This window comes from Methanosarcina horonobensis HB-1 = JCM 15518, from assembly GCF_000970285.1.
Lineage (GTDB): Archaea > Halobacteriota > Methanosarcinia > Methanosarcinales > Methanosarcinaceae > Methanosarcina > Methanosarcina horonobensis.
In genome coordinates, this window is the sequence record NZ_CP009516.1 from 1,441,239 (window position 1) to 1,556,581 (window position 115,343).

At 42.0% G+C, this 115,343-nt stretch carries 112 protein-coding genes, 3 tRNA genes and 1 pseudogene (1 of these 116 only partly in view); 71 read left to right on the forward strand and 45 right to left on the reverse strand.

The window, feature by feature from the left end:
* The 4 genes from MSHOH_RS06395 to MSHOH_RS06410 form a co-directional block, all read right to left on the reverse strand.
* Nucleotides 1-2,526 carry the 5' portion of a M1 family metallopeptidase gene (locus MSHOH_RS06395; RefSeq protein ID WP_048138245.1) on the reverse strand. The gene continues 327 nt to the left of window position 1, outside the view, so 2,526 of the gene's 2,853 nt are visible here — the first part of the coding sequence; it begins with the start codon at nucleotides 2,524-2,526; its stop codon lies off the left edge, out of view.
* Between the two features lie 159 nt (nucleotides 2,527-2,685).
* On the reverse strand, nucleotides 2,686-5,427 hold the full coding sequence (locus MSHOH_RS06400) for a DEAD/DEAH box helicase (RefSeq protein WP_239451249.1): 2,742 nt from the start codon (nucleotides 5,425-5,427) through the stop codon (nucleotides 2,686-2,688).
* A gap of 169 nt (nucleotides 5,428-5,596) precedes the next feature.
* Nucleotides 5,597-5,995 carry a (deoxy)nucleoside triphosphate pyrophosphohydrolase gene (locus tag MSHOH_RS06405; protein WP_048138250.1) on the reverse strand — a complete coding sequence of 133 codons (399 nt, stop codon included), beginning with the start codon at nucleotides 5,993-5,995 and terminating at the stop codon, nucleotides 5,597-5,599.
* A 228-nt stretch (nucleotides 5,996-6,223) separates the two neighbouring features.
* Nucleotides 6,224-6,505, reverse strand: coding sequence for a protease inhibitor I42 family protein (locus tag MSHOH_RS06410; RefSeq protein ID WP_082089254.1), 282 nt, complete (start codon nucleotides 6,503-6,505; stop codon nucleotides 6,224-6,226).
* Between the two features lie 209 nt (nucleotides 6,506-6,714).
* On the opposite strand from MSHOH_RS06410, the gene MSHOH_RS06415 reads away from it, so the two are divergent.
* From MSHOH_RS06415 to MSHOH_RS06420, 3 genes are all read left to right on the forward strand, one after another.
* Nucleotides 6,715-7,005, forward strand: coding sequence for a hypothetical protein (locus MSHOH_RS06415; protein ID WP_048138252.1), 291 nt, complete (start codon nucleotides 6,715-6,717; stop codon nucleotides 7,003-7,005).
* A gap of 327 nt (nucleotides 7,006-7,332) precedes the next feature.
* Nucleotides 7,333-7,479 carry a hypothetical protein gene (locus MSHOH_RS24575; protein WP_204245393.1) on the forward strand — a complete coding sequence of 49 codons (147 nt, stop codon included), beginning with the start codon at nucleotides 7,333-7,335 and terminating at the stop codon, nucleotides 7,477-7,479.
* Nucleotides 7,480-7,481: 2 nt separating this feature from the next.
* Nucleotides 7,482-8,027, forward strand: a complete 546-nt coding sequence (locus MSHOH_RS06420; protein WP_048138254.1) for a GNAT family N-acetyltransferase — start codon at nucleotides 7,482-7,484, stop codon at nucleotides 8,025-8,027.
* Between the two features lie 526 nt (nucleotides 8,028-8,553).
* On the opposite strand, the gene MSHOH_RS06425 is transcribed toward MSHOH_RS06420, so the two are convergent.
* Nucleotides 8,554-9,321, reverse strand: a complete 768-nt coding sequence (locus tag MSHOH_RS06425) for an ABC transporter permease (protein WP_048138256.1) — start codon at nucleotides 9,319-9,321, stop codon at nucleotides 8,554-8,556.
* Complete coding sequence (locus MSHOH_RS06430) at nucleotides 9,308-10,264, reverse strand: ATP-binding cassette domain-containing protein (RefSeq protein WP_048138258.1); 957 nt, start codon at nucleotides 10,262-10,264, stop codon at nucleotides 9,308-9,310. The genes MSHOH_RS06425 and MSHOH_RS06430 overlap by 14 nt, the downstream gene beginning before the upstream one ends.
* A 1,069-nt stretch (nucleotides 10,265-11,333) precedes the next feature.
* On the opposite strand from MSHOH_RS06430, the gene nikA reads away from it, so the two are divergent.
* Genes nikA through MSHOH_RS24580 form a run of 8 tightly spaced genes read left to right on the forward strand, consistent with a single transcriptional unit; the run spans nucleotide 11,334 to nucleotide 18,663 of the window.
* Nucleotides 11,334-12,941, forward strand: coding sequence for a nickel ABC transporter substrate-binding protein (gene nikA, locus MSHOH_RS06435; protein ID WP_204245394.1), 1,608 nt, complete (start codon nucleotides 11,334-11,336; stop codon nucleotides 12,939-12,941).
* A gap of 60 nt (nucleotides 12,942-13,001) precedes the next feature.
* The gene (gene opp1B / locus MSHOH_RS06440; protein ID WP_048138262.1) at nucleotides 13,002-13,931 is read left to right on the forward strand and encodes a nickel/cobalt ABC transporter permease; all 930 of its coding nucleotides are present in this window, start codon (nucleotides 13,002-13,004) and stop codon (nucleotides 13,929-13,931) included.
* Nucleotides 13,932-13,935: 4 nt separating this feature from the next.
* On the forward strand, nucleotides 13,936-14,799 hold the full coding sequence (gene opp1C, locus MSHOH_RS06445; RefSeq protein ID WP_048138264.1) for a nickel/cobalt ABC transporter permease: 864 nt from the start codon (nucleotides 13,936-13,938) through the stop codon (nucleotides 14,797-14,799).
* Nucleotides 14,796-15,614, forward strand: a complete 819-nt coding sequence (gene cntD / locus MSHOH_RS06450; protein ID WP_048138265.1) for a staphylopine uptake ABC transporter ATP-binding protein CntD — start codon at nucleotides 14,796-14,798, stop codon at nucleotides 15,612-15,614. The genes opp1C and cntD overlap by 4 nt, the downstream gene beginning before the upstream one ends.
* Nucleotides 15,608-16,390: an ABC transporter ATP-binding protein gene (locus MSHOH_RS06455; RefSeq protein ID WP_048138267.1), complete on the forward strand. Its 783-nt coding sequence runs from the start codon at nucleotides 15,608-15,610 to the stop codon at nucleotides 16,388-16,390. Before cntD ends, MSHOH_RS06455 begins: the two co-directional genes overlap by 7 nt.
* Nucleotides 16,380-17,894, forward strand: coding sequence for a class I SAM-dependent methyltransferase (locus MSHOH_RS22005; protein WP_052730744.1), 1,515 nt, complete (start codon nucleotides 16,380-16,382; stop codon nucleotides 17,892-17,894). Before MSHOH_RS06455 ends, MSHOH_RS22005 begins: the two co-directional genes overlap by 11 nt.
* A 22-nt stretch (nucleotides 17,895-17,916) precedes the next feature.
* Nucleotides 17,917-18,444 (forward strand): class I SAM-dependent methyltransferase, encoded by a 528-nt coding sequence (locus MSHOH_RS06470; RefSeq protein WP_204245395.1) that lies wholly within the window; start codon nucleotides 17,917-17,919, stop codon nucleotides 18,442-18,444.
* Nucleotides 18,445-18,471: 27 nt separating this feature from the next.
* Nucleotides 18,472-18,663, forward strand: coding sequence for a hypothetical protein (locus MSHOH_RS24580; RefSeq protein WP_204245396.1), 192 nt, complete (start codon nucleotides 18,472-18,474; stop codon nucleotides 18,661-18,663).
* A gap of 72 nt (nucleotides 18,664-18,735) precedes the next feature.
* Here the strand turns inward: MSHOH_RS24580 and MSHOH_RS25960 are convergent, their stop codons facing one another.
* The gene (locus tag MSHOH_RS25960; RefSeq protein ID WP_158024266.1) at nucleotides 18,736-19,020 is read right to left on the reverse strand and encodes a protease inhibitor I42 family protein; all 285 of its coding nucleotides are present in this window, start codon (nucleotides 19,018-19,020) and stop codon (nucleotides 18,736-18,738) included.
* Here MSHOH_RS25960 and MSHOH_RS25045 point away from each other — a divergent pair.
* Nucleotides 19,002-19,343 (forward strand): ISAzo13-like element transposase-related protein, encoded by a 342-nt coding sequence (locus tag MSHOH_RS25045; RefSeq protein ID WP_269849383.1) that lies wholly within the window; start codon nucleotides 19,002-19,004, stop codon nucleotides 19,341-19,343. The genes MSHOH_RS25960 and MSHOH_RS25045 overlap by 19 nt on opposite strands.
* Before the next feature lie 44 nt (nucleotides 19,344-19,387).
* Nucleotides 19,388-19,558, forward strand: a complete 171-nt coding sequence (locus MSHOH_RS25965; RefSeq protein ID WP_394297764.1) for a hypothetical protein — start codon at nucleotides 19,388-19,390, stop codon at nucleotides 19,556-19,558.
* On the opposite strand, the gene MSHOH_RS26115 is transcribed toward MSHOH_RS25965, so the two are convergent.
* The gene (locus MSHOH_RS26115) at nucleotides 19,528-19,791 is read right to left on the reverse strand and encodes a hypothetical protein (protein WP_048138269.1); all 264 of its coding nucleotides are present in this window, start codon (nucleotides 19,789-19,791) and stop codon (nucleotides 19,528-19,530) included. The two genes, MSHOH_RS25965 and MSHOH_RS26115, sit on opposite strands and share 31 nt — an antisense overlap.
* Nucleotides 19,792-19,805: 14 nt before the next feature.
* Nucleotides 19,806-19,955: pseudogene (locus MSHOH_RS26120) on the reverse strand (YncE family protein); the annotation flags it as partial.
* Between the two features lie 69 nt (nucleotides 19,956-20,024).
* On the opposite strand from MSHOH_RS26120, the gene MSHOH_RS25050 reads away from it, so the two are divergent.
* Nucleotides 20,025-20,393, forward strand: coding sequence for a hypothetical protein (locus MSHOH_RS25050; RefSeq protein WP_239451251.1), 369 nt, complete (start codon nucleotides 20,025-20,027; stop codon nucleotides 20,391-20,393).
* Here the strand turns inward: MSHOH_RS25050 and MSHOH_RS06490 are convergent.
* Complete coding sequence (locus MSHOH_RS06490) at nucleotides 20,374-20,931, reverse strand: protease inhibitor I42 family protein (protein WP_048138271.1); 558 nt, start codon at nucleotides 20,929-20,931, stop codon at nucleotides 20,374-20,376. The genes MSHOH_RS25050 and MSHOH_RS06490 overlap by 20 nt on opposite strands.
* An 811-nt stretch (nucleotides 20,932-21,742) precedes the next feature.
* Here MSHOH_RS06490 and MSHOH_RS06495 point away from each other — a divergent pair.
* Together MSHOH_RS06495 and MSHOH_RS06500 are read left to right on the forward strand one after the other, a co-directional pair.
* A complete protein-coding gene (locus MSHOH_RS06495; protein WP_048138273.1) occupies nucleotides 21,743-21,991 on the forward strand; it encodes a hypothetical protein in 249 nt (82 codons plus the stop codon).
* Between the two features lie 276 nt (nucleotides 21,992-22,267).
* Nucleotides 22,268-22,558 (forward strand): hypothetical protein, encoded by a 291-nt coding sequence (locus MSHOH_RS06500; protein WP_048138275.1) that lies wholly within the window; start codon nucleotides 22,268-22,270, stop codon nucleotides 22,556-22,558.
* A 168-nt stretch (nucleotides 22,559-22,726) separates the two neighbouring features.
* Here the strand turns inward: MSHOH_RS06500 and MSHOH_RS06505 are convergent, their stop codons facing one another.
* Nucleotides 22,727-23,191 carry a DUF2179 domain-containing protein gene (locus MSHOH_RS06505; protein ID WP_204245397.1) on the reverse strand — a complete coding sequence of 155 codons (465 nt, stop codon included), beginning with the start codon at nucleotides 23,189-23,191 and terminating at the stop codon, nucleotides 22,727-22,729.
* A 598-nt stretch (nucleotides 23,192-23,789) separates the two neighbouring features.
* Here MSHOH_RS06505 and MSHOH_RS06510 point away from each other — a divergent pair.
* The 4 genes from MSHOH_RS06510 to tnpB all read left to right on the forward strand — a co-directional run bounded on the left by MSHOH_RS06510 (nucleotide 23,790) and on the right by tnpB (nucleotide 26,994).
* A complete protein-coding gene (locus MSHOH_RS06510) occupies nucleotides 23,790-24,584 on the forward strand; it encodes a helix-turn-helix transcriptional regulator (RefSeq protein ID WP_048138281.1) in 795 nt (264 codons plus the stop codon).
* Nucleotides 24,585-24,734: 150 nt separating this feature from the next.
* Nucleotides 24,735-25,025: a hypothetical protein gene (locus tag MSHOH_RS06515; protein WP_048138283.1), complete on the forward strand. Its 291-nt coding sequence runs from the start codon at nucleotides 24,735-24,737 to the stop codon at nucleotides 25,023-25,025.
* A gap of 383 nt (nucleotides 25,026-25,408) precedes the next feature.
* Nucleotides 25,409-25,513, forward strand: a complete 105-nt coding sequence (locus MSHOH_RS22640) for a formaldehyde-activating enzyme (RefSeq protein ID WP_269849310.1) — start codon at nucleotides 25,409-25,411, stop codon at nucleotides 25,511-25,513.
* A gap of 365 nt (nucleotides 25,514-25,878) precedes the next feature.
* Nucleotides 25,879-26,994 (forward strand): IS200/IS605 family element RNA-guided endonuclease TnpB, encoded by a 1,116-nt coding sequence (gene tnpB / locus MSHOH_RS06520; RefSeq protein WP_048138285.1) that lies wholly within the window; start codon nucleotides 25,879-25,881, stop codon nucleotides 26,992-26,994.
* A 231-nt stretch (nucleotides 26,995-27,225) separates the two neighbouring features.
* Here tnpB and MSHOH_RS06525 read toward each other — a convergent pair whose 3' ends face one another.
* Nucleotides 27,226-27,747, reverse strand: a complete 522-nt coding sequence (locus MSHOH_RS06525) for a GNAT family N-acetyltransferase (protein WP_239451252.1) — start codon at nucleotides 27,745-27,747, stop codon at nucleotides 27,226-27,228.
* 188 nt (nucleotides 27,748-27,935) lie between these two features.
* On the reverse strand, nucleotides 27,936-28,406 hold the full coding sequence (locus MSHOH_RS06530; protein ID WP_048138287.1) for a MarR family winged helix-turn-helix transcriptional regulator: 471 nt from the start codon (nucleotides 28,404-28,406) through the stop codon (nucleotides 27,936-27,938).
* Nucleotides 28,407-28,686: 280 nt separating this feature from the next.
* On the opposite strand from MSHOH_RS06530, the gene MSHOH_RS06535 reads away from it, so the two are divergent.
* Entirely contained in the window at nucleotides 28,687-29,400 is a 714-nt protein-coding gene (locus MSHOH_RS06535; RefSeq protein WP_048138289.1) for an RNA-guided endonuclease TnpB family protein, read from the forward strand.
* A gap of 241 nt (nucleotides 29,401-29,641) precedes the next feature.
* Here MSHOH_RS06535 and MSHOH_RS06540 read toward each other — a convergent pair whose 3' ends face one another.
* Both MSHOH_RS06540 and MSHOH_RS06545 read right to left on the reverse strand, forming a co-directional pair.
* A complete protein-coding gene (locus MSHOH_RS06540) occupies nucleotides 29,642-30,292 on the reverse strand; it encodes a potassium channel family protein (protein ID WP_048138291.1) in 651 nt (216 codons plus the stop codon).
* A gap of 134 nt (nucleotides 30,293-30,426) precedes the next feature.
* A complete protein-coding gene (locus MSHOH_RS06545; RefSeq protein WP_048138293.1) occupies nucleotides 30,427-31,905 on the reverse strand; it encodes a TrkH family potassium uptake protein in 1,479 nt (492 codons plus the stop codon).
* 564 nt (nucleotides 31,906-32,469) lie between these two features.
* Between MSHOH_RS06545 and MSHOH_RS06550 the strand changes: the two genes are divergently transcribed.
* Nucleotides 32,470-32,877, forward strand: a complete 408-nt coding sequence (locus tag MSHOH_RS06550) for a DUF1699 family protein (protein ID WP_048138295.1) — start codon at nucleotides 32,470-32,472, stop codon at nucleotides 32,875-32,877.
* Between the two features lie 478 nt (nucleotides 32,878-33,355).
* Nucleotides 33,356-34,153 carry a helix-turn-helix transcriptional regulator gene (locus tag MSHOH_RS06555; RefSeq protein WP_048138297.1) on the forward strand — a complete coding sequence of 266 codons (798 nt, stop codon included), beginning with the start codon at nucleotides 33,356-33,358 and terminating at the stop codon, nucleotides 34,151-34,153.
* A gap of 235 nt (nucleotides 34,154-34,388) precedes the next feature.
* Here MSHOH_RS06555 and MSHOH_RS06560 read toward each other — a convergent pair whose 3' ends face one another.
* Both MSHOH_RS06560 and MSHOH_RS06565 read right to left on the reverse strand, forming a co-directional pair.
* Entirely contained in the window at nucleotides 34,389-34,853 is a 465-nt protein-coding gene (locus tag MSHOH_RS06560) for a flavodoxin domain-containing protein (protein WP_048138299.1), read from the reverse strand.
* A gap of 203 nt (nucleotides 34,854-35,056) precedes the next feature.
* Nucleotides 35,057-36,823 carry a PAS domain-containing protein gene (locus MSHOH_RS06565; protein WP_048143248.1) on the reverse strand — a complete coding sequence of 589 codons (1,767 nt, stop codon included), beginning with the start codon at nucleotides 36,821-36,823 and terminating at the stop codon, nucleotides 35,057-35,059.
* Between the two features lie 1,567 nt (nucleotides 36,824-38,390).
* On the opposite strand from MSHOH_RS06565, the gene ilvD reads away from it, so the two are divergent.
* Nucleotides 38,391-40,052 carry a dihydroxy-acid dehydratase gene (gene ilvD, locus MSHOH_RS06570; protein WP_048138301.1) on the forward strand — a complete coding sequence of 554 codons (1,662 nt, stop codon included), beginning with the start codon at nucleotides 38,391-38,393 and terminating at the stop codon, nucleotides 40,050-40,052.
* Between the two features lie 289 nt (nucleotides 40,053-40,341).
* Complete coding sequence (locus MSHOH_RS06575; protein ID WP_048138303.1) at nucleotides 40,342-40,521, forward strand: hypothetical protein; 180 nt, start codon at nucleotides 40,342-40,344, stop codon at nucleotides 40,519-40,521.
* Between the two features lie 127 nt (nucleotides 40,522-40,648).
* On the opposite strand, the gene MSHOH_RS06580 is transcribed toward MSHOH_RS06575, so the two are convergent.
* From MSHOH_RS06580 to mtxX, 4 genes are all read right to left on the reverse strand, one after another.
* Nucleotides 40,649-41,005 (reverse strand): hypothetical protein, encoded by a 357-nt coding sequence (locus tag MSHOH_RS06580; protein ID WP_048138305.1) that lies wholly within the window; start codon nucleotides 41,003-41,005, stop codon nucleotides 40,649-40,651.
* Between the two features lie 234 nt (nucleotides 41,006-41,239).
* On the reverse strand, nucleotides 41,240-42,172 hold the full coding sequence (mtrH, locus tag MSHOH_RS06585; protein WP_048138307.1) for a tetrahydromethanopterin S-methyltransferase subunit H: 933 nt from the start codon (nucleotides 42,170-42,172) through the stop codon (nucleotides 41,240-41,242).
* Nucleotides 42,173-42,342: 170 nt separating this feature from the next.
* Nucleotides 42,343-42,936: a tetrahydromethanopterin S-methyltransferase subunit A gene (locus MSHOH_RS06590; RefSeq protein ID WP_082089257.1), complete on the reverse strand. Its 594-nt coding sequence runs from the start codon at nucleotides 42,934-42,936 to the stop codon at nucleotides 42,343-42,345.
* Entirely contained in the window at nucleotides 42,933-43,790 is an 858-nt protein-coding gene (gene mtxX, locus MSHOH_RS06595) for a methanogenesis marker protein Mmp4/MtxX (protein ID WP_048138311.1), read from the reverse strand. The genes MSHOH_RS06590 and mtxX overlap by 4 nt, the downstream gene beginning before the upstream one ends.
* A 326-nt stretch (nucleotides 43,791-44,116) precedes the next feature.
* On the opposite strand from mtxX, the gene MSHOH_RS06600 reads away from it, so the two are divergent.
* The 10 genes from MSHOH_RS06600 to MSHOH_RS06645 all read left to right on the forward strand — a co-directional run bounded on the left by MSHOH_RS06600 (nucleotide 44,117) and on the right by MSHOH_RS06645 (nucleotide 56,105).
* Nucleotides 44,117-45,898 (forward strand): replication factor C large subunit, encoded by a 1,782-nt coding sequence (locus MSHOH_RS06600; RefSeq protein WP_048138313.1) that lies wholly within the window; start codon nucleotides 44,117-44,119, stop codon nucleotides 45,896-45,898.
* 1,581 nt (nucleotides 45,899-47,479) lie between these two features.
* A tRNA-Val gene (locus MSHOH_RS06605) sits at nucleotides 47,480-47,553 on the forward strand.
* Nucleotides 47,554-47,817: 264 nt separating this feature from the next.
* A complete protein-coding gene (locus tag MSHOH_RS06610) occupies nucleotides 47,818-48,045 on the forward strand; it encodes a winged helix-turn-helix domain-containing protein (RefSeq protein ID WP_048138315.1) in 228 nt (75 codons plus the stop codon).
* Nucleotides 48,046-48,222: 177 nt separating this feature from the next.
* On the forward strand, nucleotides 48,223-48,879 hold the full coding sequence (locus MSHOH_RS06615) for a flavodoxin family protein (RefSeq protein ID WP_048138317.1): 657 nt from the start codon (nucleotides 48,223-48,225) through the stop codon (nucleotides 48,877-48,879).
* A gap of 96 nt (nucleotides 48,880-48,975) precedes the next feature.
* Nucleotides 48,976-51,270: a CDC48 family AAA ATPase gene (locus tag MSHOH_RS06620; protein ID WP_048138318.1), complete on the forward strand. Its 2,295-nt coding sequence runs from the start codon at nucleotides 48,976-48,978 to the stop codon at nucleotides 51,268-51,270.
* Nucleotides 51,271-51,848: 578 nt separating this feature from the next.
* Entirely contained in the window at nucleotides 51,849-52,412 is a 564-nt protein-coding gene (locus MSHOH_RS06625; protein WP_048138319.1) for a helix-turn-helix domain-containing protein, read from the forward strand.
* 325 nt (nucleotides 52,413-52,737) lie between these two features.
* The gene (locus MSHOH_RS06630; RefSeq protein ID WP_048138321.1) at nucleotides 52,738-53,889 is read left to right on the forward strand and encodes a pyridoxal-phosphate-dependent aminotransferase family protein; all 1,152 of its coding nucleotides are present in this window, start codon (nucleotides 52,738-52,740) and stop codon (nucleotides 53,887-53,889) included.
* A gap of 101 nt (nucleotides 53,890-53,990) precedes the next feature.
* Nucleotides 53,991-54,455: a riboflavin synthase gene (gene ribC / locus MSHOH_RS06635; RefSeq protein WP_048138323.1), complete on the forward strand. Its 465-nt coding sequence runs from the start codon at nucleotides 53,991-53,993 to the stop codon at nucleotides 54,453-54,455.
* Nucleotides 54,456-54,503: 48 nt separating this feature from the next.
* The gene (gene ribH, locus MSHOH_RS06640) at nucleotides 54,504-54,908 is read left to right on the forward strand and encodes a 6,7-dimethyl-8-ribityllumazine synthase (protein ID WP_011032198.1); all 405 of its coding nucleotides are present in this window, start codon (nucleotides 54,504-54,506) and stop codon (nucleotides 54,906-54,908) included.
* A 54-nt stretch (nucleotides 54,909-54,962) separates the two neighbouring features.
* Entirely contained in the window at nucleotides 54,963-56,105 is a 1,143-nt protein-coding gene (locus MSHOH_RS06645) for a pyridoxal phosphate-dependent aminotransferase (protein ID WP_048138325.1), read from the forward strand.
* 25 nt (nucleotides 56,106-56,130) lie between these two features.
* On the opposite strand, the gene MSHOH_RS06650 is transcribed toward MSHOH_RS06645, so the two are convergent.
* Nucleotides 56,131-56,550 (reverse strand): adenylyltransferase/cytidyltransferase family protein, encoded by a 420-nt coding sequence (locus MSHOH_RS06650; RefSeq protein WP_048138327.1) that lies wholly within the window; start codon nucleotides 56,548-56,550, stop codon nucleotides 56,131-56,133.
* Nucleotides 56,551-56,915: 365 nt separating this feature from the next.
* Between MSHOH_RS06650 and MSHOH_RS06655 the strand changes: the two genes are divergently transcribed.
* The 3 genes from MSHOH_RS06655 to MSHOH_RS06665 all read left to right on the forward strand — a co-directional run bounded on the left by MSHOH_RS06655 (nucleotide 56,916) and on the right by MSHOH_RS06665 (nucleotide 60,293).
* The gene (locus tag MSHOH_RS06655; RefSeq protein WP_048138329.1) at nucleotides 56,916-58,418 is read left to right on the forward strand and encodes an L-aspartate semialdehyde sulfurtransferase; all 1,503 of its coding nucleotides are present in this window, start codon (nucleotides 56,916-56,918) and stop codon (nucleotides 58,416-58,418) included.
* A gap of 2 nt (nucleotides 58,419-58,420) precedes the next feature.
* Complete coding sequence (locus MSHOH_RS06660) at nucleotides 58,421-58,807, forward strand: 4Fe-4S binding protein (protein WP_048138331.1); 387 nt, start codon at nucleotides 58,421-58,423, stop codon at nucleotides 58,805-58,807.
* Nucleotides 58,808-59,480: 673 nt separating this feature from the next.
* Nucleotides 59,481-60,293: a DUF166 domain-containing protein gene (locus MSHOH_RS06665; RefSeq protein WP_048138333.1), complete on the forward strand. Its 813-nt coding sequence runs from the start codon at nucleotides 59,481-59,483 to the stop codon at nucleotides 60,291-60,293.
* A 73-nt stretch (nucleotides 60,294-60,366) separates the two neighbouring features.
* Here MSHOH_RS06665 and MSHOH_RS06670 read toward each other — a convergent pair whose 3' ends face one another.
* Nucleotides 60,367-61,092: an AIM24 family protein gene (locus tag MSHOH_RS06670; RefSeq protein ID WP_048138335.1), complete on the reverse strand. Its 726-nt coding sequence runs from the start codon at nucleotides 61,090-61,092 to the stop codon at nucleotides 60,367-60,369.
* Nucleotides 61,093-61,314: 222 nt separating this feature from the next.
* On the opposite strand from MSHOH_RS06670, the gene MSHOH_RS06675 reads away from it, so the two are divergent.
* Nucleotides 61,315-61,677, forward strand: coding sequence for an Mth938-like domain-containing protein (locus MSHOH_RS06675; protein ID WP_048138337.1), 363 nt, complete (start codon nucleotides 61,315-61,317; stop codon nucleotides 61,675-61,677).
* Nucleotides 61,678-61,898: 221 nt separating this feature from the next.
* Here the strand turns inward: MSHOH_RS06675 and MSHOH_RS06680 are convergent, their stop codons facing one another.
* Entirely contained in the window at nucleotides 61,899-62,756 is an 858-nt protein-coding gene (locus MSHOH_RS06680) for a mechanosensitive ion channel family protein (RefSeq protein WP_048138339.1), read from the reverse strand.
* 1,605 nt (nucleotides 62,757-64,361) lie between these two features.
* Here MSHOH_RS06680 and MSHOH_RS22015 point away from each other — a divergent pair.
* From MSHOH_RS22015 to MSHOH_RS22650, 9 genes are all read left to right on the forward strand, one after another.
* Nucleotides 64,362-67,322, forward strand: coding sequence for a PGF-pre-PGF domain-containing protein (locus MSHOH_RS22015; RefSeq protein ID WP_162197612.1), 2,961 nt, complete (start codon nucleotides 64,362-64,364; stop codon nucleotides 67,320-67,322).
* 488 nt (nucleotides 67,323-67,810) lie between these two features.
* Complete coding sequence (locus tag MSHOH_RS06695; protein WP_048138342.1) at nucleotides 67,811-69,088, forward strand: coiled-coil domain-containing protein; 1,278 nt, start codon at nucleotides 67,811-67,813, stop codon at nucleotides 69,086-69,088.
* 395 nt (nucleotides 69,089-69,483) lie between these two features.
* Nucleotides 69,484-71,466, forward strand: coding sequence for a S8 family peptidase (locus tag MSHOH_RS06700; protein WP_239451255.1), 1,983 nt, complete (start codon nucleotides 69,484-69,486; stop codon nucleotides 71,464-71,466).
* A 71-nt stretch (nucleotides 71,467-71,537) separates the two neighbouring features.
* On the forward strand, nucleotides 71,538-72,701 hold the full coding sequence (locus tag MSHOH_RS06705) for an RNA-guided endonuclease InsQ/TnpB family protein (protein ID WP_048138345.1): 1,164 nt from the start codon (nucleotides 71,538-71,540) through the stop codon (nucleotides 72,699-72,701).
* A 31-nt stretch (nucleotides 72,702-72,732) separates the two neighbouring features.
* Nucleotides 72,733-73,122 (forward strand): NosD domain-containing protein, encoded by a 390-nt coding sequence (locus tag MSHOH_RS06710; protein WP_048138347.1) that lies wholly within the window; start codon nucleotides 72,733-72,735, stop codon nucleotides 73,120-73,122.
* 190 nt (nucleotides 73,123-73,312) lie between these two features.
* The gene (alaXM, locus tag MSHOH_RS06715; RefSeq protein WP_048138349.1) at nucleotides 73,313-74,050 is read left to right on the forward strand and encodes an alanyl-tRNA editing protein AlaXM; all 738 of its coding nucleotides are present in this window, start codon (nucleotides 73,313-73,315) and stop codon (nucleotides 74,048-74,050) included.
* 281 nt (nucleotides 74,051-74,331) lie between these two features.
* Complete coding sequence (locus MSHOH_RS22020) at nucleotides 74,332-77,379, forward strand: hybrid sensor histidine kinase/response regulator (protein ID WP_052730747.1); 3,048 nt, start codon at nucleotides 74,332-74,334, stop codon at nucleotides 77,377-77,379.
* A gap of 43 nt (nucleotides 77,380-77,422) precedes the next feature.
* Nucleotides 77,423-77,800 (forward strand): response regulator, encoded by a 378-nt coding sequence (locus tag MSHOH_RS06725; RefSeq protein ID WP_048143253.1) that lies wholly within the window; start codon nucleotides 77,423-77,425, stop codon nucleotides 77,798-77,800.
* Nucleotides 77,801-78,100: 300 nt separating this feature from the next.
* Nucleotides 78,101-78,277 (forward strand): PLDc N-terminal domain-containing protein, encoded by a 177-nt coding sequence (locus MSHOH_RS22650; RefSeq protein ID WP_158024067.1) that lies wholly within the window; start codon nucleotides 78,101-78,103, stop codon nucleotides 78,275-78,277.
* Between the two features lie 138 nt (nucleotides 78,278-78,415).
* Here MSHOH_RS22650 and MSHOH_RS06730 read toward each other — a convergent pair whose 3' ends face one another.
* The gene (locus MSHOH_RS06730) at nucleotides 78,416-78,787 is read right to left on the reverse strand and encodes a VOC family protein (protein ID WP_048138351.1); all 372 of its coding nucleotides are present in this window, start codon (nucleotides 78,785-78,787) and stop codon (nucleotides 78,416-78,418) included.
* A gap of 330 nt (nucleotides 78,788-79,117) precedes the next feature.
* Here MSHOH_RS06730 and MSHOH_RS06735 point away from each other — a divergent pair, with 330 nt between their 5' ends.
* A complete protein-coding gene (locus tag MSHOH_RS06735) occupies nucleotides 79,118-79,789 on the forward strand; it encodes a diacylglycerol/polyprenol kinase family protein (protein WP_048138353.1) in 672 nt (223 codons plus the stop codon).
* Between the two features lie 556 nt (nucleotides 79,790-80,345).
* Here the strand turns inward: MSHOH_RS06735 and MSHOH_RS06740 are convergent.
* The gene (locus tag MSHOH_RS06740) at nucleotides 80,346-81,386 is read right to left on the reverse strand and encodes a calcium/sodium antiporter (protein WP_048138356.1); all 1,041 of its coding nucleotides are present in this window, start codon (nucleotides 81,384-81,386) and stop codon (nucleotides 80,346-80,348) included.
* A 632-nt stretch (nucleotides 81,387-82,018) separates the two neighbouring features.
* Between MSHOH_RS06740 and MSHOH_RS06745 the strand changes: the two genes are divergently transcribed.
* From MSHOH_RS06745 to MSHOH_RS06775, 7 genes are all read left to right on the forward strand, one after another.
* Nucleotides 82,019-82,285, forward strand: a complete 267-nt coding sequence (locus MSHOH_RS06745) for a DUF2795 domain-containing protein (RefSeq protein ID WP_048138358.1) — start codon at nucleotides 82,019-82,021, stop codon at nucleotides 82,283-82,285.
* Nucleotides 82,286-82,513: 228 nt separating this feature from the next.
* On the forward strand, nucleotides 82,514-82,702 hold the full coding sequence (locus MSHOH_RS06750; RefSeq protein ID WP_048143254.1) for a DUF2795 domain-containing protein: 189 nt from the start codon (nucleotides 82,514-82,516) through the stop codon (nucleotides 82,700-82,702).
* Between the two features lie 17 nt (nucleotides 82,703-82,719).
* On the forward strand, nucleotides 82,720-82,929 hold the full coding sequence (locus MSHOH_RS06755; RefSeq protein WP_048138360.1) for a DUF2795 domain-containing protein: 210 nt from the start codon (nucleotides 82,720-82,722) through the stop codon (nucleotides 82,927-82,929).
* A 73-nt stretch (nucleotides 82,930-83,002) separates the two neighbouring features.
* Nucleotides 83,003-83,212 carry a DUF2795 domain-containing protein gene (locus tag MSHOH_RS06760; protein WP_048138362.1) on the forward strand — a complete coding sequence of 70 codons (210 nt, stop codon included), beginning with the start codon at nucleotides 83,003-83,005 and terminating at the stop codon, nucleotides 83,210-83,212.
* Between the two features lie 76 nt (nucleotides 83,213-83,288).
* The gene (locus MSHOH_RS06765; protein ID WP_052730749.1) at nucleotides 83,289-83,477 is read left to right on the forward strand and encodes a DUF2795 domain-containing protein; all 189 of its coding nucleotides are present in this window, start codon (nucleotides 83,289-83,291) and stop codon (nucleotides 83,475-83,477) included.
* Between the two features lie 23 nt (nucleotides 83,478-83,500).
* The gene (locus MSHOH_RS06770) at nucleotides 83,501-83,689 is read left to right on the forward strand and encodes a DUF2795 domain-containing protein (RefSeq protein WP_048138366.1); all 189 of its coding nucleotides are present in this window, start codon (nucleotides 83,501-83,503) and stop codon (nucleotides 83,687-83,689) included.
* 649 nt (nucleotides 83,690-84,338) lie between these two features.
* On the forward strand, nucleotides 84,339-84,551 hold the full coding sequence (locus tag MSHOH_RS06775) for a CxxC-x17-CxxC domain-containing protein (protein WP_082089261.1): 213 nt from the start codon (nucleotides 84,339-84,341) through the stop codon (nucleotides 84,549-84,551).
* Nucleotides 84,552-84,714: 163 nt separating this feature from the next.
* On the opposite strand, the gene MSHOH_RS06780 is transcribed toward MSHOH_RS06775, so the two are convergent.
* From MSHOH_RS06780 to MSHOH_RS06795, 4 genes are all read right to left on the reverse strand, one after another.
* Nucleotides 84,715-85,128 (reverse strand): hypothetical protein, encoded by a 414-nt coding sequence (locus MSHOH_RS06780; protein WP_048138369.1) that lies wholly within the window; start codon nucleotides 85,126-85,128, stop codon nucleotides 84,715-84,717.
* A 48-nt stretch (nucleotides 85,129-85,176) separates the two neighbouring features.
* Nucleotides 85,177-85,737, reverse strand: coding sequence for a toll/interleukin-1 receptor domain-containing protein (locus tag MSHOH_RS06785; protein ID WP_048138372.1), 561 nt, complete (start codon nucleotides 85,735-85,737; stop codon nucleotides 85,177-85,179).
* A gap of 39 nt (nucleotides 85,738-85,776) precedes the next feature.
* Nucleotides 85,777-85,911 (reverse strand): hypothetical protein, encoded by a 135-nt coding sequence (locus MSHOH_RS25555; protein WP_275425557.1) that lies wholly within the window; start codon nucleotides 85,909-85,911, stop codon nucleotides 85,777-85,779.
* 139 nt (nucleotides 85,912-86,050) lie between these two features.
* A complete protein-coding gene (locus MSHOH_RS06795) occupies nucleotides 86,051-86,260 on the reverse strand; it encodes a TOBE domain-containing protein (RefSeq protein WP_048138376.1) in 210 nt (69 codons plus the stop codon).
* 364 nt (nucleotides 86,261-86,624) lie between these two features.
* On the opposite strand from MSHOH_RS06795, the gene MSHOH_RS06800 reads away from it, so the two are divergent.
* Entirely contained in the window at nucleotides 86,625-87,302 is a 678-nt protein-coding gene (locus tag MSHOH_RS06800) for an META domain-containing protein (RefSeq protein WP_048138378.1), read from the forward strand.
* A 60-nt stretch (nucleotides 87,303-87,362) separates the two neighbouring features.
* Here the strand turns inward: MSHOH_RS06800 and MSHOH_RS24585 are convergent, their stop codons facing one another.
* The 8 genes from MSHOH_RS24585 to MSHOH_RS06835 all read right to left on the reverse strand — a co-directional run bounded on the left by MSHOH_RS24585 (nucleotide 87,363) and on the right by MSHOH_RS06835 (nucleotide 95,472).
* Nucleotides 87,363-87,587, reverse strand: a complete 225-nt coding sequence (locus MSHOH_RS24585) for a hypothetical protein (protein ID WP_048138379.1) — start codon at nucleotides 87,585-87,587, stop codon at nucleotides 87,363-87,365.
* Between the two features lie 218 nt (nucleotides 87,588-87,805).
* Complete coding sequence (locus MSHOH_RS24590; protein WP_204245398.1) at nucleotides 87,806-87,982, reverse strand: hypothetical protein; 177 nt, start codon at nucleotides 87,980-87,982, stop codon at nucleotides 87,806-87,808.
* A 49-nt stretch (nucleotides 87,983-88,031) separates the two neighbouring features.
* On the reverse strand, nucleotides 88,032-88,274 hold the full coding sequence (locus MSHOH_RS24595; protein ID WP_048138381.1) for a hypothetical protein: 243 nt from the start codon (nucleotides 88,272-88,274) through the stop codon (nucleotides 88,032-88,034).
* Between the two features lie 79 nt (nucleotides 88,275-88,353).
* Complete coding sequence (locus MSHOH_RS06815; RefSeq protein ID WP_048143255.1) at nucleotides 88,354-88,959, reverse strand: sarcinarray family MAST domain-containing protein; 606 nt, start codon at nucleotides 88,957-88,959, stop codon at nucleotides 88,354-88,356.
* The gene (locus tag MSHOH_RS06820; protein ID WP_048138383.1) at nucleotides 88,959-89,774 is read right to left on the reverse strand and encodes a DUF7286 family protein; all 816 of its coding nucleotides are present in this window, start codon (nucleotides 89,772-89,774) and stop codon (nucleotides 88,959-88,961) included. The genes MSHOH_RS06815 and MSHOH_RS06820 overlap by 1 nt, the downstream gene beginning before the upstream one ends.
* A 78-nt stretch (nucleotides 89,775-89,852) precedes the next feature.
* The gene (locus tag MSHOH_RS06825; RefSeq protein ID WP_048138386.1) at nucleotides 89,853-90,461 is read right to left on the reverse strand and encodes a sarcinarray family MAST domain-containing protein; all 609 of its coding nucleotides are present in this window, start codon (nucleotides 90,459-90,461) and stop codon (nucleotides 89,853-89,855) included.
* 6 nt (nucleotides 90,462-90,467) lie between these two features.
* Nucleotides 90,468-94,640: a DUF7286 family protein gene (locus MSHOH_RS06830; protein ID WP_239451256.1), complete on the reverse strand. Its 4,173-nt coding sequence runs from the start codon at nucleotides 94,638-94,640 to the stop codon at nucleotides 90,468-90,470.
* 208 nt (nucleotides 94,641-94,848) lie between these two features.
* Nucleotides 94,849-95,472, reverse strand: coding sequence for a radical SAM protein (locus MSHOH_RS06835; protein WP_239451257.1), 624 nt, complete (start codon nucleotides 95,470-95,472; stop codon nucleotides 94,849-94,851).
* A gap of 452 nt (nucleotides 95,473-95,924) precedes the next feature.
* Between MSHOH_RS06835 and MSHOH_RS06840 the strand changes: the two genes are divergently transcribed.
* The 4 genes from MSHOH_RS06840 to MSHOH_RS24255 all read left to right on the forward strand — a co-directional run bounded on the left by MSHOH_RS06840 (nucleotide 95,925) and on the right by MSHOH_RS24255 (nucleotide 99,426).
* On the forward strand, nucleotides 95,925-96,707 hold the full coding sequence (locus tag MSHOH_RS06840) for a sulfide-dependent adenosine diphosphate thiazole synthase (RefSeq protein ID WP_048138389.1): 783 nt from the start codon (nucleotides 95,925-95,927) through the stop codon (nucleotides 96,705-96,707).
* A gap of 174 nt (nucleotides 96,708-96,881) precedes the next feature.
* Nucleotides 96,882-96,954, forward strand: a tRNA-His gene (locus MSHOH_RS06845).
* Nucleotides 96,955-97,132: 178 nt separating this feature from the next.
* On the forward strand, nucleotides 97,133-98,860 hold the full coding sequence (locus tag MSHOH_RS06850; protein WP_048138390.1) for a radical SAM protein: 1,728 nt from the start codon (nucleotides 97,133-97,135) through the stop codon (nucleotides 98,858-98,860).
* A gap of 305 nt (nucleotides 98,861-99,165) precedes the next feature.
* Entirely contained in the window at nucleotides 99,166-99,426 is a 261-nt protein-coding gene (locus tag MSHOH_RS24255; RefSeq protein ID WP_048138392.1) for a hypothetical protein, read from the forward strand.
* 37 nt (nucleotides 99,427-99,463) lie between these two features.
* Here the strand turns inward: MSHOH_RS24255 and mgtA are convergent, their stop codons facing one another.
* Both mgtA and MSHOH_RS06865 read right to left on the reverse strand, forming a co-directional pair.
* Nucleotides 99,464-101,989, reverse strand: coding sequence for a magnesium-translocating P-type ATPase (gene mgtA / locus MSHOH_RS06860; RefSeq protein ID WP_158024069.1), 2,526 nt, complete (start codon nucleotides 101,987-101,989; stop codon nucleotides 99,464-99,466).
* 24 nt (nucleotides 101,990-102,013) lie between these two features.
* Nucleotides 102,014-103,156, reverse strand: coding sequence for a hypothetical protein (locus MSHOH_RS06865; protein WP_048138397.1), 1,143 nt, complete (start codon nucleotides 103,154-103,156; stop codon nucleotides 102,014-102,016).
* A 213-nt stretch (nucleotides 103,157-103,369) separates the two neighbouring features.
* On the opposite strand from MSHOH_RS06865, the gene MSHOH_RS06870 reads away from it, so the two are divergent.
* Nucleotides 103,370-104,287 carry an IS481 family transposase gene (locus MSHOH_RS06870; RefSeq protein WP_082089262.1) on the forward strand — a complete coding sequence of 306 codons (918 nt, stop codon included), beginning with the start codon at nucleotides 103,370-103,372 and terminating at the stop codon, nucleotides 104,285-104,287.
* A gap of 459 nt (nucleotides 104,288-104,746) precedes the next feature.
* Here the strand turns inward: MSHOH_RS06870 and MSHOH_RS06875 are convergent.
* A tRNA-Gly gene (locus tag MSHOH_RS06875) sits at nucleotides 104,747-104,818 on the reverse strand.
* Nucleotides 104,819-105,274: 456 nt separating this feature from the next.
* On the opposite strand from MSHOH_RS06875, the gene MSHOH_RS06880 reads away from it, so the two are divergent.
* Nucleotides 105,275-105,640 carry a hypothetical protein gene (locus MSHOH_RS06880; protein ID WP_158024070.1) on the forward strand — a complete coding sequence of 122 codons (366 nt, stop codon included), beginning with the start codon at nucleotides 105,275-105,277 and terminating at the stop codon, nucleotides 105,638-105,640.
* A gap of 100 nt (nucleotides 105,641-105,740) precedes the next feature.
* Here the strand turns inward: MSHOH_RS06880 and MSHOH_RS06885 are convergent, their stop codons facing one another.
* On the reverse strand, nucleotides 105,741-106,058 hold the full coding sequence (locus MSHOH_RS06885) for a hypothetical protein (RefSeq protein WP_048138403.1): 318 nt from the start codon (nucleotides 106,056-106,058) through the stop codon (nucleotides 105,741-105,743).
* Nucleotides 106,051-106,203, reverse strand: a complete 153-nt coding sequence (locus tag MSHOH_RS23535; protein ID WP_158024071.1) for a hypothetical protein — start codon at nucleotides 106,201-106,203, stop codon at nucleotides 106,051-106,053. The genes MSHOH_RS06885 and MSHOH_RS23535 overlap by 8 nt, the downstream gene beginning before the upstream one ends.
* A gap of 1,086 nt (nucleotides 106,204-107,289) precedes the next feature.
* On the opposite strand from MSHOH_RS23535, the gene MSHOH_RS06895 reads away from it, so the two are divergent.
* Nucleotides 107,290-108,627, forward strand: coding sequence for a DHH family phosphoesterase (locus MSHOH_RS06895; protein WP_048138407.1), 1,338 nt, complete (start codon nucleotides 107,290-107,292; stop codon nucleotides 108,625-108,627).
* A 164-nt stretch (nucleotides 108,628-108,791) separates the two neighbouring features.
* Entirely contained in the window at nucleotides 108,792-109,031 is a 240-nt protein-coding gene (locus tag MSHOH_RS06900; RefSeq protein WP_048138409.1) for a KEOPS complex subunit Pcc1, read from the forward strand.
* An 85-nt stretch (nucleotides 109,032-109,116) separates the two neighbouring features.
* On the opposite strand, the gene MSHOH_RS06905 is transcribed toward MSHOH_RS06900, so the two are convergent.
* Nucleotides 109,117-111,324, reverse strand: a complete 2,208-nt coding sequence (locus MSHOH_RS06905) for a lectin like domain-containing protein (RefSeq protein WP_048138411.1) — start codon at nucleotides 111,322-111,324, stop codon at nucleotides 109,117-109,119.
* Nucleotides 111,325-111,928: 604 nt separating this feature from the next.
* Here MSHOH_RS06905 and MSHOH_RS06910 point away from each other — a divergent pair.
* The 6 genes from MSHOH_RS06910 to MSHOH_RS22655 all read left to right on the forward strand — a co-directional run bounded on the left by MSHOH_RS06910 (nucleotide 111,929) and on the right by MSHOH_RS22655 (nucleotide 114,826).
* On the forward strand, nucleotides 111,929-112,198 hold the full coding sequence (locus MSHOH_RS06910) for a demethoxyubiquinone hydroxylase family protein (protein ID WP_048143257.1): 270 nt from the start codon (nucleotides 111,929-111,931) through the stop codon (nucleotides 112,196-112,198).
* A 205-nt stretch (nucleotides 112,199-112,403) separates the two neighbouring features.
* Complete coding sequence (locus tag MSHOH_RS06915) at nucleotides 112,404-112,862, forward strand: DNA polymerase ligase N-terminal domain-containing protein (RefSeq protein WP_048138413.1); 459 nt, start codon at nucleotides 112,404-112,406, stop codon at nucleotides 112,860-112,862.
* Nucleotides 112,863-113,156: 294 nt separating this feature from the next.
* A complete protein-coding gene (locus MSHOH_RS06920; protein ID WP_048138415.1) occupies nucleotides 113,157-113,528 on the forward strand; it encodes an STAS-like domain-containing protein in 372 nt (123 codons plus the stop codon).
* Nucleotides 113,521-114,144, forward strand: coding sequence for a type II toxin-antitoxin system VapC family toxin (locus MSHOH_RS06925; protein WP_048138417.1), 624 nt, complete (start codon nucleotides 113,521-113,523; stop codon nucleotides 114,142-114,144). The genes MSHOH_RS06920 and MSHOH_RS06925 overlap by 8 nt, the downstream gene beginning before the upstream one ends.
* Nucleotides 114,145-114,417: 273 nt before the next feature.
* Nucleotides 114,418-114,663: a type II toxin-antitoxin system HicB family antitoxin gene (locus tag MSHOH_RS06930; RefSeq protein WP_048138418.1), complete on the forward strand. Its 246-nt coding sequence runs from the start codon at nucleotides 114,418-114,420 to the stop codon at nucleotides 114,661-114,663.
* The gene (locus MSHOH_RS22655; protein WP_082089264.1) at nucleotides 114,632-114,826 is read left to right on the forward strand and encodes a type II toxin-antitoxin system HicA family toxin; all 195 of its coding nucleotides are present in this window, start codon (nucleotides 114,632-114,634) and stop codon (nucleotides 114,824-114,826) included. Before MSHOH_RS06930 ends, MSHOH_RS22655 begins: the two co-directional genes overlap by 32 nt.
* Nucleotides 114,827-114,924: 98 nt before the next feature.
* Here the strand turns inward: MSHOH_RS22655 and MSHOH_RS06935 are convergent, their stop codons facing one another.
* Complete coding sequence (locus tag MSHOH_RS06935; RefSeq protein WP_048138420.1) at nucleotides 114,925-115,296, reverse strand: DUF2283 domain-containing protein; 372 nt, start codon at nucleotides 115,294-115,296, stop codon at nucleotides 114,925-114,927.
* Between the last annotated feature and the right edge of the window lie 47 nt (nucleotides 115,297-115,343).

Genomic DNA, 115,343 nt, shown 5'->3' on the forward strand with positions numbered 1-115,343 from the left:
ACGCTGGTCGTTTGTCTGTTCGATCCTGAACGCGTCCGACCTTTCCATTTCCCTGACCAGTTCCACTGCATCAACACTGCTGTTGTTTCCTATAACAGAAAGGAAGGCTTCCCAGGCAATGAGATTCTTTTTCGATTCGGCTTCAAAGGCTCTCAGGACTTCTATTTTGTCAGGAGCCGAACTGTTCAGGTATGCAGCAAATGCGCTCAACCTGTCGGTTGTACAGGCTGCAGTCTCAAATTGCTGTTTTATCAGAGCGTGGATATCAGGGGTATCAAGGGCTGCAAGGACTCCCAGGCAGATGTTTTTAGCCTGCCTGCTCTTGATCACCCTTGCGGTTTCTTCCAGAGAGGAATCTCTCGAAACAGAGGCATTTTCAAAGAAGTTATAGGCAGAAATGAGAGAGCTTCTGTACTTCCAGGCAACTGCCTTCAAGAGCTTCTGTTTTACATCATAGAGTGCCTGGTAGTGGTGGGCATAGCCCGGGTCCTCCACGGACTCAAAAATGGTCAGGAACTGCCCTCCTGCCCTTTCGAGGAGCTGCCGGTCGTTAAGGAGTCTGTAGTAAAGCTCTACAAAGTCTTCGGAAGGAACAGCATTCGGAACCTTAAGCAGCCTCAGCTTTTCCCTGTCCACCAGGGTATAGAAAGCAGTGAACCTGCCAATGATGTCGCTGTCCTTTCTGACCTGTATGAGGAGTTCTTCCTGGCTTGTTTTATAAACAAGTTTTCCATAGAAAGAGTACCCCCTGTTAAGGGAAAGGAAAGCCGGCATATCCACATTTTCAATTACAATCTCTGCGTTTTCTCCGCTTATCCTTTCCAGCACCTCGGCAAGGTCTTTCCCGTTCTCGTCCACAAGGGCTGCCCTGAACGGGAATTCCCAGGGCTTTCCGCCAATAGGGAAGTGCTGTTTGAGGAAGAAAGTAAATTTCCTGGAAGGTTTGTCGTATTCTGCTGAGACTTCGACAACAGGGAACCTGGTCTGCTTCAGCCAGGTCTCGGACATCTCTTTTAAGGGAACCCTGCTTTCTTCTTCCATAGCCTCGATCAAGTCCCGGGTGGAAGCATTGGAGTGGCTGAATTTCTTAAAATAGCGGTCAAGCCCCCTTGCAAAAGTCTCCTTACCTATGAGGCTCTCGACCATGCGCACATATTCAGGGGATTTTACATACGTAACTGCAGTGATCAGGTCATTGGGGTCATTGAACCCGTCAGGAATAATCGGCATGGAAGCAGCCCCCGAGTCCAGTGCAAAAGTCCCGGACGCAGGTGCAAGCAGCTCAAGTACCCTACCTAGCCTCTGATAGTCCTCGCCGAAAAGGAAAGCGTGGTACTGCTCTTCCACGTGCACGGTAACGGCTTCGTTCAACCATATCTCAAACGGGCTTCTCCCGGTAACCTCGGACCCGTTCTGGTTGTGGTAGTATTCGTGTACCTTGACCCTGATCATGTACTCAAAAGCAGGGTCCGTTATCTGCGGGAAAGGCATGATGCGGTTTGTGGTAATTGTGGTGTTCCCCACGTTTTCCATGCCCCCGAAGTCCGAGTTCTGCATCCCTATTTCCCTGTAGACAGTCCCCGTATATTTATACCCCGGAGTGATGGTTTTGACAAGTCCGGCAAGCTTTTCCCTGATCTTCCCGAGTTCTTCGTCCTGCCCGGGTTCGGGCTTTGCCTCTATTTTCAGCTTCTCCCGCCTCCGGACAAGGTCCCAGAGCATCTGTCTGGCTGGCAATTTGTCCTCATCAAACTGCTCAGGCCCGGTAAAGATGTAGACCCACATTACGCAGTCGTGCAGGATATCGAGTGCCTTTTCTGCAGCCCTTGCATCCGAATCCGGCGGCACGAGCAGTTCCAGCATAAAAGTGCGCCCGTCAGGGTATTCGAATTCCCTTTTAAAGGTCGCATAAGTCCCTGCCCCGAGGAAAAAGAGGTAGGTTGCCATGGGCGTTACCGAGTTATCATAGACAATCCTGTCCCTGCCCGGCTTTACTGTAGTCCTTTGAACCAGGACATCTCCGTTTGTTATTAGGTTTGTGTACCTTGAATCTGCAGTGATGGTCGTCCTGTAAGTGCACTTTGCAGTCATGTCATCAATGCAGGGCACAATCCTCTGGAACCCCCACTGCTGGCACTGGGTGATCTGCTGCGGGGGAGCCCCTGCCGGAGTTTCGTCATAGTACAGCCCTTCAAGGATGTTCTTTGTCGGCCTGCAGACCGTATCCGTAATGACTGCAATCTCGGTATGAGGCGGAATCACATCCCTGAAGTTGATTTCGAGAACCGCATCGTCTTTCCTGTACCTGTAAGAGACCTCAGACTGAAGACAGCTCACAGCCCTGATCTCAAGGTCCCTGCAGTTTAATTCCAGTTTCTCAAGAGGTTCATCTTTTGTCCTGACCCTCAGCAGGGACTTCACGTTTGTCCTGTCATCATAGATATCAAACCCAAGGTCCATGTGCAAAACATCAACCCTGAGTTCCCCGAAATCTTCGGGGTAATACTTGTACAGCCTGTTATTCATGAAAGGTCACCGGGTATAATTGTAAAAGTTATATTGTGGGATAGAAAAGGGTGAGGAGGGATTTAAAGGTGTAGTTTGAGAGGTGGTGGATGGAATCAAAAAATAATCATATACGCACCTCTCGTTCACTAATATGGCCTGTTAGAGTCTATCTACAAGTTATCCAACTAAATAGTCATAAATGTCATCTCTAACAGGCTTTTGTAGAGAATAGCCAATTTCCACGGCTTTTGTGGTTGTATTTGGCATGACAAATTCTTTTACGTGCCCAGTAGCAAACATACGGCCTAAGTAGTAGAACTCTTTTGAGATTCGATCATCTTTATTCTTACGAACAAATAAGCACAAATCTATACCATTTTCTCGGGCATTTAAGGCTTGCTGGACATCTTTAGAAGATATAGATCGGCGGGATTTGGAAATTGCAACAAGTGAGGATGGTGATAGGAAGCGGTCCTCGTACCTGATTGTGTCTTCAATATCATTTTCTTTATTATAGTTAATAAAGACAGGATAGGTATTAGTTGCCTGATGAAATTTGTATCCACCAATATTCTGTGGTACCTCTGCCTGAGACCAATCTAAGCATTTGCATACATCATCATATGTGTATTTTTGATTAAGCTGAAAACTTGTATCTTGGTATCTGTCACCATATAACAACCTATTTCTCTTCAATCCTAATGTTATCAAATCGAGTACCATTGCCTTGAACTTGTTATTTGTGAGAAACTCCGAAAATTCGTTGAATATCTCATATTCACCGGCGTTTGTCCTATTTACGAAAACAGCTGAATGATACTTGTCCTTTCCTGTACCTGTGGCAAACTTTTGCATCATTTGATTTAAGACGCAAGTTATAGTGTGTTCAGTAAATTTAATTGCTGGGTAGTTTGCTTTCATTACTTCCTCAAACCCAACAACTGGATGTTGATGTCCTTCAACAAGTAGTTTGATGAATTCAAGTTCATGTGGTCGTTTGCCATTGACATAATTTTTGGAAATGAACTCGATATATGTAGATTCGTTTTCAGATAGTTTGACTGTATATTCTTTTTCGTAGCTTTCTAGAAAATTATGATATGAACCAAACTTATCAAAAATACGGATGATATCAATAGAACCGTATTCTGCGAACTCGTCTAACCGAGGAATTCTGCCAAGACGTTGTTTAAGAGCCAGATAGGATTCTTTGATTAGTTTTGAATCGTTAAAGTTAGCTTGATCAATGGAAGCATAAATACGTTCGCGAGTTATCGAATCAAAGTTTACTGTTGAACAGCCAGGAATTACGCGGTTACCTTCAGCAACAAATCTGCGGATTGTATCCTTGTTGTAAGTTTGATCTCCGGAAAGGGCTATCGGTATTAAAAAGTTCCTTTCATAATTACCAATGAAATCAATGATTACAACGTATTCCTTGTTTTCCTTTTTTCGCAAACCTCTACCTAATTGTTGGACAAAGATTATTGCGGATTGAGTTGGTCGAAGCATGACAATCTGGTTTACAGCCGGTATATCCACGCCTTCATTAAAAATATCAACGGTAAAAATGTAATCGAGCGCACCTTCATACTTATCTTGCTCAAGCCGTTCTATTGCTAATTCACGTTCACTCTGACTGTCAATGCCAAGAAGTGCGCAGGTACGATATCCATAATTATTAAACTTTGTGGACAGTGCAACAGCTTCCTCTTTTCTGCTGCAGAATATTAAACCTTTTACACGGTCACCGCTGAATCCATAGTACTCTATTTTTTCGATAATATTGCGCACTCTCTCATCAGATGTTAACTTGCCAAATTCTGTCTTGTCCTCAATTACCTTACCATCTATTGTGAGTTCAGAAATTCCAAAATAGTGGAAAGGACATATCATTCTTTCCTTCATGGCTTGCTGGAGACGAATTTCGTAGGCAATATTATAGTCAAACATCTTGAAGATATCAAATCCGTCTGTACGTTCAGGTGTTGCCGACATTCCCAATAAGAATCTGGGCTTAAAATAGTTGAAAACTTTTTGATATGAAGCGGCACCAGCCCTATGAACTTCATCAAATACAATATAATCAAACTCTTCTGGACTAAACTGATTGAGAACTTCATCTTTAGATAGCGTTTGGATCATAGCAAATATATAATCAGCATCTACCTTGTTACCGCCACTCATTACATCCATACTTTTTCCATTATGAATAACACGCTTGTAACTATCCATTGCGTCTTTAGCAATGAGCTCACGATGGACAACAAACAAGAATCTTTTGGGATTAACAGTTCTAACATCAAACGCCGATAAATATGTCTTTCCAGTTCCAGTCGCTGAAATAACCAAAGCGCGCTCAGCATTTTGGTTTCGCAAGTCGGCTAAAGACTGCAAAGCAGATTCCTGCATCCTATTAGGTTTGATAGTTGTAAATTGAATTATTTTCTTTTCGACAGATAATGCTGCAATGTGCTCAGATTCTTTTGCAGTGCGGTAAATCTCCATGTATGCAGCAAGCCAATTATCATCAACCGGCGTTGCAAGTTCAAACATGATTTCAAATTCAGAAACTACGTTGTATACTATTCCACCTTTAAAAGAGGAACTAACTTTAAGATTCCATTCTTTATTCTCACAAAGAGCATTTTGTGTAAGGTTGCTGCTTCCAACAATAATGGAGTACTCTTCGCTTTTTCTAAAAATGTATCCCTTCGTGTGCATATTAGCTACATCTTCAGTGACTATCCGCAGCTCAATGTTCTTAAAACATAGCAAACGCTTTAGAGCAGTTGGGTCTGTGAAGTTCTGGTATTGAGATGCGATGATTCGACCTTTCACACCACGTTGTTCCAGGTCGCTTAGAGTGTTTAACAAAACGGTTACGCCACTACTTGTTATGAATGCAACAGAAATCATGAACTCATCGCATTTAGTAAGTTCTACTACTAACGATGTTAAAATTTTTTCCCCTCGGTCAAAATCGTTAATTAGCAACCTGGGCTTATATTCTTCGAGTGCCAGAATGGAAGAATCTAAAAAACCATATTTTATTCCATTTTTCAGTTCTACACAACAATCCGTACTATCACTCCAACATCAATTTTTTTACGATAGGTTGATCCGCGGGTGCCCAATCCAGTTTGTCGAGGTCTAGGCGCTTTAACCATACATGATTAATATGCTCTTTCCTAACGAATTCAGAACTACTTACTCGGCAAATATAGCTGTGCATCGTTATTTTAAAATCTGGATATTGATGGATTACTGTCATGAAAAAATCATTTTCTGAGACTTTTATTTCAATCCCCATTTCTTCGAGCAGTTCACGCATTAGCGCCTGACTATTTGTTTCACCAGGTTCAACTTTGCCTCCGGGAAACTCATACTTATAAGATAAATAATCATATTTGTTAGCATCTCTTTGCATACAAAGGATTCTATCCTCATAAATGATTATCCCTGCCACAACTTCTATGTGTTTCATTTCTTTCCCGTCTTTTGCTTTTTTCTGAGCAATACTAATCCTTTGGCTCTTTATACAAAAGATTATCAGAACATAGTAGATGAGCCATTTATCGATTCTCTATTTAAGCTGGTTGAAAACTGCAAATAGAAGTTGCTCTGGATCACTCCGAAGCAAGCTAGCGAAGTATTTGACTGAAATTAAAAATAGCAAAAAAAGAAAATAAAATCCGAGAAGTAAAAATACTTCTCACTCAACTTCAACAGTAAGTGTAAAGTTATCTTCAGTACCCGTTGCATTTTCCCAGGCCTGCTTGTATATTCCATTCATCTGCTGGGTACCCTGATCCACGGCTTCAATTATCCATGAATGGTTTCCAGGAACACCAGTCATATTTTCAGAGACTTGATCCTGGGTAAAATTGTCGCTGAGAATACTGAGCCCCTCGCTCACGTTAAGTTCCCAGGAATAGCCTGTAGACGGGTTTTCCCTGAGCTGAAGGGTAAAGTTTTCTCCATTTTTGATACTGATGCTTGTCCCGTTGTCAGTTTCGGCTGCTTCGGCTACTTGGTTTTAGTTCCGAGTGGCCCATTACAGCCAAAAGATATAATACAAGTCTTAATAATTCATATCCTCTTTTCCCGGTCAGGCTTCTCGAGCTCTGTTTCTTCAACTAACAGTAAGTCCTCTGAATCACCTTATTATAAAATGAAGTCTAATTTCTATCCGGTAAAAGGAATATGACTCTCACTCTTGACATAAAAGATGACTTCACGCCTCAGGAGGTAAGTGAAGTCATTCGTGCAGCGCTTGATCAGAATGAACGCGTTGCAAAATATAAAATAAAAAAGTGTTCAAGTATTTGTGAGGATCTCGAGATAAGATATGGGATGGATTCAGACCTTTTTATGGAAAAATTCGATTCTGGAGAACTCGGAGATGATGACGACTTTTTTGACTGGTATGCAGCAAAAAGGGGACTTGATATCTGGAATAAGAAGTTAAAGATTCTCTCGGGAATTCAGATATGAATTTCAGAGATTACTATTTAAAAATAGAATCTTTGCTTAATAACTTCCCTCCACGCCCGCATGCTCACGAAGTGAGTGGATATCGGGTGGCTCTTGGCAAAAAGGAATAAAAGTAGATTAAAAAATAGTCATCAGAGAACTTATTGTGTTTTAGTCATGGTAATATCACTGTTTCCCTGAGCAGTACCATTTCTCCTGCCTCCAGTATCTTAGACCTGTTACTGCAGTGCAGCTTTCTTGTCTGCATGGTGCCAGAACAAGAGTCAACAGTAGGGATATATAAGTACAATAACAGATTATTAAATCACATAAAAAGAAGGAATTATTATGGCGAAACCTATTGAGTTCGGGCTTGTCCTTGAAGGAGAGGACGCAAAAGAATTCATAAAAAATGAAAAGAATCCCGTAGTGACTGATGAAATGGTAGAGATGTTCAAAAAAGCTAAAGAGATATATGACAAAAATAGGTTTTGAATTTGTCTTATATCATTCCAAATTCCGAACTTACTATCTTTCCTCTAGATGAGGGCAATGGCTTTTCTTCTTTTAATTGTGCAAGTCCTGAATTAAATGATTTTCTGAAAGAAGATGCTTTTAACGATCAGGAAGATTTGATCAGTAAAACGAACCTATGCTTCTGGAAAGGTGAACTGGTAGGATATATTACTTTATCAACAGATACAATCGGAACTAAGGAAATATATGTATCAGATGGACTCAAGCGCTATAAGTACAGCAAATATCCAGGAATTAAAATCGCAAGATTGGCAGTAGATTCGAGATTTGAAAGAAGAGGAGTAGGCACATATTTATTTTTTGCCGGGATAGGTAAAGCATTATCAATCTGCGACAGTGTAGGATGCAGATACATTCTTGTAGATTCTAAAAAAGAATCAATCGGCTTCTATGAAAAATATGGATTCAAGCTTGCAGAGAAAAATAAGAAAAAAGATTTCTCTCCGATGTATCTTAACATGCAGCCGATCGTTGCTAAACTAAAGCTTGAGAAAAATTATAAGTGAACTTTACACTCTGGCTGTTGATTGTCGGCAGTTGACCTACCATATGTTCTGTACAATCTTTTCAGCTAAGCTCTCTCATTACTGGGGAGCGTATGTTTTATCCTGAAATTATTTCGCTTTAAAGTTCTTTTTTATTATTTCCATGATTAACAAGCCAAAAAACATTACTGCCTATTTATGAGAGTATATTCTAAAGAATAAGTATCAATTTATATTATGCTCATAGTAACACAAAATAAGTAAATTTTTTTAATCTATCTTAAAACTTCCCTCCACTCCCGCATGCTCACGAAGTGAGCAGATATCGGGCGGTCGCTGACAAAAAAAGAAAAAGTGGTAGGATTAATGATGTTTGCATATTGGTATATTTCAGAAAGATCAAAAGATTAAAGTCTGAATGAAAGGTATCCTGGGTTAAGAGCAAGAAGAAGGCATTACAGGCAAGGTTCTTTCGCGTCCTTACGCGTTTTAAGCGGTTACAAAAGCAGATTGAATAATCCCTTGCCAGCGTTTACAGTTACGTCGTTCACTCATTGAAATTCTTATACATATAGTTTGCAGCCAGGTGGAAGATTATAATGAATATCACAAGCATTGAAATATCTAAAAGTGGAGAATATAGTGAATTACCCGTATATGCACACTCTATCAAATCGTTTCCGTAAGTAAGTGGGGATATCAGTGCAATCTTCTGGCCTATCTGAGGCATGGAAGATATCGGAATAAAAATGCCGGAGATAAATATAAGCGGTAGCCTGACAGTATTAAGAATTGCCATGACCTCGCCCGCAGTCTCGGTGGGGTATGCAGCAAATAGCGTCCCGAGCATAGCAAAACAGAACGATGTGAGAATCATGGAAATAACAAGGATAGGTGCATTTACTATCTGCGTATCGAATATGAAGATGCCGACAGCAAGCGGTAATAACGCAATGACAAGGCTGTAGAGAAACCCGCTAATGCTCTCCCCGAAAATCATTGAGTTCCGGGAAATAGGTGCTGAGAGCAAGCGTTCAAAAGTCTTTACGCGCCGTTCAAGAGTTAATGAAACCGGTTCTATTTGTGAAGCAGAAAACAGTAAAGTGATTGAAATCAATCCGGGTATCAATATTTTTGGGGGGGCATTCTTCCCAATAGCAAAAGACAGGAACATAAAAAGGGGAAAGAGTATGCCGGAAACTATTATATTGGACCTGAAGTAGTAGATTCTCATATCCTTTTTGGCGATTGCCCATGCACCGTTCATTTCCCGAGACAGGTGCTTTGTCCATCCTTTATACTCAGTCGATGGCATGAATTCCATCACCTGCCCGTTGAAGACCGGTTAACCTTACAAATACATCTTCAAGACTCGGACCGGGAGTTGTTATGCTGAGAATTTTTAAGTTATAAGAGTGGGCATAAGCAACCAGAGCATCAATAACTTCAGACGGAAGTTCAGTAAAAATCTTAAATTTGTCACCTGCTTTGTGAACTTCATTTATCATTGGAAGGCGGCTGAGTTCTTCGAGGTGATCTATGGAATTATTATCAAAAGCAACTTCTATAGACTGAACACTCTGAATTGTCCTTTTCAACGATTCAGGTGTATCGACTGCAACGATATTCCCTTTATTGATAATTGCTACCCTGTCACACATAACATTTGCCTCCTCAATATTATGAGTTGTTAAGAAAACAGTGACACCTTCGCGGACCAGACTTGAGACCACTTCCCGGATGATAAGGTTGCTCTGTACATCGAGCCCTGAGGTCGGCTCGTCCAGAAATATCAGACGAGGACTATTGACCATACCCATAGCAAGCGTCAGACGCCTTTTCATTCCTTTTGAAAAACCATGAACTTTGTCATTACGCCGTTCGTATAATTCAAACTTCCTGAGCAGTTCGTTAGCTTTTTTTTCTCGCTCTTTTCGTCCCACATGGTAGAGTTCAGCTGAAAACATCAGGTTCTGCCAGGCAGTCAGGTCATCGTACACGTTAGAATTTTCAGAAACAATGCCTACGGACTGTCTTGCAGCAATGGTGTCGTGTTCAACATCATGACCAAAAATGGTTGCAGTTCCGGAAGTAGGTCTTGATACTCCTGTCAAAATACGAATAGTAGTTGTCTTGCCGGCACCATTGGGGCCTAAAAACCCAAAAGTTTCTCCTTCACCGACTGAGAAACTGATGTCATTAAGAGCAATAAGGGAGCCAAATTTTTTAATGAGATGAGATACTTCAATTGCTTTCATGGTTAGTCCGTGACCTCAGTGAATTAAAATCAATTGGCAACAGATTCTATTAGTTTAAGTTTGCTGATTTTTATAATTAAAATTTAGTTCTGAAGAGTCTTCGATTGCAAATAAGTTGTCCCGAGGCGTAAGTGATATAGATTTAATATAAGAGTTATCCATGCCGCAATATTTTATGGGAAGAATCTAATATTCCTGGTTTCGTTCCATCAACGAGGACTTGAAGAATCTTAAATTATAAACTCTTTTCTAAATCTTCTAACCGGGAGATATTTCCTATGAACATACCTATTCATTGGTCATCGGTTAAGGAATTTTCTTGCCTGAAAGCTATCGATTTTGTACCGGAAGCCTGCCTTAAATTCTGGCCCCATTACATGAAATAGATACTCTGTTCCAGTCTACAAAACAATGAAATTTTTGATGGTTGTTGTGGAAATGTAGGCGATTTCTCACGATTTCTCACTTGACCGAAGACACATGGATATCCATTACAAAAGCGTGAGTGAGAGACGGGTTATTAGGAGAAGTTGTTCCCTATTTGCGGTGGGGTTAAGGTCAAAAGCCACTCTGTTATTAATTTTGCATAAGTGATGATTTCGAAAGTTTTATAATGATCATATTTTATGTATAGTTTTGGTACAAAAAAGAAGAAAATTTTAACATCTATTTTAACTAAATTTAAAAATTGTATTACAAAATATATTCAATAGAGGGAATAACGAGAGTCCACAAATTTAAAAAAATCCAATCGTATGTGCAGGACCTGCTGCTCAGCGTAATGCAGCGTAATAAGTTGATTTCCAAAAGGATACTTTTGCATCTCCCGCCAGGACAGGGGATCATCCTTATCGTTAAGAAGAAAAGAAGAAGCAGGCACCTAATTAAAGCATGAAAACAGGCACTCCCAAAATTCCATTCACAATCAATTCTTGTTGTGAGTTTAATAGGCGGTCAAAATTTACCCTCAGGAACAGACAGCTCAGGGATTGGCCAGGTTGCAGGTCCGGCTAAGGATAGCCAGGGAATATAAAAATTATTTTATTAAGTCAGAAAGAAGGACATGAACGTGAGAAAGTATCAAGGCACCAGGGTGATTATAGCAGGAGCCCTAATACTGGTACTGGTAGCGGTACTTTTATTCAGTACTTATGGACAGACGGGGCAATCTGAAGACGAAAGTACTTTAATCCAGGCATCGTCTCACGATATCGGCGACATCAACGGGCACCTGTACGGGGGTGCTCAGATGGCGCAGGGAATGGTCTATGAAACCCTGGTGGAAAATACTGTTAACGGTCCCGGGCCAAGGCTTGCGGAGAGCTGGAATATTTCCGAAGACGGCAAGGTCTATACCTTCTATTTGCTTAAGAATGTCACATTTCAGGATGGGGAGCCGTTCAATGCCCAGGCGGTAAAAGAGAATATTGATGCGGTACAGCGGAACAAAGAACGTCATGCCTGGCTGGCGCTGGCCTCAAGGATTGTCAGCTGCGATGTCGTGGACAACTATACCGTAAAGCTGGTGCTATCCGAAGCTTATTATCCTGCACTCAACGAGCTTGGCTATACGCGCCCTTACAGCATGATGTCTCCCGGATGCTTTATCAATGGGGAAACGAAGGACGGGGTCAGCGGTTATATCGGGACCGGGCCGTATAAGCTGACCGAGCACGTGGAAGACCAGTATGCTGCCTTTGAGGCAAATCCGGATTACTGGGGGGGCGAGCCGGGCGTTAAGAAAATTATCCGGAAGGTCCTGCCCATCGGACAGACTACCTTGCTTGCGCTTCAGAAGAAAGAAGTGAACTTCCTGGTCACCGAAACAGGTGGAAATATGCTCGACGTCCAGGCAGTCAGGGACCTGGGAAAGACCGGGGACTACCGGATTACTCAGAGCGACCCGGTGTCTACTAAAATTCTCCTGGTCAACACAGGAAACCCGGAAAGCCCTCTTGCCGAAAAACCCGTACGTGAGGCTGTGTGGTATGCTATTGACCGGGACTCTCTGGCAAATGACCTCCTCGGCGGAGAAGACTTCCCGGCTGAAACCCTTATGTCAAAGGCGGTCCCCTATTGCAACATTGACCTGAAGGTAAGAAACTTTGACCCTGAAAAAGCCAGGCAAATCCTTGACGCGGCAGGCTGGAAACTGGAAAACGGCTCGGAGTACCGGACCCGCGACGGGAAGACACTGAAATTCAACCTTTGCTATTTTTCAGCCAAAGCCGGACAAAAAGCGATGAGCGAGCTGATCCAGAGCAACCTGAAGGCAGTCGGGATCCAGCTTGAACTGACCGGCGAGGAAAACAATGCTTGTTATGACCGCAGGAAGACCGGCAACTACGATATGCTGTTCGACGTGACCTGGGGAGTCCCCTATGAGCCTCACTGCACCGCCAATATCCTCAAGCCCGGAGGTTCTTATGGCGACACGACTAAAGGACTTCCTGAAGCAGAAAAACTGTATAGGAAAGTTGATGAAGTCCTTGCCAGCAGAGACGAAGCAGCGCGGAAAGAGCTGTATACCGAAATTTTTTCGACGGTACATGAGGAAGCAAACATTATCCCCCTCACCTATGGACGCCTCACAGCAATCTCCCCCAAAAATCTTGAAAATGTCCATTTCCTGCAAAACCAGTACGAACTTCCTTTCAAGGACCTGCAATTCGAATAAACTGTGACTGTAATCGGTCTGAAAGGCGGATAATTTGCCCTGCAGGACAAGGAGAATACCATGCGCGCCTATGTAATCAAGCGGATTTTCGCTGCAGTTCCGCTTTTCTTTATCATTTCCTTCTGTTCCTTTCTGCTGATTAACCTCTCCCCGACCGACCCCGCAGAAGCTGCGCTGCGGGCAAACGATGTGCCTGTGGTCACACAGGAGCTGGTGGAGCAGACCCGGGAGCAGCTTGGCCTGGACCGGCCTTTCCTAATCCGTTACGGGAACTGGCTGTCTGACAGCCTGCACCTGAATTTCGGTCAGTCTTACGTCAAAAGGAGGCCGGTATCCAGCCTGATCTTGCCGGCCTTCCTGAACACTTTAAAGCTGGTTACGGTAACTTCGGTAACCGTCATATTTCTGTCGACGGCATTCGGAGTATTTTGTGCCCTGCGTGAAGGGAGCAGGGCGGACAAAGTCACACGTGGAGTCCTGTTCGCTTTTACCGCCGTGCCGTCCTACTGGGTCGGCATCCTGATGATATGGTTTTTTGCCGTGCGGTTAAACCTTCTCCCTACAAGCGGGATGGGGAGCGCTGCGCACTATATTTTGCCGGTCGCGGTAATGTCCTCTGGCTATATCGGCTTCTATTTTCGGCTGATCCGCAACTCCATGGTCCGCAACAACGGAGAGAATTACGTGCTGTACGAAAAGGCCAGCGGGCTGCCGGACCGTCTGGTAAACCGGCACATCCTGCGCAATTCCCTGCAGACGGCAGTCTCAGGCTTTTGCATGGCTGTTCCCGGGATGCTGGCAGGGACTGTCGTGGTCGAAAATGTTTTTGCATGGCCGGGTATCGGCCGTCTTTGCGTTTCCGCAATTTTTGACCGGGACCTGCCGGTAGTCCAGGCTTATATTATCGTCGTGGCTGCGTTCTTCATCCTGTTTAATTTGATTGCCGACCTTGTAAATGCGGCAATAAACCCAAAACTGAGGGAGGAGTAAGCAAATGCCTGTCTGGGAAAAACTCAAGCAGGACCGGCTTGCGATGTGCTGCCTCGTCTTTCTCTCGTCTGTTGTCCTGGTTGGCATTTTTGCACCTTTTTTCGCACCAAACGACCCTCTTGCTGTGGACACCTCACTGAGGTTTGCAGGGCCGTCCTTCCGGTACCCGCTTGGGAATGACCAGTTAGGGCGCTGCGTCCTGTCCCGGCTGATCTATGCGATCCGCCCGAGCGTCCTGTATGTGCTCTTTGCCCTGTTAATTACCGTGATGATCGGCGCGGTACTGGGGATGATTTCCGGGTACCATAAGGGGAGGGTGGACAATGTAATCATGCGCCTCTGCGATGTCATGCTCTCCTTTCCCGGGGAGGTCATCACCCTTGCCATCATCGGGGTGTTCGGGGTGGGGCTCCAAAACATTCTCCTGGCCTCTATACTGACAAAATGGGCGTGGTTCACGCGGGTGATCCGCACCTCAGTGATGCAGTTTACCGAACAGAACTATGTCCGGTTTGCAAAGGCTGCCGGGTGCAGCCCCTTTCACGTCCTGACCCGCCACATCCTTCCGATGACGTTTTCAGAAATTGCAGTCATTTTCAGCAGTTCGGTCTGCTCGATGATTCTGCAGATCTCCGGTTTTTCCTTTCTTGGCCTGGGGATTCAGGCACCTGCACCCGAATGGGGCATGATGCTCAATGAGGCAAAGGACGTGATGCTCTCTTATCCCGCTTTGATGCTCCCTCCGGGAATCGCAGTGATGCTGGTTTCGGCTTCTTTTGGCTTTCTCGGGGACAGTCTGCGTGATGCCATGGACCCGAAACACGAGCCTGCTGCCGCAAAAAGAAGGGAAGGGAGGGCTCCTTCATGAAAAATATACTGCAGGTAAACGGCCTTAATGTATGGGACTCCCGCAGCGGGGAAGCAATCGTCAAAGATGTTTCCTTTTCTCTTAAGGAGCACAGCTGTCTTGCCCTTGTAGGAGAAAGCGGCAGCGGAAAGTCCATGACCTGTAAAGCCATTATGGGACTGAACAGGCCCTGGATCAGCTGCTCCGGCCGTGTGGAATTTGACGGGCAGGAGTTGCTCACACTGCCGCAGCAGAAGCTCCGCAGCCTGTGTGGGAACCGCCTGTGCATGATTTTGCAGGACGGGATGAGCGCGTTTGACCCTTCCTGCGTCATCGGACAGCATTTCAGGGAAACCTTGAAGGAACATTTTGGCTGGACAGCCCAGCAGGCTGACGAAAGGATGGTGGAGTCCATGCTGACAGTCATGCTGAAAAATCCGGCTGGACTTTTGAAAAAATACCCGCACCAGCTGTCAGGCGGTATGCTTCAGCGTGCAATGATCGCCCTCGCGCTGGTCCTGGAGCCGGACATTATCATTGCGGACGAGCCTACCACGGCGCTAGACACCATCACACAGTTCGAAGTGATGGAGCAATTCACAGCGCTGCAAAAGCGTACCAGCAGCGCCATGATTTTCGTATCTCATGACTTAGGGGTCGTGAACAGGCTGGCCGATTCTGTTGTCGTGATGAAAAACGGGTCAGTTGTGGAATTCGGCCCGCTTCCGGACATTTTTGAGCACCCGCAGCAGGAATACACGCGGTACCTGGTCTCTACAAGGCAGGCGCTCGGGACGCGTTTTCGTCAGGTCCTGGGGGGAAATGAGCCGTGCTGACCGTAAGCCGTGTAAATAAAACCTACAATAACGGAGACTTTTTTTCAAACAACCGTCAGCTAGTCCTTTCTGACGTAAGCTTTGAGGTGCATGGCGGCGAATGTCTCGGGGTTATCGGCGAGAGCGGCAGCGGAAAATCTACTCTCGGGCGTTTGATTGCGGGGATTGAAAAACCGGACAGCGGAGAGATCCTGTTTCAGGGGCGGGACGTACAGTCGCGCGAAGTACGTCTGGGACATATCAGCGCGGTCTTTCAGGACTATTCCTCGTCAATCAACCCTTTTTTCACGGTTTTCGATGCGGTTTCGGAGCTGCTCAGGACCATGGGCCAGCACGATAAAAAGGAGGTTACACGCAGGGTTGTCGACCTGCTCGGACAGGTGGGGCTGAACGCCGGATACTGCAGCAAGCTGCCGCATGAGCTTTCGGGGGGCGAAGCACAGCGGGTCTGCATTGCGCGTGCCATCTCAACCGGGCCTCAGTTCCTGGTCCTGGACGAGGCAATCAGCTCCCTCGACACACCGGTTCAGACTCAGATACTGAACCTTTTAATAGAGCTTAAGGAGCGGTATCAGATGAGCTACCTGTTTATCACGCACGATATTCAGGCGGTAGCCTATCTTTGTGACCGGGTCCTCTTTTTTCATAATGGGCGGGTGGTTGAACAGTCTCCGGTGTCCGGGCTGTCCCGGGTAAAAAACGAATATTCCAGAAAACTGCTTTCTTCAGTCATCCCGTTCGAAAGTAAAGAAATGAGGTCATGTCATGGAGTATAAAATACAAACCGTTAGATGGTGGACAGAAACCGCAAATAGCTATAACAGTACCATTCAGGCAGAGCTTACCAATGAGAAACGCAGGATATGGACAGGCCTCCTGCTCGAGAATGCGCCGCGGAAAGAAAATCTGAGGGTGCTTGATGTTGGGACCGGGCCCGGTTTTTTCTCCATCCTCCTCTCTGCCAGGGGCCACCGGGTCACAGGGATCGACTGCACGCCTGAAATGCTGGAGCAGGCAAAAAATAATGCCCGGCAAGAAGGTGTTCATCCGGAATTTTTACTGATGGACAGTCACCACCTGGAGTTTCCGGACAATACTTTTGACCTGGTCGTAAGCCGCAATGTGACCTGGACCCTCTACGACCCTGAGGCAGCTTATACGGAATGGAAACGAGTCCTGAAGCCCGGCGGCAGGCTGCTTGTTTTTGATGCCAACTGGTATATGCAGCACTTTGACCCTGAGATGGAGCAGACAATGCGCAGGGGCATTTTGCAGTACAGGGAAAAATACGGGCAGCTCCCGGCAAAGTTTGCGATGTACCGCCTGGAGGAATACTGGAAAAGACTTCCGCTGGTCGGGACAAAGCGGCCCTTATGGGACCGTGCGGTGCTCTGGAAGCTGGGCTTTCAGGATATAGTGTGTGATGAAAACATCTCGTATCTGACTGCGCTCGACGATATCAGCCAGATGCTTTATGGCGCTGCTGCCATGTTTATGGTCCGGGCGACCAGAGTGACACAGGAGGAGGAAGACCTTCAGACCATAGCCGAATATTGGGACGGAAGGTCTCCGGAGCAGAGTATTGCCTGCCTGTCCGAGCTTGCTTCTCCTCAGCGTGAAGCCTACCTGAAATTATTGAGCACCTATCTGCCTGCAGGACGGAAACTGCGTGTCTTGGACGTAGGTACAGGCTGCGGCTTTCTGGCCATACTGCTTGCGGAGGAAGGGCATGAGGTAACGGGGGTCGACATTTCTCCCCTGATGCTGGAGGAAGCTGCTTACTGTGCTAATTCCCGCAGTGCAGCCGTGGATTTCAGGCCGGACAATGCGGAAAAGCTGCCTTTTGGAGATAACTGCTTTGATCTGGTCATAAGTCGCAACCTGGTCTGGACCCTGCAAAATCCGGAAACAGCTTTTTCAGAGTGGCATCGGATATTGAAACCAGGAGGAATGCTGGTGTACCTGGACGCGAACTTTTACTTGCACCTCTTCGACCCTCAGCAAAAGGAGCAGCTTGAAAAGTTCCGCCAGGCAGCAGGGGTGCGTGAAAGCACTCCGCTCTATGGGACGGGACACAGCAGCACGTCCGTGATGGATTCCGTTGCCCCCAGGCTCCCGCTTTCTGCCCAAAAGCGTCCGAAATGGGACAAAAAGGCACTCTCACAGGCTAGATTTCATGTTCTTGCCGCAGAGCCGTGCAGCTCAAGACTTCCCGGAGCAGAAAAAGAACAAATTCAATACGCTGCGACGCCGATGTTTTTCATCACCGCGCAAAAATAGTCGCAAAGGAGATGAAGAGACAATGCTTCAAAAAGAAATGGCAGAGTACTGGTCTCAGGGCTCTCAAAATTATGACCGGATTATCCGGGATGAACTGCAAAGCTTCCGACCTGACCGGTGGCAAAAGCTGATTCTGGGTCAGGCCCCTAAAAAAGATAGCCTGGCTGTGCTGGATGTCGGGTGCGGCCCGGGCTTCTTTTCAATCATCCTGAGCCAGGCCGGCCATCAGGTAACCGGAGTGGACTGTGCGGCCGGGATGCTGGAAAGAGCACGGCTCAACGCTGAATTCTCAGGGGTTTCCCCGAATTTTTTGCAGCTGGACTGTACGGAACTGCCGTTTCCGTACTGCTCCTTTGACCTTGTTGTTAGCAGGAATGTAACGTGGACCTTATCCGACCCCCTGGCAGTCTACCGGGAATGGCAGCGTGTCCTGAACCCAGGCGGAGTGCTGCTTATTTTTGATGCCAACTGGAACCTGCATTATTATGATGAAAATCTGATGGAGGAAGTCAAACACAGGGAAAAACTGTGCATTGAAAAATACGGCTAGACTTTTGATGGGGGGACACGTCCTGCAGTGAGCATCGATTATGATCTATTACCGCTCAGCTCCATAAAACGCCCTAGCTGGGACGTGGAGCAGCTTACAAAGCTCGGCTTTTCAGAGGTCAGCTCTGTCCGGGATATTACCGGTCCTCTGTGGGACGACAAAGAAAAACTGCTCTACGGAGCCACACCGATGTTCATGGTGAAAGCTGTCAGGGCATAGATAGAAAAAAACAGCACACAGCCGCAGCTCCAAAAACTGGTGTTTGTCTTTTGCTTTTCCAGCTAATCTTAATTAAAGTGGTCCTGCTGTGTAGAGTTTTCTTCCTCGCTGGTTGTGTTTTCGCAGGACTTCATATATTCCGCTTATCCGCTGACTGCCCGAAGTTGTGACTTCGATTATCCATGAGTGAATCCCGGGAGCATCTGGCCTGTTTTGAGAATTTGGACCTGCGACGTATTCGTCGCTGAGAATGCGGAGCCCGTCGGTCAGGTTAAGTTCCCAGAAACAGCCAAAGAATAATCGAAACGGAAGAAAATATCGATGAAGTCTTCTTTGAAATTTTAAATCACCATACAGCTGGAAGCCCTATTGATGCTGAAACAAAGTGGACAAATCTAAGCCTTAAAGAAATATCAAAGGCATTTGAATCAAAGGGTATGAATGTAAGTCCCCACGTAATAAAGCAGCTTTTGAAGAAATATGGTTTCGTAAAGAGAAAAATGCAGCAAAAAGCTGTCACAATGAAAGCATGTAAAGATAGCGACGAGCAATTTGAGAGGATTCAAGAGCTGATAAACGAATATTCAAAAAGCGAGAATCCAATTATTAGTATAGATGTCAAAAAAGAATTCATAGGCAACTTCTTCCGCGAGAGAAAATCTATTGTACTAAACAAGTAAAGGTTTATGACCACAATTTCAATACATTTTCAGATGGTGTTGTAATTCCACATGAGATATACGACGTTAAACTTAACGAAGGATACATAACTTTAGGAGCCAGTAAGGATACAAATGAGTTTTGTTGTGACTGCATTAAGGTAACATCTTACCATCCGCCGGCGGTCCGGCAGTCCACTCCCCATCACTTTTTCCTGAGCCTCCGTTCTCCATAAAGACAGGTCAAGCCTTCCAATAACCCGAAGCCCGGAGCAGAGTTATTATTTCTCGATTCATTTCCGCCCGAGCTGCTGTAATTATCAGGTCCGGAATTATTATCATTTTTACTGTTGTTGTTCGAATTATTGAGTTCGACAGCGTTTTTTTCTTCAGGCGATAATAAGCTGGTTTCTTCAATTCCCGTATCTGCAGTTGAACCGGAGGTCACTCCTGCGCTTTGATCAGTCATATTGGAATCTATAAAGGCCCAATGGCAACTCCAGTAGGATGATGTCCTAAATTTACAGTGGCTGTAACAGTGTTTGTAGCTGTATCAATTACAGAAACAGTGTTGCTGCCTGAATTAGTCACATACACCTTATTCCCGTCAGGGCTGACAGCAACTTCATAAGGACTGTCTTTTCCCTCATCCGGACATCGGGGGAAACTCGCCGAAACGTCCTGTTTTCGGGTATTGTTCCGATGAAAAATGAGCTTGAGATAATAATCAATGCAAAATACAAAATAAAGAAGTATTCGGATATTTGTGGGAATTTTGAGGACAAATATGGGATGGATTCAGAAATCTTTATGGAAAGATTCAACGCCGGTAAACTTGGAGATCGTGACGACTTACTCGACTGGTACGCCGCAAAAGGAGGCCTTAAAATCTGGAACAAAAAAATAAAAGTCATCTCAGCAATTGAATATAACCTGCCAAAAACCAAAAATCAAAGCTTTGCTGGCACTCCCCTAAGCAAGTTAGCGAGGTACTTGACTGAAATTAAAAAAGTAAAAAAAAGGAATAAAATCTGGAAACAAAAAATACTTCTCACTCAACCTCAACAGTGAGTGTAAAGTTATCTTCAGTACCCGTTGCATTTTCCCAGGCCTGCTTATATACTCCATTCACCTGCTGGCTGCCCTGGTCCACAGCTTCAATTATCCATGAATGGTTTCCAGGAACACCGGTCATATTTTCAGAGACTTCATCCTGGGTATAATTGTCGCTGAGAACACTGAGCCCCTCGCTCACGTTAAGTTCCCAGGCATAGCCTGTAGATGGGTTTTCCCCGAGCTTAAGGGTAAAGTTTTCTCCATTTTTGATACTAATGCTTGTCCCGTTGTCAGCCTCGGTTACTATCAGTCCTGTTTCCATTGTTTCATTAACTTCAGTTGTACTGTTCTCAGCCGTGTTATTTTCAGCTGTGTTATTTTCAGCAGCATTTTCGCCTTCCGTATCAGCTGTTTCCGGAGCTGCATGCGGAGCCTGTTCCGAACCTGCCGGTGTTTCATCTTCTCCGGTTTCTGACTCTTCGGCACAACCGGCCGCAAAGACAACTGCGGCAATGATAAGGAGCATTGCCATTATCTTTAAAATTTTCTTCATAACTATTCCCTCAAAAAATCTCTTCCTTTAGCTTCTCATAATGCCTGGTTTATTGTACTTCTTTACTCGCATTACTGGTCTTTGAAAATAAATCTTGAAAAACAATTGATTCTCGTACTCCACACTTTTTCGGGAATCAATCTATCTTCCAAACTTGATAAAGGCTGCCAGAAAAAAACAAATCGGATGGATCAGGACGGAAAATAAATGTATTGTTTTGTACCTTTCAGAAAACATCCACGGAATCTTGGCAATAAATGTTAAATAGTAATTTTCTATTGAATTAAAACCTTTCGTTTTATTTCGAGAGATTAGTATTTTAGGCTTAAGGAATTTGCCGTTCCTTAGACTGGTACGCCGCAAAAAGAGGCCTTAATTTCTGGAGCAAAAGGCTAAAAATCATCTCAGCAATTGATATCTAAACCTCCCCTTTTACCTCTAAAACACCTTCAACTTCCCCATTGCCCACTCTTATCACGCAAGTTTTATATATCATACCACGCAAATAGTAAGATTGTATAAAAGTCTCTAAATTGGAGAGTGTTTTTTCAGGTAATGCTGCACGCAGGGATCAATTTTAGTGAACCTTCAGATGCAACAATTGGGGTTTTCAACATCTTATCTCGTTTTAGGAGCTTTTTATAAGCTACGTCATGCGTTTTAAACGGGGTCGTTGTTCTATTCGAGCCGGTTGAAACTACACAAAATTACCTGAACTGAAATTTAAAAAAACAGAATTATAAACGAAACAAACCGAAAATTGAAAACAAAAACACTCTTTAGGACCTTTATTCGCGAGGTTTGAAATAAGATGTCAGAAGAATCCGATGATTCAGACAGTAGTGATAGTAGCGATAGTAGAAGCCGTCAGAAAATGTTCACAGTAGCCGGAATGGTTCTGTGTGTAATACAGTTTGCCTTTTTCGTGGGCATGATTACAATGTTCATGGAGATGGACTTTGCACAGGGCTTCAAGTTCATGTTGCTTGCGTATTCTTCAGCGTTCATTTACAAGAACATGGAGAATTCCGGGATAATCCGGCTTGTAACACGAAACTGATGGTGGTGTGGATTTAATTCGGATCCACACTTTTATGTCTCTACCTTCTGTCCTGCATCACATTTTATCTGTTTTTTATATTCTTTTTTCATGAGCCTTCTTTGGGCCTGTGAATTTGTATAAATATATTTATTTCTCTGTTGTTTTTCCGGCTTGAACCCTTAAATACTTAAAGAAAAGCAAGCATACTTAAGGAAAGCGAGCTTTCTGAACAAATAGAAAAAGACATATAGGATTATTTTTTAGTATCAGCAACAATTCTTCTATGGGATAAACATGGATCTTACATTGCAGATTGATACCGATTACTCGCTGCAGGAAGCAAGCGAGGTCATTCGTGCGGCTCTGGAACATGAGAAACATCTTGCGAAGTATAAGGTACAACGCTATGCCATGATCTGCGATGAATTTGAAGACCAGTATGACCTGATCTCAACGGAATTCATGCAAAAATTCGAAGCCGGCGAATTCATGGACGACGAAAAATGTTTTGACTGGTACGCCGCAAAAAGAGGCCTTGACCACTGGAAAAAAAAGCTGGCTGTCCTTAATGCTGTAAAGTACTGATCAGTAAAGTACTGATCGGCAGAATGCAGCTGTCAGAATGCCGCTTGCTGCAGAAACTATTCTTTTTCATCATTCCTTTTCCTGGTTTTTCTCTTTTTTCTTTTTTGTCTCCTCTTTTTTGTTATAGCTTTTCTAAAAAATGTTTTCTTCCGGAATAAACCAGTTTATTCACTTCTTTTTGGGAGCAAAATATCCACCGCTAATGGGCTTTGTGTTGCTTACGGTGATGAATACCCTCTCATCATATTCATATAAAATTTGTTTTAATTTGTCCAGGTCTTTTCTCTTAAGGGCTATGTTCAAAATTTCCCGGGAGCCTTCTTTTCCGGAACCCTGAACCGAAGTTACTCCAAACCCGTTATTTCTCAATGAGTCGAGTACTTCCCGGTTTTTGCTGGTTTTTAAGACTACCTGGGCAGCAAAGTTTCCAAGTGCGATTTTCTCTTCTATGAAAATCCCTATGTAGTTCCCGCTTGCAAAGCCCAGGGCATAGGCAAGCAAATTCCCGGGGTCATCAAGCCCGTTGACAACTTTTCCCAGGGCGGTTATGTATATTATTATTTCAAAAAAACCGATGGCTGCCGCATGGAGTTTTCTTCCCTGGACTACCATCAATGTTCGAACAGTGGACAAAGAAACATCGCAAATTCTGGCAAAGAAAATTAATATATATCCTGACAAATATTCCATTAGGCAAGCATCCTTTTTTGCCTGGCTGGGCCTTCACTTGAGCGGCAGATATTTCTTTTCTGGTTTTTCTTATGTACGGGATCAGATTATTAGTAGGTTTAAAATATTTATTAAGTTTATCCCTCTCCTGATTTATATATTTACCCCATAAATTCTGAATTATACAATAATTTCTTTATTGAAGCCTTTTTAAACGCTGTGCAGGAGAGCTAATTTTCGAAATATTCAGAACTTAATCATTATGAGCAAATTCAAATTTTTCAGGATGTAAGCAGCCTGGGTTATACTTTTGTTCCCTGCTTGGCTCAAAACCTTGAGGGCCTCATAGAAATTAAAACAGATATGGAGCACTTTTTACTGTCAGAGATATTTCTGCTTAGAGGATATAGGACCTTACATTGTAGACTGATACTGATTGTTTTCAGCTTCGCGGAAAGCCTAAAATTAATGATAATGTATAAGAAAGTCTAAAATTAATGATAATGTATAAATAGCTGGGTTTCTATCTTTACATCAGTATAATTTTTTTTCGGGGGTTCTGATGAAGGAGAAAGCTAAATTAACAGAACTGGTTTTCTTGTCAGATAAAAGGAAGAAACTTCTTCTTTTTCTGAAGGATAAGCCAAGAAATATGGCCGAAATTCAGGAGCACCTTTCCGCAGATCCTGTTTCAATTCTTCCCCAGATCAAAAAATTAAAAGAAGGTAAGCTTGTTGTACAGAAGAGGCACACCTATGAACTCTCTCTAATGGGAGTTGTAGTTGCTGACAAAATGCCGCCTTTTCTGGGAACTCTGGAAGTCCTGGAAGAAAATTTTGACTACTGGACGAAAAGGAACCTTGAAGGCATCCCTCCATTTTTACGCAAAAGAATTTTTGAACTGAGGAACTGCAAACTTGTCCTTCCAGACATGAGCCATATGTTCGAACTCAATCCTGAGTTTGTAGAAAAACTTCACTCCTCCACCCACATCCTCGGTTTTACTTCCTATTTTCATCCTTCTTTTACTACACTCTACCCTGAACTCGCAAAAAAGAAGGGAGTAAAAATCTCTTTAATGCTTACGGATCCGGTGCTCCGGAGGTTCGAAAAGGATTTCGGAGAGGAACTGTGCACCTTCCTGAGCTTTAAAAACGTCAGGTTATTCACCTATCCTCAGGACCCTAAAATTGCAGACTTTACCGTAACAGATAATTTTTTTCTGCTTACTCTTTTCCCCAAAGAAAAAATTTTTGAACACGAAAGCTTGCTAAGTTCAGAGCCTGAAGCCCTTAAATGGGGTACTGACCTTTTCTTTCATATGCTAAAAGAAGCAGTTCAGGTAAAAGAGATTTAAATTCACGTTCTACGCTAACTCTTGCAGACCTGCATTTCTACAACACTACAATATTACAGTATTTGTTGAGAATTTCTATAATTTATGTAAAGTTGTTTATTTTCATAACTACTTTATATGAAATAGAATACTATTATAACCGGGATAGACATGAGTTTCACACTCAATATAGAAACTGATTTCTCACCTCAGGAAGTATGTGAAGCTATCCGTTCGGCTCTGGAACATGAAAAACATGTCGCAAAATACAAGGTCAAGCGATACTCCATAATCTGTGAGGATTTCGAGGCAAAGTTCGGGTACAGTTCAGGTGAGCTAAGGGCAAGATTTGAAGCCGGAAATATGGGAGATGAAATTGACTTCTTCGACTGGTATGCGGCAAAAAGGGGACTTGACCACTGGAGCAAAAGGCTTGAGATCCTTTCAGGGATTTCCCTTTGAGAAACAGATTTAAAGTATCCGTTTTTTCCTGGAAATGCCTTTTTCTCAGGTGCCTGAAAGTGAGCTTTGAAACCCGGAGCACTCTTCTACGGGATCGTTTTTATTATTTTTGCAGATGACTGCGAATCGAGTTTCAGACAATCCTGATCCTATTTAATATCTTTTTTGGACTGGTAAGATTCTTCTGCTGCCAGGGCGAAAAATTGATAAATTATTTAAGTATGTTTTAAAGTCTTAACAGGTTAATTTATTTTCTGCATACGGAAACGGTTCTGTTCTTTACTTCCCTGTTATCTTTTAGCATAACCAGAATATCAATAATTTTTTTCCGGAGAGTCTGCACGGATTTTCCATGTAGAGATAGACTTGAGGTGTTGAACTTGGTGAAAACTGTTTTAAAAAGCATGGTTGGAGAAGCCCTCATTGGGGCATGCCCGGAAATTGCTCATATCGATCTGGTTATCGGTCCAAGAGGAGGGGTCCGGTAGAAGCAGCATTTATGAACTCCCTGACAATGCCCGGACAGAGTCATACTTAAAAGAAAAGATAAAACTTTTTCTTGAAAACAGTTATCACAGAGAAAAACCATAAAAAACCTTAGCAACGCTGGTTGTTATTGCAGGTGTTGCTCTTTTTGTTCTAAAACCTATCATCTCTGTAGAAAACCTATCTAAACCAGCTTTAAGAGGCGGAACATAAATCAGTAAAAATGAATCAATCTGTTCAGTTTAACTTTAAGGCGGGAAGTCCCCTTCCTCGGAGCGAAGCGACAGGTGGGGGATGAAAGCCGTCAACTTCACTATATTAAGTTTAACAAAACCTATATATTTTTTTAAAACATATAATATATAGTATGTTAAAAGCCTACAAATATCGAATCTACCCTAGCAAAAAACAAAAGGAAATGATACAAGTTCACTTTGGTGCATGTAGATTTGTCTATAACTGGGCTTTAGAACAAAAGATAAAAACTTATGAACAAACTGGGAAATCAATATTGAGGTTTGATTTACAGCACATTTTAGTCCATGAAGTAAAACCTTCTAACGAATGGTTAAAAGAAGCTAATTCACAGGCTCTACTTGCCTCTTTAGTAAATGTAGAATCAGCATTTACTAAATTCTTTAGAGAGAAATCCGGATTTCCTAAGTTCAAGTCTAAGAAAAATCCGGTTCAATCATATCAAATGCCTCAACATTATGCGGTAGATTTTGAGAAGCAGATAATTAAGCTTCCTAAAATAGGTGAAGTTAAAACCATACTTCATAGAAGGTTTGAAGGCAAACTTAAAACCGCAACAATTTCAAGATCAAGTACAGGAAAATATTATATCAGTATCCTTGTAGATAACGAAAAAGATATTCCTGAAAAGCAGAACTTTTCAGAATCAACTACAATAGGTATTGATGCAGGCATCAAAGATTTTGCAGTTCTATCAAATGGAGAAAAGGTTGAAAATCCAAAATACCTTAAAAATTCTCTAAAAAGAATGAAAGCTCTCCAAAAAAGAGTATCGAGAAAAGTTAAAGGCTCTAAGAATAGGAATAAGGCTAGACAGCATCTTTCAAAAATCCATGAAACTATTAGCAATCAGAGAAATAATTTCCAGCATCAACTCTCTTTCAGACTGATTAGCGAGAACCAAGCTATTGCGCTGGAAACTCTGAATGTTAAAGGTATGGTAAAAAATCATTGTCTGGCTCAGTCTATTTCAGATGCTTCGTGGAGTAGTTTTGTAACAAAATTAGAGTATAAAGCTGAATGGTTGGGAAAAACCATTTTACGAATAGGAAGATTTGAGCCATCTTCTAAATTATGCAATGTTTGTGGGCATCACAATTCTAATCTAACTCTTGATGTTAGAGAGTGGACGTGTCCTGATTGCAAAACAAAGCATGACAGAGACATAAATGCTGCAATCAATATCAAAAAGTTCTCTCTTCAAGATCAAAATCTTATAGTTATCTGACACCTATGGAACGTAGGGGATGAGCTTGTGGACTTGCGAACGGTAGTTCGAGGGATGAAGCAAGAAGCCACTTCCTCGCTTTCATCAGAAAGCAGGGAGGGGTAGTTCACACTAATGGAGATTAATTATTTCAGAGGAATTTTACAGAGCCGAATAATTACTGAAATATTAACTTTAACTTGAATATCTTGCTTATTTTGCTATTTTTTACAAAGGTTGTCTTTAATACTTTTACAGAAGCTTCTGCATCCATACCGTATCAAAGAATTTTCCGTTCTTTTTTCCTGCCTCCCTGAATCTCCCGCACTCGGAGAACCCGTGCTGGCTGTGGAAACGAACGCTTCCCTCGTTGAGGGAAGAAATGCTTGCCAGGATGCAGTGAAGTCCTTTTTCTCTGGCTCCCGAAAGAAGATATTCCAGCATTACAGAGCCAATTCCTTTTCCCGTGTACTCGGGGTTGATGAAGTACGAGATTTCGGCTGTTCCGGAGAAAGTTGGCATTGGAGAATGGGGACGGAGCATACAAAAGCCCAGGAAAATTTTATTTTCATCCCTTACAACGGCGTTTGGATACCCTGAAATAGTCTGAAGAAAGAAACTGAAAAACTCGTAAGGAACTTTACTCTCAGGATAAGCGGCAAAACTGTTCTCAATATAGTAGTTGAAAGTATCAATTATAGCCTCCCTATCTTCGGAAGAAATTGGAGAGAATTCATATTTCATTCTAATCACCTGTTTTCCTGCTTCAGTCATTTCACTTTACTCACTTTGAGCTCTTTTTCTGTTAATCTGTCAGAACTTCTGTTTATATCGTATAGTATCTATACTATCTATCTGCACTTCTACTATTTTAGTTTAGTTACTGAACAAAAATTATCTTTCAAGCAGGATTAATAATTCATCTTCGGGCTATTCCTTTTTTAGAACCACTTTTTTTACCTTTATCTTTCCATACATCGGTCAAGCATCTCTTCAAGGTGCCCATATACTCTGAGAAATGTCTTTATTTCGGCATCGCTCATTTTTTCAAGTTCTTTCCTTATCCCTGCTTCCATGGATTCGTGGAGGGATCTGTGCCATTCAAAAGCTTCCTTTCCAAACTCGGTTAGTTCGAGTACGACCTCTTTTTTATTTCCTGGAATGCGGACCTTTTCCACAAGTCCTTTTTTTTCAAGTTTTTTAACCGTCTGGGAGATTGCTCCTTTTGTTACTCCAAGACGGGAAGCTATGGAAGTCAGGTTTTCCTCCGGATTTTTACCAGCTGCCTCGATTAAATGGAATTCCGAAGGGTAAAGGAGCACACCACACCCCATATCAACAGGTTTTTTTTCAAGTGCATACGCTTTGTTCAGGATTCGAATTCCATTTTCTATAAGGGAATCTACCTTCTCGTCCAGGCTCAGTTTATCCACTTATTGCGTCCTCGGAGTATAGTTTTATATTTATTATCATAAAATTAGAAGCGAGTTCTTTATGTTCTTTTTTACATTATAAGGTTCTCTTATATGCTTTCCTGGAGATATCCAGGTTAAATCCTGGATGTTCTGCCTTCAGTGAAAGGATTACTCGCATTTACGATAATCAAAGGCAGAATGCCCGTCACTTTAGTGGCGGGATGAATGCCGTCAACTTTCCACAACTACTTGTAATTTACCCATGTTATATATGCGGGTAAAACTAATATAACTTTTAATGTTAAAAGCCTATAAGTACAGATTGAAACCTGCTAAAAAACAAGAAACGCTAATAAATAAGCACATAGGTAGCTGTAGGCTTATTTACAATTGGGCTTTAGAACAGAAAATTAAGACTTATGAACAGACTGGAAAATGTATAAATCATATGGAGCTGGATAAGCTTCTTCCTGCCCTGAAAACTGAAAAACCTTTCCTGAAAGAAATTAATTCTCAGTCACTTCAGGGAATGACAAAACATGTAGACGCTGTCTTTTTAGATTTTTCAGAGAGAAGAACGGCTTTCCCAGGTTCAAATCGTAGAAATAAAGCCAGAAAACTGTTATCTAAAATCCATGAAAAAATAAGCAATCAGAGAAATAATTTCCAGCACCAAATCTCTTCTAAATTAATAAGCGAGAACCAAGCAATAGCTCTGGAAACTCTGAATGTCAAAGACATGGTCAAGAATCATCATTTAGCTCAGGCTATAAGCGATTCTGCATGGAGTGGCTTTGCAACGAAGCTAGAATATAAGGCAGAATGGCTCGGAAAAACGGTACTAAGGATTGGACAATTTGAGCCTTCTTCTAAACTTTGTAATGTTTGCGGTTATCATAATTCAGAATTGACACTAAAGGATAGAGTATGGATTTGCCCTGATTGCAAGACTCCGCATGATAGGGATATTAACGCCGCTATCAATATCAAAAAGTTCTCTCTCCTTGAGTAAAATCTCATAACTGTTTGACACCTGCGGAACGCAGGGAAGAGCCTGGGGACTTGCTCTCAAAAGAGAGAGGGATGAACCAGGAAGCCTGCCATTTCAATGACGGGTAGTTCACTATTAACTGATCTGCAAGTATCCAGCAATAAATCTGCTATTATGTTAAAAAACGGTAGGGAGATTCGATAGCTTCCGACGTGCTCCCTGAAGAACAGGCGATGATGTTTTAATATTTTTTCACTCTAAATTATGCTTCCCGAATTTTTTCGTAAATTCTGTCAATATGTTCCGAACGTGTGATTATGAGCAGCTCGTCGTCTTTTTCAAGCCTTGGGTTTTCCCGCGCAAGAATAAAATCATTTTCTCTATAAAGCCCGATACATTCGGTATTTTCCGGAAACTGGACTTCAGAGACCCTTTTACCGGAATGCTGTTCTCCTGTTCTGAGGCTGATTACACGCACATCAGCCCTGACAAGATTGCTCAGTTCGATTGTGTCAACTCCGCGCAGAGCATCAGAAATGATTGTTGAGGAAATTTGAGGCGGGTTAATAGGAGAGCTTATTCCCAACTTCTTAGCAATTTCCATAAATTTTGTATCATCGGTTTTGACAATAACCTTTTTCACGCCTGCTTCCTGCGCAATCAGACCTATGAGGATATTGTCCTGGTCATGGTTAGTACAGGCTACTACTGCATCCGTACAGTCCATTCCTGCTTTCTCAAGGATATCAGGGTGGGTGCCTTCGGCATTGATTACTGTGCAGTCAAGTTCTTCAGCAAGTTCCCTCGCAAATTCCTCTTCCCTTTCGATAAGGACAACCTCATTTCCCTGCCTGATCAGCGTGTGAGTCAGGTGCATTCCCAGTGAACTGGCTCCAATAATGATTACTCTCATTTTTTTCTTTCCTTTATTCTGACCTTTTTTCTTTTTTTCGCAGTCTGTGCAATATTTCTTAATTTTTTTCTTAATCCTTTTTTGTGATTTTTTTATTCCTATTCACTTTTACTTCTCCATCTAATAAATTTCTTTCAAGCTATATCTTTTCGGACTTTCCTTTCTCCGGTTTTACTGCTTCTCTCAAACCAGGTTCTGGGGAGGAACAGGATAAAGAGCGGAACTATCTCTACTCTCCCGAGCAGCATATCCGCACAGAGAACAAGCTTGAGCAGGGCCGGCATACCCGGATCTGTAATGCCTGTTGACAGCCCTGCTGTGGCCAGAGCACTTGAAGTCTCAAAAATGGCATCTGCCGAGTTTATGCCGTAAAGCATGAAAATGAAAGCTGAGAACACAAGCACAACCGAGTAAAGCAGCACGTAAGTCATGATACGGTAAACATCGTCGGGATCGACCACCTGTGACTTTACCTTGAGAGGAGTAATCGCTTCCCTCGGGAGAAAAAAACGGTAGAAAACAAGCCTTATCAGCTGCACGATTACAATCAATCGAAAAAGCTTGATCCCGCCTGTAGTTGAGCCTATGCTGCCTCCTATACACATAATTGCACTGAGAAAGCCTTTTGAAGCATCCGAAAGGGAAGCTATGTCTATAGTTGAGAATCCTGTTCCCGTAAGGGCCGAGACTGTCTGAAAAACAGCATCAGGCAATATCCCGAGCATTTCAGGCCCGCTGTTTCCTCCTGAAAGTGTTAAAGCAAAAAGTGCTGTCCCGAGTATGGAAAGCCCGAGCATGTACCTTACCTGAGGATCTCTTATAAGGGTCTTGGGGTTCTTCAGGACTTCCGGATAGAGCGAAAAGCTAATCGCACCCATTATACAAGAAATTGTTATAAAGAACGGGATCAAAAAGCCCTCGTATGCTCCGATGCTTTCAGCCTGCGTTGAAAATCCGCCCGTAGAAATCGCACTCAGAGTATGGCAGACTGATTCATAAAAAGACATTCCACTGAAAAGCAGAAGTGTCAATGAAATCAGGGTCAGGACCAGGTAAACCGTTCCAAGTGTCCTGGCAGTTGCAATTACACTTGGACGAACCCGACTTTCCCCGAAGTTTACTCTGTAAAGCCTGAATGCCGTGGTGCCCGGACGTATAAGGATTCCCAGCACAAGCACGATTATACCTATTCCCCCTATCCACTGCAGCCAGGATCGGGTGAAAAAAAAGAGTTTTGTAGGGGAGTTTGGAGCAAGGCTCAGGCCTGTTGTTGTCAGGCTCGAAACACATTCGAAATAAGCGTCCAGAAAGGGCATTCCGGCTGAAAGTGCCATAGGTACCGCACTAACTAAAGAGCAAAGCGGAAAAGTAACGGCTGCAAGGATTAAAGCTTCCTTCAGCTCAAGTTCGAAATCCGGAATTATTTTCTGAATCAGAACACCCGTTCCTGCAGATATAAGGGCACTGCTTCCATAAATTACGGCTGCAGATGTTTCCCCGAGAACAAGCGCTGCACACATAGGGACAAGCAGGACTGCTGAAAAAACCAGCAGAAGGTGTCCGGTATATTTCAGGACTGCAAAGGGGTTTACCGGAGAGACGAGCTCATACATAAGGACTAATTATATTTTTTTCTTTAAGTCTGTTTCACTCTGGGAAATCCGGTATTGTTGTGGAATTCTTATTTTCTAAATGAAAAATTAAAGGAAGAGCTGCCAAAAAACGAGGCATATTAAAAATCCTGTATAGCAGTTTTGTACTACGTGACTGTTTGGTGAAAAACTTCCAGAGAATTCCCTGTCGTTTAGCCTGTAAATTTTGAGGACAGGGCACTGTTAAATCTGTCTCAAGCTGGAAGCAGATCCCTGAAAAAGTAAATAATGAGATACGATTTTATTTGAGGTCTTAACAGTCTCTCCTGTTTACGTTTTCTCTTCTTTTTCTCATCAGAGCAGGATCACTATAAGGGCTAGGGCTGAAGAATCTTGAGTCCGAATATTTAAGTCTGGCTTTTTTTCCTTCCTGAGATCTCCTCTCACTTTTAGAGTTCTTAAGACGGGCGGAAAATGCAGAATACTGTCTAAAAATTAGCGGGCGTGGTAGACAAATATTTATAATAAGTATAAGTAGTTTATATTGAGGTAAAAACATAACACTTTACAGTGGGGGAAGACATAATGAAAATTAGAGTAGTCAGTTCTAGGGAAGAGATCTTTACACTTAACCCTAATGAGCGTGTTGTTCACCTGGCTTTCAGGCCTTCGAACAAGGATATTTTTGCGCTGGTGGAAACCTGCCCGAAGATTGAGGTAATTCAGTTACCGAAATCTTACAGGCGCACGGTTTCAAAGTCTATAGAAATGTTCCTTGAAATGCAAAGAATTCAGCTTATCGAAGGAGATGTGTGGGGGCACAGAAAAGACATTAACGAATACTACAGCATTCCGTCCTCTGTGATCGAAAAGATAAGAGAACTGAAGATGGAAGGCACACCTGCTGAGAGAATTGAGGAAAAGGTTGCAAGGGAAAGCAAACTGAACCCTGAAATGGTTGCTTATATCCTTACCAAGGAAGCTTCTGTTTAAGAACCTTAAAGATCCAGTTTTTTCCTTTATTCTCAACGCAGATAGGATAGTATTGAAAGGTTTTGAATCTTTCAAGTATCCTTTTGTTATCTAATCCCTGTTAAACTTTAAGTTTAAGGGCTACCCTGACTTGAGATAATAACGACGTCTATCTAGCGAAAGCTATCAAGTCAGGGAGATTATATCGATTTTTCACTATCGATTTTTCACTATCGATTTTTCACTGTAAACACTTGATTTTAAAGATTTTTGTTTTCAAAATCTCTCATAATCTTTCTTAATAGTTTTAGCAGCCCTGGGGTATCAAGTCCGAGCTTTTTGTTAATGTTCATCTGATAAACCCGGAATTTTAATAGGGATTTTTACTTGATCAGGAAGTGTGAGAAAATGTAATAACTTATATATTTCTGGCACCTGTAATCCTTTTAGTCTTATTTGTAATCTTTTTAGCTTTATAGTACTTATAGGAGACTGAAGGGTGAAACTGGAACTTATAGAGTTAGTTTTTCTTTCCGATAAGCGAAAACAATTGCTTCTTTTTTTAAGAAGCGGGCCCAAAAATATGGATGAAATTACGGAAGCCCTTCAGGCAACTTCCACTTCCATTCTGCCCCAAATTAAAAAATTAAAAGATATGTCCCTGGTCGTACAGGAGGACAAATCGTATACACTCTCACTCATAGGAAAAGTTCTCGTTGAAAAAATGCAGCCCCTTGTCAGCACTATAGAGCTTTTTGAAAATAATTTCGAGTACTGGTCGGAAAAAGATCTTCAGGGCATTCCATTTTCTTTCAGGAAAAAGCTCGGAGAACTCGGTAAATGCAAACTGATTCAGCCTGATCTTGACCGCATGTTCGAACTTGACCCGGAAGTTGTGGAGAACCTTTCCAGTTCAAGTTACGTTTTCGAAGCCATAGCCTACTTCCATCCGCCTATGATTTCTCTCTGCCAGGAGCTTGCAAAAAAGGGAGTTAAATTCACTTTTCTGATGTCTGAGTCTGTCTTTGAACGGTATTATAAAGACTATATGGAAGATTTCCAGAGTATGATGGCTCTTGAAAACGTAAAGTTTTTCCGATATTCGGGAGAGCTGAAAATTGCAAGTCTTACCGTTACTGATAAGTTCTTTATGATATCTCTTTTCCCGAAGAATCAGAGGCATTTTGACAGGGAGAGTCTTATATGCTATGAACCCTCTGCCCTGAAGCTGGGTACTGAGCTTTTCAACGAGCTTCTACTTAATTCAACTCAGGTTACTGAAATTCCTCAGAAATAATTGGAAAATCCTGATGAATTCAGGAAACGAGTGGAGATGGCCGTGAGATAATTTTCGGCCACCAGTTTTTTGAAAACAATGATTTTTTGAGAGCCCTAACTGTCTTTTAATTGACAGATTTTCATTCCTAAGCAGGACTCTCTCTTAAGCCGTACTTTCCTTTATACTGAATATTTTCTTTTTCTTGAGTAATCTTTTACTCACAAGTTCGGCCAGGCTTCAGTTTATTCTGACTTTACTGCTGCTTTTCCGCTTCCGCTTTTTTACTTCTCTGCTTCATTTTCTCAGCAATGTCAACACCGAGCCTCTTGCATTCTTGCAAGTCCTTGTCCGTGGGTCTGTGGAGGATCCTGAGTACAGGGTCCATAACGGTCATTCCCAGTTCCCGCATCTTTTCAGCAATCATTATGGGCGCTTCTCCGCTCCATCCGTATGACCCGAAGGCAGCCCCTAGCTTGCCCTGCGGGTTTGTGGAAACGAGAGTTTCATTCATGAACTTCTCCATGGGCAGCAGCATTTTGTAGTAAAAAGTCGAAGAGCCAATTGCAATTGCTTCTGCTTCGTTGAGTTCTTCGGGCTTTACATCATAGAAACTGACAACCTTTACATCCACGTTCTTTGACTCAATCCCGTTCCCTATTGCTTCAGCCATAACTTTCGTATTCCCTGAGGTGCTCAGATAAACTACTATTGCTTTCAACCTCTATCCCCCTCTGGTGATATAATAAATCTGATGGCAGTCCCGGACAAAGAGAGCAAAAACCGGCATCTGCGTATCTAAAGCTCAGAGCTAAAAGGCATAACCCTGGCTTTTCTCGCTCCCTAATTCAACATTAGTTATAAAAGTTGTTTTAAATAAGGATTTCGTCGCCAGAATACAGTTCAAGCTTCAGACAGGCCGTCTTATATAAAATCTGCCTCTATGCGGACAGGAGCTATATAGTTAACTACCTGAAGGGCAATGCTTTCCAGGAAATTGCGGATATTCTGCGGAATCCTGTCCACAGTATGGGAAGCAAAATTCAGGCTGCCTATTATCTCTCCCCTGTGCTTCATAGGGATTACCGCGACTGCGGTGATCTTTTCTTTCCTTAACAGGTCTGCCATCTCTTCCGCAAAAAAACTTAGTTTATAAATTGGCTTCTCAGTCCAGACCTGCTTTGCTTCCGGAGAGTCTGCCCTGTACGCATAAATTTTTTTCACAAATTCTGAGGAGAGTCCTCTGTGCGCCACAAGGTTTATCTGGTCAAGGAGTTCGTCTTTGAGGTATATACCTCCAGCATCTATCTCTTTTACCTGCAGGCAGGCATCAAGGATAAGGTTAAGCATGGTCTGAAGGTTCCAGGTACTGCTCAGTGCTATCCCGAGCTCCCTCTGAATCTCGAGCATTTCCTGGGCTTCTTTTCTTTCGGTAACATCAACAACTATTCCCTGGAAGTGAGTTACATTACCCTGAGTGTCCCGCTGGATATAGGTCCTCTCTTCAACCCAGCGAACACTGCCGTCCCCTGTAAGAATTCGGTACTCCATCTCAAAAGAGTCAAATCCTTCTCGAATAGAGCGTGAAAGGCTTTCAGAGACCGAGTTGATGTCCTCTCTATGAACTATGTCTCCGTAAAGGATTCTGCCAGAAGTGAAGTCTTCTACGGTGTATCCAAACTGCGTTACGTTTTCCGAAACGAACTCTACAGGCCAGTTTTCCATATTCTTCCAGAGGAACGCTACTGCTGAGCTTTTGCTGATTATCGTTTTCAGCACTTTCTGCATCTCGAGGGATTTTCTCAGGGCTTCTTCAATATTTTTCCTGGAAGTTATATCCAGCACTATCCCCTGAAAGCAGGTCACATCTCCATCTTTCTCCCTCTGGATAAAAGTTCTTTCATTTACCCATCGCAAGTCTCCGGCTTTTGTAAAAATCCTGTATTCCGAATTGAAGCTTACTTCCCCTTTCTGGATATTCCTTTCAAGTTCTTCTTCAACCCTTCTCAGGTCATAGGGATGTATGATTTTCCCATACAGAATTTCCTGTGACATAAAATCGTCGACTGTATACCCAAACTGCACTACATTGTCCGAGACAAAAGCTGCAGGCCAGTACTTTTCATTCCTCCACAGAAAAACCACTGCCGGGCTGTTATTGATCACTGTAGTGAGCATCTTCTGCATCTCAAGGACCTTTTCCAGTTTTTCTTCACTTTTCTTCCGTTCGGTGATATCGAGCACCACTCCCTGAAAGTGAGTTACCTCTCCTTCCGGGTCTCTCTGAATGAAGGTCCTTTCACTTACCCAACGTATCTTCCTGGCTTTTGAGAAAATTCTGTACTCCATATTGAAATCCGGAGCTCCGATCCGAATTCTTTTTTCAAGTCCCTCTTCAACTTTTTTAAGGTCATCAGGGTAAATAATCTCCTCATAAAGTACCCTTTCCGATACGAAATCTTCTACCGTGTATCCAAAGTTCACTACATTTTCGGAAACAAACTCTGCAGGCCGTTTTTCTTCGTTTTTCCATAGAAAGACTACTACCTGACTATTATTGATTATAGTTTTCAGAGCTTCTTCCCTTTCCAGAGCTGCATGAAGAGCTTTTCCTCTTTCGCCATCCGCAGAATCTGCTACGCTTGGATAGCTATTCAGTTCTTCTCTGCTTTCTGAAGTATCGCTGTCCATTTCTTCCAACCGCCTGCACAGGATTTCAATTGTTTCTTTCGGGATAATACTCTGGAAACTGTCGACCTTTATAATTGTAATTCGCCTGTGTTCGAATTTACCGGTCTGTAGTAGATTTACTGTCTATAAATTCGCTCCTAATTTTCGATTAGCTGTTTTTTATATAATTGTGTTTTTATCAAATATCAGTTTTTTTGATCTCGTAACCTCTTTTTCCAGTTCAGCTACATCCTGCGGAGCCGAAAAATATTTATGTGCCAATCCTCTGGCTCTCCAGATGCTGTCTTTGCCTGCCGTATTCTTTTTTGAAATCTCATAGAAAATTATTTATAATAAAAAAAAGGTAATAAGATTCCGTATTCCGTATTAGTGGTGCAGGTCTGCCAGTCAGAAAAACCCCATTACCACGCCACCAATTAGCAGATTGGAAAAAACTGTGCACCCGCATAAACTCATGAACCCCTTCACGAACCCCATCAGAAGGATAGCAGTATCGAGTCTGGTTACTAACCTACCAAACGTGAAGCTAAAGCGGATTTCTGGAAATATGCACAGTACAGTGAAAAGTCCACAAATACGGAATACGAAAAAATGGCAAAAGAAATGGCGAAAAGCCTGAAAAATGGCTAAAGTCTAAAAAATGGCAAAACAAATGGCAAAAAATTTAAAAAAATGGCTAAAGTCTGAAAAAGCTAGAGCAGAAAAATAGTCCAAAAACATAAAACCTCCATAAAAGGATCTGTAGTAAGGTTTTGAGGGAAGCCTTACTGCGATTCCTTTGATTCTTAAACCATTTTGTCCGATTAGCTTATTTATTTCTGTTTTTCTTGAACGTTTGACGCATTCTTTACTATTTCTTCATTGAGTTTCCAGCCCTGAGACAGACATCAGGTACTCTCTCACTCCCTTTGAGTAGAGTTTTCGTGAGAAGTTCAATTTCTCAGCCTTTTCGGGCTGAAGTATTGGAATCTTAAGGTTAGGGATAAGGAAGTAAACAAAAACAATTTAAATGTGATGGAATAAATCCTGAGTTTAAAAGAGAAAAAGGAGAGCGCATAATAAAGAAAAAGAATGGTGAACGGGTAAACCCTTTGTGGTTAGATTTTGTGGTGTGTTATTTGGGTGTGATCTTGTAGATGTGTAGTCAAGGGCAGGCCCGTTCACTATGCTAAAACCAAAATCCATGACTGGTTATATAAATATTTGGATACTATTATATTAAATTGCCTTTTTGTGATAATAAATGTCAGTTTTGAGGTTATAATAGGGACTCCTTTTCCAGATTTTATCCTCCTATTGCTAAAATACAGATTTCCCTTTTTTCTCTTCGGTTTCATTTTTTAGTTCAGTTTACCTTTTTGGTACTTTTATCAAGCTTCTTATAAGTCTTTCTGGATTTTCAGTATTTTTTTCTTAACTTCTTTACATCTTCTTGTAACTTCTTTACAGTCTTTCTGCCCCAATCTGTTTATACTATGAAGTTTTTTCCTATCTATACATTATAACGAATTACATTCATAGTTTTCAATATCAAGATCACGAAGAGAAGATCACTAGGAGATTTGCAATGAGAAGCGCAATTATCAAAGAAGGGCCTGAACGTGCCGCTAACCGTTCTCTCCTGAAGGCAACAGGAGTTACGGATTCGGAAATGAAGAGGCCGTTCATCGCGGTTGTCAATTCCTGGAATGATATAGTCCCCGGTCACACTCACCTGAATAAACTTGCTGAGGCTGTGAAAGCCGGAATCAGGAACGCTGGAGGGGTTCCTTTTGAGTTCCATACCATAGGGGTCTGCGACGGGATTGCAATGGGGCATGAGGGTATGAAATATTCTCTCCCAAGCAGGGAAGTCATAGAGGACACAATCGAACTGATGGTCAGAGCCCACCAGTTTGACGGGATGGTTCTTATCCCTACATGTGACAAAATTGTGCCAGGACACCTTATGGCAGCAGGCAGGCTTGATATCCCTGCCATTGTTGTGACCGGAGGGCCAATGCTTCCCGGATATGTGGACGATAAATACACTGACCTTATTTCAGTCTTTGAAGGGGTCGGCGCCTACAGGGCAGGCAAACTTTCCGAAGCCGACCTTAAAAGGCTTGAAAACCTTTCCTGTGCAGGGGCAGGTTCATGTGCAGGAATGTTTACCGCAAACACAATGGCATGCATGACCGAAGCCCTCGGATTGAGCCTGCCCGGCTGTGCAACTGCCCATGCTGTCGATGCAAAAAAGACGCGCATCGCCAAAGAATCCGGAGAGCGCATTGTGGAGCTTGTAAAAAAGAACATTACTCCAAGGCAGATTGTTACTTGCAAATCTTTTGAAAACGCCATTATGGTCGATATGGCAGTCGGAGGGAGTACAAATACCACTCTTCACCTTCCTGCTCTTGCCCACGAGTTCGGACTTGAACTGCCTCTTGAAACCTTTGATGAACTGAGCAGGACAACTCCTCACCTGATTTCCCTCAGACCCGGAGGTCCTAATTTCATGCTTCACTTTGACAGGGCAGGCGGAGTCGAAGCAATTATGCAGAGACTGGCTTCAAAACTCCATCTTGATCAGCTTACAGTTAATGGCAAAACCATCGGGGAAAACCTGAACGAGTTTGAAATCATTAACCCAAAGCTGAATAAAGAAATTATTGCAACTCTTGAGAAACCAATCCATGCCGAAGGGGGGATCGCAGTCCTCAAAGGCAGTCTCGCTCCTGATGGCTCGGTTGTCAAGCAGGCTGCGGTTGACCCGAAAATGCGTATCCATACAGGTCCTGCAAGAGTTTATGATTGTGAAGAGGATGCCATGAAGAGCATTCTTGCAGGGGATGTTAAACCAGGAGATATTGTCGTCATCCGCTATGAAGGTCCCAAAGGAGGTCCCGGAATGCGCGAAATGCTTGCAGCCACAGCCGCAATCGGAGGCATGGGTCTGCTAGAGTCCGTAGCTCTGATCACTGACGGGCGCTTCTCCGGAGGGACCCGCGGACCATGTATAGGGCATGTTTCTCCCGAAGCCAGTGAAGGGGGACCAATAGGTCTTGTAAAAGACGGTGACCTCATAGAAATCAACATTCCTGAAAGAATCCTGAACCTGAAGGTCTCTGAAGAAGAACTCGAAAAACGTAGGGCTGCCTTTGTACCTCCTAAAAAGGAAGTCACTGGCTACCTTGCAAGATACCAGCGTGCTGTCCATTCCGCAAACACTGGCGGGATAGTGGACTGAAACAGTTAATACTCTATTTAATACTCTGTTTACACGGAGGTCTTTTCCTCCGCTGTCCTTTTTTTTGAATTTCAGACACTTCTTTCAAGATTTTTTGTTTTCTATTTCAGTTTACTGTTATCTGTTCGAAGAGATACCCATACTCAGCAGCGTCAAGTCTGTCTTCTGGAAACGTTTATACCGCCCCAAAACTATCTTTTATACAACCTTTTTATCAAACCATTCGAGAAAAATCGTTTTTATTAAAGTTTATTGAAAAATTATTTAGAGATCCAAGGAGGCCTAAATTATGGAAGTAGAGGGGTTGTGTTCAATTTGCGGGCGCCCGGCTAAACTTCATACCTGCCATTTATGCGGAAGACTTGTATGCAGCCAGTGCATGGACCGTAGAAAAGGCGTCTGTGTCAAATGTGCAGCCGGGAAGAAAGGTTCTGTACCAGGATCAGGAGATGCCGGTGTATTTAAGTAAGCAAATCAAAAACAGAGGCCAGAACTAAAGTATCACAATTAAAGTATCAAAATTAGATAAGTCAAAAAAAATAGAATTTTCAGAAAAAAATATCTCAAGTTCTCGATGCTTTTTCTGACTTACTGGCTTACCAGCCGTGAATTTCTCCTTCCGGTTCTTCCTCATCGCGGTAAAAACGGAATTCTTTTTTATTGACATCTTCTACAAACACAAATTTCTCTTCGATTCCTACCTTTGTAAACGTAAGAGCATCATCCCCATCCCTTACAGCCGGAAGGATATCCACATCCACATGGTCCTGAATGCTGCTCTCCGGAAGAAAAGCAGTGATGATAAACCAGTCAATCCCCCCGGTATAGTTGCTGCTTACGTACCGGCTCTGGTTTGGCAGAATTTTTGTAGCCTTCTGATGCATTTCGGTTCCGTCAGCCCGATAAGCTACAAACCGGACAGTATGATTAGTCTTATTTTTTATTATAGCCAATGTCCCACTCCCCTATCTAGATAATGAATAGCTTCCATTTTAAGGAAATTTATATTATGAATTTAGTTCTGGAAAGTAAATACTTATGGATGCAAAGTTTCTAAGAGGTGTTAGACAAAATTCGGTTCCTGAGGGCAAAAGAATTATTCTCAGGCAAGACAGGTCAGATTGATAAATTTAGACACAGATCAAATTGCGCGGTCAGATAGAAGACCGGCTGCGTAATAAAGTAAGTTAAACAAGCAGGTTAATCGGGTGCCTGCTTGCGGGCTCGATATCAAGGTCAGCCACGGCTTCGGCAATCATAATATCGCTCATTGCAGCCATGGGGAAAATGTATTCCGCGTATTCTATAGGGCCGTAAAGGATGAAATCTCCGGCTGCAGCCTGCTGGAGACAGGTAGAACCTATATCACAGATCTTATACAGGACAGGATCTTTTTCTTTTTGCCGGTTCAGCCAGCTCCATGCTGAGGGAGCATTATGGATTCCGGAGCCTGTAGGATGACCCCATTTTGCTTTTGTGGTAATCGTCATTCTGAGGGCTATCCCTGCTCCATTTCCCATAGGGGTAATGCTCGGGTCGATAAGTTTGTTTACTATTCCGCATCTGTCCGCAATTGAGAGGAGCCCCTCCTCTAACAGACCTGCACCGGTCTCGAGCAGTTCCATCCTGCCCTGAAGGGAGGAGTCCATGGCATTAAAACCCAGAATAATTGAACTATCAATATCGGAATGCTCAAGAGCCTCCATTTCTGATGCGTTTATGCTCATATTTATAGAGTTATAGACTGCCCTGTCTGCAAGCCCTATTTCACTTACATATCCGGCTGCATGGGCACGTACAGTCCCTTCGGGAGAATCTATAAGAAAAGGAGAATCCGAAACTTCTGCAATGAAATCAATATAGTTCGTAATACTCTCGACGGTTGTGCCGAAGATATGGACCATGTGCGGATTTCCGGTAGTATCCGAACCCGATTCCTGCAAGTTTACAAGCTTTTCAGCAGCACCCCTGTCAAAAAGGCCTTTTGCGGCATCTTCGATAATCTCATGCTTATTATAAAAAATAGTCCCTGCAAGTACGGTAGGGAGTTCTCCAGGCTGTCCACCTACTTTTATTCCTGCAATATTGGCAATTTCCTGTTCTTTCTGGAACTTAAACATCTTTAGGCCCTCAAAGTCCACACTTATCAAAATTAAAAAATTTATTCGGATTCAAAGCTTACTTTTTTGATCTCAGGATTTGAACTGGTTCTTTTAATTATAGAATAACCATATAAAACATATAGATCGAAAATATATTTTTGGTTTAATTACATTGTGTTTTTTAAGGATCAGAGACTTTCTGCCAGGCAGACAATTCCTGCTTTTGAATCCATTACAAATTCTCCTGAAATTATTATGTCTCCTGACGTGGGGACTGCAAAAGAGGACTGTCTTTTTTTCGGGGCACAAACAGCAATGGGCTCTTCAGGGTATGCTTCTCCCTTATCTTTATAATCCTCCACAAGCTTTTGGACTTCTTCGGGGTCATTTAACCCTATTCTATCGAGGAGTGTAACCTGCTGCCGGAAGCGTTCGACTGCGGACTTTGTGATGTTTTCTATAAAGGGAATTGCGCCCTGTGAACCTGTAATTCTGCCCTGCTCATCAATTCCGTTTGCATGGATTGCTAGCAGTGAGTGCCCTGCCAGATGACCCCTTGACTCGGTTCCGCAGATCAGCACATAACGGATATTGGAGTTTGAAATAACATTTACTATTATTTTTTCAACTCCAAGGTTTTCGGTTTTTGAACTTCCCCAGATGGCTGCCTCAGGGCAGGCATTAAGCTGGCTTGCAAGGGTTACTACTGCAATCCTTGAATCGGTTTTTCCTGTAACGTAGTCTCCTTTTACAGGGGGCCAGTTTTCTGCAATGAACTTCAGTGAATCACCTTTTTTCTTTCCTTGTTCAGATAGGATAGTGCACTTGCAAGCATGATGGCTTTTGTGAAGTGCCCGCCTACTCTTGATGTGTCCACAAACACATAATCGTCCATTAATACCGGAGCTCCGAGCCCGTCGCCTCCTCCAAGGAAGGCAATAGTCCGGAAAATAAGGTTGCCTGAGATTCCGTCAGGAGCAACAATGAAATTTGATTCCTTTATGGCATCTTCAATAAGAATAGTATAGTGTCTGGCAATGATCCCGAGTTCCTTAGCCCGTCCTGCTACGAATTCCCCGTCTGCGAGTGTCCTGTCCACACGCCTGTCCCTTCCTATATCCCCTATCCTTCCTCCGGAAAGCACTCCTACGGCAGGCTCAACACCCAGTCTCCTTATGTGCTCTGCACCAAGGGAGATCATGCGAAGCTTGTCTGAAATCGTGTTTCCTTCATCTATTCCAACAGGGGCCAGGAAAAAAGGTGTCCCGTCTGCTGTAAGGAGCAGGGCAAGCCTGCAAACTCTTTTCATGCCAAGGGCTTCTTTCAGGTTTGAAAGAGTTCCGGAAGCCTTTGCAGTGCCTCTTATAACTGCATCCACCTTTCTTGAGACCAGGAGTTCAGAAAGGACTTTTTCGGGGTTGTCTGTATCTATAACCTCAAGTTCGGTTCCGATTTTATCGATCTCTTTTTTACTTCCTACAAGGACTACCTGTGCATATCCCAGTTCCTGGGCTTTCCATGCACTTTCAAGAGTTTTGGGATTGGGCTCTCTAATTCCCATAGCAACTCTTGCTCTGTTCGCCCGGGCTCGTACTTCGATAGCCTCAAGGAGGGCATACATGCCATTCTTTTCCATATCCATCCAGACTTTTATTTAAGATTTGAAGTAATTCAAAGAAAGACAAACACACATGTTAATTAATTTTGCCCCTCCCGAGTCCCGCCTCGGGAGTCCGCTGTCCTTCCCGAATTGCGCCTCGGGAGCCCGCTGTCCTTTTCGCTTCGCTCAAGAGGACTAACCTTATGGATAAGTAACATTCTTTTCCTCTAGATTATTGATTTTGAGATGCCATATTTAAAATCGACGTTGGAAGATTGCAAAAGTGACTGCAATTCACTTATTGAAAAAATTAAAACATATAAAGTTAATAATGAGTTCCTTTTTTATTGGTATGGTTTAAGATGATGTCGGCAATTGAATGGGCTGAAAAATACCGACCCCGGACTCTTGGAGATGTCGTGGGGAACAAGAAAGCAGTGCAGGACTTGAGGAAGTGGGCTGAAGAATGGCAGTCCGGGATTCCTGAGAAAAGAGCTGTGATTCTCTATGGACCTGCGGGGATAGGGAAGACTTCAAGTGCTCACGCACTGGCAGGGGACATGGACTGGGAGGTTATAGAGCTCAATGCAAGCGACCAGAGGACTGCAGGCGTTATTGAGAAAATTGCCGGCTCTGCAGCGTCAATGAATACTCTTTTTGGAGGTAAACGGCTTATTGTCCTTGATGAGGCTGATAACCTCCACGGGACTGCAGATAGGGGTGGGATGAGGGCTATTGCCGGGATCATAAAAGCCACACTTCAGCCGATAGTACTTATTGCAAACGATATTTACGGGCTGACACCCACAGTCCGGAACATTTGTCTGGAAATAAAGTTCGGGTCCGTACAGAGCCGTTCCATGGTTCCTGCTTTGAAGAAGGTCTGTGATGCTGAGGGAATCTCCTGCAGCCAGGAAGCTATTCTGCAGATTGCAGAAAATGCAGGAGGAGATTTCAGGAGTGCAATGAATGACCTCCAGGCTGCAGCTAGTGGGAAGGAAGCGCTCGAAGTTGAGGACCTCAGCACTGCAGGCAGAGATGTCAAAGAGAATATCTTTAAGGCGATGCAGAAGATCTTTAAAAGCACTGACTGTAAAAGGGCTCTTGAATCTGCATACGGGCTTGATGAAAGCCCTGAGGATCTCGTGCACTGGATAGACGAAAACCTGCCAATTCAGTATGCTCGGAAGGATGGCGACCTCGAAGATATAAGAGCGGGTTTTGGATATCTTTCAAAGGCTGATCTTTATCTTGGGCGTGTGAAAAAGCGCCAGAACTACAGGATGTGGAGGTATGCCAGCATGCTTATGGTTTGCGGGGCTGCCCTTTCAAAGACAAGACCGTATCCCGGCTTCATCAAGTATCAGCAGCCTTCACTCTGGAGAAGGCTTGGACAGACACGTTCGAAGCGGGACATGCGAGACAATATAGCTTCAAAGATAGGGGAGCACAGCTTTGAATCAATGCATTACTCCAGGAATAACCTTTTAGGTTTTTATGCGTTGATGTTAAAGGATGAAGCATCTGCTATTGAAGTAACTGCAAGTCTCGGGCTTGAGCTTGAAGAGCTGATGTATCTTTCAGGAAGCGCAAAAGCAAGCAAAAAGCTGCAGAAAATTTACGATGAAGCGCAGAAGCTTCTCGAGAAGAAGGGCGATAAAGCCGAAGAACAGGCCTTTTTTAAGGTACCTGCTCCCTTGGTAGACGAAAAGCAGACAACTCTTCACTGCCCTGTTAATATTCCTGAAAAAGAACAGGAAGTTCCCTCTGAAAAATCCGAAACTTCTGATTCTCAACCTCCGGAAGGTAAGCAGAAAACCCTTAACCTGGGATTTGATATCTCGCCCGAGCCTCCAGAGAAAGAAGAGGCTTCAGAAAAGAAACTATCCGAGGACCCGGTACCTGAAGAAGATAACTTCTTTCCTCTTCCCAAATCCATGCAAGAAAAGAAACTCATTTCCGAACCTGTAGAGAAGAAAACCCTTTCCACAACTTCAAAAAAGAAGGGTTCGGATGGCAGCATCGATCCTTCAAAACAAAGGACATCTGATAAGGCTTCACCTTCCGCAGGTATGCAGGATAACACAGGAGAAGTTTTGAAAAAAGCTGAGCCTAAAAACCAGAAAACACTTTTCGACTTTTAAATTTTTTAGAACACAACCGTTCGTTTTTCCTATCTGGAGTGGGGAATTCAGATGGGATCTTTCTAATTCTTTTCGATCTCCAATCTTTATTGCTAGCTGGAGAATAAAAGTTCAGAAATTACCCTGAGCAACCTTATTCTTTATTCTAAGTAACTTTACTTTTGTGCAAGAAAACGTTAGTTTTTTGTGAGCGGAATGACGGGGTTGACTTTGAATGAAAGAAAAAAATTGCTGGTGTGTTTGGGAAGTTTGGACTGGAATCCGCTCACAAATATTACTATGTAACTTCAGTTATAAATACTTTTTTAATATATTTAGTATATCTCTTTTCCTATCTATTTCTTTGATTTAACTACCAGAGATAACTCTATATTCTGCATGATTTCGTAGATAAATGAGACCGAGAGAACGTTACTGCAGCAAATAAGGTGAGGTTAAGAACCTGATAACTGAAGTTGAGAAAAACCTGATCAATGTTAGGAACTGGTGAGATAAAACTGGATAATGTTAAACAGTGTTAAGAAAAGTTGAGAAATAAAGTCATGAGAAAAGTTGTGAGCGGGTTTGGGGAGTTTGGGGAATAGTTGGGGGAATAGTTGGGGGATATGGGTTTGGGGTTATACTATGGAAAAGAGACCCGCTCACTTAGCATGAGTAATCATTACATACTATAAATAGCTTTCCATTATATACCTCACAATTTATAATTACAGTCTTATAGTTAATTTTTTCTAAAACTGTATTTCATGATGCCGTTTTTTTAGAATATATGCCGCCCGGTAAAAATGATAAGGACCTTAGTGACACTAAAAGAAACATAGATAAGAAATAATAGTACTGATAATAGGTTCATTTTTATTACATATTTAAAGAACTTGCTGACAAAAGTGATGATACAGCTGATTTTGTTATCTTTATTTCTGGATAATGTTCAGTATCAATTAAGTACTACCTGGTACCACTCCAATATTCCTGAGTAACCTGCATTCCTGAGTAGTCTCAAAACTGGCTTGGCCTGTATGATTTTTCAGTCACATCCGTAATGGTAGACCTGATAAGATGATCTATTAACAGCACTTCTTTGATAATAGGAAGCAGTAAGCTAACAGTCACGGAATCCGTCAGGTAAACAGGAAATATTTAACACATTATATCTTTTTATAAGAATAAGTATGAGCGGGTTGGGGAGTATGAATTGGGGTGTTGGGGGGTTGGGGTTATCTTACAAAAGAGAGACCCGCTCACACAATACATCATGCTAATCTCGTATAAATATATTTTGCTTGTAAGAATTCTGTCACTAAAAGTGCTGAAAGAATACATGCAAACACAGGACTTTTCATACTCTCAAAACGTTCACTCAATTTTCTACTTCTGTCTCAGTTCTTATCATTATTTTGTTCTGAACAACAGGCCCAAACCAGGAATCTATAACGATTCTATAATGATTTTTCAGTAATAACAATATTTTAAAGCTCTCTTCAAACAAAAGACATATATATAACTAGTGACATGTTGGACTTGCATTCCAAGCAACTGCTTGTAAAGTTATCCCTTTAAAAATAGAACTGATAGCAAACTGGGCTCGTGGTCTAGTCGGTCATGACATCGCCTTTACACGGCGGGGATCCTGAGTTCGAATCTCAGCGGGCCCACTACTCTTTTTTGAGTTTAATTTCCTTTAAATTAAGGAATTTTTTTATATAGAAGCAACCTGTATTTATTATCTATTATCAATTACGGGTTAAATTTCCTTTTTAAAACTTAATGCTTTATATAATACTGATATCGTTATATAGAAAGGGGAACGATAAAGACTTAGAATCTTTGTTACCTACAAAAAGATCCGCTTTAATATATTTAATAAGCGTTGATTCTTACAAAGATTATTTCTAATCTACGTGGGGGAGGAGTCAGTATTGAAGAGAAGAAGCAGGACAGATATTGCAGTAGATATTTTAAGAGTAGCGATGAATGGGGCAAAGAAAACTCATATCGTTTATGAAGTGAATCTTAACTTTAACATTGCTCAGAAGTATCTGGAACTGTTAAAAGAAAAAGAGCTCATCAGGCATGAGAACGGTGTTTTTATCACAACTGATAAAGGAAAAGTTTTCCAGGAAATGGCTAAAGAACTTAAACTTTAATAATCTTCCCTTTTTTATTTAGATGTTTTTATTTTATTCTCATCTGTTCTTTTTTAAATTTGTTTTTTTAAATCTGTTATTAATTAAGTAATTCCATAATAAGTTTAGTTCAGTAACAATCCTTCTGAACATTTATGCGTCCCCGTATATATAACGGCTTTTGGAAACATATGTACTATGGCTATGAAGGCACTTTTTTTGAACTGCACACTGAAAAAAGTGCCTCAGGTATCGAACACCCGCGCTCTTATTGACAGAGCTGTAGTTATTTTTAAAGAACTTGATGTTGAGAGTGAGGTCATAAGGGTTGTTGACCACAGTATAGCGTTCGGGGTTACCTCAGATGAAGGAGAAGGGGATGAATGCCCCTTTATACTTGAAAAAATTAAAACCTGTGATATCCTGATTATAGGAAGTCCAATCTGGTTTGGTACGCTTTCTTCCGTAGCCAAAATGGTGATTGAAAGACTGGATGGGACTTATATGGAGGGGAATCCGGAAACCGGGCAGTACCCCCTTTATGGAAAGGTTGCAGGAGTTATCGTCACAGGAAACGAAGACGGAGCACAGAACGTAGGTTCAAGAATACTCTTTAGCCTTACACACCTGGGGTGTACCGTGCCTCCCAATGCGGACTGCTACTGGGTCGGGGATGCAGGACCGGGACCCAGTTATATAGAAGCAGGAGGGGAAAGGCACCTTTATACAAACAGAACAGTAAGATACATGGTACATAATCTGGTATACTTCGCAAAGCTTCTCAAGGAAAACCCTATTCCTACCAACTTAAAAAAGCTTGATGAGGAGGCAAAAAAGGTAAGTAATTCAGGCTAAATAAGCCTGAAAATCAGTGCATTACTTTTGCATTTTACAGAATATTTCATATTTTTCTAAGGAGAATATTCTACTGATGGAGATGGAGGGTGTTATTTGACTGATGGGGACAAATCGATCGTAAAACTCAAGGTTGCAGAAGCCGATCAAAGAGACGTCGGGAAAGGAATCGTCCGAATTGATGAAAGATTCAGAGAAAAACTTGGCCTTAAACCCTTTGATGTTGTGGAAATCAAAGGCGGTAAATCAACTTCTGCCCTTATAGGCCGCCCTTATCCCAGTGATGCAGGGCTTGACATTATCCGTATGGACGGGCTTATCCGCATGAACGCAAAGACCAGCATAGGGGAATATGTGGATATCCGCAAAGCAGACTGGAAAGAAGCAAAGAGCGTAACGCTTGCTCCTGTAGCCAAAGGAATGCAGATCTATGCTCCGAGCGAAACGCTCAAAGCCGTATTCATGAACCGTACGGTTTCAAAAGGAGACTTTATTTCCACCACAAGCCTGAGGCGGTCAAGAGAAAGGGAAACTTTCGGCAAAGGAGTTATGTTCGAGGACTTCTTCCAGGACTTTTTCGGGCAGGGCTTCGGGCCGTCCTTCGGGCTTGGGGAGATAAAACTGCAGGTAGTATCTACTGCCCCTTCGGGGATAGTAAAAATTACAGACATGACACAGGTTGAGCTTTTACCGGAAGCTACGGAGATAACCCCTGAGCAGAATATCCCTACTGTAATGTATGAAGACCTGGGTGGGCTTAAGGATGCCATTGGCAAGGTAAGGGAAATGATAGAACTACCTCTAAAGCACCCTGAGCTCTTTGACAGGCTTGGAATCGATGCTCCAAAAGGAGTGCTACTGCACGGACCTCCAGGAACGGGCAAGACAATGCTTGCAAAAGCAGTCGCTAACGAATCAGATGCTTATTTCATTTCCATTAACGGTCCGGAGATTATGTCAAAGTACTATGGAGAGTCCGAGAAAGCGATCAGGGATATCTTTGAGGACGCAGAAAAGAATGCTCCGGCAATTATCTTCCTGGATGAAATTGATTCGATTGCCCCTAAACGGGCTGAAGTGACCGGAGAAGTAGAAAGGAGAGTGGTCGCTCAACTTCTTTCCCTGATGGACGGGCTTAAAGCCCGCAAGAATGTGATTGTCATCGGGTCGACCAACCGGCCTGAAGCCATTGATATTGCACTCCGCCGCCCCGGCAGGTTTGATCGGGAGATTGAACTGAGGGTTCCGGACACGGAAGGAAGGCTTGAGATTTTCCAGATCCATACCAGAGGTATGCCACTCGACGAAAATGTAAACCTGATGGATTTTGCTCAGATAACTTACGGGTTTGTGGGAGCCGATATTGCTGCGCTCTGCAGGGAAGCAGCCATGAGCGCATTGAGACGGATTTTACCGAAAATCAACCTTAATGAACCCGAAATTCCTCGGGAGATTCTTGATGCCCTTCAGGTCACAAGGGAAGATTTTGAAAATGCCCTGAAAGATGTCCAGCCATCTGCAATAAGGGAAATTCTGATAGAGGTTCCCAATATAGGTTGGGACGATGTGGGCGGCCTTGGAGAGGTAAAAGAACTTTTGAAAGAGGCTGTGGAATGGCCCTTGAAAAGCCCTGAATCTTACAGGGATATAGGGGTTGAAGCTCCTAAAGGCGTGCTACTGTATGGTCCTCCGGGTACTGGAAAGACCCTTCTTGCAAAAGCCATTGCCCATGAGTCCGATGCCAATTTTATTACTGCCAAAGGAAGTGATTTACTCTCCAAATGGTACGGTGAATCCGAAAAAAGAATCGCTGAGGTCTTTACGCGCGCAAGGCAGGTTGCTCCTTCTATTATTTTCCTTGACGAACTTGACTCGCTTGCCCCTATTCGAGGGGCTTCTACAGGTGAGCCTCAGGTTACAGCAAGGATCCTTAACCAGCTCCTGTCAGAAATGGACGGACTTGAAGAACTCAGGGCTGTTGTGGTAATCGGGGCAACCAACCGTCCTGATATGATAGATCCTGCCCTTCTCAGGCCAGGGCGGTTTGACGAGCTTATCCTTGTTCCTGTTCCGGATGAAGGAGCCCGCAGGGAAATCTTCAGGGTTCACACAGAGAATATGGCTCTTGCAGAGGATGTTGACCTCGAAAAACTCGTTTCCCTTACAGACCAGTACACAGGTGCGGATATTGCAGCTGTATGTAAAAAAGCAGGAAGGCATGCATTACGTGAGGACCTCCATGCAAAGAACGTCAAGCAAAAACACTTCCTGCAGGCTATTGAAGAGACCGGACCTTCAGTTACTCCGGATACCATGAAGTACTACCAGGCAATAAAAGGAGAACTGAGAAAAAGGAAGTCCAAAGAAATAGAAAGTCCCTATTATATCTGAGTATCAAAGTTTGAATATAATGGGGACTCCGTTTTCTATTTTTCTTTATTACCGTTCTCTTTTTTACTTTTTTCATTTTCTTGCAGCCGGGTTTTTTCGTTATGGTCGTTTCTGTCACTCTCGACAAAGGAGAATGGCATTGTGAAAATAGAAGAGAGAAAAAAGAGTCTAGAAGAAAGAAAAAAGAGTCACTTGTTGACTATACCGATTCACAGGCAGCTCGAAGGCTTTTTCAATTATTAACCACCTGGCTTTATTTCGTCCTTTTTTACTCTTATTCTCCTTATAAGGTCCTATTTATTTTTTATTCTCTATTTTTATTATTGGCTTAATATTTTTTGACATTAAACTCCCTTTTTATCAATAAAAAATTAATTTTTTGTTACTGTTTTTGTACAGTTTTTTTCTTAAAAGTGGTTATTATTAAGTATTACTATTTATTGACAACCAGCTTTACAGGCCGTATCCGGAAAATAGCTGAGCGGCTCCGAAAGTCATTTATATCTAACTTATATATAAACTCTTTAAATTATGTTGACCAATGCCATTAAATACCATAATTACTATCGGTAATATATATGCAGCTTCCAACACCCGAAGATCTTAAAAAAAGAAGGAATGAACTAGGGCTTACCCAGAGCGACCTGGCTAAAAGGGCAGGTGTAAGCCAGCCTCTTATAGCCCGCATCGAATCGGGAGATGTAGACCCCAGACTCTCAACAGTCAGGAAAATCCTTGATGCTTTTGAGGAAGCTGAAAAGGAGCAGCAAATTATCATAAGGGACCTGATGCATTCCCCTGTCCTTCATGTTTCTCCTGAAGACTCGGTAGAAGAGGTGGTAAACCTTATGCATGTTCACGGGTTTTCACAGATTCCCGTGCTTGATAGAGGCATTCCGGTTGGAAGTGTTTCGGAAGATATGATCGTAAAGCTGATGGGCGAGAGCAAGAAAAAATCCATCTCTCAGTTGAAAGTTTCCGGGATAATGGGGGAGTCTTTTCCGACAGTAGCTCCTGGAATATCGATATCAGTAGTCTCGCATATACTTGAAGGAAACCCTGCCGTACTCGTGGTAGAAAAGGGGACAGTTGTGGGCGTTGTGACAAAACATGATGTGATGAAACTCCTTCAGGGCCAGTAAACTGAGTTCTTTTTCCCTTAATGTGGAAGCCTTAGATTGAACTTGGAAAGCACATGAATTATATACTAGGATTCAATTAAACCTGAATCCTTAATTTAATTCAGCACTTAACACGTCTGAAATGATCTAACAAATATGGCAATTGCAGTCGAAATGATCAGAGCATGGAACACTGCGCAGCCCTTCTGGCACACTGCATCTATGATAAATATAACCACAGATTATTTCAGGATTACACGATTAAAATTATAGAGTTTACACAATTCCCTTAAAATAAGAACCAAAAATGAGTTAAATCTTTAAAAAGTGTGGAGTAAATAAAAATATGGATCTGGAAGATACCCTTCTCATGATGCCTGGTCCCGTACCTGTTGCACCCAGAGTCCTTAGAGCGATGTCAAAACCGATGATTAACCACCGGAGTGCAGAATTTGCCGGAATTTATACTGATTGCAGGGGAATTCTTGCAGATATTTTTCAGACAAAAAATGACATTTTTTTACTCAGCGGCTCCGGAACTGCGGGAATGGAAGCTGCAGTCGGGTCTGTAGCCGGAAGCGGAGACAAAGTTATTGCTATAGAAAACGGAAAATTCGGAGAGCGCTTCAAAGACCTTGCAGCTCTCTATGCTGAAGTAGTGCCTCTGGAATTTGAATGGGGTCTTCCTGTAGACCTTGAGAAGGTTAAGGAAAAACTCGAGGAAGGGGCAAAAGCCATTACCCTTGTCCACAATGAGACCTCTGCTGGGATCATGAATCCTGCTGAAGAAATCGGCAAACTTGCAAAAAAACACGATGCTCTTTTTATCATGGACGGCGTAACCTCCCTTGGAGGAGATGAGGTCAAGGTCGATGAATGGGGTGTCGACATTGCAATCGTAGGTTCACAGAAATGCCTTGCAGCTCCCCCTGGAATGGCAGCAGTCTCAGTAAGCGAAAAAGCCTTTGAGGCTATAAATGGCATGAAGAAGAGACCCTACTATAATGACCTTAAAGCATATAAAAAGAGCGGGGACAAGCCCAGACCGGAAACACCCTACACACCTGCAATTCCTCTTTTCTATGCCCTTCAGGAAGCCCTTCATATCGTTAAAGAAGAGGGTATGGAAGCAAGGATCAAAAGGCACAGAGCCCTCTCCGAAGCAGTACGGGCAGCAGCTGATGCGATGAACATCGAGATGTTCCCCCAGCTTAACGAATACAGCCATTACTCCAACACCGTCACTGCGATGAAATCCCCTGCAGGAATTGACGGGGAAGACATTAAAAATGACATGAAGAAGCGCGGTGTAATTATTGCCGGCGGGCAGGAACGCCTGAAAGGCAAGATTTTCAGAATTGGAAGCATGGGGATCGTAACTGGAAGGGATGTCCTCTCAGCTATCCAGCAGCTGGAAATCGTGCTGAATAAGCGGGGTTATATTGACAGCGTGGGGGCAGGAACTGAAGCTGCAGCACGCGTTATTGACAGGCTGTGAGAGGGTTTGAAAATCCTTCATAACCAAGGTTTATAAACGTTTCAGGAAAACCAGAAGAATAAAACCAGAAGAACATATCTTTAAATTCCGATCGGATTCACATGCCTACAATAGGAATTGCAGATACCACGTTTGCGCGCTATAATATGGGGCGTGCAGCAATCGACGAGATACAGAAAAACGTATCCGTACAGATTAAAAGGGTAACCGTGCCCGGGATAAAGGACCTTCCGGTAGCAGCCAAAAAACTCATTGAAGAAGAAGGCTGCGACATCGTAATGGCCCTTGGCATGCCCGGCGGTAAGCAAAAAGATAAAATGTGTGCTCATGAAGCTTCTCAGGGCCTTATTATGGCCCAGCTCATGACCAATACCCATATTATCGAGGTCTTTGTCCATGAGGACGAAGGAAAAGACGAGAAAGAACTCGCTTTTCTCATGGACAGAAGGACTCGGGAACACGCCTTAAATGTGATAAAACTGCTCTTCAAGCCGGAAAAATTGGTCAGGGAAGCCGGTACCGGTCAGAGGCAGGGGTTTGAGGATGCAGGCCCTTTGAGAATGTGAAGCAACTTTAGTGACTTTAGTTAAAAACAATACTGGAGACCTTATTCAATGACTATCAGCCTAGGATTTGTTGTAGCTGAATTTAACAGGGATCTTACCTACCAGATGGAGCTGCTTGGAAGAGAACATGCAGAGTTTCTGGGAGCGACAGTTAAAGAGACCATTCTCGTGCCCGGGGTCTTTGACATGCCTCTTGCAATCAAGAAGCTTTGCCAGAGGGAGGATATCGATGCAGTGGTTACCATAGGGTCGGTAATTGAAGGTGAGACCGACCATGACCAGGTGGTTATGCAGCATGCCGCAAGGAAGATTATGGATCTTTCACTTGAGTTTAACAAGCCTGTAACGCTTGGAATTCCGGGTCCGGGTATGACCAGGATGGCTGCTCATGAACGTGTCGACTATGCCAAAAGGGCAGTCGAGGCTGCAGTAAAACTGGTGCGGCGGCTGTGAAATTTCCTGATTCCTCAATAAGCTAGCAAAATGCAATAAACCAGGACCATCCCTATGACATCTGCAAGGCTTAAGCGTGTAGAAGAATCTGCAACGATCAGGATCTCCAATATTGCAACCAGAATGATTAAAGAGGGTACAGACGTTATCAATTTTAGCCTTGGCGAACCTGATTTCGATACCCCGAAAAATATCTGCGATGCTGCGGCAAAGGCCATGTATGAGGGAAAGACCCACTATGCCCCTTCTGCCGGCATTCCGGAGTTAAGGGCAGCTATTGCCGAAAAACTGAGGACTGAAAACAGTCTGGATGTGACAGAAAAAGATGTACTGGTCACACCGGGTGCAAAACAGGGGATTTTTGAAATAATGATGGGCGCCCTCGATGATGGGGATCAGGCAATCCTCTTTGACCCTGCCTGGGTAACTTATGATGCCTGCATCCGTTTTGCAGGGGCAGATACTGTCTGGGTTCCCACGGTTCCTGAGAAAGGTTTCCTTCCTGACAACTTCGCCGAGTACATAAATGATAAGACAAAGCTAATTGTTGTAAACAGCCCTGGTAACCCTACAGGAGGCGTATTCGGGAAAAAGACCCTGCAGTGTATTGCCGACCTCGCAATTGACCACGACCTTCTGGTAGTCTCAGATGAAATCTATGAGAAAATCATCTATGATAGGGAACATATCAGTATTGGCAGTTTTGACGGGATGCAGGAAAGAACCATTACTGTAAACGGTTTTTCCAAAGCATATGCAATGACTGGCTGGAGGCTTGGATATCTTACCGCCCCTCCTGAGATCTTCAAGCTTCTGCAGAAGATCCAGTCCCACTCAGTGAGCAGCGCTACAACCTTTGTTCAGTACGGCGGGCTTGAAGCCCTTCAGGGACCCCAGGACGGAGTCAAGGCAATGGTAGACCGTTTTAAAATGCGCAGGGATATCCTTATTGACGGACTGAATAAAATAGGGCTTGAGTGCAAAAAACCGGACGGGGCTTTCTATGCCTTTGCAAACGTAAGTGAGTATGGGAACGGGACCGAGGTTGCTGAAAGGCTCCTGAAGGAGGCTCACGTGGCAGTGACCCCGGGAATTGCTTTCGGAGCTTCAGGTGAAGACTTTATCAGGATTTCCTATGCAACATCCATTGATAGAATCCGTGAAGCTCTTGACAGGCTCGAAAAAATATTCTCATAAAATAGAATAGACGGTAAGGGTAAGTTTACCCATACCGTTTAAGGGCCTCTTTTATAATCGCACCGGTACTGCAGAGAGGGCATTTCTTTGAAAGGGGGATCCTCACTACTTTTGCATGAAGCTCTCTTTTAGTAAGTTCTTTTTCCAGAAGCTCAATATCAAAATGCTGGTCATAGCCGAGAGCAATGATATCCGGCCTGATCTCTTTCAGGGGTTCGAACATGTCCTTTTCACTGCCAAGAATGGCTTTGTCTACCGTTCCAAGTGCATCTACCATCTCAAGTCTCTGCTCCTCGGGCACTACTGGCTTTGGCTTATGAGTCACATTGGAATCCCTGGCAACAATGACAAATAGTTCATCACCAAGAGCCCGAGCCTGAGTCAGAAAATAAACATGTCCCGGATGGAGAATATCAAAAGTCCCGGTAGCAAGTACACGCGTCAATTAATCACCTGGTCTCGGGTAATATCCTGCAAGCATAAGAAACTTACTGAAAATAGACTCATTCCCTGATCCCTAAGAATTCAATGTTATGCAATCTGTATATGGTGTGAACGGTTATTGATTATTCCAGAAATAACCTTTATGTTAATGAATTTTTGATTATCGCAAGTAATATATATGGCTCATAAATATGACTATAGATTATTGAAATGGAACCTTTACAGCAGTAATCTGAAGCCAAATAATGTAAGGCCAGAACTTTTTAACTCTCTAAGAGTGGCTGTTACCCCAGGGATTATCACAAGTAATATATAATTCTGGCAAAAATTACCATCTAGATAAGTTTATAAAAAGAGGAAACCCGTATGGTTGAAAAATCGGTTCATGAGATTAATAAAAAAATTGAAGATGGGAGTGTCAATGTAGTCACAGCCGAGGAAATGGTTGGTATTGTTGAAAACCTCGGCGTAGAAGGTGCTGCAAGAGAAGTGGATGTGGTTACTACAGGTACATTCGGAGCCATGTGCTCATCAGGTTTGATGCTTAATCTGGGTCATTCGGAACCACCAATCAAAATTCAGAAAGTCTGGTTCAATAATGTTGAGGCATACAGCGGAATTGCAGCTGTTGATGCTTATCTTGGAGCTGCTCAGATATCTAACACGCGCGGGATTCAGTACGGTGGGGCACATGTTATTGAAGACCTGCTCAGGGGAAAAGAAATTAATGTGCATGCAACTTCTTACGGGACTGACTGCTACCCAAGGAAAGTGCTTGATACGACAATTACTCTTGATGACCTGAACGAAGCAGTTCTTCTCAACCCCAGGAACGCCTACCAGATATATAATGCTGCAACAAACAGCTCCAAAAGGATTCTCAATACTTACATGGGCGAGCTTCTGCCCAACTTCGGGAATATCACTTACTCCGGCGCAGGAGTGCTTTCTCCCCTGTCAAATGACCCTACCTATGAAACCATAGGGACGGGCACAAGGATTTTTATCGGCGGAGCCCAGGGCTATGTTATAGGGAACGGAACCCAGCACTCCCCTTCGAGCGGGTTTGGGACCCTTATGCTTAAAGGAAACTTAAAAGAGATGAGCCCCGAGTATTTAAGAGCCGCCTCTTTTACAGGTTACGGGACAACTCTGTACATGGGAATTGGAATTCCTATCCCTATTCTTAATGAAAAGATCGCAGCCGCAACTGCAGTACGTGACGAGGATATCACTACCAATGTACTTGATTATGCAGTGGGCAGCAGGGATAAGCCTGTGGTCAGGATGGTAAACTATGCCGAACTCAGGTCAGGCTCTGTGCAGATTGAAGGAAAGGATATTCCAACATCTTCCCTTTCAAGCTTCAAGAATGCAAGAAAGATTGCAAATGAGCTCAAGGAATGGGTAAAGCACGGGACATTCTTTGTCAGCACGCCTGTGGAAAGACTTTGCTGCGAAGGATCGGCAAAACCCATGAAGCAGACTCAGGCAGTGCCTCTTGTAAAAGATGTTATGTCCGATTTCATTGTCACCATCAAAAAGGACCAGACTGTTCAGGATGCTGCAAAGAAGATCTGGGAGAATTCTTTCAACCACCTTGCAGTAGTTTCGGATACCGGTGAACTGGTAGGAATCCTGACTGCCTGGGACATTTCAAAAGCCGTTGCGGAAAATATTTTCGATTCCGTAGAAAGCGTCATGACGAAAAAAGTGCTTACATGTGCTCCGAACGAACCTGTAGACCTTGCAGCCCGCAGGCTGGACCGTTACGGCGTTTCGGCAATGCCGGTAATCGATACTCAGAGAAGAGTACTTGGAATTATCACAAGCGACAATATAAGCAAGCTCCTTGCAAGGAGGTACTGAGCATGAAAATAAAGATCTGCATCCCTACAGAAAGGATACATAACCCCATTATCTCCGAGTCTATTATCGAAACCGGAATCCTGCTTAATATTATGGTCGCAAACATCGACTCGACTTACGGAGAACTGATTGCAGACGTTAAAGATTCCAGATTCGACAAAATTAAAAACGCTCTCGAGTCAAGAGGAGCAATAGTTGCAATTCTGGATCGGCCCATTCACAGGGATGAGGAAGAATGTGTTGAATGCGGGGCCTGTATTTCTGTCTGCCCTATGAATGTTTACGCTTTTGATGAGAACTGGAGTCTCTGCGTGGATGAAAAGAAATGCATCCAGTGCGGCATGTGTATCAAGATGTGCCCGCACGGGGCTTTAAAACTGGGAGAATGAAAAAACCGAGGTTCGGTTTTTTTCTTCCTTTTTACTCTTCCTCTCCATCTTTTTCCCTTTTTTATCCCAAATCATCCTTTACTGACTTTTTGGTGGTCTTCGATTAATTGTTAACCGACTTCGGGGTTCCTGAGAAAATCTTTCAGTTCTATCTCCCTGCGCCTCAATGGGCCTGGCCGGACTATAAGTTAAATAAATGCTTTCTTTTATCCCGGAGATATATTTAATTCAAATAAATCTGTAATGCCTCCACCAGTATGTCCTTCTTATCTTTCCCTTATCCGACCTTTTTTTACTTTTCCTATTTTCCTACCCTTTTTTTTACTTTTTTTCCCTATTTTTTAACCTTTTAATCTGATATAGGGGGTTCATAAGAGAGTATAGATGTAGATACCGATATCTATTCTGAAACCCCTATTATTTATAGATTGAAACAAATAATTACAATGTAGAGTAAGATGATGACAGCCAAAAAGTCATCCACTGTCAGAAGAATATGCTGTTTGAATCATCTTCTGTCAGAACTGCACTTTAAAAACATATCAACAACTCCCGCAAAACAGACTTCCTCTCTGCATTTTTTCCATTATAAGAGATGAAGCAAGCGGAGTATTTTTACAAAAAAACCAGTTTACAAAGTAGTTCTGGAATTCTTGAAAAAGGGGAGTAAAATATGAGAATCCTTGTACTTTATTCAGGCGAACTCGGAAGAAAGGTTATTCAGAATCTGATAAATTCATCAAATTTCTGCGTATCTTGCGGTGAGCTCTGCAACCACTGCCGTCAGGCAAGAAAATCTTATGCAAACCTGATTGTGGGGATTCATGAGTTTCAGGACGATCTGCCGCCATTTATTGAGGAACCCTCTCAGTTCATGCCTCCAAAGCTTCCGGAATGTGATCTGATCCTTGCTATAGGCATTCACCCTGATCTCCTTGCAGCCGTTCCCGAAGTAGTGCAGAAGACCGGAGCAAAAGCCGTAATCGCCCCTGCTGAGGATTCAAAGAAAACTCCTGCTGGGGTCCTTGAGCAGCTCAGAAAAGAACTTGAAGCCACAGGTGTCGAGTTTGAGGCTCCAAAACCCTTCTGTGCCCTTGAAAAAACCGGAAAGCCGGTAATAGACGCTTTCGTGGATCTCGGCTTTGGAAAGCCGGTTCTCAGGATCGAGATGAGTCCCGATGGGAAGATGTTCACAGGAGCAGGCGTGCTCAGGGATGCCCCCTGCGGCTCAACCTGGTTTGTCGCAAAAAAACTCAGCTGGACCGACCTTCAGGGATACAAAGAAACCATCTCAGGCGCTCACCATTCTTATCCCTGCACAGGGAGCATGGATAAAGACCCGCAGATCGGAGATACTATCCTGCACAAGGCCGGATATATCATAAGGGAAGCTGTGGAAGACGGAATGGAGTGTGCAAAAAAAGAAAAAGTCAGGTTTTCGGCAACTTGCAGCGATGAAGTTGAAGCCCTCGCTTTTGAAAACTGAATGGAAAAGGAAATGAAGGCACAACTTTTCCGTGCCCCTTCTTCTTTTATCTGATAAAAAAGCCCTTACCAGGTTAAGTATAAACATTTACATTCGAAACTACTTTTTCGAGCTGTGCATGAGAGTAAATCTCTTCACCGGGCTCTACTACTACAAATCCTTCTCCTCTGAAAACCATCTGGACGGATTCTCCAGTGCTTCTTCCAGCGCTAGTTTTCAGGGAGATGTCACTTTTTATTTCCGGCTCAAGGTTTCCTGCCCAGGCAACTGTAGAGCTCGGGTAAGTAAAGACCGGACGCTCTCTGGTTACCCTTAAAGTCAAAGGCTCATGGTGAGTGGTAATTGCAATTGTGCCAGTTCCTTCCAGTTTTACATTGTAAATCTCGTTTTCCACCACTCCTGAGAGTTTTCTCATCATCTTGATATCCCAGGTAATGGAGTCTTCAATGGCAAGGATATCATTGAAGTTTACGCAGATAGAGTCTTTTTCAAGTTTTAGAACGGAGACCTTCTTTCCTTCGTCAGCAAGGTAGAGTTTTCCTATTCCTTCTACTTTTATAAGGCTGACCCCTTCTCCTGCCAGGGATATCTTTACGCATTTTCCAAGTCCGTGTTCGAGAGCCCCTTCTCGTGTAAACCTTATATTCCCTGTGTACGCTATCATGGAGCCCATTTTGGTCCATACTGCACCTCTGAGATTCACTCTCAGCAGATGTTCCCGTTCAAGTTCAAAGATTCCCTGTCCAGGGGCTCTTTCTCCTGTTTTTCGGATAAAATCTTCTAAAGAGTAGCTTCCCATCTTTTCTCCACCTCTGGGTACAACTTTATTTTTCAAAATTGTCTAACTAATTAATTGTTTTCAATAAATATAAATAAGTACCTATACTTCTTCTAATAATTATGACCAGAATAGTGATCTTAGTTTATATGCCCTGAGCAAGCTTCCTGTTATTTATATGAAGCACACAAAACAATTGTAAAAATAATTTTCGTCTTCAGTTTTAATTTCGAGAGGTAGACTATGAAACCAAAGATCGATTCCACAAGTTTTGGTTCAATCATCGTAGAAGGAGAGACTTTTGATTACGATATTCTTATTCGCCTTGACGGCAGGATAGAAAAACGGGAAAAAATGCTCTCAAAAGAAAAATACGGGACTTCCCATAAAATCTCTCTTGAAGAAGCAGAGCATATTTATGAGGAAGGAACACAAAAAATCATAATAGGAACCGGGCAGACAGGTTTCGTGGAACTCTCCGAGGAAGCTGAAGATTTTTTCAGGGGAAAAAGATGTGGAATCGAATTATTTCCTACCCCCTGGGCAATTGAGCGATGGAATGAAATCGAAGGCAAGGTTTCTGCAATGTTTCATGTAACCTGCTAAAAACAAAATAGATCTGTTAGAAACAGAACAAATAATTGACTGGAATTTGTTGATCCTCTGGCTCTTTCATACAGGAATTGGCAGTCAATTTTAAGAAACCGGGCAGAACTGTCTGAATTTTTGATATGACAGCTCTGCTTGTGTTTTGAGGTTAACGCAGTAACTGTGCTTTTTCTGTTATTATCCGGTTATTTTTGTTTCGCTCTCTTATTCAAACACTATCAGTCCAAATTTATTATTCCAACGCCTTTTTGAATTTCCTTTGCTTCCCTTTTTATCTCCTTTACATGTATATCCATCTGCGGGAACGGAATTTCAATTCCTTCTTTTCTGTAAGCTTCAAAGATCCCGGCAGTAAGTGAATTCTTTACACCCATAAAATCTCCGGTCTTTGTCCAGGCCCTGAGCTGCAAATTTACGGAAGAACTCGCAAGTTCGGTTGTGACCACTGCAGGTTCGGGTTCCTGGAGTATAAGAGGGTGCCCTTTCATAAGATCAAGGGCTATTTTGATAGCTTTTTCGATATCTGAAGAATAGCTGATGCCCACATCCACGGAAGCCCGTCTCGTAGGCATGCGGGTCATATTGACAATCGAACTTCCCCAGACAAGCTTATTCGGGATTGTTATAAGCTGGTTGTCAGGGGTCAGAAGTTCCGTTGACATAATCCCTACTGACTTTACTTTTCCTGTCTGTCCGTTTACAACTACTATTTCTTCCCTGTCAATGGGTCTGATTGCAGCAACCCATATTCCGGCTGTTATATTCGTAAAGGTATCCTGCATACCAAGTCCCAGGACCAGGCCTATTATCGCAGAAAGGCCCACTATAAAACTGTCCACATCAAAGTTCAGGCTTTTCAAAAATACCAGGACAACTATAATATACAGAAGAATTCTCAGGAAATTTGCCAGAAACTGAGTCGTAAGCTCAGGCAGTCTTGTTTTCTGTACCCCTTTCCTGAAAAAATAAACAAAAAATTTTACTGAAACAAACCCTGCAATCAGTACTGCTATTGCGAAAATCAATCTGGACAGGGTTATACCGGTATATGGAATTACATTAAACCATAAGGACATGTATACTGTTTATCGTTCTTTAACTCTATAAAGGTTTATATTAAACCCTTATTTGCTGCTAAAAAAACGCTAATTGTAAAACTCAAAAAAGATAAGAACTGTATTGTCCAACAATTTTTAACAGCAATCGGATTCTACAAAATAGAGTCTCTTCCTATCTGGACAGTACATATCAAGCTCAAGCTGAATCCTCTTAATAAGTTCCCTACAGCAAGCTCCTGTAATCCCGTAATTCTCCTTCAGAATCCTGGCTAGGACACATTTTGCCTCAATCCCATCATGAATGATCCTGTGCAGCCTCTGTAAAACACCCCTTACCAGTTCTTCTCAGTAAGTATCAGTCACTTCAACATTCTCAACCGCATACCTACAAACCTCCTTCTCTCCTTCAAAATTCAAATATTTTAGAGCGTGCAACCTTATTTTATGGTAAACATCAGTACTACAAGCTGGACAATGTGCTATAAACATTTTTAACCCTATAGAATTTAAAAATAAAAACATTCATAAATTCTATAAGTAATAGACACACTAGCTGAAAGTAATAAGTACAAGTTCGGTATATTGACCAGCTTCAGTTATATAGAAGGCGAAAGGAGAATTTTTTTGAAGCTGGCCAATATAAAAGAAGAAATTACTTATTAAAAATCTTTTTGTATTATAGTGGAAATTAACAAATAACAAGTTTTATAAAGACTTGGAAAAACGGAAAAACGGGACTCCCAATTGATTAACCCCATAAATTTAGATTAAAAACCCTTTTATACTCTCAATTTCCAGATTTAGCATAATTTTCTTTTTTAAAATTATTTCTGAATGAGCTGATATAGATGAAAATCCGGCTAGCTGGATCTTATCCTCTTTCTCTTCCTTCCATTTTCCCTTTTCCCGATCCCTGCCTCCTTTATTCTAAGTTTAGGATCAGCTCTTGAATAGATTGAAGTCTATTTACTCATTCGTTTTCCGCATATTGCATGCGAATTATATTGGATTTCTATATCGCCAATCTTTGAGTCCTGTTAATTTTCATATCCACTATTAAGAATTTTACTTGACAACTTCTAAATAATGTTTTTAAGTGAAAATATAGTTGAAAATATATGTGTGTATTAAAGGAAACAAAGATGCGATTACGTGACTGCAAAAATCATTAGAAAGGACATTTTAATGTCATGACTGAGGAAAATGTTACAGAAACTATATCTGATTTTAAACTCCAAATATTATTTATCGTTTTTGAGTATTTATAAAGACACTTACTGATTACGTGATAATTTATTAAGAGATTTTCCTAAATCTGAGAAATACTATCCAAGACTAAAAAGAGATTCAATAGTTTTCTAAATTATTGGCTTAGAATAATTTTATTTCGTAGTCTTGGTACTCTATCCACCTAGACGATTCTATTACTTTTTTCCTTCAAAACATAATAGCCGTATGTAAGAAATTTCTGAAAATATCAAAATAAAAAGAAAAAGATTTAAATTGTTTATACATTATTTGAATATATTAATTATATTTTTTTAAATGGAATAAGGGAAGAGGATAAAAATTAACAAAAAACGATACTCAATAGTTTTAGTATCAATAGCTATGATACTGTTTTTGAATCTCACTTTACCTGCCACATCGGTAGCCACTGCGAGTAGTTCGCCAGTAATCACTGAGACTCAGATCACTCACAGCGGAACAGCAAATGGTCCTGCAATTTATGGCAATAAGATAGTGTGGTCCGACTGGCGCAAGGGACAGAATAATAATGACATCTACATGTATGACCTCTCAACTTCCAGGGAAACGCAGATGTCTAACAGCGGCTCGGCAACGGGTCCTGCGGTATATAACAACAGGATAGTGTGGATGGTTTCTTCCGGTACACAGCACAATACTGATATTTACATGTATGATCTCTCAAATTCTAAGGAAACTCAGATTTCACACAGCGGGTATGCATCTATTCCAAGCATCTATGACAACAGGATAGTGTGGATGGATAATAGTAATGCAAAGTTAGATATCTACATGCACGATCTCTCAACCTCCAGAGAAACTCAGATTACCCACAGCGGATCAGCAGATAGTCCTGCTTTTTATGGAAACAAAGCAGTGTTTGTGGATTATCACGAAGGAGTGACTACTCCTAATATCTATATGTATGACCTCTCAACTTCGGAAGAGACTCAGATTTCCCACAGTGGGAAAGCGGCCAATCCTGCAATTTATGGAAACAAGATAGTATGGCAGGATAACCGCAACGGAAACCCGGATATTTACATGTATGATCTCGCTACTTCGAAGGAAACTAGGATAACTACCAATGAATCATATCAAGGGAGCCCTGCTATCTACGGTGACAGGATAGTATGGCAGGATAACCGCAACGGAAACCCGGATATCTACATGTATGATCTTTCAACTTCCAAGGAAACGCAGGTTACAACTGATAGCTCAGAGCAGTATTTTCCCTATATCTACGGTAACAGGATAGTATGGCGAGACCATCGTAACGGAAACGACGATATATATATGGCCGCTATTTCGGAAGAAGAAACGAAACCTAACTTACCTGTTGCAGATGTCCCGTATGCATATATCGCAAACGACATCGAAAGAACTGTTTCTGTAATTGACACATTTACAAACACCATTATAGCTACGGTGAATGTCGGGTTCGGTTCAATGGGAGTAACATTCAGCCCGGATGGAAAAAGGGTTTATGTGGCCAATGCAGGGGATAATACTATTTCCATAATAGACACGGCAAGCAACACTGTTACAGACACGGTGAAGATCAGGGGAGGTCCCAATGGAATTGCAATCACTCCAGATGGTACAAAGTTATATGCGGTAACCGGCTCGACCCCTGGTAATGTCTATGTGATTGACACGGACAAAAAAACTGTTATAGCCACAATAAATGGATTAAACGCTTCCCATAGAATTGCAATTACCCCCGATGGAACAAAAGCATATGTAGCTAACTCCGGAAGCGACAACGTTTTAATAATTGACACAGCTACCAACACCATCACAACCACAGTAGATGTTGGGGTTACTCCTTTAGGAATTACAGTCAGTCCTGATGGAACAAAGGTGTATGTGGCGAACTACGGCATCAACACTATATCTGTAATTGATACTGAAACAAACACTGTTACAGCGACTGTGAATGTAGGAGCAGGACCAGGGGATATCTCTGTCAGCCCTAATGGTGAAAAAGTTTATGTAGCCAATTCTGGTGGTGATACTGTTTCTATAATTAACACAAATTCAAATGCCGTTGTATCCATCGTGGAGGTCGGAGAAAACCCTGTTGGAGTCGGTCTCACTCCTGATGGAAAAAAGGCATACATCATGAACCATGTAAGTGACGACATCTCAGTAATTGACACTGAAACAAATACTGTTATAACCACGGTGAATGCAGGAATGAATCCGGCTTCCAGTGGAAAGTTTATAGGTTACATCCAGGTACCATACCTCATAATTCCTGCTGCAAACTTTAGCGCCAATGTTACCAGTGGTGATGCTCCTCTTGCAGTCCAGTTTACAGACCTTTCTCAGTATTCAACAGGAAGAACCTGGGACTTCAATAATGACTGGCAGGGTGACTCCAGTGAGGTATCTCCTACGTATGTGTTTACAAACCCAGGGACATACAATGTTAACCTGATAGCGAGCAACGAAAATGGAACCGATAAAAAAACTGTTACAATAACTGTGAAGGAAAATAGTAATAATAGCGAAAACAGCAGTAATGAGAACAACTCCAACGAACCTTCGGACTCGTCCACTTCTTCTGATTCTGGTAGTTCCTCCGGTTCCAGTAGTTCCAGTGATTCTTCCGGTTCTTCGGACTCTTCCAGTTCATCAGGCGGGTCTCACAGCTCTGGTGGCAGCCATCATAGTTCCGGGAGCTCAGGTGGCGGAACCGGCGGATCTCCGGAACCCCAAAAGAATGTAGAGTTCAAAGACACAACTAAAGTGTTCATTCCAAACGGAAAACAGGTTCATTTCAACTTTACAAACGATGTAACTGTGGTTGAATCTATTAGCTTTGAATCCAAGAAAACCATGGGAAAGACTACAGCTATTGTAGAGAACCTGAAAAACAAGTCTTCTCTCGTTACAGGTCTTCCTGAAGGAACTATGTATAAGTCCTTCAATGTGTGGGTAGGAAATGCTGGATACGGAGAATCGGATAAAATCCAGAATGCAACAGTGGCCTTCAAAGTAGAAAAGTCTTGGCTTGATGAAAACAATATTGATCAGTCTTCCGTTAATCTATATAAGCATGATGAAGATGGTAAAGAATGGATTGAACTTACTCCAATCGTAACAGGTGAAGATGACAATTACCTGCATTTTACAGCAGGAACTTCTGGCTTTTCTTCATTCGTTATAGCGGGAGATACAGAAGGTTCCGCTTTAACTTCAGAGCCTGTTGAAGAATCTGTCGCAACTGAAGTCAGAAGTGCTGGTAATGCTACAGCTACAGGGATTCTCGAAAATTATAGATTAATGGATAGTATCTTAGAGATTATAAACAAATTCCTGGGAAGATAATCTTCCCTTTATTTTTGATGGAATATGTTTTTGTGAAACCGTACTCTTATTGTATATTACCTGCCCTATGATTCAAAATATACGGAATCATCTGTTCAATTATTCCACTACTTGTTCCGCCGTCCATTTTTTACCTCCTACTTTCTATCTTATAGCTCTTTTACCTCGGTTGCAGAAAAAATAAATAGGATTTCTTATTCCCCTGTCCAGTGCATTTTGTTCTTGATCAGGAACAGATTTAAGGAACATAATTACATAGAGCAAACTTTAACATATACAGGGACTAAAGAAATGTGCCTCGAATAATCTCACCAAAGTATCAACTCCACTAAATTATTTACTTTATTAATATTAATTATCTCAGGTATGTAAACCTTATCGAGTTAGAAATATCATAAAATTATTAGTCTGTAGATTTACTGGCTTAGTGGCTCAGTATCAATGGCTCAATATATTTGTTACCTCATGAAACTCAGGAGAGGCCTAAATTGAAGTGGATCAAAAAGCTCTTTGGAAAACAAGAAAGCACGCACGAGACAACTACTTCCAGTGAAATCGATTTTGCTGAACTGCCCGCATGGCTGGAGGTAAATTCTCAAAAAATATCTTCTGAGATAGAAAAAGATGTATCGGGCCTTTTCAAAGAGCTTGAGGCTTCGATTTCCGAACTTAAAGAAAGCAATGCCAGGCTTCTGGAAGCAAAAGTTGAGGGAAATTTTGATATCAGGGCTGTAAAACGAGCAAAAAGTAACCGCGAAAACGTAACAAAGCAGGTAGGGGTATTCATAGATAAACTCGAAGTTCCGGAAAACATGGACTTTGGGGCGCTTAAAGGGTTTCATGAGGCAGCTATGCAGAACCTGAACACCTGCCTTGAAAATATGGACCGAAGCTTCCGGTACACCAGAGCTGTCTTTCCTCAGGAGTCAAAAGATGTTACTGAAAGCCTTGGCAGGCTAGGCCAGGTCCTCAACGAGCTCGGAAAAACGGTTCTGGGCCATAATCAGGAAATGGAAGCCATTAAGGTAATTTCTAAATATTTAAAAGAGATTCGGGAACTATTTGCCTCAATAGAGGCTGAAAACCGTGAACTCGAATCTAAAAACCAGAAAATTCAGGCTTTAAGAGACGAAGCTGCCAGAATCGGTAAAACTCTAGAAGAGTTCAAACAGGGAGAAACCTGGCAAAAACTGCAAGGTCTTCAGGAAGAATTAGCTCTGGCCGGGGACAGACTCAAAAAAGCTGAAACAGGCCTGAATTCCCTTATCCTGCCTTTTTCAGGCAACCTCTCAAGAATAAAGAAACTTCATGAAAGCGGCAAATATACTTTAAAGCCAGAGGTAAAGCGGCAGCTTGACATCTGCCTTGAAACCCCGGCAAATCTTGACCCTTCCTTTTTCCCTGAGCTCCAGAAGGTTCTCGAAGATCCTGCTCTTGATATACAAATCCAAAAGAAAGAGAAATCCCTGGCACAGATCCGGTCTGCAGTTTCGGGCTTTGAGGAGAAGAAAAGAGAGTATATTGAAGCCCGGAAGGCATTTAAAGCCAAAAAATCCGAACTTGCAGGCTCGGATACCGGAGAACTTGCCGGACTCGAACATAAAGAAACGGAACTTCTCACAAGAATCCGTCTGCTTGAAGAAGAGATCGAAAGTTCCGAAAAGAAACTGGTTGCCTTAAAAGAAGAGCTCAAAGCAGGAGAAGAAAAACTTCAAGCCAGTGTTTCCGTAATTGACAGCAATGTGAAAATTCTGTTCCTGCCTTGATATTTCAGATATCCGTGCCTGATGAAGCTGTAACCGGACTTCCTGCCAGGAAGAACCCAAACTTAAAGATGTATAGGATAACCTGAACACATGAAAAGGCACCAAAAAAGAGTAAAACTATTTGGAAAATTATAGTAGTTTCCTGCGGTTTAGCCTTAACAGTTTATCTTATCAGTTTTTAACAGTTTATCTTATCAGTTCTTAACAATTTATCTTATCAATCTATCTTATTAGTTTATAATTTATCAGTTCTTTAATTTTAGTCTGGGAATTTAATTTCATGGGGGACCGAGAGCTTTTTTCAGATTGTTATCTGTTACATACCTGTTACCTGTGCGTTTTGGGTAACTGCTGGAAGCTTTTCGGGAATTTAAAAAACTAATTCACTGGTCACTATGGATAAAATATTGTTTCGTTTACTTGTTAATGTCCTTCTGTTCTCTGTTCTTCTGTCAGGAGCCCTGATTTCCTGTTTTTCAGATGTGCAAAAGGCTTCTGCAGCTGAACTAGTTCCGGCTGGAAACGAGAGTAGAAACAGCAGTATTTCCCTGACAGATACCGGGAAGGAAATTAATTCCTCCGAAGAGTCTTTAAGCCCTGATCAGAAAAAGCTTTCGAAGGATTTGCTGCAGCTCTATGACGAACGCTACCTGTCAGAAGAAGAGTCTTCAGAGACTCTGCGAGCTCGTATGATAAAACTTGGGCAGTTAAGTCAAATAGACCCCGTTTTAAGAAGGACATCCCATTCAGCAGAAAAATACCAGAGGGATTCAGCGGATCTGGAGTACAGTGCCAGCAAGTCCTCTTTCTCTTCGGCTGAAAAGGTTTATGTGTATATTTATCTGGAGCCTTATGCAAACAGCAGCATACTTGACGGATATTGTGAGGTTGAGGAAAGAGATGAAGAAAACCATCTCGCTGTGGCATGGGTGCCGCTCGAATCTCTTGAGATTCTTGCTTCTCTTCCTGAAGTAAGGAGTATTCAAACGGTTCTTCCTCCTTTTGTCAGGCAGGGAAACACGGTTTCAGAGGGAGATCTGATTCTTAAATCTTCCAGCCTCAGGGAGTTTTATGGTGTAAACGGGACCGGTATAAAAATCGGAATTATATCTGATGGTGTAGACAGCCTGGAGGATGCACAGGCTACGGGTGATGTTCCTTCCGATGTGCATATACTGAGCAATAAGATCGGGGGAAATGAAGGCACGATTATGCTTGAAATCGCCCATGATATAGCGCCCGGAGCAAAGCTGTATTTTCATGACTGCGGATCCAGCAGGCTTGAGTTCAACAGGGCAGTCGATGCCCTTGTTAACGAAGGCTGCACTGTCATTTGCGATGATATAGGCTGGCCTTCCGAACCTTTCTTTGAAGACGGGATAGTAGCAGACCACGTAAAAAAGGTCATAAAAGAGCATGACCTTCTTTATATAAGCTCTGCGGGAAACTCAGGAGACTGCCACTACCAGGGTCTTTTCTATGACAATGGGAGTGGATGGCACGACTTCAGCAGTGGGCAGGGAGAGACAGAGAACCTGCAACTCGAAATCCAGCCTTCGGGCGAGGTATGGGTTTTTCTCCAGTGGAACGACAAATGGGAACACTCGGGAAATAACTATGACCTTTACCTTAAAAATAGAGAAACTTCGGAGACCATCGCATCCAGTGAGGTCTATCAGGACGGAGACGACCTTCCTCTTGAGTACATAACGTATGTCAATAACGGAGAAAACACTCTCCACGCTTCTATAGAAGTCAAAAGGACCTCAGGGGAAGCAAGAGAACTCGAGCTTTACATCTACTACTGGCCTGGAGTAACAGTTAACCCTGAAAATATCGTTGCCGAAGACTCGATTTTCGGACACCCTGCCCTTCCTGAAGTAGTAACCGTCGGAGCAGTCAGGACTGGAGAATCCGGGGGTTATGAGATCGAGTCTTTTTCTTCTATTGGCCCAGTTACGATTTCCTACCCTTCCCCGGAAGTTCGTCAGAAAGCTGACCTTTCAGGGCTTGACGGCGTAAGTATCACAGGTAAGGGCGGGATTTCTGAGCAATTTTACGGTACGAGTGCCTCTTCCCCTCATGTTGCAGCTATTTCGGCTCTTGTCTGGAGTGCTTTTCCGGAAAAATCAGCTATGGATATAAGGCGGCTGCTTTATACTTCTTCAACAGACCTCGGTGATCCCGGATATGATACCATTTTCGGATACGGGCTTGTGGATGCTCTCAGGATGTACGAACAGGCATCAGGAACTCCTTCTATTTTGATTGTGAATACTGACGGAAGCGGGGATTTCTCTTCAGTCTCGGAGGAGATAAACAACAGTAGGCCAGGAGATTCCATTCTTGTATATCGGGAACATACAGGGAAAATATAGTCGTGTTCAATCCCTGCAATAGTACAATTCACACGCAAACTGTAAATACTTTCGTGTGAATGTAATATACTATGGAATCCACTAAAACAATACAACTAAAAATTATAGATGTTGATAATGACTTAGTGGAAACCATGCAGAAATATTCTGAAGGAATGAACTATGTTTCAGAAGTAGTCTTTCAGAATGGAAAAGTAATTCCTGCAAGAAAATTACAGAGAATTGTATATGGTTATCTGAGAGAAAAACTAGGATTAAAATCTCAGGTAAGTTGTAACATCCCTAGACAAGTTGCAGGATCTTATAAAACTCTTTCTGATCAAATTAAATGTAAAAAATCAGAATGGCAGAAGTTAGTTTATACTCCGTCTTCCATGACTCTTTCTTATAAAAGAGATTATACAATAACGGAAGATTCAGTTAGCATAACTACATTTAGTTCAGGAAGGAAAACATACAAAATTCAGAACTATGATTATGCTCTGCAATATTTTAAAGAACCTTGGAAGTTTGCAGCTTCTAAAGTTGTAAAACATTATAACGGAGATTACTATTTCCATCTAACAGTTTCTCAGGAAATAGAAGAACCCGCGATAGAAAAAGCATCTACTTTTATGGGTGTAGATGTTGGAATTAACTATCTTGCTGTTGCTTCTACTACTGACAAAAAATGTAAGTTTTTTGCAGGTGGAGAAATAAAAAACAAGCGTAATATCTATTCTAAAATGAGAGCAAGGTTACAATCTAAGGGAACTTTATCAGCTAAAAGAGTGTTAAAACGCTTAGCAGGTAAAGAGCAACGTTTTATGAAAGATGTTAACCATTGCATCTCTAAAGCTATCGTTAAATTTGCAGTTCAGGAAAAGGTATCTGTAATTGGTCTTGAAGATCTAACCGACATTCGAGAGAATACTAATGGAAAACTCAGAAAGAAACAACGTTATTTACATAACAGTTGGGCTTTCAGACAATTACAGAGCTTCGTTGATTATAAAGCTAAACAAGTAGGGATTTTAGTTGAGTATGTTAATCCTGAATACACATCTCAAACTTGTAATAGATGTAACCACATCTCTAAAAATAATAGAAAAGGATTAAGATTCCACTGTGAAACTTGTGGGTTTGAGTTAAATGCAGATTTGAATAGTGCTCGCAACATAGAACATAGAACACGAGATTCCAGGTATATCTTAGAATCTCAGGGATGTTTGTCAACCATCCATACGGATACTTGATATCCAAGCCTCCTCCTTTAGGGGGAGGTAGTTGACTAACACTCTTACAGGAAATAATCTCTCAAACAATACGGAAGGTCTCAGGTTAACAGATTCTTCCCTGAACACAATCTTTGAAAACGAATTTGATAATAGCATCAATATCAATGAAAGTCTCAATGAAAATTTCAATCAAAATTCCTCAGGAGAAGCAGGACTTTCAAATAACTGGAACAGGGCTACAGAAGTATGTTATCTCTATAACGGCGGGATCTACAAGAGCCGATTTGGAAATTTTTACTCAGACTATGAGGGGTCGGATTCAGAAGGCAGAGGGATAGGAGATCTTCCTTATGGCAGTGACTCCTCCCCGCTTATTGCCAGATTAGCATCATACTTGTTTATATATCGAAAATTACCCTTTCCTGAAGTACACGGCTAATGTTCGGTTAAGTAGATATCAAATATAGACTGATATATCATCTGATAGTCAGTACATTAGTGAATAAGTGCTTATATTAATTGTATTCTCCAACGATTCTTTAAAGACTCCTTTAAAGCAAAATTTGGAAACTCTTTTAAAGGAATATCAATTTACCTGATAATATATTTTTGAGAAGAGAGGTTTGCCAATGACAGAAGTACTTTACTTTCTTGACTGTTATCTGAAAGAGTTCGAAGCAACCGTTGAAAAAGTGACGGAAGGCAAGTACGTTGTTCTTAACCGGACGGCTTTCTATCCCGAAAGCGGAGGTCAGCCCAGTGATACCGGAAAGTTGATTCGGGAGGAAGATGGGGCTGAGTTTGAGGTTATTTATGTCGGTAAGTTCAATGGGGACATAAGCCATGAGATCGCTCTTGCAGGTGAAACCGAATCCGAAGGCTTGAAAGTCGGAGATAAGGTAAAAGGGATTATCGACTGGGACTGCCGCTACAGGCACATGCGCATGCATACTGCAACCCATGTAATTGCAAACGTGATCGAAAAAGAAGCAGGAGCTCAGATTACCGGAAACCAGCTCGGGTTGGATCAGAGCAGGGTTGACTTCAGCCTTGAAGCATTTGATAGGGATAAATTTTCCGAGTATGAAAGAATAGCAAACGAAATAATAGCCGGGAACCATCCTGTAAACCTTTATCTTGTCAGCCGCGAGGAAGCTGAAGAAAAACTTTCAAGGCTCACCACACTCGCCAAAGGTTTCTCCGAAGAGATCACTGAAGTCCGCCTTGTTGAAATTGAAGGTGTGACAATTGAAGCCTGTGGAGGGACACACCTTAAAAATACGGGAGAGATAAAGGGAATAAAAATCGAGAAGCTCCAGAACAAAGGAAAAAGCAACAGGAGAATGTACTTTACGCTTCTGGACTGAAATAGCTGCGATAGGTATTTTCCTCGATAAGCAACCTTTCTCCATATATCTGCTTCATAGATTAGTTTCACTTTAATACAGAAAATTCTTGCCGGTTAAGACTTAAATCCTTTTCCTTTTATTTTTACGGCAGGTTCTTTTCAGTCCATCCTTTCATCCTTATATTTTTCATTTCGAGTTTCTGAAATCTACTCTTCAAACGAAAGGACTTTTTAAACTTCATTAATATTTACTCAAGTTTATATATCGAATGACCATATCTTTTTATACGGCAGGTTATTTTGAAAAATAACTATACAGGTTGTTGTGAGGGTGAGAATATTGGGGACATAAGTGAGAAAGAAAGAGCCGAAAAAGGAGAAACTGAGACTCGGCAAGAGTTTCACTTGGAGGAAAAGCTGTGCAGTCCTGATTGGACAGCCGATTCTTCAGTTACCGGCCTCATAACTATGGATTTTGATGGAAATTTGAGATATGTAAATCCTTTTTTTATCAGAATGTGGGGATACGGCAGAGCCGAAGAGCTTCTGGGCAGGCATATTTCTGAATTCTTGAATTCTTCAGCTGAACTTATGCAGGCCGAGAAGGAGTGCCTGGAAAAAGGGGAGTGGATTGGAGAGCTTCTGGCCAGAAAAAGTGATGGAAAGCTGTTTTATGCGCATGCTTCACTAAATCTTACAAAGAGCAGCGTGGGTCTTCCCATTGGGCTTACTGGCTCTTTTGTTGATATTACCCGGTTCAAGCAGGTAGAAGAGGAACTTAGGAACAGAACCCTCGAACTTTCTGAAGCTAAAGAACGTCTTGACATGGCACTCGAGGCTACGGGGATGGGAATATGGGACTGGGACGTTCTCAGTAACTCCATGACCTGGGATGACAACCTCTTTCGTCTGGTGGGTGTATCGAGGGAAGAATTCTTCCAGACCTATAGCAGTTTGCTCGAACTCTCCAGCAGGATCATGCCCTCTAATGATGAAAAACGGATGCTGGAGATGATACAGGAAATTGTAAATGGAAAGACCGACAACTATGAGTTTGAACATGATATAAGCAGGACTGATGGCGTTATTCGTCATTTTCTTGTTAAGGGGAGAGCTCACCGAAACCAGGAAGGTAAGCTTGTTCATGTTATAGGGACAACAACGGACGTTACGGACAAAAAAACTGCTGAAAATGCCCTGAAGAGAAGCGAATCCAATCTCGCGAGAGCTCAGACAATGGCCCGTCTGGGCAGTTATTCATGGGACGCACGGAACGGAGAAATTTTCTGGTCAGATGAACTGAAAACCATATGGGGTTATGATCCTGATAAAAGTTTTTCTCTCAATGAACTGATTTTCCGGATTCATCCTGAGGACAGGGAGCGCGTTCTGGAAGCACTGCGAAATACACTACAGGAGAAGCATCTTTTTAATTCTGAGTACCGCATTATCAGACCTGACGACTCGGTGCGTTATGTCCATGACCAGGGAGAAATCAGCCTTGACGAGAAAGGAACCCCTATCAGGATATTCGGGACAACTCAGGACATTACGGATAGAAAACTTATGGAGGAGCAGCTCCTTAAAGCAAAAGAGTTAGCAGAGACTGCAAACCGGGCAAAAGGAGAATTTCTGGCAAATGTTAGCCATGAAATACGCACTCCAATGAATGCGGTTCTGGGAATGCTGGAACTCCTGCTGGAAACTGACATTACCGACGAACAGAGAGAATATCTTCAGCTTGCCCACATTTCTGCGGAATCTTTGCTTTCTACAATTGACGATGTGCTTGATTTTTCAAAAATAGAACAGAATAAAATCGAGCTTGAACAGATAAATTTCGATCTTAAAAGCCTTATATTTCATATTATTAACCTGCTTTCCGGAAAGACAGGCTCAAACGGGTTAAAACTGGCTTATTGTGTTGAAGAGAGCCTGCCGTCCACCTTCTCAGGAGATCCTGTTCGTCTTAAACAGGTTCTGTTCAACCTTCTTGGTAACGCAATAAAGTTTACTAAAGAAGGAGAAATTGTCCTTTCAGTTGAAGCATACAGTCCATCTGATAGAAACTATGCGCTATCGAATTCCAGTGCCGGGGAAGAAATGGCACAACCTATCGGGGAAGAAGTGGCACTCCTTTTTAAAGTAAGGGATACAGGGATCGGAATTCCTCCTGAAAAGATTGATAAAATATTTGACGCTTTCACTCAGGTTGACGCCTCTGTCACAAGAAAGTACGGTGGAACCGGGCTTGGACTTGCAATTTCTTCCCAGCTTGTCGAGCTTATGGGCGGCAGGATCTGGGTAGAAAGCGAGGTAGGGAAAGGAAGCACTTTTTATTTCACTGTCAGGGTAAAGAGAGGACCGGATAAGGAGGACTGTGGGCAGGAAAGCAGGAATCTGGAAAGCTCGTTCAAATTTCAGGGAAGTAAAAGTATAGGTGGAAATGCGTTCGGAAGCATGATATCTTCTGGAAAGAGTCTGAGAATTCTTCTTGCCGAGGATCACCCGATAAACCAAAAATTAATTGTAAGTCTTCTTGAGAAAAAAGGGCATAGTCTTACCCTTGTTACTAATGGGAGGGATGCGCTTGATATCCTTTCCAGAAGGGATTTTGATGCAGTGCTGATGGATGTTCAGATGCCTGTCATGGACGGGCTTGAAACTACTCGAAGGATAAGGGATCCTTCTTCCGATGCAAGATGGCATGAAATTCCGATAATAGCCCTTACTGCCCGGGCTCTGAAAGAGGATAGAGAGAAATGTATTGAAGCAGGTATGAACGACTACATTTCGAAACCTCTGAAAAAGGAAAAACTTTTTACTGTCCTGGAGGGCATCAGGCCCAGGGAAGTTACTCAGGAAATATTAGCTTCAGGTGAGAAGTCCGACCCCTCTTACTCGCGTGGGAAAAAGATATCTATCTGTGGGGAAAAAGTATCTTCTAACATAGTGGAAAACTCCATTGACAGGGAAAGATTAACGTGCGGTTTTTCAGAAGATCAGATCTTTAACCTGGAAGAAGTGCTTGAAAGGACAGAGGGAGATGAATTACTCTTAAGGGAAATGGTCAGGCTTTTCCTTGATATATTTCCTGAGTTACTGGATTCTATGGGTAAAGCTATAGAAGCAGGAGAAACTGAGGAGCTCAGAGAAAGTGCTCACACTTTAAAAAGTGCAGCCGGAAGTATAGGAGCAAACAGGGTTTTCAGGGCTGCTAATGACCTTGAGAGGGCAGGAAGAGAAAACAAACCGGAGTTTGCTGTCAGGAAATTTGGAGAGCTTAAAGCCCGGCTTGAAGAGCTTGAGCCTGTTCTTATCAGGTATCTGGAAAACAAGACCAATTGACTTTGCTGATTTCAATATCCTGTTTTCAGCAGAAGGTGGGTTTTTGAAAGTTCTGATTGCTGAAGATGAACCTATCTCTAATTTATACCTTAAGAACACCCTGGTAAGGTGGGGTTACGAAGTAGTTTCAACTAAAAATGGAAGCGAAGCCTGGGAAGTTTTGAGAGGAAGTAACCCTCAGTGGATTGCAATTCTGGATTGGGAAATGCCTAAAATGAAAGGCATAGAGGTTTGTCAAAAAATAAGGGCGGATTCCAGGATAAGCACCGGCACTTATGTCATCCTCATTACCGGCAGGGATCTGGACGAAGATATTGAGATGGGTTTTAAGGCAGGCGCGGATGATTACCTTAAGAAACCTTTTAATAATCAGATATTGAAAGCAAAACTGGAAACTGCCAGAAGAGCTCTGAACCTCTAATCAATTTCTGCAATTTATTTTCTACTTAAGCATATCTGCTTTAGTTTCTTTTTTCTTTTTCTCCCTTCTTGAGATATATAATGATTTTTGAGTATGAATATCATTATTTATTATAATATATAATTCTCTTATTATGGATAAAAACGGCAATACAGGTAAAAACGGCAATACAGGTAAAAACGGCAATACAGATAAAAACGGTAGAGGAGAATGTTGCTCAAATCGGAGTATAGATTGCATTTGATAATATTTCTTCCGAGATCTCTTTTATAGGGGGAATAAAAGCTGGTATCTGATACATTGATTACGATATGGGTTGTCTCAGTAATTATCTCGCTTGCGGTGGTTCTTTATGATGTATTCACCCGGAACAGGAAGCTTACTCCTGTGATAATGGTTTTCTGGATACTTATTATTGTCCTGCTATCTATTTTTGGAGTAGTCCTTTACTATTTCCTGGGAAGAAAAAGGGTTTAAGATAACAGGAAGGGTCATATCCAGGAATTCAGAAGATTTTACCTTATTCATTAAATAGCTACCTCAGTTTTTTTAGTAAAGGGCTATATTCCTCTTTTTACTGAGATTCATGATAGCAAAACAGTTCTGTCTTTTCATTCATTCTGTCTTTTCCTCATCCTGCCAGAGCCCAAAGGTATTGCTTTCAGTGTCCATACAGATTGCAAGATACCCCCATCCAGAGACAGAGGTTTTTGGCATAAGCACTCTGCCTCCGAGTTTTTCTACCTTTTCGAGGTAATCGTCCACTGAAGGAACTCCGATATAATTCATTATTCTCTGGTCTGCACCTTGTCTTTTTCCGAGTCCTCCTCCAGGCCCGGATTCCCCTTTAAGTCCCTCAGTTTCTATCAGGTAGTAATCCATTGTTTCCAGAGGCTTCTCAAACTTCCAGCCAAATAGTCTGGAGTAAAAATTTTTTGCCCTCTCAGAATCATCTGCCGGAATATCAAAGTGAACTATTGTTGGCATTTTATCCCTCACTAGTACTGGATTTCGAAGTATTTAGTTCTTAAAGCTGTAGAAATAACCAGAAAATTAATGCATGAGTATCCTGCACGAGAGCACTTCAGGGAATATCAGTTTTATTGGTGAAATTAGCTGTATTGGTGAATAAGCCTAATTTGTATATTTATTCTGCATACATTTATTATATTCAACGAAATAATTCTCTTAATAAGCAGGAGTTAAGGCATCATCGGATTTATTCGATTATATTTCTTACTCTATTCCGCAAATCCGTTTAGGAATCATCCGGTTAATTGAGTGGACTTAAGCAGGTGCAACTCATGAAGTGATTCTATGGTAGACCTGAATCAGGAAGGAGCCAGATGTAAGTATCGCGACAAAAAGTCTTCTCTTAAGGGTGAGCTTGAACGCCAGCTAATACATCTTTTTACGGGACTCTTTTTTATCTTTTTCATTTATGCAACAGGGGATAAGGCATTGTGGATTCTGCTATTTCTGCTTGTTTTCTATCTGGCAATCTCTTATGTAATTGTAAAGGAAAAGCTTCCACCCTCACTTTCTGCTCTTCTGTGCAGATGGGGACGGCCTGGAAAGCAGAACATCCCTCTTAAAGGGACTATCCTGCTTGTTTGCGGAATAGTCGCTTCTCTGATTCTTTTCCCTGAAGAAATAGTGTATGCTTCGATTGCAGTGGTCGGTTTTGGAGACTCGGTAGCAACCATTACAGGTGTAACCGTAGGCAGGCATAAACTGCCTTATTCGGAGCAAAAAACCGTAGAAGGGACATTTGCCGGCATTGTGTCTGCTTTCCTTGCTTCGTTGTTTTTTGTGACTCCTGTTCAGGCTTTTGCCGGGTCAGCAGGAGGAATGTTACTGGAAAGCGCTGTGGATTTACAGACAATAAGGGAACTTAACTCTCAGGCAGCATTAAGGTTTTTTCTCAACGATAATTTCTTGATTCCTGTATTTTCCGGTTTACTTATGTTTATTGTCGGGCTTCTATAATTTTTAAAGTCTTTATCCTTTTATGCTCTTTTATGCTCAAGCTTTAAATTATATGAAATTCATATTTTTATTTATATATAATTTGTATATTTATAAATTATATATCTACAAACGGAGGTAAACAGGTGACGGGGATTATAAGATTTATTATCGGGCTAATAATCCTGATAATTCTGATTCAGCTACTGCTCAGGTTGCTTTAACTGGCAGGAAAAAGAACACTTCAAGCTATTTGTTGTTTATGTAAGGGAGTGGATAGGTAGCAGACTACCTGGCCGTTAGAAGGAAGCGGTCACGCTGCACTAATTATTCTAACTACTCTGATTCTAACTACTCTGAATCCTGACTATTCAGTCACAATACTCTGAGCTCTGACCAGCCAGTCACAGGTGTTTCTGAACTGGAGTTTAATCTAATAAAAAAGAAAAAGCTTCAGGAACACTCCAGTACAGGCAAAACGTGCTAATAAAAAAAATATGAGAAAGAAATAAAATAGCTTTGGGACTCCCGGATACACTTATCCGGAGACCTGTTACGATAATTTTCCGAATGCTTTTCAGCTCATCCTGAACAGGACTAGAAGAAAAGCTGCATAGAAAACCATCAATGCTACTCCTTCCCATCTTTTTATTTCCCAGCCTGTACTGATAAAGATAAGCAGGATCACGCTTATGAATATCATGACAGGAGTCGTAAAGAAGAGACTTATTTCCGCAATGGCTATAGGGTAGAGAAGCCCGGAAAGCCCGAGGATCATAAGTACGTTTGTGATATTTGAACCTATAATGTTACCAAGGGCAATGTTTCCGTAACCTTGCCTTGCTGCGGACACCGTTACAACAAGCTCAGGAAGGGAAGTCCCTACTGCGACCAGAGTCGTGCCAATGAGGGTATCAGGAACTCCCAGAAGCTCTGCAAAAAAGATTGACTCATCAACGAAATAGTTTGCCCCTATTATAATCGCTGCACAGCTTAATACAAGGGTAACTATATCTTTTGAAAAGCCTCCCTTAAGCCTGCCGTTTTCATTTTTTGAATCAGAGTTCCCGTTACGACCTGTACCATTAAGTTTTTGCCTTGCACTGTTGATGTACTGAAATTTGAAAAAGTATGTTATGAACTCTTTGAAATGGAGTTTTCCTTCGTATTTTTCTGCCTCTTCAAACAAAAAAAATGTGTAAGCGATATACAGCAGTACAAATAAACCGGATTCGATTATTGACAATTCACCATTGAGTGCAAAAACAAAAAAGAGCACAGCTGAAAAGAGCATGATATAGCCGTCTCTTTTGAGCATCTCAACTTCGGTTTTCATCGGAGAAAGAAATGCAGCAAACCCGACAATCAGACCTATGTTAACAATGTTCGAGCCTACTACATTTCCTACAACTATTCCACTTGCCTGCTGGACAGAAGCGGCTATGGAAGAAGCAAGTTCCGGGATGGATGTTCCTACTGCCACAAGAGTCAGCCCTATAACAAATTCTGACACGCCAAGCTTTTTTGCAATCGTTGATGCTGACTTGACGAAATAGTCTGACCCCTTGACCAGGAAGACCAGGCCAAGTAAAAGAATGAAAAAATTTGTTAAGACCATATAATAACATCTGGTTTGTTTTTCTTCTGTTAACTTTTCTGTTTACTCATTAGTGATTTGGACTTTAATTTGAAGAGCTTTTATTAAAGGTTTTCAGTTAAAAAAGAAAATTAAAATTTTTGCTTACTCAGGGAGCTGAGATTTTTTCAGTTACGGATGGAATGTTCCTGACGACCGTCACGTAGATATGGGATAGCAACCTTTCAGTCTGGGTAAAGGAGACAATGAATAAAACTTCGCATAAGTAAAGCGTCAGGTATATATCTCATAACTAAAATTCGATCACATATGGCTTTTTTTCTTCATGGCTTCAAAAACCTTGCTGCTTTCAAGGAAGCTTTTCTTCATAAGTTGTAAGTTTATTTCCTCAGGAAGTTTTTTTTCCGACTCAATAGCCTTCTTGAAGAGCCCTTTCTTTTATCCATCAGGATTTAGACTGGGCTCTATCCAGAGCTTAAAAGCAAATCCGAGTTATTTCATTACTTTTCGGATCTCCGGTAATGCCATCCCATCACTCTAATAATAAACAGAGAGCTCCCAGAACAAAATAGTCATCTTCTAACAAACGTTTGAGTTGAATTCTTTTTTATATTATCCCTTGCATAATACTGAATGGAGGGTGGGCAACTTAATTGGGAAAGGTAATGAACATCCGAATCCAGGAAGGTGAACTCATCAAAAGGAATCCAAGCCGGATCGAGGAAGTTATTACTGATAGGGGAATGAGTTCCCCCAAAAGCAGGGACGATCTTGTAAAATTTGCCGAAGGAAAACAGGCAAGAAGTGAAGATCTGGACCTTTTAAGAGGCCTGCCTCTAAAAGAGTACAGTACCCCTGCAGATGTTACCAGAGAACTTGATCGGCTGGAAAGACAGCGTACCAGATCAAGTAAACAATGAATTACTGGGTAGAGCTACCAAATCTACATAGGTCCAGATGGCACCAGAGTTTGGATTACCCTGTGAGAGGCGATCTAAGTATGTCTGGGTTGACATGGTTAATAAGCTCAGGGTACGGTGCCAGAGTTTGGTAACAGAGATGCTCAGTAAGACCTTCTGACATAGGAGGATATTTCGATATTGCCTGTGTCAGCAGGAGTGAGAAAACACAAAATTTGGGGGAAAACCATGCAAACAAGTCCAGCTTCTGTTCAGAAGACCTTAAAGGACATAGAATATCCTGCAGAGAAGAGGGATCTTGTTGAGCACGCAAGGCAGCATGATGCAAGTGATGATGTAATAAATGCCATTAAAAACCTTCCAGACAAAGCGTACACAAGTGCTGCCGATGTTAACAAGGAATTAGAAGATAAATAAATTAAGGGGGAAAATTTATGAAAGCAAGTATGGCTGATGTTGAACATGCACTGAAAGGTATCGATTTTCCTAAGAGTAAGAATGAAATTATTCAGTACGCTCAGAGTAAGAATGCTAGCCAGGACATAATTAATGACCTGCAGGATCTTTCAGACAGGACATATAACAATGCTGCAGATGTCGCTCAGGAATTCAGTGGAAAGCATCTGAAGGGCGAGTCAAGATAAGGACAGGACATAACGAACACTGCAGACATTGACATAAATCTGGAAATTAAATTGGAGTAAAGGAGGAAAATTTATGAAAGCAAGTATGGCTGATGTTGAACATGCACTGAAAGGTATCGATTTTCCTAAGAGTAAGAATGAAATTATTCAGTACGCTCAGAGTAAGAATGCTAGCCAGGACATAATTAATGACCTGCAGGATCTTTCAGACAGGACATATAACAATGCTGCAGATGTCGCTCAGGAATTCAGTGGAAAACGCCTGAAGGGCGAGTCAAGATAAGGACAGGACATATACGAATACTGCAGACGTTGACAGGAAAATAAGAGGATTAAATTCGAGTAAAGGAAGAGAATTTATGAAATCAAATCCTATCGAAGTCCAAAAGGCTCTAAAAAACATGAATTATCCTGCAAAGAAGGAAGATCTTATTAAGCATGCTAAGGATAATAACGCTCGCGACGAGGTTATGCAGGACATTAATAATCTTCCTGAAAAAGAGTACACCAACGCTGCAGATGTCAGCAAGGAGTTTAAAGGGGATTAAACTAAAGTAGGGAGGGAAAATTTATGGAAACAAGTCCTATTGAAGTCCAGAAAGCTCTAAAGGACATGGATTATCCTGCAGGAAAACAGGACCTTATTCAGCATGCTAAGCAGCACAATGCCAGCAAGGAAGTAATGAATGTTCTCCAGAGCCTTCCTGAAAAGCAATACAACAACGCTGCTGATGTCAGCAAAGAGTTCTCAGGCAAGTAACTCTTTAAGAGTGAACCGTCCTCAAAAAGAGGCAACTTACAGGTCCTGATTTGGCTGATGTTCGGGAGGTTAAACTATCAGGTTACCCAAAATAAAGGGTGACCTGATAGACATGCCAAATAGAAAAGGTCCAGATTCGAGAAATTTACGGCATTAAGAGACCTCCTGAAAAAGTCCACAGTCTCCCATTTGAGGAAAGAAAAGAGTCAGGAGGCTACAAGCCTCCACTTTTTCTAGAGTCTTTTTTATTTTATTATCAAATTTTTCCTCTTGTTTTCGATTCTTTGAGCTCTCTCTGGCTAAATCAGGGTAAACAGAGACAAAAAGTTAGACTCCATATATTCTCATGTATTATCTAACCTGTTTGGACCATAGCATTAACTTCATTTTGGAACTTTATAGCCAGGTGATATAACTGCCTCATTAGTATGAGATAGAATTATAAAACTCTGTATAAAAGCTTAAAATAAATTGTTAGAGCCACTAATGCAGTTCAGGCCCAATGCAACAACAATAAATATCACCATGCCAGATACTTATCATTCAATTAGTTCATTGAGACACACCAAAGAATAACCCATTCGTAAGTGCGGCTCTTTCGAATTACTTGATAAGCCATACATAATATGGAGCATAAAGGGGAAAATATATGGAACGAAAAAGTTTCCAGGGCAGAGATCGGGACCAGAGTAGAGATCGGGGTTCCAGTAGAGGAGGCGGCTTCGGCAGAGAGCCGCAAAAGATGTACAAAGCAAAATGTTCTGAGTGTGATATGGAAACAGAGGTGCCCTTTAAGCCGGACCCTGACAGACCAGTCTACTGCAGGGAGTGCTACGCAAAGAGAAAGAGTAGAAAGTTTTAAACCGGATGGGTTATTTGAGAGTTTACTTTTAACAGATTAATTCTCAAATTCAGTTTTTTAAATTTCGTTTTTATTTTTTAATTTCAATTTTTTAAGTTTTTAATTTCATTTTTAAATCTTGTTCTTTCTATTTTATTCTTTTTTTACTAATATCTTCTGTTCCTCAATGCTGTTCCCTGCCTTTCTGTGGTTTTATGTCCGCCTGCTCCCTTGATTCTAGCTCAAGTTCTCTTTCTAGCTTCGTTATATCAAACAATACCCTGAACAGTTCGTCTCTTCCTGTATCCCTAACGTCTATTTCTACCGGTTCGACCATTGTAGCTTTAATTGCTCTCCATTCTTCCCTGTGGATATCAACAATTTCCCAGGGACCGGCAGAGCTGTCTTTTACTCTGTCCCTGGAAAGCTGTAACAGCAGGTGTTTTTTCTCTACGGGAGTAAGGTCTTTTATTCCACTTACTTCAGTCTCACTGACAGTAGCTTCCCCTAACTTGGACTGAACGACGGTTGGCTTTCCGAATTCATTCCTGGTCCTTTCTTTCATGAGATCTTCTTTTAATTCGCCTTCTTTTTCCATGAATTTGCCTCTTGATTCCTGTGCCTTTTATTCCTGTATTAGAGATATTCAGGGTATAGGTCTAAAGGTCCTGGGGTCAAGGTAGATGTTTCTCTGGCAGTAACTGCAGATCGTTTCGAGGTGCTTTCCTGCAAGAAGAGCCCTTTCCACCTCTTCTTCCGGAGAAATATACTGCGTCATTTCCTCTGCGCAGTAAGGGCACTTTATTTTTAGCCAGTCCAGTTTTGTAAGCTGCCTTATGTTCTGTATAAGTTTTCCCAGAGCATCTTCATAGGCTTCAGGGTAAAAACTAATCGGCTGGAGATGACGTATAAGAACAGGCAGTTCAATCCCTGACTCTACCAGCGGAATTATTAACTGATCAATTCCTACAGCCAGCCCGATCTCCTGGTTCACTTCCGGGGATAGCACTCCTTCCTGTGTGATGATAGGGATAATACAGTCTGACTGGCGGATTCCAAAACGTATTCTTTCAGCTAGGGAAAGAACTCGAGCTTTCCTGTACAGAGACGAAAAGCTCTCAATTTCCACTGCCCACAGAGCTCTTGCCAGTTCCTGAGCAAGCAGTTCATCTCGTTCGCAGTGGGATATGTAAACCTTTGTGATCATGCCTGTTGTACTTGATCTTTATAGTATATTTGACCTCTATTACCTTGTTTTTCTGGGCTTATGTTCGGGTTCCGGTTCCGGTTCGGGTATCGGTTCCGGTGAAGGAACCGGTTCGGGTTCCGGTTCAGGTATCGGTTCAGGCTGGAAAGATGGTTCTTTGTCTTCTTTACCCAAGAATAACTCCCCCTCTATTGATAGTATCGATAACATTGATTTCGGAACAACTTATTTACCGGCAGTTTTTGCAAAGCGATTTCCATAATGCAGGATTTCATGATGCAGTACACTATATGCAGTACTATAATCATGCTTCTCAGTCAGAAGCCAACATCACGCTTGTGGCTTTAATTACTGCATATACCTCATGCCCTTCTTTCAAACCCAGATCTTCAGCTGAGTTTTTTGTAATAATGGAAGTAATCTCAGTGCCACCCGGGAGTTCAATTACGATTTCCGAGTTAACTGATCCGTGTGTTATACTCTTGACTTTGCCTTTAAGGACATTGCGTGCGCTTATTTTCATTCTAATTCCCAGTTAGTTCCATTTTTATATGTTGATTTTTATTTGTTAATCAATAAGGTTAGTCTTGTGAATTATAGAGGCATAGGAATCTAGCTTTCTGAACTTGGTTACTGAACTTTAAGACTTCTTTTTCGAGATTTACGGATCGGGTCCATCATCTGTTAGAAGAACTCGAAGGTCCTTGGAAAAACTTATTTTTGAGGTTATGATTTATGCCTGTTAACTATCGTTTGTATAAGATCTGTTTGGAATTTCCGTAAAATAGTTGAAAAAAAATTATATGACTGCAAATCAAACTGCAGTTTAAACAAAATCTATATTTAAATGATGCATCTTTCCATGCAATTAATCTACGAGGTATACAATGAAAGTTAGAAGTGCATCTATAATTCTGGTTTTACTCCTTACCATTGGAGTTATAACCGCTGTCTCTTTCTCGCTCGGCTGTACTGAGCAGGAAGAAGAGCCTGCTGAGCCTTCAGATAATACTTCCGTTGAACCTGCAGAAACTACTCCTGTTGAGCCTGCAGGAAACAACTCTGTCGAACCCTTAGAGAATACTTCTGCCGAATCCATAGAGAGTACTCCGGCTGAATCCGCAGAAACTATTCCTGCCGGATCTGCAGGAAGCTCAGGGACTTCAGGAAGCACTATAGAGGGTCTTGAACCAGTTTCTGCTGACAATGTAACTAATATCGAATGGCAGTGGACCAGCTTTCAGGATTCTGACAGTCCTGACAGCCAGATAAAAGTACCTGACCCTGAAAATTATACTCTTGCCTTTTTCGCTGACGGCACATACTATATTAAAGCCGACTGCAACACAGGCAGCGGAACTTACACTCTCGAAGGCAACAGCCTTACCCTTGAACTGCCTGTAATTACGCTTGTTGCATGTGGGCCTGAGTCTATGGACGGCGAATATTTGTCGCTTTTACCCACTGTAGGTGCAGTGGCTCTTGAGGACGGAAAGCTTGTCCTTTACCCCGGAGTCGAAGGTGACAAAATGTTCTTTGTCAACGGGGGAGTGGCTGAGCAGTAAAATTAGATTTTGAATCGAATCCGGCAAATAGAGGCTCGAACTTTTATAGAGCTTCTTTTTTTAATTTAGGAGACGTTGGGATCTTCTTGGGATCTTCAATACATCATAATTTGCCCTTACCCGGTCCCCGCTCACAAAAGAACCTATCAAAAATCCCGCTGTAGCAACAAAATCAAACTTTTCCAGTAGATCATCATACCCAATTGATTCTTCCGAACTTCCACTAATCTTATCTCCAACTCCTTTTAGTCCTGGTCTAACAATTGTCGCAGAATAGCCATTCATCCGAAATGTAATTTGAGTATTTTTTCCGAGTCGGATAAAGGTTCCATTTTGATTGTTACCTATTGGGTAAGAAACAAGCTCATCTTGTCTAATGCACCTCTGACCTTTGTGCCCGAAATAAGGTTTAGGAATTACTTCGTTATCATTATCGACGATGGTAGCACTTCATATTCTCCCATCACCTCGTAAATCCAAACATTGACCTTAAAAACCCAATGCTATGGCATTACCGGCAACCCACAAGGAACAGCTGACATCGTCCTGTCAAGCCTTTTTGTAACCTTATCTGCCACCTCTCCAGAATACATATCCACAGTCTCATTTGCTAGATTTTTTAGCTCGTTATCAATTTTTCCAAAAAGAATATCAAGAGTTTCATCTTTACTTACTGTCACTTCACAGATACCGTTGCAGTGCCCATTCTAACGTCTGTATCGACTCTGTTCAAAGTGGCTTCAAGTTCATCAGATCAAACCGAAGGATTTGAATTCCGAATTTCTTTTTTATGACAGCAGCAAGTTCGGTTGCAAGCTGGTCTGTTGTAGATTTTTCAATTATCTCTTCATCAGTGAGGTTGTTGAGATAATTCGCTGTAAGTGTACGGACGCGGTCTTTTTTAATCCAGCCGGAAATGACAGGATTTGAACTTACTTCATCGACTACCTCTTCAATGATTTGAAGTCTCATTTGAACAACCCTGAAAACTGTTATGAGTAAAAAAAATAAGTTTGAGCCAAGCCCAAAAATAAGCTTCTAAGCAGGATTTTCATCTGCGGAACAGGGCAAAAGCCAATGCAAGAACTGAAATCGCACCGGCAAGTGTAAAGGCTGGAGTGGATGCGGATGTAGGTGAGGATTCGGTTTCTGAAACTTGTGGTTCTTCAGAAGTGGGGATTTCACCTTCGTAGTGTTCGTTAGAGATGGTGCAGTAAGCGACTGTAAAACCACCTTTAATAAGAGGCTCTGGACTTCCATGGTCATAGATTTCATAATATATATCCAATGGCAGCGATCCTCCAGCCCATTTATCAGTCGGTTTTACCGTCCATTCATACTCTATCGTAGAGTTTGTCTCTAAAATGTTCGCTTTTGAGTAGTCACCTATTCTCACAGTAGGACCATCTATTATTTCAAAAGAACTCTTTTCCATGCATGAAAGTGATGCATAAACATCGCTTTTTTGATTTACCGTCAAACTAATTTTTATATTAAATGGTTCCCCTATTTTTAAGGCTGGTTTTGCCACTTCTGTTCCCGGCAAGAGTTTATTGTTATAATATACATCCATTGAACCGTATTGAGACTCAGCTAAGGTGACAATGGACATAAGTAAAAAAATTAAAAGCGCAGAAAATATCAACTTTACTTTTATCATATTTGCCCTCTCAATTCGTCGACAAGATTATCATATTCTTCCGATTTTTCATTCGCCATACCCATCTTATCTCCAACACCTTTTGGGCCTGGGCCTACAATTGTTGTAGCATATCCAGTGAGATGAAAAGTAATTATTTCATTATTTCCCAATTTTAATGCAACCCCATCTTTATCTTTTTTAAATGGATGCATTACTTGTGAACTTTCCCTCACATACTTTTGTCCCTTATGACCAAAATAAGGCTTAGGAATCACTTCATTGTCATTATCAATAACAGTAAATTCTTCATATCTGCCAATTACCTCATACGTCCAAACATTCACCGTAAAAACCCAATGAGGTGGCATTACCGGCAATCCACAAGGAACAGCACTCATTGTCCTTTCCAGCCTTTTTGTAACCTTATCTGCCACCTCTCCCGAATACTTATCCACGGTCTCATTTGCCATGTTTTTCAGTTCACCATCAATTCCTCCAAAAAGAGCATCAAGTGTTTTACCCTTGCTTACTGTCACTTCACAGATACCGTTTGCAACACCCATTCTGACATCAGTATCGACTCTGTTCAGGACAGCTTCGAGTTCATCAGCATCAATCAGTGGATGTGATTTCCGAATATCTGTTTTTATAATAGCAGCAAGTTCGGCTGCGAGCTGGTCAGTTGTGAATTTTTCGATTAATTCTTCATCGGAGAGGCTGTTAAGATAACCAGCTGTGACTGCACGAACACGATCTTTTTTGATCCAACCGGAAACAACAGGATTTGAACCTATCTCGGCGGCTACTTCTTCGATAATTTGAAGCCTCACTTGAACAATCTGAAAACTGTCATGAGTAAAAAAAATAAGTTTGAGCCAAGCCCAAAAATAAGCTTCTAAGCAGGATTTTCATCTGCGGAACAGGGCAAAAGCCAATGCAAGAACTGAAATCGCACCGGCAAGTGTAAAGGCTGGAGTGGATGCGGATGTAGGTGAAGATTCGGTTTCTGAAACTTGTGGTTCTTCAGAAGTGGGGATTTCGCCTTTGTAATGTTCATTGGAAATGTATGGGTAAGCTATGGTAAATGAGCCATGGACAAGTGATTTCTTTGTTTCAAAATCATCGATTTGATAAACAAGATCAATTGGTAAAGATCCTCCAGCCCATTTTTCAGTAGGTTTAACTGTCCATTTGTAAGTGATGGTAGAGTCTTTTTCTAATATATCAGCCCTATATACATTCATTTTGGTAGTTGAACCATTTACTATTACAAAATAACCATTTTCTATCTCACTTAATTTGATAGACATCTCACATTTTTTGTGCGTTATAAAATCAATTTTAATATCAAAAGGCTCACCAATTTTTAAAATAGGTTTTGGGACTTCCGTAGTGTTTAACAATTTATCATTAAAGTATAGGTTATACTCATAAATATCTCCATAAGAATTATATGCAGATGCTGCACTCGTAAATAAAATTAAAATTGCCCCCATTATTGCTATTTTCCTTCTCATAATCTTTTATCCTCCAAATTCTGTCAAAAGATCATCATACATTACCGATTTTTCAATCCCATCTCCAGTTTTATCTCCAACTCCTTTTGGTCCGGGTCCAACAATTGTGGTAGAATATCCAGTAAGATGAAACGTTATTGGTTTGTTATTTCCTAACCATATGCTGCTTCCGTCAGTATCAATTTTAAAAGGATGTCTTATATGATCTTCTTTCCTCACATATTTTTGACCCTTATGTCCAAAATAAGGCTTAGGAATCACTTCATTATCGTTATCAATGACAGTAAATTCCTCATATTTACCAATTAATTCATACGTCCATATATTAACCGTAAATACCCAATGCGGAGGCATTACCGGCAACCCACAAGGGACAGTTGCCATAGTCCTGTCCAGCCTTTTTGTTACCTTATCTGCTACCTCTCCAGAACACATATCCACAGTCTCATTTGCTAGATTTTTTAGCTCGTTATCAATTTTTCCGAAAAGAACATCAAGAGTTTCACCTTTACTTACTGTTACTGCACATATGCCATTTGCAACGCCCATTCTAACGTCAGTATCGACCCTATTCAGAGTTGCCTCAAGTTCATCAGGCCCAACTGGAGGATTTGAATTCCGAATTTCTGTTTTTATAATGGCAGCAAGTTCAGTTGCTAACTGGTCTGTAGTTGATTTTTCGATCAATTTTTCATCGGAGAAGCTGTTAAGATAACCTGCTGTGATTGTACGGACACGGTCCTTTTTGATCCAGCCGGAAACAACGGGATTCGAACTTACTTCGGATACTACCTCTTCAGTAATCTGAAACCTCATTTCTCGCGCATATATCAGTCTCAGGTTGTGGACTTCCCTATCAAGGCGGGCTGTGTCCAGAAAAACTCCCTGTTCGCTGAGGTTTTGTTCCAGAAGGTTAACTTCTGTGTTCAGGGTGAAAATGCTCTGGCTGAGTTGTCGGGAAGTTTCGGTTTTTACATAATCGCCGCTTGAGGATATGGCATCTGCAATTTCTTCGGAAATATTGGTTGTGAAAATGCAGGTATTACGAACACCTAAAGGATAAGTAACCCTGCCCCTTGAGTCTGTAAGCTCATACTCTCTCCTGAGATCGAAGTCCGGGTCATGGTAGAGATAGTTCGGTTTCTGGTCAATAATAAGAGTCAGGTTTTCTGTCCAGTTGTATTTACTTTCGGGCTCACCGGTAACTGTCATTGTGGAGATAATGCCCATTTCCTTTCCGAGGGCAGAGGCAGCCATTTCCATTGCAGGGTTATCGAAAAGTGTCATGGGGCCTGAGGTTACGCTGTCAAAAGCACCGGTACTGAGACCTTTTTCCTCAAGGGCATCGAGGATGTAGGAGTCCAGGTTAGAGTCCAGTTTTTCGTTCTTCTGCTCGATATCTTCCAGCAGCCTGTTGTAGGCTTCGTTTCTTGCAATGTAGCGAGCGGAGTCACTTGAAGTGTACATCTTCCTGGCTGATGTGAGATGCTGCTTTTTATTTACGTAGGTCTCCCGGTTTGCTTTCAGATCAAAAATCAGTTTTTCGGCAGTATCCACCTGAAGATCTGTCGGGTCCTGGCCTGGGGACTCCAGAAGAGAGTAATTGAACGTGGGGTTATCCTTTTCAATGGCGTCAAGCATTACCAGCACTTCTTCAGCCATTACCCTGTGCAACCAGGGAGGAATATCACAGCTGACTGTGCGCTGCGGAAGATACTTCCTGTCAGGGTAAGCCCAGAATGTGCTTTCGATTGCCCTGAGATTCACATGAGCAGCCCGGTACTTATCTGCGGCATCTGAACAGCAGGGATCAAACCTTTCTGCACCGGCTGTGTAAAGGGTTGTATTTCTGTATTCTCTTTCTATCAGGTCAGTATAGGTAGATATGCCTGTATAGCCGCCTGTAGGCGGTCGCTGGTGATAGACTACTGTCAGGTTTTCGGATTCAGTTTCAGTGTGGAAAAGGGATTCATAATCGGCTTTGCTTAGAGTTTCAGAATTCGAGCCACTTGATGTAGCAGAATGTGATTCTATAGATGATGTGCCGTCTGCACGACGGTTGACTGTATGCCAGACATATGTATAGGTATAATCATAATTTATTTTCCACGTTGTCCTGATCCTGTAATAGATATCGTAACGGATGCCCCAATCAAAGGTATGATCCTCTCTGCTGAGATAGCCATCATCAGTCCTGTGCTCCGCAATAAGCTTGTCATTAGCCCTGTACTCGTAATGAGGCTCAACTCTTACATCAGTTATTTCTACGGAATTCAATCTAACAGAGGCATCCGTGATATGCCAGCTTTTTAGCTTTCCTCTTGGAGGAACGATTCCAGGGTCCAGTGTTTTGGAATAGAAGTTTGTAACAGATTGACTCCATGAGTAAGAGGGCACACGCGATCCTGCATGCGTGCCCGATGCAAAATAATCAGAATCCCAGCTGACCGTGTGCCCGCCATATGAAACCGAATCCTGGTCAAACCCTGCTATGACTGTTGAAGTTACCGGGTCAGGAGAATTGAAGCCGTCCCTAAGGATCTGCCCCTGGACAGGAGCCGTGTAAACAATATTTGTGACTGCGTGGATGAGGTCAGGATTTTCCTCTGTCCATGCATGGTCATTGAAGACCCAGCCGTCGAGAACTCCTTCTGTGTAGTCTGAGGCTGAAACTTTTATTTCAGAATATTCGGAAAGCTCATCATAGGAGGTATTTGCTTCAACAAGGGAGTTCTCTATACCTTCCTCCACATCCAGCGAAAAGGATTTATTCTGCGCAAGGGAGGCATAGGTGGTTGTGAGGTTCGCGCCTTTATCTATTTCATATGAGGGCATGGAGGTATTCGAGCCGGTTGAGTTAAACACGGTTGAATTAAGCATAGTTGAATTCGGCAAACCTGAACTCATTTTTGGACTACCGGAAGCGCAGACATCTTCATACAGGACCTTTCCATTGTAGTAAGTGGCGTATGTAAGGGCAAGAGGGTCAACGGAGTCAAAGACCTTTTTCTGAGTATAGAGTGTAGCTCCGTTAACCGAACTTGCAAGGGCAGGATTGGTCAGAATATTCAGAGGACCGTTTGCATAATGCTGCCAGGGACCGTAAATAAAGGTCCTGAGGTTTGTTGCCCCAAGAACGATATTCGAAGTTGAGTCCAGGCTTGAAGATGTCCCGAGTGCGGTTTCATATTCCCTCACAAGTTCTTCGAGAAGAGGTTCCCTTGAAGTAATAAGGGTAGAGAGGTTCATACTCATGTTATATGTTTCTCCGGATTCGAGGTCAACAAGAGTATAGTTCAAAACAGGGATTTCAAAAACGTAGTAAATCATGTAGTTTTTATCAGAAGGGGAAATTTCACGCTGTAAAGTCCCGTTAACTTTTCTTATCTGTATCTGTTCGGGTTTGATGTCAGGTTCTACATTAATAGCAAATTCCATGAAAGTGTGGCTGTTAGCCTGATAATTTGTCGAAAGCAGCTGGTTAAAAGCTTCTGCCGTAATATCCTTTATTGGGCTTGCTTCAATCTGGAACCAGTCCGAAGCTTTGAGTTCGTCCCCATAATAGAGTTCAATAGACGCATATCCGGCTTCTGCGGTTTCCGGGATTTCCATATGTTCATTAAAGGAAACTTTTTGAAGGAAACCGGTAGCTTTCCCATAGTTCATGCGTTTGAGTTGCTTCCCTGAAGAGTCATTTATGACCAGAATGACATTCCTGTTTTTCCATAGGGATTCAATTCTGCCCCATACATCGGAGGGCAGATTTATTGAGATTTGGAGGGTATCTCCTTTCTCAAGGTTCTGGTTTTGCGGCGTTGCCATAAAGTTGTCTTCAGAAAACCTCTCAACCGGAGAGCCATCAGGAATGATCACAGGATGTTCTCCCTGCCACTCCAGAGCTTCCATTCCGGCATAGTTAAGGCAGCGGACAAGGTCAGCTGCGGCGAGGTTGATAGCCGTCTGTCTGGGGTTGCTTTTCTCTGTGGTGTAAATTGTTTCGGCAACCTCACTGTCCATTTTCATAAGGTAGACAGAGAAAAATGTTGCTGCAAGGACAATGAAAATCCCTATTACGGCGTAAGGAATGTAGGCGCTGGTATCCTGGAAAAACCAGGATAATTTAAAAAAAGAACGTTTAATGCATTTTCTTTCAGCTATATGCCTCACCCCAGAACGCAAGATTGTAAAGAACTGAGAGATTATAGTAAAAAATATTAGATAGTTTTATGCATAAATACTTTACTTTTTATTGGAAGACAATATAAATAAAAATAAAAGATAAGCAAATAAAAAACGAATAAAAAGTAAAGAAAAAGTAAAAACAGAAAAAATCAGGTCTTTTTAAGTTATTTTTACTTGCTGCACTTTGCTTGTGAATATTTCTCCCTTAACCGATGATTTTTCCCAGGAAATAACCGGGCTTTGCTCCCGTAATTTCCACTTCAGTGTATTCACCGGGCTTAAGATCGGAACCACTAATCACAACCGGACGGTAAGAGTCCGTACGCGTGAGGACATCTCCAATCTCCGTGTATTTAGAAACAAAAGCTCTGCCTTTCCAGCCAATCATTTCCCGCTTGGATTCGAGTTTTATTTGCTCACATACTTTATGCAGTTCATGTGAGCGTTTTACGGAAACTCGGGAGTCCAGGTTCCGGAAAGAGAATGCTTTAGTGTGCGGACGGGGAGAGTATCTGGAAATATTGATCTTTTCAGGACGATATTTCTTTACCCATTCCACAGTTTCTTCAAAGTCCTCATCGGTTTCATCACAAAAGCCAATAATTATGTCCGTAAAAAGGGAAAGATCTTCGAAACGAGTACGGAATTTCGTAATAATTTCATCCACATCATCCATTTTATGGAGGCGGTTCATTTTTTTCAGGACCGGGTGAGAAGCGGACTGAATCGGTAGATGGAGAAGTTTGAAAATTTTATCCGAGTCGAAAGCATCCACCAGATCATCCAGAATAGGGAAGACGGAAAAAGGATTCATCATGCCGACTCTCACCTTGAAATCTCCTGGAATTTCCGAAATCATGTGCAGCTTTTAATGCATCCTCTTCGCAGAAGAAATCCTCTCTTTTCAGCTTTTTAAAAAAACTTCTCTGCTTTTTCAACCTCTTTGTTAATCTTTGTTCTGAGAGTTTGCTTTTTTGTAAAACGAAACATGATAGAGATATAAATGCCACTGTAAACATCAAGAAATTCGCTCTCATAGATCAAAAACTAAACTTGAGTTCATTTACAAAATTCCTAATATCTCGAGAAGAAACACTTTGCGAGTTCTCCTCTTTCTCACTCTCTTACTTACGTCAGATTCCAATAACTTTAAAAGCAATGCCCTGTATCAAAACTTGAATTTCAATGCTTACGAATCAGGGTTAACAATTCCTGATTTACTTTTGAAAAAGCCGGGTGTTTATCCGGAACTTCAATCTATAAGCTTTATGAGAGATTTAAATGGAACTCGACGAAGTTATAATAACACGGGCAATTTTTGAAGAGTACTCTAAAACCTTCCTTGACTACACGGACATCGATGTGGCACTTGTAGGAGGGGGACCTGCAAATCTTGTGGCTGCGAAGTATCTGGCTGAAGCAGGAGCAAAGGTTGCCATTTATGAGCAGAAACTGTCACTCGGAGGCGGCATGTGGGCTGGAGGCATGATGTTTCCGCGCATTGTTGTGCAGGAAGAGGCCTGCCATGTCCTTGACGACTTCGGGATAAGGTATAAGGAGTACGAGCCCGGCTATTACGTGGCAAACTCCGTGGAATCCGTAGGGAAGCTGATTGCAGGGGCAACGTCTGCAGGTGCTGAGGTTTTTAACCTTGTTAGCTTTGAAGATGTTATGATCCGGGAGAATGACAGGGTTATCGGCATAGTCATCAACTGGGGACCTGTTACAACACAGCGCCTGCATGTAGACCCTCTCATGATCCGTACAAAACTCGTGATTGACGGGACAGGACATGATGCTGTTGTCTGCAACACGATTCTCAGGAAAATCCCGAACGCAAAGATCGGGGAACTCGGCATGCTCGGGGAAAAGCCGATGTGGTCCGAGGTAGGCGAGCGCCTTGCTGTGGATGCAACCCAGGAGATCTATCCAGGGCTGATTGTCGCAGGCATGGCTGCAAATGCCGCAACTCGTGCCCCGAGAATGGGCCCCGTTTTCGGAGGTATGCTCCTTTCCGGAGAAAAGGCTGCAAAACTTGCTCTTGACAGGCTCAAAGGGCTTTAATCGAGCTTGGGCCCGGTCAAGAACCGAATTTTTCCTGTTTTCCGGTACTTTTTGGTGCCGGAAAATAGAAAATTTCCATCCTCTTAAAAAGGTCTCCTGCCTTTTCCGGCAAAAACTTTATATAAAAAAACTCCTTCTATAGGTTGCTTCAAACCTGAAGTACCAAACCCTGTGGCCGGGGTAGGGTAGAGGTCCATCCTGTGGCCCTGTGGAGGCTACGACCCGAGTTCGATTCTCGGTCCCGGCCCTAACTATTTTTTATGTTTTTCTCTTGACTTACTCTTGACTTATCTTCTCTGAATTTATCTTCTCTGAACTTTTCTCTTCTCTTTAGTTTTTATGGTATTTATCACCTTTAATTTAATATCCAGCTGCGTTTTATACTCCAATCTTTATTTAGCATACAAAAGAAACGAGAAACTGACATGAAAGCACTTATCGTAGACGGTTACGTGGACGAACCTGCCTGTCTAGGGGTTCCTCCGTATCTTTCCCCTTATCCGCGTTATATAGCAGGAGCTTTAAGAGAGCGCGGGCTTTCCGAAAGTGACATTCATTACCTGACTATTGATTCCCTGAGGGAAAACACTCCCGCAGCTGGCGAACTTATAGGAAAAGCAGACCTTGTGATTATTATTGCTGGTATGACAGTACCTGGAAAATACTTGCGTGCGTCTCCAATTTCACCCGGAGAAATTGAAGCGATTTTCCGGGCTGCGCATGGAGTAAAAGTTATAGGCGGTCCTATAAGGCTCGGTTTCAGCAACGAAGGCGGAAGGGCTGCAAAGGGTACGGAAAGCGGAATAAACCTCGGAGATGCCGTGCTTGCAAAAATGGATATCGAGTCTTTTGTTTACGATCTTTTTGAGGAAGAAGGGGTAAGCGGGAGAGGTAACAGTGGGAGTCTTCCTACAAGACTGAAATCCCCGGAATCCGTTGACCACCGTTTCAGGACAACATCCGAGATTGGACGCTGGGGACCTGAAGGAGCTTTTTTGATCAGGCAGCACCCGGACTACCCTTACTGCATGTGCGAGCTTGAAACCTATAGGGGCTGCGGCAGACAGGTCCACTGCTCTTTCTGCACCGAACCATTCTACGGGGCTTCAGACTACAGGCCTGTAGAGGAAGTTGTCTCCGAAGTTTCTGCACTTTATTCTCATGGAGCCCGCTATTTCAGAATAGGAAGGCAGCCTGACCTTTTTTCTTATCATGGGACCGATGCAGGAGGGCCTGTCCCGAAACCTGTGCCTGAGGTTCTTGAAAAACTTTACCGTGGAATAAGGAACTCCGCACCTGATCTTTCCGTTCTCCATATGGACAATGCAAACCCTATAACCCTTGCAACATACCCTGAAGAATCAGAGCAAATCCTGAAGACGATTATCAAATACCACACCTCTGGAGATGTAACAGCTTTCGGGATGGAAACTGCTGACCCTAAGGTAATTGCAGCAAACTCCCTCAAGGCAACCTCCGAAGAGGTTTTTGAGGCTATCGAGCTGGTAAACAGGCTCGGAGCAACGCGTGGGGCAAATGGGCTTCCGGAAATTCTCCCGGGTATTAATTTTGTGCACGGGCTTATGGGTGAGACAAAAAAGACTTTCCAGCTGAACTACGATTTCCTAGAGAGAGTGCTTGATTCAGGGGTGCTTCTCCGCAGAATTAATATCCGCCAGGTTATGGCGTTTCCAGGAACTCCAATGTACGGCAGGGACGAAGCTGCAAAGAAGCATAAGAAACTCTTTCTGGATTATAAAGAACAGGTCAGAAAAAATATCGACCTTCCAATGCTCCGCCGGGTTGTGCCTGAAGGTACTGTACTCAGAGACGTGATGTGCGAAGTGCACGACAGGGAAATCACTTTTGGAAGGCAGATCGGCTCTTATCCTCTTCTCGTAGGAGTCCCTTCCCTCCTGCCGTTGCGGAAATTCACGGACATTACTGTCACAGGGCATGGCATGCGTTCGATTACCGGAATTCCTTATCCCCTGAATATCAATACAGCTTCCTCTGCTCTTGTTCGAGAGCTCCCTGGAATCGGTAAAAAAGCGGCTGCTTCTATAACTGCCGGAGCTCCCTATGCAGATAGAGACGACTTTCTCAAAAGAGTGAACGAGGGAGAAAAGATTATTAGTTTTATCGAAATTTAATTCTTTGAAGAGTTATGGTGCTCTAAATCCAATACTTCAAATCTGTTGCTCTAAATTTGCTACTCTTTAATTTGCTTCCCTAAACTTGATTAACCCCTTTTTCCCGAATTCTACTAATTTTTAATTTTTGTGTGCATGTAATTTTTTAAATATCTTTATCTTGAGATGGGAGCTTTTTTCCGAAAAACCCTCCTTTGGCTGATAACAGTTCTAACCTTTGGATCTAAAGTGTCAGAATCTTTAAAATAAACAGCTATTTATTCAATCCCAAATTATTATAATTAGGATATTTATGGGGGATTTGCTTGAACGAGGGCGCAGAAAATTTATATAGAGTGAAGATCGCTCTTCAGTTGAGTTTTATTTTATGGGTTATGCTTAGCATTTTAATTTTTTATGCTACCTTTGAAGATCAGTCAAGAATGCTCGGGACATTTTTACTCCTTTTTTCGGTTATCCTGTTCACACCTTTTCTTCCCGACGGAAGAGATCTGCCTGAAGGAGCAGGTTATAAAGAACCTGGAAACCGAGGAAATTATAAAGAAAAAATATCTGAAAAATCATGAGATTTCCTGTAAGCAAAAGTTCATTTGGAAAAATATTTTAAAGTTGTACCTTCCTGTAAAATATTCTTTTTACCGCTTCAGCTGTGAGTACATACAGCCCTATAATGGCACCAATAATTACAATAACTGAAAGAGGGAGGGGTTTGAAGCCAAAGGGGGCTGCAAGCGGAGTTAGTGGGAAACTGAGAGTAAAGACTCCAATAAGCAGGGTAGCTGTCAGCAGGTATTTCCCGGGTCTGCTCCTGAAAAAAGGTTTTCTGCTCCGGACCACCAGTACAATCATTGATGCTGAGATTACGGACTCTATGAACCAGCCTGTCCTGAACTCTTCTGTCAGTCCGGGTAAAAGAAAGAGCAGAGTGCCAAAGGTAAGGTAATCGAATACCGAACTTGTGATCCCAAACACTACCATAAATTTGCGGATAAAAGCTATATCCCAGCTGTGCGGTCTTTCTACCATTTCTTTGTCTACAGTATCTGTAGCTATTGTCATCTCAGGAAAGTCCGTCAGCAAATTTGTTAGCAGGATTTGTTTTGGCAGGAGAGGGAGAAATGGCAGAAAAAGAGATGCTCCTGCCATACTGAACATATTTCCGAAGTTCGCACTTGTAGCCATGAAGATATATTTCAGGGTATTGGCAAATGTTCTCCTCCCTTCTTTTACTCCTTCTATGAGTGCGTTAAGGTCTTTTTCAAGAAGAACAATATCTGCAGCTTCTTTAGCAACATCTGCAGCAGTATCAACAGAAATTCCCACATCTGCAGCATGGAGGGCTGAAGCGTCATTTATCCCGTCTCCTATATACCCGACTACGTTTTTGCTTTTCCTGAGTGCAAGAATTATTCTCTCTTTCTGGTTCGGTTCCACTTCAGCAAAGACATCAGCATCATTTACTCGCTTTATCAGGGCTTCATCACTTATCTGATATAGCTCGCTTCCGGTAATGACTGATACGTTCTTTATTCCAATCTCCCGGCTGATGCTTGCAGCTACCAGCCTGTTGTCTCCTGTAATGACTTTAAGGGAAATTCCCAGATTTTCCATCTCTTTTAATGTCTCTGCAATTCCTGCTTTTGGAAGGTCGTAAAAGAAGAGGAACCCTAGAAAAGTCATGTCGTTTTCCTGTTCTTTACTGATAACTGCCTGTTGTCCGATCTTCCTGTATGCAAGCCCCAGAGTTCGAAGCCCTTTTCCGCTGAACTCTTCAAACTGCTGCTCGATTTTTTCTTTTAAATCGGAAATTCTCACAGTTTTTTCCCCTTCCGTCTCAGCCGAGGAACAGACTGCAAGAACATCTGCTAGTGCACCTTTAGTGATCATAAGGTTCGTGCTGTCAGTTGAAACAAGTATGCTCAGCTTTTTATGCACGAAGTCATAAGGTATTTCGTCCAGTTTTCCGTATTTGGAAAGGTCAAACCTGTTCTGTGTAAGGATTGCCCTGTCTATCGGATTTTCAAAACCTTTTTGATAATAGGCATTAAGACAGGCATAAAGGAGGACTTTTTCACTTTTGTTTCCGCTGAGGTCCTGGTAAGATTGTAGCTGTAATTCTCCTTCTGTCAGAGTCCCGGTCTTGTCCGAGCAGAGCAGGTTCATACTGCCCAGGTTTTCAATGGATGTAAGCCGTTTGACAATTACTCTCTTCTGCGCCATTTCCCTTGCGCCGTGGGAAAGGTTGACACTTATGATTGCAGGCAGCAACTGAGGTGTCAGCCCCACGGCGAGAGCAAGGGAGAAAAGAATAGAATCAAGTACAGGACGCTGGAGATACACATTGATTGCAAAAATTGCTGTCACCATTATCATGGTGATTTCCATAAGAAAATGTCCAAAGTGCGTAATTCCTTTTTCAAATTCTGTTTCCGGCGGCCCGAGCTTTAATCTTGCAGATATTTTTCCGAATTCGGTTTCTTTTCCGGTGAAAACTGCTACTGCTTTCCCACTCCCGCTGACAACGCTTGTTCCCATCCAGAGGGAATTCTTACGCTTTCCAAGAGGAGTGTCTGCTTTCAGTACGCCTGTTTCTTTTTCTGCAGGATATGTCTCTCCTGTGAGAGTGGCTTCGCTTACAAAGAGGTTTTTTGATTCAAGAATCAGGCAGTCCGCAGGAATTATGTCTCCCGAACTGAGGAGTATTATATCTCCGGGTACTACCTCTTCTATCGGGACTTCCTTTTTCTCACCGTCTCTGAGCACTGTTGCTCTTATCTGTACTGTTGCCATCAATTTCTCAAAAGCATCAGCAGCCCCTTTTTCCTGCCAGAATCCAAGAAGGCTGCTGATCAGAATAATGGTTACGATAATAACCGTATCCGTTGGGTCGTGAAGGAAAAAGGATACTACTGCTGCAAAAAGGAGAATAAGGGTAATGGGACTTTTAAACTGGGAAAGCAGTATTTTTAAAGAATCCAATCTTTTTTTAGGTTTTAAAATGTTAGCCCCATAAGTTGTAAGACGTTCTTCACTTTCGGGACTTTTCAGGCCTTCGGCACCTGTCTGGAGTTCCTGTAATATCTCTGATGCGGGAACACTCCAGAAAGCAGGCTCTCTTTCCGTATGCACCGGCAGTAGCTCCTGAGTTCCTGTTTAGATTTGCCGGGTATCACTAACTCCCAGGATGCCTACGAGTTCCACACCTTCGGGTCCTATGGATGAGAGTTCCCTTGAAGCTTCAGATTTCGAAATGTATTTTTCGGTCCGTACGCTTCCAGGCTCCTCCATCTTAATTGTAATCTCCCCTTTAGTATATCCTCTGTCAATGCATTCCCTTACAAGCTCCCCGTATATACTCGCTATAAGCTTCAGGCAGTCAAAGAGCATGTTCTCTTCAACGGCATTTTTGCCGTCTATCTGGATTAGCCTGAGTCCTTTGAATACTACCGAAGCTGTAAAAAAGTCTTTGACTTTTTTCATGAACATGTACAGGTTGTCTCTGTCTATTGCAGGAGCCAGTTTTTCATCGCCTGTTATTTCATGGTCTCCGTGCATGACCAGAAAAGTCCTGTCATCCGCAGAAATTATGAACCTGTTCTCTGCATCTTTATCTTCAAGGACCACTCTTGTATTGTTTTTCCCAGATTCGATATTTGTAATATGGAAACCTGATACATCCATCTTTTTAACTTTTCCTTCTTTGGAGAGAAATCCGCTTTTTGACCTTACAGGAAGGATAAGCTTTTGAAGATCTTCAACTTTTAGCGTGTCCTGTATAAAATTCAGTCCAAACTCATATCTCATGTTATCAACTGAGCTTACCTGCCATCCTTTTAGTTTTCTGTCTTCGGTTGAAGCATAGTAGGTATCTTCGGCACCATAGATACAGTTCTCAAAAAAAGGGCTGAGAGTTGAGAGTACTCTGTCTTCAAGCTGCCTTACTTCTATAAGTGTCAGTCTGTTTTGCCTATCAATGTCTTCTAGTCTTTCATTCTTCTTCAACAGGGCTATAGATGCACAGGTCTCAATTGTCTTGGATTTGATTTCAAGGATCTCTTCGGATTCGGTCCCTCGTACACGTTCTTCTATATAGTCGGTAACTTCTTTCTGGAACTTCTCTATCTCATCGATCCTCTGCTGAGAAAGGGCCGTTTCATTTATATTCCCCTGTTTTATTTCTATAATCGATTTTTCAAGAGGTATCGTTTCCTGTGAAACCCTTATGAAATCTTGCAGATCCTGGATAAAGTCCCTCTGGACAGGAAGTTCTGTAGAGTCCTGAAAGGTGTATTTCATTTTATATTCCTCCCCTGTAGAAAAAACGTCTTTTGTTAAATTATGTTTTCTATGTTTAAATGTATATTCGTACACTTTTTTATGATGAATAAATAACTCATTTAAGTCAGCAAAAGTCAACAATATATCTTCTTCAATTCAATAACATAATTCTTTTGTTTTATCCCGAAATTATTTCGCGCTAACTATGTTGGTTGCAATCCCTTATCTATCGTGAAACTTAACGGGAAAAAGATACGTTGGATCATTGCTCAAAAGTTGAAAGGAGAATCTACCTCGACGATAGCTGAGATCCAGGGGATCTCAGCTCGTCGAGTTCAGCAGATATATAAAGAATACGTTGACATTGATCAGCTTCCTCAAGTTGGTAATAATCTTGGAAGGCCACGTAAACAGTTATCCTCCGACGATAAGGAGATAATTGACCAAACTTACTCAGATTATAAGTTTGGAGCCTGTTATCTTGAAATTCTCATAGAAGGCAAGTATAATCGTAAAATATCTCATAACAGAATCCATAACTATCTACTCAGTATGAACCTTGCCAAGGAAAACCGAAAAAAGAAACAGAGAAGAAAATGGTGTAGATACGAACGTGAACATAGTATGTCTGCTGCACATATCGATTGGCATGAAAACCCTCTATTAGGGTTGCAAGTCTGTGCCATTCTTGATGATTCATCAAGAATGGTAATTGCAGGAGGAGAGTATGCTCATTGCAACACGGAAAACACCATTAAAGTGATCGATGAACTTGTCAGAGAGTACTGGGATATATGCCCTTTAAGGGAGCTCATCATGGATCATGGAAGTGAATTCGGAGCGCACAGGATTAATGAGGATGGTTCATGGGAAAGTGAATTTAAAACGAGAATTAGAGAACTTGGGATTAAACCAATACTTGCAAGGGTCAGACATCCTCAAACAAACGGAAAAATAGAGAAATGGTTCGATACATATCAGAGGTTTAGAGGAGAGTTTCAATCGTTCGAGGAATTCGTTCAATTGTATAACCAGAGACCTCATGGAGCTTTGAAACTTGAACAATTAGAATCACCACAAGATGCATTCTGGAACAGACTCCCAATTGAGGCAAAATTCAGAATAGGAACGAGATTGTTTGGGCTGTGAAAATATGGACAAAAGGAAAAAAGTTTCAAAGCGAAATTATTTCAGGATAAAACAATAACATAATTCTTTCAATTAATATTTTTTAGTTATCCTGAGGAATTTTTTAAAATACTGAATGATTTCTTTTCTTACTATTTTTTATATATTCCTCAATACTATTCGTGTATTGCTAACTTCTATCTATTTTAGCAGAACAACAGATGCAATTGAAAAAAGAGAAAACGCAGATTCTGTGTTGCTTCGGGGAATAGATCTGAGTAAGTCTCAGCTACAGCGAAATATCGGTAAGTAAAAGCCAACTAAAAAACATCAAAAAGAAATACAAAAGATTAGCAAAAAGAAGAAACAGACACCCTGTTAAAGAAGGCCGATACGGTTATTTTATAAACTTATTTCATAAAATGAGCTCGTCATAAAGTAAGTTCATTTCTAAAGGAGTAAGTTCATTTCTAAAGGATATACACCAGCCGGGATTCGAACCCGGGTTCGAGCGTTGGCAACGCCCGGTGATGACCGCTACACTACTGATGTGCGAGGCTGGCAGGGCGCCCTGCCGCGTTTCTAACTATATACTTTCTTATTAATTAAGTTGACCCCTGGAGAGTTTTTGCATGAGTTCAGAGAGAAATTAACTTAATTTCAGGTATGCTGGAGTTTTTACCTTTTTTGGACCTGCTTTTTTCGCTTTTACTTCTTTCTTTTATTTTTCTTACTATTCTACTTTCCTTGCCCCTTCTTTTTTCTTTATATATTTTTTTCTGCTTGATTTTCTCTTATTTAATTTATTTTTATACACTTTTCCGGGTATTATGTTTTATAATATTTTGCCGAATTTCTTATTTATGGTCATTTATTTTCTTTTAAACTCAGAAATCAATAATTAAAGAAAAGTCTCTACTTATATGGTCATTAAGACAATGCTCAGATCTTGCCACAAAGGTGTAAACATGCACTGTTAAGGTGGTTAAACAACAAATAGGTGATAGAATGATAAACAACAAAGACACTGATGAAATGACAAAGATTGATAAAGCAGAAGCCACAAAAAATGCAAGTAGAGAAAACCACACAATTCGAAAAAGCAAAAGGGCAACAGTGAATGTAATAAAGAATTTACAAAAAACTGTTAAGATACTTAAAAAGCAAAAAAGTTCAATTGTACTTGTTAATGAATACGAGAATGCGATTGCAGTTCTAAATGATCGAGTTAAACTGACGTCTGGCAATTTTAATGCAGTTATCTCTGATATGCGTGAGACAATACAGTTAGAGCAGGCCTCTGAGAATCCAGATACTAAAAAAGTACGAAATTACCTAGATGCAATTGCAAAATTGGAAAGCGCATGTGTTTGAGGGCTAATGCCCTTACTCTCTATTTTTTTATCATATTATGCCTGGGAGTATGATATATTTTTTTCTCCCTTTTCTAAAAATAGGACAAAAAAGAAATAGATTATTTCTCTGCCTCAAGACATTCATGACAATTGCCAGAAACGTAAAGTTTCCCGCAAATTTCACATTTTGCTATGGATTTCACTTCAGGAAGATTATTAATAGCAACCATCAATTTACTCATTTGCTGGAGAGGTTCTTTCACATATTGGGGAGTGCTTGAAGTGTTGCCAATCTCTTTAATTACCTCGGCTCGCTTGGCTTCTAAGTCTTCCAATTTTGCCAGGAGTTTTTCAAGCTCCTTCTCCTGTGCACCTAGCTTTTCTTTGAACTTTCGAAGCTTCTCTGATCTTTCATCGTAGTCGTGTTCTTCAGTCATCCTTATTTACCTCCGAGGCTTCTGTCAATTCCACCAAGTCCTTTAATAGTTTCTCTTTCAGGTATTCCCTACGTTTAGGACATATATGTTTTGGTGCTGTCCGATCTTCTGCTTTTTTTGCCTTGCCTTTCCTCAATTCCGTCATGAATTATTCTGTGCAGCCCCTGTAAAACATCCCTTACCAGTTCCTTTTCTGTTAGGGTATCAGTCACCTCAAATCTTTATTACACGATGAAAACATAGAATTCGCAGAGCATTTTTTAAAGAGATTACATGTTAGAAACAAGATAGGTAGGATTATATTAAATAATCTCGAAGAAATTAAGAAACTACTATTTAATAGTGCCCTGTCTATGTGGAATGTGAAGAAAAGAACGAATATAAAGTCTACTATGACATCTCAGAGACGCAAGATCTCATTATTGTCCTTTGGCTACGTATATCGAGCCCTGCAAAGGTACGGTTATTAACATTATATCCTCAGAAAGTAAATAGAAGGTTGAATAAAAGTGGAAGAACAGTATGGGATAGACATTATTGACTATGACTATGAGAATGATAGTCTCATCTTTAACAGTAAGAACAGAGAATACGAATCTTCCATTGATCTTTAGGACTTTTAGCAAAAGAAAGCTGATTACAGTTTTTACAGGTCTTTTCAATTGAAGGCCTGGCTTCCTTCTGTGGATATATGTCATTTTTCATTTGAAACTTGATGAAACTAATCAAGAAATCTCCAGAATAAGACCAGTTCCATCAAGATTTTTCGATAACTATTTTTAGATATACCCTTTGAATCAGGAAAATAGACGTATCGTGAAAATAGACATTTTTCATCCCGAATCGATGAGAAGGAAGTCCCTAAATCTTCTATCCCTTATCCCCCTTCTCCCTTTTTCTCTTCCCTTCCCTTTTCTCGACCCCTGCCTCCTTTTCTTTCATTTCCTCCCTTCCGGAAATGTAAACTTATAAAGTTTATCATTCTAAGACATTTTTTTATCTAATATATACTTGAAAATTACTTTTCGGCAAAAGAGAAGCCCTATCTGGTATCATAAATTAATAGAGAACAAAATAAAAACTTTATATTATCAAGCCAGTATAAACCGCATCTTTTGTGAGCTGGCACTAAATCTTATAATTGATTCGTGTAATATACTGATCTCTATAATATATTGGTCTCTGTACTGGTCTTCTCACTTTGATACTGAACTTTTATGAGTGATGGGTTTTGAGCGAAATTGAAAAACTGATAAACCTTGCAAAAAATGCAGCCGATAAAATCAGGAAGCATAACTTTGTGCGCGTAGTCTCTCATAATGATGCTGACGGGCTGACTTCAGCCGGGATTATGGCCCAGGCTCTGCTGAGGGCAGACATACCTTTCCAGCTCTCAATAGCGGCAAAGCTGGATGAGGCTGTGATCGAAGAAGTGAACAGAACCATCTCTCAGGGAGATCTTGTCATTTTTTGCGACATGGGCAGCGGGCAGCCGGAACTTATAGGGAAGGTGAAGGCTGATGTTGTGGTACTTGACCACCATCAGCCAGTAGGACAATCTCCTGCAAAAGCCGTGGTAAATGCTCATATGGTAGGAATCGACGGGGCAACGGATATATCGGCTTCAGGCACCTGCTATCTTGTAGCCAGGAAACTCGGGACAGGAAACATTGACCTTGCAGGGCTGGCAATTGCAGGTGCAGTTGGAGACAGGCAGCTTTTCCGGACTGCAAATGCCTTTATTCTGGAGGAAGCCTTAAAAGCGGGAGTTGTATCCGTCAGAAAGGGATTGAAAATAGGGGATGGAAACCTTGTGAACGTGCTTGCGTATAGCACTGAGCCTTTTCTTGATATAACCGGCTATCCTGAAAAAGCAGCAGAGTTCTTAAATCAGCTTGAGATCTCCGGAAATATTGAAGACCTGTCTGAGAGCGAACTATCAAAACTTGCCAGTGCCATTGCCCTGAAACTTGTCAGACAGGCCAGCCCCGAAGCAATTGAAGCCGTTATAGGAGAGTTTTTCCTGCTGAACAGGGAGCTTGTACATAATGTCTATGATTTCATTTCAATTCTCAATACCTGCGGGAAGCAAAAGGTTTACGGGCTTGCCCTGTCTCTCTGCCTTAAAGACTCCGGTATCCTTGACGAAGCCCTTTCCCTTACTAAAGAGCACGAAAAAAACCTTGCCCTGGATATCCGGGAAAGCGTGGAAAAAATCCGTAAAGGGGAGAATATCTGGTATATAAACACGGTTGAGGCAGTTTCTACAGGAAGCCTTGCAACGACCGTGGTCAGATATCTCCATCCCGAACTTCCTTTTATCTGTGTAAATGAATCCGAAGGAGTTCTGAAGGTTTCTGCCAGGGGTACCCGCGAGCTAGTCTCAAAAGGACTTGACCTTGCCTTTGCCCTTAGAGAAGCTGCAGGTGCAGTCGGCGGAAACGGAGGCGGGCATAGTGTCGCATCCGGAGCTTCAATTCCTATGGGAAGCACTGAGGAGTTCCTGAGCATTGCAGACAGGATAATAGGAGAACAGCTCAGAAAAAACACCGGTGGGAAGGCAAAGTAATCATATAAGATGAATGAAAATTACGCCTGAAATAAGCAGAAACGAAGCAGTGAAAATGAAGTAGTGAAAACCAAGCAGTAAAAACGAAGTGGTAAATAAGAATAAAGTAACAAAGTGAAAAAAACCGAAAGTGGAAATCAGCATAAAAACGTAGAGGTACATTTATGAAAATCACAGGCATAATTGAGTTTCCTGACCCTGAGTCAAGAAAGTCAGCGTCCAGAATCCTTAAAGCCCTTGCCCCGGACAACCTGAAGAGCATGGAAAGCGAGATAAGCGATGAAAGGGTTGCTGTGCGGTTTCATTCTGAGAAGATAGGCTCTCTTCTTGCAACTGTTGACGATTTTCTCATGAACGTTAAAATAGGAGAAGGTGTCGAACAGACACTGAAGAAAGAAAAATAAAAAGAGATTGCAGGAAGAGAAGAAACCAATAAATTGAGAATAAACGGGAAACATGTACTTGTTCCCCGGTTGTTAAATCTCTTTTTCAATTTGCAGATCCTTCACGCCAGAGTCTGATCAGTTGCATGAGCCTTTCGCCTGTCATCTCCACCTCTGTTTCAGGGACTGGAAGGCTGTTTTTATATATGTGTATTGCTTCTTGGAGCTCTTCTGTGCTTATGTTTTTTCCTTCCTGAGAGGTCGAATTGTCCCAGGGATTCCAATCAAGTACTGTCCAGTTCCAGGTATGTGTAACTTTTTCGCTTCCTGCTGCAGCAAGTACCGTAACGTTATATGTTCCTGGAGAGGGAGCACTGTTTGAGTATGAACTGTGTTTAACATTTGATTCTGTAAGTTTTTTCGTTCCATTGAGGTACCAGTTTACTGTAGTGTTATGATTTGTACTGATATTGAACTCCTGTAAGTCTCCTTCATAAGTTCCGACACTTCCTCCGGGATTTGCAGAGAGGATTGAGAGCGGGGTTACTGTTATGTAATGACTCTTTGTTTCTGAGTCGGAACCTATCCTGTTGCTGACATTTAGTGAAACAGTATAGTTCCCGTGCGAGGTATAGGTATATACCGGATTCTGGACTGTTGAATCTGTAATTCCGTCCCCGTTAAAATCCCATTCCCAGGAAAAGGCACCTGTAGATAGGCCCGTGAACTGAACTGTTAGAGGAGAAGCATAGCTGGTAATGTTTGAAGAGAAATCAGCTTCAGGAAGTTCATTAACAGTTGTGAAAGCTTTTATGCAGAGATTTGCTTCTGAGAACCCTGATTCTGTTGTTAAGTCTTGCCAGCTTGTTCCGTCCAGACTTACATAGCTCTCTCCGGAATCTGCCTGTGCCTGACTGCTGTAACCTAGTTTCTGATTCTCAATTGCAAGAGGGTATGTATAGGAAGGATTTCTGAACTTTATAACCACTGAGAATTTCTCTCCTGAAGTCAGGTTTACCGTAGAGTTCAGCAGGTGGGTATGGTATCCTCGGTACGAGCAGGTGCCACTTTCTTTTACAACAAAACCTTCTGCCGAATTAACTGGGCCGTTTGTCGGGTTTTTGTAAACATAGATCTCGTATACCGTATTAAGATCTGTAGTATAGAACCCTACTGCCTCCAGTTTTTCATTTCTCTCCGAGGAAAATACATTGCTACCCCAGGCAATCAAATTTTCAGGGTATCCTATCTCGTTTATCCACCCGAGCGGGTCATACTGGTAATTATAGTCAAAGTTGTCCTCCTCTGAAGCTGTAAAAACTGTATTTTCACCGTACCCGAATCTGGTATCATAGTAGGATATATAGAAGTACCCTCCATCTCCCCAGGATTCTCCCCAGCTATTTTTTACAATAAAAGCTCCGTCTCCGGATGGAACCTGTTTGAACCTGTTCCTGTCAAATGAGTCATTCCAACCTACAATGGTTATTGCATGATTGGCAGAACTTGAGCCTGTGTACCTATAGGTGTCATTTTTGTCCTGAAAATCCACTGAATTCCAGCATATTGTGGAGAACACAGCTCCGTAATCCATAAGCGCCCTTTTGATTACCTCATTGTCAAGAGATCCCGTTCTCTTTGGCAATACTAGTACTTCCTGAACGTGTTTTTGTAAGGGAAGTCCAAGAGGAGAATACTCCAGGGTATCACTATACGGGTCATCTGTTTCATTTACGGGCCCTGACCAGCGGGTAAGATATGCCATAGCCATTAACGAATTACCTCCATCATCGTCGGTAAGGTCAAAACCGTCTGGGTAGTTTTTTGTAACGAGATTTTTCATGTTATTCTCAGAAAAGTCTCTACTTTCTCCTTCTGTTCCCAGAATGTAAGATTCAAGGGATGCAATACTCGAAAAAGCCCAGCAGCTTCCTGTTTGTCCCTGGTTTTTTACAGGTGTAACCCGTCCTTCGGTGCGCAGGTCATAGGTCGAAGGGAGTTCGGAACCGGATGCTCTGAGCAAAAGCCTTGTTGCAGGTGTTGAAACTGCTGATATGTTTACAGGAGGGGGTGTATATCCGGGGCCTGAAATGTGCCCGTAATCAGAAGATGAAATAGGCTCCACGGAATCCGGCTGCTCGGGGTCCAGAAATTCGGGGTTCAGAGGAGCTATTTCAATCTCAGGTTCCGAAAGGGATGAATTGTTCAGAGGCGGTTCAAAATTTTCGGCACTTCCGACGACAGGATTAGGGCTAACGGATAGGCACGAAAATATAACTATAAGTGAAAGCAAAAGGGAGTTTCTTTTTTTCAAAAGTTCTCGTCCTCGGTTAGGATTGGTTTTAGTTCGCTGAAAGATAGTACGGAGTAACTGGCAAAGCAAGCATATCTCTGAATCTCAGTTCGTATACTGCTAATAACCGATGGCAGGCAGATCTCCAATAGCCATCAGTGTAATTAATATTCCCCAGTAAGCCCCTTTTTGAATATCAATTCTCATAGTAATTTTATGAAATTTATGTATAAGTCTTTTTCTAACAGAAAGAGTTTTTTGTTAAAATAATCAATATTTACACACTCAAAGGTCTCTTTTTATGGGACCGATTTTGAAACTTAGATCATGGGGACTGTGAATACACTTTTACTAAAGGAAATAGGCTGGCAGGTAGATAATAAGAATTAAGAATCAAAGTAAAATATTTTACTATGATTTAAATTTTATTCATTACAATTTATTTATTTTTGTTATGGGCGTGCCGACAAAATCATTTCTACCCGTGTATATCTTCTCTTTATCTTGTTCAGTTAGCATTAATGCTCACAGAGCTGTACACCTTATATGCAGGCCCCAATAGAAAGAGACATTAAGTATGCCTTTCTATATCTTTACAGGGTACAGTTACAGAGGGGGCAAAAACCTGTTTTCGGAAACACTTGCTGACCTTGAGAACATCAGCCAGAAAGACCTTGATAAGGAAATCCTGAGAGCTGCAATGATTGCAGAACTGGATGCTGTCAATCTTTATGAGCAGATGGCAAACCTTACAAAAAATGAAGAAATTCGTGCAATTCTTTTTGACATCGCAAGGCAGGAAAAAGTCCATGTAGCCATGTTTGAGACTGTGCTCCTGCAGACTGACAAGGAATTTTTAAAGATTTATGGAGATTATGCGCTTGCCAGAAAATGATAAAGGACATTTTAACATTTTAACGAGAAAAGCAGCCTAAAAGAAAAGCAGCAAGCAAACTTTTCTTTTAAATTTTTTATGATCCCCTTTGATCTCCTTTGATCTTTTTTATATATTTTCCAGTTACCTTCTTTATGAGCCTCTTTTCAAGCTTTTCCGCATAATCATTTATACCCGACGCTGCTATATTTTCTATTGATCTTCCATGCTTGAGGAATATGAGAAGAAAAGGGATTTTAGAAAGACCTCCGAACCCCCTGTTAGCCGGGAAGAAAAAAGTTCTGATAAACCTATTTTTGTAGTTCAGCGCCATGATGCAACCAACCTCCATTATGATTTTCGCCTGGAGATGGACGGCGTCCTAAAAAGCTGGGCAGTCCCCAAGGAGCCTCCGAAAAATGCCGGCACCAAAAGGCTTGCTATCGAGACCGAAGACCACCCTCTTGGATACGCAGATTTTGAGGGAGAAATTCCCGAAGGACAGTACGGAGCCGGCAGGGTTGAGATCTGGGACAGTGGTACATTTGAGCTTTTAAAACGTAACGAGAAAGAAATAATTGTAACGCTTCACGGGGAAGAACTTGAAGGGGACTATGTACTTATAAAGACAAAGTACGGAAAAGAGGATAAAGGGTGGTTATTTTTCAAGAAAAAAATCGATTAAGCCGATTGAAAAAATATTGCTGACAGAGGAACTAAGGAAGTAATAACTTAGATAACTTAGTCAACTGAAAATAAGTCAATTGAAGGTAAGTCAACTAAAGTAAGTCAACTGAAAGGTAAACCGACAAAGTTATTGAAGGTGACAGGAGAAGATGTTGAGAGGATATTTAGTTTAAGGCATTAGCAAAGAATAATCCGTAAGAATATTGATGAGTAGCTGGTAATAGCTGAGGAATTCTCAGCAGGTGTCCGGCTCAAAACCTTACTTCTTGATACATAGTGCGGGAGTGATAAAATGGGGAAGGCTACTGAAGAGAAGGTAAAAATAAAAATTATTGAAGCTGCAGGAATCAACTGCTGTGTTGCAGCCTGTGACGGGCAGAAAGTGCATGATAAAGTTGCAGATGCTTTCAGCAAAAACAGGAAAGTTGAGCTCTCATTTTCAGAGACTGACGAACTTACGCCTGCCTTTTTAAACGCGGCTGTGGGACAGCTTTACGGGACTTTCCAGGCTGCCCTGATTGAGAAAAATCTTTCTTTTACGGACCTTGACCCTGAAGATGAGGTAATCCTTAAGAGAGTGATGGAGCGGGCAAAAGGCTATTTTGAACATGCATATTCCTGCAGAAAGGCGCTCAGGGATGTGATAGGAGGCGAAGATGCCTAAGAGTGTCCACCGCGCAACGGTTTATCCGGTAAGGCGCAGTGTAAGGCTTCGTCCCGGAAAAACCCTTCCTGTAAAGCCGAGCCCGGCTCCTATCCATTCTGTAGAAACCTATGACTTTCCCCCAGAAAAAAGTTATTTCTTTGACACCAACATCTGGCTGTATATCTACGGCCCTATAGGCTGGCCTGACCAGAAGTCGGGCATATATTCCAGAGCTTTAAGAGAAATCCGGAACTCAAACGGTACGATCTATATAAACTGCATGATAATCTCTGAATTCATCAATGCCTTCTCAAGAATCGAGTTCAAGCAGCAGACCACTTATTCACATTTCAAGGAGTTCAGGAACTCGCTCAGCTTCCGCCCGGTTGCTGAAGATATTGCCTCAAACGTAAAAAAAATCCTCAGAAATACCCTTGCCTGCGACTCGGACTTAAAAGTCATAGACCTGCCTGAAATCATGCGCTTCTTCGAGCAAGGAAAATATGACTTTAATGACCTTCTCTTTGCAGAGATCTGCCGCGCCAAAGGCCTGATGTTTGTAACACATGATAAGGACTTCAGCGAACTCGGGGTCGAGATTTTGACTGCAAATGAAAAGCTGCTGCGCAGGTGAGCAGGGAGTTCAGGCTCCTTTCCCGGCTTCGGTCTGGCTTGAGGGATGGAGAGAAGTAGATTCTTTAATCCTATTTTAAATCAAAATTATTATCCTAATGTGGTTCATGAGTTGCTGTCTAATATATTTTAAACAATGACCTGCATCCCTCAAATGGTCTGAAAGTTTTAGTTTTCTATGATACATCTCATAGCAAAAAATCAACCCATATAAGAAATCCAGACCTTCTCCTGTAAAAGATATGTTTTATAGCACTGCGGAAATCTCTTAATTATGGAAGAAACGTACAGATTTTCAGCTGTAGTTCAGAAGGAAGGAAAATGGTATGTTTCCTGGTGTCCGGAGCTTGATATTGCAAGCCAGGGAGAAACAATTGAAGAAGCCATCGAGAACCTGAAGGAAGCACTTGAACTCTACCTTGAGGACGAAGATGCCCAGATCCCGGCTGCCGGACAGGTTTTTACTACAACGGTAGAGGTCTCTTCCCATGCTAAAACTTCCCACCCCGTCAGCTCGTGAAGTCATAAGGGCTCTCAGCAGCCAGGGATTTCAGGTTGTATCTCAGAGGGGCAGTCACATCAAAATGAAAAAGGTAGTTTTGACTGAAACGCATGTTGTTATTATTCCAGATCATTCAGAAATCCCTGCAGGAACCTTAAAGTCTGTTATTCGGCAAGCATGAATGACTGATGAAGAATAGCAGGCTCAAGTACTGGGTGAAATTACTACAGTGGAGTTCTCTGTTGACTAAATTGCCTTTGTTTTTTTCTGAAAAGTAAATTAACAGTTAAGCTCGATTCCCTGCGTGCTTATCGGAAGGTTCACGCTGTTCAGTCCGAGAGCATCAAGACCTTTATCAACCAGTTTATTTCCCTTATTGACGCTCATTTTCATTGTCAGCCTGATGTTTTCTTCGCTAACTTCTATGCGAGCTTCAAAGTATTTTATGTTCCTTAAATCCTCTTTTGCAAGGTTAAACCTATTTGAAGCATCAAGGATCTCAATAGCCATGATCTGGTTATCTTCACTAATATCAAGGATTATTCCGTCCAGATCTATTGAAGACCTGTACTTCTTGTTGCTTCCGTAAAAGAAAATGCTATCATTTTCGAAATCGTAATCGTACTTAGTTACCAGAGATTCTTGCCTCATCCGGCTTCCTCCTCTTTTTTTTGCATCATTTATATGCTATAGGATTA

Excerpts from the sequence above, each read along its gene's own strand:
- MSHOH_RS06400 (WP_239451249.1), bottom strand. The coding sequence starts at position 5,427 with ATGATTTCTGTTGCATTCATAACAAGTAGTGGCGTAACCGTTTTGTTA.
- MSHOH_RS06405 (WP_048138250.1), bottom strand. The coding sequence starts at position 5,995 with ATGAAACACATAGAAGTTGTGGCAGGGATAATCATTTATGAGGATAGA.
- MSHOH_RS06415 (WP_048138252.1), top strand. The coding sequence starts at position 6,715 with ATGACTCTCACTCTTGACATAAAAGATGACTTCACGCCTCAGGAGGTA.
- MSHOH_RS24575 (WP_204245393.1), top strand. The coding sequence starts at position 7,333 with ATGGCGAAACCTATTGAGTTCGGGCTTGTCCTTGAAGGAGAGGACGCA.
- MSHOH_RS06425 (WP_048138256.1), bottom strand. The coding sequence starts at position 9,321 with ATGCCATCGACTGAGTATAAAGGATGGACAAAGCACCTGTCTCGGGAA.
- MSHOH_RS06430 (WP_048138258.1), bottom strand. The coding sequence starts at position 10,264 with ATGAAAGCAATTGAAGTATCTCATCTCATTAAAAAATTTGGCTCCCTT.
- opp1B (WP_048138262.1), top strand. The coding sequence starts at position 13,002 with ATGCGCGCCTATGTAATCAAGCGGATTTTCGCTGCAGTTCCGCTTTTC.
- opp1C (WP_048138264.1), top strand. The coding sequence starts at position 13,936 with ATGCCTGTCTGGGAAAAACTCAAGCAGGACCGGCTTGCGATGTGCTGC.
- cntD (WP_048138265.1), top strand. The coding sequence starts at position 14,796 with ATGAAAAATATACTGCAGGTAAACGGCCTTAATGTATGGGACTCCCGC.
- MSHOH_RS22005 (WP_052730744.1), top strand. The coding sequence starts at position 16,380 with ATGGAGTATAAAATACAAACCGTTAGATGGTGGACAGAAACCGCAAAT.
- MSHOH_RS06470 (WP_204245395.1), top strand. The coding sequence starts at position 17,917 with ATGCTTCAAAAAGAAATGGCAGAGTACTGGTCTCAGGGCTCTCAAAAT.
- MSHOH_RS26115 (WP_048138269.1), bottom strand. The coding sequence starts at position 19,791 with ATGACTGATCAAAGCGCAGGAGTGACCTCCGGTTCAACTGCAGATACG.
- MSHOH_RS25050 (WP_239451251.1), top strand. The coding sequence starts at position 20,025 with ATGAAAAATGAGCTTGAGATAATAATCAATGCAAAATACAAAATAAAG.
- MSHOH_RS06490 (WP_048138271.1), bottom strand. The coding sequence starts at position 20,931 with ATGAAGAAAATTTTAAAGATAATGGCAATGCTCCTTATCATTGCCGCA.
- MSHOH_RS06495 (WP_048138273.1), top strand. The coding sequence starts at position 21,743 with ATGTCAGAAGAATCCGATGATTCAGACAGTAGTGATAGTAGCGATAGT.
- MSHOH_RS06500 (WP_048138275.1), top strand. The coding sequence starts at position 22,268 with ATGGATCTTACATTGCAGATTGATACCGATTACTCGCTGCAGGAAGCA.
- MSHOH_RS06510 (WP_048138281.1), top strand. The coding sequence starts at position 23,790 with ATGAAGGAGAAAGCTAAATTAACAGAACTGGTTTTCTTGTCAGATAAA.
- MSHOH_RS06515 (WP_048138283.1), top strand. The coding sequence starts at position 24,735 with ATGAGTTTCACACTCAATATAGAAACTGATTTCTCACCTCAGGAAGTA.
- tnpB (WP_048138285.1), top strand. The coding sequence starts at position 25,879 with ATGTTAAAAGCCTACAAATATCGAATCTACCCTAGCAAAAAACAAAAG.
- MSHOH_RS06525 (WP_239451252.1), bottom strand. The coding sequence starts at position 27,747 with ATGACTGAAGCAGGAAAACAGGTGATTAGAATGAAATATGAATTCTCT.
- MSHOH_RS06535 (WP_048138289.1), top strand. The coding sequence starts at position 28,687 with ATGTTAAAAGCCTATAAGTACAGATTGAAACCTGCTAAAAAACAAGAA.
- MSHOH_RS06540 (WP_048138291.1), bottom strand. The coding sequence starts at position 30,292 with ATGAGAGTAATCATTATTGGAGCCAGTTCACTGGGAATGCACCTGACT.
- MSHOH_RS06545 (WP_048138293.1), bottom strand. The coding sequence starts at position 31,905 with ATGTATGAGCTCGTCTCTCCGGTAAACCCCTTTGCAGTCCTGAAATAT.
- MSHOH_RS06550 (WP_048138295.1), top strand. The coding sequence starts at position 32,470 with ATGAAAATTAGAGTAGTCAGTTCTAGGGAAGAGATCTTTACACTTAAC.
- MSHOH_RS06565 (WP_048143248.1), bottom strand. The coding sequence starts at position 36,823 with ATGGACAGCGATACTTCAGAAAGCAGAGAAGAACTGAATAGCTATCCA.
- ilvD (WP_048138301.1), top strand. The coding sequence starts at position 38,391 with ATGAGAAGCGCAATTATCAAAGAAGGGCCTGAACGTGCCGCTAACCGT.
- MSHOH_RS06575 (WP_048138303.1), top strand. The coding sequence starts at position 40,342 with ATGGAAGTAGAGGGGTTGTGTTCAATTTGCGGGCGCCCGGCTAAACTT.
- mtrH (WP_048138307.1), bottom strand. The coding sequence starts at position 42,172 with ATGTTTAAGTTCCAGAAAGAACAGGAAATTGCCAATATTGCAGGAATA.
- mtxX (WP_048138311.1), bottom strand. The coding sequence starts at position 43,790 with ATGGAAAAGAATGGCATGTATGCCCTCCTTGAGGCTATCGAAGTACGA.
- MSHOH_RS06600 (WP_048138313.1), top strand. The coding sequence starts at position 44,117 with ATGATGTCGGCAATTGAATGGGCTGAAAAATACCGACCCCGGACTCTT.
- MSHOH_RS06615 (WP_048138317.1), top strand. The coding sequence starts at position 48,223 with ATGGCTATGAAGGCACTTTTTTTGAACTGCACACTGAAAAAAGTGCCT.
- MSHOH_RS06625 (WP_048138319.1), top strand. The coding sequence starts at position 51,849 with ATGCAGCTTCCAACACCCGAAGATCTTAAAAAAAGAAGGAATGAACTA.
- MSHOH_RS06630 (WP_048138321.1), top strand. The coding sequence starts at position 52,738 with ATGGATCTGGAAGATACCCTTCTCATGATGCCTGGTCCCGTACCTGTT.
- ribC (WP_048138323.1), top strand. The coding sequence starts at position 53,991 with ATGCCTACAATAGGAATTGCAGATACCACGTTTGCGCGCTATAATATG.
- ribH (WP_011032198.1), top strand. The coding sequence starts at position 54,504 with ATGACTATCAGCCTAGGATTTGTTGTAGCTGAATTTAACAGGGATCTT.
- MSHOH_RS06645 (WP_048138325.1), top strand. The coding sequence starts at position 54,963 with ATGACATCTGCAAGGCTTAAGCGTGTAGAAGAATCTGCAACGATCAGG.
- MSHOH_RS06655 (WP_048138329.1), top strand. The coding sequence starts at position 56,916 with ATGGTTGAAAAATCGGTTCATGAGATTAATAAAAAAATTGAAGATGGG.
- MSHOH_RS06660 (WP_048138331.1), top strand. The coding sequence starts at position 58,421 with ATGAAAATAAAGATCTGCATCCCTACAGAAAGGATACATAACCCCATT.
- MSHOH_RS06665 (WP_048138333.1), top strand. The coding sequence starts at position 59,481 with ATGAGAATCCTTGTACTTTATTCAGGCGAACTCGGAAGAAAGGTTATT.
- MSHOH_RS06670 (WP_048138335.1), bottom strand. The coding sequence starts at position 61,092 with ATGGGAAGCTACTCTTTAGAAGATTTTATCCGAAAAACAGGAGAAAGA.
- MSHOH_RS06675 (WP_048138337.1), top strand. The coding sequence starts at position 61,315 with ATGAAACCAAAGATCGATTCCACAAGTTTTGGTTCAATCATCGTAGAA.
- MSHOH_RS06680 (WP_048138339.1), bottom strand. The coding sequence starts at position 62,756 with ATGTCCTTATGGTTTAATGTAATTCCATATACCGGTATAACCCTGTCC.
- MSHOH_RS06700 (WP_239451255.1), top strand. The coding sequence starts at position 69,484 with ATGGATAAAATATTGTTTCGTTTACTTGTTAATGTCCTTCTGTTCTCT.
- MSHOH_RS06705 (WP_048138345.1), top strand. The coding sequence starts at position 71,538 with ATGGAATCCACTAAAACAATACAACTAAAAATTATAGATGTTGATAAT.
- alaXM (WP_048138349.1), top strand. The coding sequence starts at position 73,313 with ATGACAGAAGTACTTTACTTTCTTGACTGTTATCTGAAAGAGTTCGAA.
- MSHOH_RS06730 (WP_048138351.1), bottom strand. The coding sequence starts at position 78,787 with ATGCCAACAATAGTTCACTTTGATATTCCGGCAGATGATTCTGAGAGG.
- MSHOH_RS06735 (WP_048138353.1), top strand. The coding sequence starts at position 79,118 with ATGGTAGACCTGAATCAGGAAGGAGCCAGATGTAAGTATCGCGACAAA.
- MSHOH_RS06740 (WP_048138356.1), bottom strand. The coding sequence starts at position 81,386 with ATGGTCTTAACAAATTTTTTCATTCTTTTACTTGGCCTGGTCTTCCTG.
- MSHOH_RS06750 (WP_048143254.1), top strand. The coding sequence starts at position 82,514 with ATGCAAACAAGTCCAGCTTCTGTTCAGAAGACCTTAAAGGACATAGAA.
- MSHOH_RS06755 (WP_048138360.1), top strand. The coding sequence starts at position 82,720 with ATGAAAGCAAGTATGGCTGATGTTGAACATGCACTGAAAGGTATCGAT.
- MSHOH_RS06760 (WP_048138362.1), top strand. The coding sequence starts at position 83,003 with ATGAAAGCAAGTATGGCTGATGTTGAACATGCACTGAAAGGTATCGAT.
- MSHOH_RS06765 (WP_052730749.1), top strand. The coding sequence starts at position 83,289 with ATGAAATCAAATCCTATCGAAGTCCAAAAGGCTCTAAAAAACATGAAT.
- MSHOH_RS06770 (WP_048138366.1), top strand. The coding sequence starts at position 83,501 with ATGGAAACAAGTCCTATTGAAGTCCAGAAAGCTCTAAAGGACATGGAT.
- MSHOH_RS06775 (WP_082089261.1), top strand. The coding sequence starts at position 84,339 with ATGGAACGAAAAAGTTTCCAGGGCAGAGATCGGGACCAGAGTAGAGAT.
- MSHOH_RS06780 (WP_048138369.1), bottom strand. The coding sequence starts at position 85,128 with ATGGAAAAAGAAGGCGAATTAAAAGAAGATCTCATGAAAGAAAGGACC.
- MSHOH_RS06785 (WP_048138372.1), bottom strand. The coding sequence starts at position 85,737 with ATGATCACAAAGGTTTACATATCCCACTGCGAACGAGATGAACTGCTT.
- MSHOH_RS06795 (WP_048138376.1), bottom strand. The coding sequence starts at position 86,260 with ATGAAAATAAGCGCACGCAATGTCCTTAAAGGCAAAGTCAAGAGTATA.
- MSHOH_RS06800 (WP_048138378.1), top strand. The coding sequence starts at position 86,625 with ATGAAAGTTAGAAGTGCATCTATAATTCTGGTTTTACTCCTTACCATT.
- MSHOH_RS24585 (WP_048138379.1), bottom strand. The coding sequence starts at position 87,587 with ATGAATGGCTATTCTGCGACAATTGTTAGACCAGGACTAAAAGGAGTT.
- MSHOH_RS24595 (WP_048138381.1), bottom strand. The coding sequence starts at position 88,274 with ATGAGACTTCAAATCATTGAAGAGGTAGTCGATGAAGTAAGTTCAAAT.
- MSHOH_RS06825 (WP_048138386.1), bottom strand. The coding sequence starts at position 90,461 with ATGAGAAGGAAAATAGCAATAATGGGGGCAATTTTAATTTTATTTACG.
- MSHOH_RS06840 (WP_048138389.1), top strand. The coding sequence starts at position 95,925 with ATGGAACTCGACGAAGTTATAATAACACGGGCAATTTTTGAAGAGTAC.
- MSHOH_RS06850 (WP_048138390.1), top strand. The coding sequence starts at position 97,133 with ATGAAAGCACTTATCGTAGACGGTTACGTGGACGAACCTGCCTGTCTA.
- MSHOH_RS06865 (WP_048138397.1), bottom strand. The coding sequence starts at position 103,156 with ATGAAATACACCTTTCAGGACTCTACAGAACTTCCTGTCCAGAGGGAC.
- MSHOH_RS06880 (WP_158024070.1), top strand. The coding sequence starts at position 105,275 with ATGATAAACAACAAAGACACTGATGAAATGACAAAGATTGATAAAGCA.
- MSHOH_RS06885 (WP_048138403.1), bottom strand. The coding sequence starts at position 106,058 with ATGACTGAAGAACACGACTACGATGAAAGATCAGAGAAGCTTCGAAAG.
- MSHOH_RS23535 (WP_158024071.1), bottom strand. The coding sequence starts at position 106,203 with ATGACGGAATTGAGGAAAGGCAAGGCAAAAAAAGCAGAAGATCGGACA.
- MSHOH_RS06900 (WP_048138409.1), top strand. The coding sequence starts at position 108,792 with ATGAAAATCACAGGCATAATTGAGTTTCCTGACCCTGAGTCAAGAAAG.
- MSHOH_RS06915 (WP_048138413.1), top strand. The coding sequence starts at position 112,404 with ATGCTTGAGGAATATGAGAAGAAAAGGGATTTTAGAAAGACCTCCGAA.
- MSHOH_RS06920 (WP_048138415.1), top strand. The coding sequence starts at position 113,157 with ATGGGGAAGGCTACTGAAGAGAAGGTAAAAATAAAAATTATTGAAGCT.
- MSHOH_RS06925 (WP_048138417.1), top strand. The coding sequence starts at position 113,521 with ATGCCTAAGAGTGTCCACCGCGCAACGGTTTATCCGGTAAGGCGCAGT.
- MSHOH_RS06930 (WP_048138418.1), top strand. The coding sequence starts at position 114,418 with ATGGAAGAAACGTACAGATTTTCAGCTGTAGTTCAGAAGGAAGGAAAA.
- MSHOH_RS22655 (WP_082089264.1), top strand. The coding sequence starts at position 114,632 with ATGCTAAAACTTCCCACCCCGTCAGCTCGTGAAGTCATAAGGGCTCTC.
- MSHOH_RS06935 (WP_048138420.1), bottom strand. The coding sequence starts at position 115,296 with ATGAGGCAAGAATCTCTGGTAACTAAGTACGATTACGATTTCGAAAAT.